74 protein-coding genes (1 of these 74 running past the window's edge) are annotated in these 86,975 nt (G+C 53.9%); 28 read left to right on the plus strand and 46 right to left on the minus strand.

Going from position 1 to position 86,975, the window contains the following annotated elements; translation table 11 throughout:
- Positions 1 to 1,186, minus strand: partial view of an MFS transporter gene (locus J1782_RS19710; RefSeq protein ID WP_217153766.1) — the 5' portion only. It extends 5 nt beyond the left edge of the window; the window shows 1,186 of its 1,191 coding nt (coding positions 1-1,186); the start codon lies at positions 1,184 to 1,186; its stop codon lies off the left edge, out of view.
- A 204-nt stretch (positions 1,187 to 1,390) separates the two neighbouring features.
- Between J1782_RS19710 and J1782_RS19715 the strand changes: the two genes are divergently transcribed.
- Positions 1,391 to 2,302: a LysR substrate-binding domain-containing protein gene (locus J1782_RS19715; protein ID WP_208950313.1), complete on the plus strand. Its 912-nt coding sequence runs from the start codon at positions 1,391 to 1,393 to the stop codon at positions 2,300 to 2,302.
- A 1-nt stretch (position 2,303) separates the two neighbouring features.
- On the opposite strand, the gene J1782_RS19720 is transcribed toward J1782_RS19715, so the two are convergent.
- A complete protein-coding gene (locus J1782_RS19720; RefSeq protein ID WP_101077441.1) occupies positions 2,304 to 2,711 on the minus strand; it encodes an OsmC family protein in 408 nt (135 codons plus the stop codon).
- A 362-nt stretch (positions 2,712 to 3,073) separates the two neighbouring features.
- Between J1782_RS19720 and crp the strand changes: the two genes are divergently transcribed.
- Positions 3,074 to 3,706 (plus strand): cAMP-activated global transcriptional regulator CRP, encoded by a 633-nt coding sequence (gene crp / locus J1782_RS19725; protein WP_013573634.1) that lies wholly within the window; start codon positions 3,074 to 3,076, stop codon positions 3,704 to 3,706.
- A gap of 61 nt (positions 3,707 to 3,767) precedes the next feature.
- The gene (locus J1782_RS19730; protein ID WP_165061080.1) at positions 3,768 to 5,843 is read left to right on the plus strand and encodes a YccS/YhfK family putative transporter; all 2,076 of its coding nucleotides are present in this window, start codon (positions 3,768 to 3,770) and stop codon (positions 5,841 to 5,843) included.
- Between the two features lie 190 nt (positions 5,844 to 6,033).
- On the opposite strand, the gene J1782_RS19735 is transcribed toward J1782_RS19730, so the two are convergent.
- From J1782_RS19735 to J1782_RS19770, 8 genes are all read right to left on the minus strand, one after another.
- Entirely contained in the window at positions 6,034 to 7,248 is a 1,215-nt protein-coding gene (locus J1782_RS19735; RefSeq protein ID WP_165061078.1) for an aspartate aminotransferase family protein, read from the minus strand.
- A 122-nt stretch (positions 7,249 to 7,370) separates the two neighbouring features.
- Positions 7,371 to 7,946 carry an aminodeoxychorismate synthase component II gene (locus tag J1782_RS19740; protein WP_152327497.1) on the minus strand — a complete coding sequence of 192 codons (576 nt, stop codon included), beginning with the start codon at positions 7,944 to 7,946 and terminating at the stop codon, positions 7,371 to 7,373.
- Positions 7,947 to 8,038: 92 nt separating this feature from the next.
- Entirely contained in the window at positions 8,039 to 8,641 is a 603-nt protein-coding gene (locus J1782_RS19745; RefSeq protein WP_152327498.1) for a putative adenosine monophosphate-protein transferase Fic, read from the minus strand.
- Positions 8,631 to 8,801 carry a YhfG family protein gene (locus tag J1782_RS19750; protein ID WP_152327499.1) on the minus strand — a complete coding sequence of 57 codons (171 nt, stop codon included), beginning with the start codon at positions 8,799 to 8,801 and terminating at the stop codon, positions 8,631 to 8,633. Before J1782_RS19750 ends, J1782_RS19745 begins: the two co-directional genes overlap by 11 nt.
- A gap of 96 nt (positions 8,802 to 8,897) precedes the next feature.
- A complete protein-coding gene (locus J1782_RS19755) occupies positions 8,898 to 10,103 on the minus strand; it encodes an aldose 1-epimerase family protein (protein WP_217153767.1) in 1,206 nt (401 codons plus the stop codon).
- Positions 10,104 to 10,344: 241 nt separating this feature from the next.
- Positions 10,345 to 11,868: a helicase HerA-like domain-containing protein gene (locus tag J1782_RS19760; RefSeq protein WP_217153768.1), complete on the minus strand. Its 1,524-nt coding sequence runs from the start codon at positions 11,866 to 11,868 to the stop codon at positions 10,345 to 10,347.
- A 140-nt stretch (positions 11,869 to 12,008) separates the two neighbouring features.
- Positions 12,009 to 12,575: a peptidylprolyl isomerase A gene (gene ppiA, locus J1782_RS19765; protein WP_152327502.1), complete on the minus strand. Its 567-nt coding sequence runs from the start codon at positions 12,573 to 12,575 to the stop codon at positions 12,009 to 12,011.
- Between the two features lie 145 nt (positions 12,576 to 12,720).
- Positions 12,721 to 14,004: a cytosine deaminase gene (locus tag J1782_RS19770; protein ID WP_165061051.1), complete on the minus strand. Its 1,284-nt coding sequence runs from the start codon at positions 14,002 to 14,004 to the stop codon at positions 12,721 to 12,723.
- Between the two features lie 222 nt (positions 14,005 to 14,226).
- Here J1782_RS19770 and nirB point away from each other — a divergent pair, with 222 nt between their 5' ends.
- The 5 genes from nirB to J1782_RS19795 all read left to right on the plus strand — a co-directional run bounded on the left by nirB (position 14,227) and on the right by J1782_RS19795 (position 21,773).
- Complete coding sequence (nirB, locus tag J1782_RS19775; protein ID WP_217153769.1) at positions 14,227 to 16,779, plus strand: nitrite reductase large subunit NirB; 2,553 nt, start codon at positions 14,227 to 14,229, stop codon at positions 16,777 to 16,779.
- Entirely contained in the window at positions 16,776 to 17,126 is a 351-nt protein-coding gene (nirD, locus tag J1782_RS19780) for a nitrite reductase small subunit NirD (RefSeq protein WP_217153770.1), read from the plus strand. The genes nirB and nirD overlap by 4 nt, the downstream gene beginning before the upstream one ends.
- Positions 17,127 to 17,186: 60 nt before the next feature.
- Positions 17,187 to 18,569 (plus strand): siroheme synthase CysG, encoded by a 1,383-nt coding sequence (gene cysG / locus J1782_RS19785; RefSeq protein WP_217153771.1) that lies wholly within the window; start codon positions 17,187 to 17,189, stop codon positions 18,567 to 18,569.
- Positions 18,570 to 18,808: 239 nt separating this feature from the next.
- Entirely contained in the window at positions 18,809 to 19,966 is a 1,158-nt protein-coding gene (locus tag J1782_RS19790; protein WP_208950308.1) for a collagen-like triple helix repeat-containing protein, read from the plus strand.
- A gap of 88 nt (positions 19,967 to 20,054) precedes the next feature.
- Positions 20,055 to 21,773, plus strand: a complete 1,719-nt coding sequence (locus J1782_RS19795; RefSeq protein ID WP_371819803.1) for a ShlB/FhaC/HecB family hemolysin secretion/activation protein — start codon at positions 20,055 to 20,057, stop codon at positions 21,771 to 21,773.
- 81 nt (positions 21,774 to 21,854) lie between these two features.
- Here the strand turns inward: J1782_RS19795 and trpS are convergent, their stop codons facing one another.
- The 11 genes from trpS to pilM form a co-directional block, all read right to left on the minus strand.
- Entirely contained in the window at positions 21,855 to 22,871 is a 1,017-nt protein-coding gene (trpS, locus tag J1782_RS19800; protein ID WP_217153773.1) for a tryptophan--tRNA ligase, read from the minus strand.
- Position 22,872: 1 nt separating this feature from the next.
- The gene (locus tag J1782_RS19805) at positions 22,873 to 23,571 is read right to left on the minus strand and encodes a phosphoglycolate phosphatase (RefSeq protein ID WP_217153774.1); all 699 of its coding nucleotides are present in this window, start codon (positions 23,569 to 23,571) and stop codon (positions 22,873 to 22,875) included.
- Positions 23,564 to 24,241, minus strand: a complete 678-nt coding sequence (gene rpe / locus J1782_RS19810; protein WP_152327511.1) for a ribulose-phosphate 3-epimerase — start codon at positions 24,239 to 24,241, stop codon at positions 23,564 to 23,566. Before rpe ends, J1782_RS19805 begins: the two co-directional genes overlap by 8 nt.
- 49 nt (positions 24,242 to 24,290) lie before the next feature.
- The gene (gene dam, locus J1782_RS19815) at positions 24,291 to 25,106 is read right to left on the minus strand and encodes an adenine-specific DNA-methyltransferase (protein WP_152327512.1); all 816 of its coding nucleotides are present in this window, start codon (positions 25,104 to 25,106) and stop codon (positions 24,291 to 24,293) included.
- Positions 25,107 to 25,186: 80 nt separating this feature from the next.
- Positions 25,187 to 26,236 carry an SPOR domain-containing protein gene (locus J1782_RS19820; protein WP_152327513.1) on the minus strand — a complete coding sequence of 350 codons (1,050 nt, stop codon included), beginning with the start codon at positions 26,234 to 26,236 and terminating at the stop codon, positions 25,187 to 25,189.
- Positions 26,237 to 26,365: 129 nt separating this feature from the next.
- Positions 26,366 to 27,448, minus strand: coding sequence for a 3-dehydroquinate synthase (gene aroB, locus J1782_RS19825; RefSeq protein ID WP_152327514.1), 1,083 nt, complete (start codon positions 27,446 to 27,448; stop codon positions 26,366 to 26,368).
- A 56-nt stretch (positions 27,449 to 27,504) separates the two neighbouring features.
- Positions 27,505 to 28,026, minus strand: coding sequence for a shikimate kinase AroK (gene aroK / locus J1782_RS19830; protein ID WP_104923635.1), 522 nt, complete (start codon positions 28,024 to 28,026; stop codon positions 27,505 to 27,507).
- A gap of 348 nt (positions 28,027 to 28,374) precedes the next feature.
- Positions 28,375 to 29,631, minus strand: a complete 1,257-nt coding sequence (gene hofQ / locus J1782_RS19835) for a DNA uptake porin HofQ (RefSeq protein WP_152327515.1) — start codon at positions 29,629 to 29,631, stop codon at positions 28,375 to 28,377.
- The gene (locus J1782_RS19840) at positions 29,631 to 30,488 is read right to left on the minus strand and encodes a DNA utilization family protein (RefSeq protein ID WP_217153775.1); all 858 of its coding nucleotides are present in this window, start codon (positions 30,486 to 30,488) and stop codon (positions 29,631 to 29,633) included. The genes hofQ and J1782_RS19840 overlap by 1 nt, the downstream gene beginning before the upstream one ends.
- Positions 30,485 to 31,048 carry a PilN domain-containing protein gene (locus J1782_RS19845; protein ID WP_152327517.1) on the minus strand — a complete coding sequence of 188 codons (564 nt, stop codon included), beginning with the start codon at positions 31,046 to 31,048 and terminating at the stop codon, positions 30,485 to 30,487. The genes J1782_RS19840 and J1782_RS19845 overlap by 4 nt, the downstream gene beginning before the upstream one ends.
- Positions 31,048 to 31,887: a pilus assembly protein PilM gene (gene pilM / locus J1782_RS19850; RefSeq protein ID WP_152327518.1), complete on the minus strand. Its 840-nt coding sequence runs from the start codon at positions 31,885 to 31,887 to the stop codon at positions 31,048 to 31,050. The genes J1782_RS19845 and pilM overlap by 1 nt, the downstream gene beginning before the upstream one ends.
- A gap of 121 nt (positions 31,888 to 32,008) precedes the next feature.
- Between pilM and mrcA the strand changes: the two genes are divergently transcribed.
- Positions 32,009 to 34,567: a peptidoglycan glycosyltransferase/peptidoglycan DD-transpeptidase MrcA gene (mrcA, locus tag J1782_RS19855; RefSeq protein WP_152327519.1), complete on the plus strand. Its 2,559-nt coding sequence runs from the start codon at positions 32,009 to 32,011 to the stop codon at positions 34,565 to 34,567.
- A gap of 97 nt (positions 34,568 to 34,664) precedes the next feature.
- Here mrcA and nudE read toward each other — a convergent pair whose 3' ends face one another.
- Complete coding sequence (nudE, locus tag J1782_RS19860; protein WP_152327520.1) at positions 34,665 to 35,222, minus strand: ADP compounds hydrolase NudE; 558 nt, start codon at positions 35,220 to 35,222, stop codon at positions 34,665 to 34,667.
- Between the two features lie 442 nt (positions 35,223 to 35,664).
- Between nudE and J1782_RS19865 the strand changes: the two genes are divergently transcribed.
- The 7 genes from J1782_RS19865 to J1782_RS19895 all read left to right on the plus strand — a co-directional run bounded on the left by J1782_RS19865 (position 35,665) and on the right by J1782_RS19895 (position 42,618).
- A complete protein-coding gene (locus J1782_RS19865) occupies positions 35,665 to 37,806 on the plus strand; it encodes an intracellular growth attenuator family protein (protein ID WP_193333199.1) in 2,142 nt (713 codons plus the stop codon).
- A gap of 122 nt (positions 37,807 to 37,928) precedes the next feature.
- Positions 37,929 to 38,618, plus strand: a complete 690-nt coding sequence (yrfG, locus tag J1782_RS19870) for a GMP/IMP nucleotidase (protein ID WP_152327521.1) — start codon at positions 37,929 to 37,931, stop codon at positions 38,616 to 38,618.
- 24 nt (positions 38,619 to 38,642) lie between these two features.
- Positions 38,643 to 39,047: a ribosome-associated heat shock protein Hsp15 gene (hslR, locus tag J1782_RS19875; RefSeq protein WP_152327522.1), complete on the plus strand. Its 405-nt coding sequence runs from the start codon at positions 38,643 to 38,645 to the stop codon at positions 39,045 to 39,047.
- 21 nt (positions 39,048 to 39,068) lie between these two features.
- Positions 39,069 to 39,953 (plus strand): Hsp33 family molecular chaperone HslO, encoded by an 885-nt coding sequence (gene hslO, locus J1782_RS19880; RefSeq protein ID WP_152327523.1) that lies wholly within the window; start codon positions 39,069 to 39,071, stop codon positions 39,951 to 39,953.
- Positions 39,954 to 40,192: 239 nt separating this feature from the next.
- Positions 40,193 to 41,815 carry a phosphoenolpyruvate carboxykinase (ATP) gene (pckA, locus tag J1782_RS19885; protein ID WP_217153776.1) on the plus strand — a complete coding sequence of 541 codons (1,623 nt, stop codon included), beginning with the start codon at positions 40,193 to 40,195 and terminating at the stop codon, positions 41,813 to 41,815.
- A 114-nt stretch (positions 41,816 to 41,929) separates the two neighbouring features.
- On the plus strand, positions 41,930 to 42,142 hold the full coding sequence (locus J1782_RS19890; protein ID WP_152327525.1) for a plasmid stabilization protein: 213 nt from the start codon (positions 41,930 to 41,932) through the stop codon (positions 42,140 to 42,142).
- Entirely contained in the window at positions 42,139 to 42,618 is a 480-nt protein-coding gene (locus tag J1782_RS19895) for a type II toxin-antitoxin system VapC family toxin (RefSeq protein ID WP_152327526.1), read from the plus strand. Before J1782_RS19890 ends, J1782_RS19895 begins: the two co-directional genes overlap by 4 nt.
- A 353-nt stretch (positions 42,619 to 42,971) precedes the next feature.
- Here J1782_RS19895 and envZ read toward each other — a convergent pair whose 3' ends face one another.
- Both envZ and ompR read right to left on the minus strand, forming a co-directional pair.
- On the minus strand, positions 42,972 to 44,333 hold the full coding sequence (gene envZ, locus J1782_RS19900; RefSeq protein WP_165061008.1) for a two-component system sensor histidine kinase EnvZ: 1,362 nt from the start codon (positions 44,331 to 44,333) through the stop codon (positions 42,972 to 42,974).
- The gene (ompR, locus tag J1782_RS19905) at positions 44,330 to 45,049 is read right to left on the minus strand and encodes a two-component system response regulator OmpR (protein WP_009635740.1); all 720 of its coding nucleotides are present in this window, start codon (positions 45,047 to 45,049) and stop codon (positions 44,330 to 44,332) included. Before ompR ends, envZ begins: the two co-directional genes overlap by 4 nt.
- A 652-nt stretch (positions 45,050 to 45,701) precedes the next feature.
- On the opposite strand from ompR, the gene J1782_RS19910 reads away from it, so the two are divergent.
- The 4 genes from J1782_RS19910 to J1782_RS19925 all read left to right on the plus strand — a co-directional run bounded on the left by J1782_RS19910 (position 45,702) and on the right by J1782_RS19925 (position 50,735).
- The gene (locus tag J1782_RS19910; RefSeq protein WP_152327528.1) at positions 45,702 to 46,256 is read left to right on the plus strand and encodes a fimbrial protein; all 555 of its coding nucleotides are present in this window, start codon (positions 45,702 to 45,704) and stop codon (positions 46,254 to 46,256) included.
- A 96-nt stretch (positions 46,257 to 46,352) separates the two neighbouring features.
- Complete coding sequence (locus J1782_RS19915) at positions 46,353 to 47,039, plus strand: molecular chaperone (protein ID WP_217153777.1); 687 nt, start codon at positions 46,353 to 46,355, stop codon at positions 47,037 to 47,039.
- 62 nt (positions 47,040 to 47,101) lie between these two features.
- Complete coding sequence (locus J1782_RS19920) at positions 47,102 to 49,633, plus strand: fimbria/pilus outer membrane usher protein (protein WP_152327530.1); 2,532 nt, start codon at positions 47,102 to 47,104, stop codon at positions 49,631 to 49,633.
- Positions 49,634 to 49,643: 10 nt separating this feature from the next.
- Positions 49,644 to 50,735, plus strand: coding sequence for a fimbrial protein (locus J1782_RS19925; protein ID WP_165061000.1), 1,092 nt, complete (start codon positions 49,644 to 49,646; stop codon positions 50,733 to 50,735).
- Positions 50,736 to 50,773: 38 nt separating this feature from the next.
- On the opposite strand, the gene pbpC is transcribed toward J1782_RS19925, so the two are convergent.
- Positions 50,774 to 53,143, minus strand: a complete 2,370-nt coding sequence (gene pbpC, locus J1782_RS19930) for a penicillin-binding protein 1C (protein WP_254303119.1) — start codon at positions 53,141 to 53,143, stop codon at positions 50,774 to 50,776.
- A 59-nt stretch (positions 53,144 to 53,202) separates the two neighbouring features.
- Entirely contained in the window at positions 53,203 to 59,220 is a 6,018-nt protein-coding gene (locus tag J1782_RS19935) for an MG2 domain-containing protein (RefSeq protein WP_217153778.1), read from the minus strand.
- 272 nt (positions 59,221 to 59,492) lie between these two features.
- Here J1782_RS19935 and greB point away from each other — a divergent pair, with 272 nt between their 5' ends.
- The 6 genes from greB (at position 59,493) to J1782_RS19965 (ending at position 66,743) form a co-directional block, all read left to right on the plus strand.
- Positions 59,493 to 59,966, plus strand: a complete 474-nt coding sequence (greB, locus tag J1782_RS19940; protein ID WP_165060991.1) for a transcription elongation factor GreB — start codon at positions 59,493 to 59,495, stop codon at positions 59,964 to 59,966.
- Positions 59,967 to 60,085: 119 nt separating this feature from the next.
- Positions 60,086 to 62,416, plus strand: a complete 2,331-nt coding sequence (locus tag J1782_RS19945) for a Tex family protein (RefSeq protein ID WP_152327535.1) — start codon at positions 60,086 to 60,088, stop codon at positions 62,414 to 62,416.
- A 413-nt stretch (positions 62,417 to 62,829) separates the two neighbouring features.
- Positions 62,830 to 63,054, plus strand: coding sequence for a ferrous iron transporter A (gene feoA / locus J1782_RS19950; protein WP_152327536.1), 225 nt, complete (start codon positions 62,830 to 62,832; stop codon positions 63,052 to 63,054).
- Positions 63,055 to 63,147: 93 nt separating this feature from the next.
- Positions 63,148 to 65,466, plus strand: coding sequence for a Fe(2+) transporter permease subunit FeoB (gene feoB / locus J1782_RS19955; RefSeq protein WP_217153779.1), 2,319 nt, complete (start codon positions 63,148 to 63,150; stop codon positions 65,464 to 65,466).
- 8 nt (positions 65,467 to 65,474) lie between these two features.
- Positions 65,475 to 65,711: a FeoC-like transcriptional regulator gene (locus tag J1782_RS19960; RefSeq protein ID WP_152327538.1), complete on the plus strand. Its 237-nt coding sequence runs from the start codon at positions 65,475 to 65,477 to the stop codon at positions 65,709 to 65,711.
- 111 nt (positions 65,712 to 65,822) lie between these two features.
- A complete protein-coding gene (locus J1782_RS19965; protein WP_217153780.1) occupies positions 65,823 to 66,743 on the plus strand; it encodes a LysR family transcriptional regulator in 921 nt (306 codons plus the stop codon).
- Here J1782_RS19965 and J1782_RS19970 read toward each other — a convergent pair.
- The 12 genes from J1782_RS19970 to bioH all read right to left on the minus strand — a co-directional run bounded on the left by J1782_RS19970 (position 66,723) and on the right by bioH (position 76,158).
- Positions 66,723 to 66,989, minus strand: a complete 267-nt coding sequence (locus J1782_RS19970; RefSeq protein ID WP_217153781.1) for a DUF2442 domain-containing protein — start codon at positions 66,987 to 66,989, stop codon at positions 66,723 to 66,725. The genes J1782_RS19965 and J1782_RS19970 overlap by 21 nt on opposite strands.
- Positions 66,973 to 67,212, minus strand: a complete 240-nt coding sequence (locus tag J1782_RS19975) for a DUF4160 domain-containing protein (protein ID WP_217153782.1) — start codon at positions 67,210 to 67,212, stop codon at positions 66,973 to 66,975. Before J1782_RS19975 ends, J1782_RS19970 begins: the two co-directional genes overlap by 17 nt.
- A 100-nt stretch (positions 67,213 to 67,312) precedes the next feature.
- Positions 67,313 to 68,248 carry a malonate decarboxylase subunit epsilon gene (gene mdcH / locus J1782_RS19980; RefSeq protein WP_217153783.1) on the minus strand — a complete coding sequence of 312 codons (936 nt, stop codon included), beginning with the start codon at positions 68,246 to 68,248 and terminating at the stop codon, positions 67,313 to 67,315.
- A gap of 27 nt (positions 68,249 to 68,275) precedes the next feature.
- A complete protein-coding gene (locus tag J1782_RS19985; protein WP_165060973.1) occupies positions 68,276 to 68,902 on the minus strand; it encodes a malonate decarboxylase holo-ACP synthase in 627 nt (208 codons plus the stop codon).
- Positions 68,903 to 68,918: 16 nt separating this feature from the next.
- Positions 68,919 to 69,881: an AEC family transporter gene (locus J1782_RS19990; protein ID WP_165060971.1), complete on the minus strand. Its 963-nt coding sequence runs from the start codon at positions 69,879 to 69,881 to the stop codon at positions 68,919 to 68,921.
- Between the two features lie 190 nt (positions 69,882 to 70,071).
- Positions 70,072 to 70,887 (minus strand): biotin-independent malonate decarboxylase subunit gamma, encoded by an 816-nt coding sequence (gene mdcE / locus J1782_RS19995; protein WP_217153784.1) that lies wholly within the window; start codon positions 70,885 to 70,887, stop codon positions 70,072 to 70,074.
- Entirely contained in the window at positions 70,884 to 71,726 is an 843-nt protein-coding gene (locus J1782_RS20000) for a biotin-independent malonate decarboxylase subunit beta (RefSeq protein WP_217153785.1), read from the minus strand. Before J1782_RS20000 ends, mdcE begins: the two co-directional genes overlap by 4 nt.
- A complete protein-coding gene (locus J1782_RS20005; RefSeq protein WP_152327546.1) occupies positions 71,716 to 72,018 on the minus strand; it encodes a malonate decarboxylase subunit delta in 303 nt (100 codons plus the stop codon). The genes J1782_RS20000 and J1782_RS20005 overlap by 11 nt, the downstream gene beginning before the upstream one ends.
- 44 nt (positions 72,019 to 72,062) lie before the next feature.
- Positions 72,063 to 72,920 carry a triphosphoribosyl-dephospho-CoA synthase gene (locus J1782_RS20010; RefSeq protein ID WP_217153786.1) on the minus strand — a complete coding sequence of 286 codons (858 nt, stop codon included), beginning with the start codon at positions 72,918 to 72,920 and terminating at the stop codon, positions 72,063 to 72,065.
- Positions 72,921 to 72,925: 5 nt separating this feature from the next.
- A complete protein-coding gene (gene mdcA / locus J1782_RS20015) occupies positions 72,926 to 74,587 on the minus strand; it encodes a malonate decarboxylase subunit alpha (RefSeq protein ID WP_152327548.1) in 1,662 nt (553 codons plus the stop codon).
- A 301-nt stretch (positions 74,588 to 74,888) separates the two neighbouring features.
- Positions 74,889 to 75,158 carry a YdgH/BhsA/McbA-like domain containing protein gene (locus J1782_RS20020; RefSeq protein WP_112288668.1) on the minus strand — a complete coding sequence of 90 codons (270 nt, stop codon included), beginning with the start codon at positions 75,156 to 75,158 and terminating at the stop codon, positions 74,889 to 74,891.
- A gap of 229 nt (positions 75,159 to 75,387) precedes the next feature.
- Positions 75,388 to 76,158: a pimeloyl-ACP methyl ester esterase BioH gene (bioH, locus tag J1782_RS20025; protein WP_217153787.1), complete on the minus strand. Its 771-nt coding sequence runs from the start codon at positions 76,156 to 76,158 to the stop codon at positions 75,388 to 75,390.
- Positions 76,159 to 76,221: 63 nt separating this feature from the next.
- Here bioH and gntX point away from each other — a divergent pair, with 63 nt between their 5' ends.
- Both gntX and nfuA read left to right on the plus strand, forming a co-directional pair.
- Positions 76,222 to 76,911, plus strand: coding sequence for a DNA utilization protein GntX (gene gntX / locus J1782_RS20030; RefSeq protein WP_152327550.1), 690 nt, complete (start codon positions 76,222 to 76,224; stop codon positions 76,909 to 76,911).
- A gap of 97 nt (positions 76,912 to 77,008) precedes the next feature.
- Positions 77,009 to 77,584 (plus strand): Fe-S biogenesis protein NfuA, encoded by a 576-nt coding sequence (gene nfuA / locus J1782_RS20035; RefSeq protein ID WP_112288671.1) that lies wholly within the window; start codon positions 77,009 to 77,011, stop codon positions 77,582 to 77,584.
- Between the two features lie 66 nt (positions 77,585 to 77,650).
- Here the strand turns inward: nfuA and malQ are convergent, their stop codons facing one another.
- From malQ to ulaA, 8 genes are all read right to left on the minus strand, one after another.
- On the minus strand, positions 77,651 to 79,732 hold the full coding sequence (malQ, locus tag J1782_RS20040) for a 4-alpha-glucanotransferase (protein WP_165060962.1): 2,082 nt from the start codon (positions 79,730 to 79,732) through the stop codon (positions 77,651 to 77,653).
- An 8-nt stretch (positions 79,733 to 79,740) separates the two neighbouring features.
- Complete coding sequence (malP, locus tag J1782_RS20045) at positions 79,741 to 82,155, minus strand: maltodextrin phosphorylase (protein WP_208950283.1); 2,415 nt, start codon at positions 82,153 to 82,155, stop codon at positions 79,741 to 79,743.
- A gap of 153 nt (positions 82,156 to 82,308) precedes the next feature.
- The gene (locus J1782_RS20050; protein WP_208950282.1) at positions 82,309 to 82,998 is read right to left on the minus strand and encodes an L-ribulose-5-phosphate 4-epimerase; all 690 of its coding nucleotides are present in this window, start codon (positions 82,996 to 82,998) and stop codon (positions 82,309 to 82,311) included.
- Positions 82,995 to 83,855 (minus strand): L-ribulose-5-phosphate 3-epimerase, encoded by an 861-nt coding sequence (locus J1782_RS20055; protein ID WP_217153788.1) that lies wholly within the window; start codon positions 83,853 to 83,855, stop codon positions 82,995 to 82,997. The genes J1782_RS20050 and J1782_RS20055 overlap by 4 nt, the downstream gene beginning before the upstream one ends.
- A gap of 10 nt (positions 83,856 to 83,865) precedes the next feature.
- Positions 83,866 to 84,522, minus strand: coding sequence for a 3-keto-L-gulonate-6-phosphate decarboxylase UlaD (locus J1782_RS20060; RefSeq protein WP_208950280.1), 657 nt, complete (start codon positions 84,520 to 84,522; stop codon positions 83,866 to 83,868).
- Positions 84,523 to 84,547: 25 nt separating this feature from the next.
- The gene (gene ulaC, locus J1782_RS20065; protein WP_217153789.1) at positions 84,548 to 85,018 is read right to left on the minus strand and encodes a PTS ascorbate transporter subunit IIA; all 471 of its coding nucleotides are present in this window, start codon (positions 85,016 to 85,018) and stop codon (positions 84,548 to 84,550) included.
- Between the two features lie 10 nt (positions 85,019 to 85,028).
- Positions 85,029 to 85,337: a PTS ascorbate transporter subunit IIB gene (ulaB, locus tag J1782_RS20070; protein ID WP_101077503.1), complete on the minus strand. Its 309-nt coding sequence runs from the start codon at positions 85,335 to 85,337 to the stop codon at positions 85,029 to 85,031.
- Positions 85,338 to 85,351: 14 nt separating this feature from the next.
- Positions 85,352 to 86,755, minus strand: coding sequence for a PTS ascorbate transporter subunit IIC (ulaA, locus tag J1782_RS20075; RefSeq protein WP_217153790.1), 1,404 nt, complete (start codon positions 86,753 to 86,755; stop codon positions 85,352 to 85,354).
- Between the last annotated feature and the right edge of the window lie 220 nt (positions 86,756 to 86,975).

Here is an 86,975-nt window from a genome sequence, read left to right on the forward strand (position 1 = left end):
CCACGTCGCGCAACGCTGCGCGCGGTTTCAGGGTCAGCGGCAAAATCGCCAGCCCGGCAACCACCATCGCCAGTGCCAGAAAAACAAATGTCGAAAAATACCCGTGCGTCACGGTGATCAGATAGCCCATCGCAATCGGCGCCACGAATCCGCCGAGCGTTCCGCCGGTATTGATAATCCCCATTGCGGCACCCATCACTTCCGGCGGCAGGCGTTTCATCGGCAGCGTAAACACCGTGACAAATGCCGCCATCAGGAAGATATAGCCGAGGAACAGGAACAGCCCGGCGGTCACCGCCGACCCGGAGGTGTAGACCAGCCAGATGCACAGCGCGCTGAGCAGTGCGCTGCAAAAAATCACTTTCGGCTCTTTGCCCTGCATATAACGGCCGACCAGCCAGCCGGTCGCGAGCGAGGAAATCCAGATCCCCATTCCGCCGGTGGCGACCACCAGCCCGGAAACGTCCAGCGACATTCCGCGCTGTTGTACCAGATATTTAGGCAGCCACGCCATCAGGCCGTAAGACGGAATGTTGATGCAGAAAATCGACACGAACAGCAGCACGACAATCGGATTTTTAAGCAGCTCACGGTAGCCGGTCGCTACGCCGTTACGGGCTTCTGCTTTCGGAGGGTTCGGCACAAAAATGATAATCGCAACGGCAATCGCAAACGCCAGAAGGCCGAGAATAGAGAATGATCCGCGCCAGCCGAGCGTATCGAGTGCGTACACCGCAATCAGCGGCCCGGCTGTCATCGCCAGACCGGCGGATGACAGCAATACGGACTGCGCGAAAGTGCGCTGCCCGACATCAAAATTCGAGACCACCGCTTTGGCGCAGGAACACGGATAACCGGAATGTCCGACGCCGGAGAGAAAGCGAAACGTCACCAGCAAACCGAGGCCGAATCCCAGCAAACCGAAGCAGAGCGCGAACCCGCCGAGCAAAAACAGCGAGATACCAAGTACTTTTTTGTAGCCGAAGCGGTCATTCAGCCAGCCAGCGGGGATCTGAAACAGCGAATAGGCCAGGAAGAAAATGCCGGTGATGTAACCCAGCTGCTCTGGTTGCAGGTTAAATTCGCGCTCAATCGGCAGCAGCGCGAACCCCATCACCGTTTTGTCGATATAAACCACCGCATAACCGACGAACAGCAGGAAGATCATCAGGGAACGACTTTTCATAGCGGATATCCCTTTTTGTTATCACCGCGTCAGAAGTTCTCACTGTCGGGCGAAAAGTAAAATGCGACATGCATCACGTAATCAACTGAATAACAACGCATTATTTATTCCAAATCTGAAGCTATCAGCTTTACAGGTTTGCCATAAGATGCAATTTTTGGGCGGGTGATGCTTTTTACTGATAGGGCTTTCAAGCGAGGCGACATGCGTTATTTACCGAAATTGCAGCAACTCAAGGTTTTCCAGCAGGTTATCCGCAGCGGCAGTATTCGCGGCGCGGCGCGGGCGATGAATCAGTCGCAGCCCGCGGTCAGCAGAACCTTGCGGGAACTGGAACAAACGCTTGAAACTCAGCTTATCGTGCGCGGCAATCAGGGCATGGCGCTGACGGAAACCGGCCGTGCCTTTGCGCAGCGCATGCAGTTTATTCTCGAAGAACTTGAACGTGCGGCGGATGAGATCCGGCAGATTAATCAGTATTCGCAGGGTTCGGTGGCTATCGGGTTTTCATCACTGCTGGCGCTGACGGTATTTCCGGCCCTCAGTGAAGCGTTCAAAACGCAATTTCCCCAGTCCAAACTGCTGATTAAAGAAGGCCAGCTTTCGACGCTGTTACCGGCGCTGCGTGAAGGGAAACTCGATTTTGCTGTCGGGACCGCCGGGCCGGGTTTTCCGCTGGAGGATTTGGTGCGTGAGCCGCTGTTTAGCGCCCCTTTTGGCGTGATTGCGCGGCAAGGGCATCCGCTGGCAGATGCCACCACGCTCGACGAATTGCAGTGCGCGCGCTGGGTGTTGCCGGAAACGGATATGGGTTACTACCAGCAGATTCAGCTTTCGATGAACGGCTTTAACGCACCAGCCGGGGAAACGCCGGTAAGAACGGATTCGGTAGTGTGCGGGCTGAATATGGTGTTGCAGTCGGATTATCTGACGATTGTGGCGAAGGCCATGCGCGCGCCGTTCGGCTTACAGGACAGGCTTTGCCTGCTCAATATCGATACGCTGCCGGAAGCTGAATATTGCGTGCTCTATTCGCAGAAATCGCCGCTGACGTTTGCCGCGCGGCGATTTCTGGATTTACTGCGAAGTCAGTGCCAGTCGTATCACTGGTCGTGACTTATTCGGCGTTCACTACTTCAAAACTGTGGGTGATTGTCGCGGCTTTGCCCAGCATCAGGGAAACGGAGCAATATTTTTCCGCAGACAGGCTGACTGCGCGTTCCACAATTTTATCCGTCAGGTCTTTGCCGGTGACGATGAAATGCAGGTTGATGTGCGTGAACAGACGCGGTGCTTCTTCGCGGCGCTGAGACGTCAGTTTCACTTCGCAGTCACGCACGTCGTTGCGGCCTTTTTGCAAAATAGATACCACATCAATCGCGCTGCAACCGCCCGCCGACATCAGCAACATTTCCATCGGGCTCGGGGCTTTGTCGCCCGCATTACCATCCATTGTGATCTGATGCCCCGACGCTGACTCACCTAAAAACGTCAGCCCTTCTACCCATTTTACGCGTGCGTGCATGTGCTCTTCTCCCGGTGGATAAATTCGTCAAATTTTCCCCTCAGACTACCCTTTCACCCAAAAACTGGCAACGTAACCCGATCGCCATCATGCTGAAGCGAGACAACAGAAGACAGCATTGCAAACCTGTGTTACAAACAAAGCCGAAACATACTTTCCAGTAAATTGCGGTGACGGTTTTTGCGGTTTAAGAACAGAACCCACGGTGTTAACAGCAATAATCAGGCTGTTTCACTCCGACATCCGCTTGCAGCATTTCTGGGGAGTTATATGCTGAAAGGGCGCTTTTTAAAGTAAGTGCCGTACAGGGAACTCTGAGCCCTGTGATTTTGGGCAGCGATAACAACAGAGGATAATAGCAAATGGTTCTCGGCAAGCCACAAACAGACCCGACTCTCGAATGGTTCCTGTCTCACTGTCATATACATAAGTATCCTTCTAAAAGTACGCTGATTCACCAAGGTGAAAAAGCCGAAACGCTGTACTACATCGTGAAAGGGTCGGTTGCCGTCCTGATTAAAGATGAAGAAGGCAAAGAAATGATACTGTCATACCTTAACCAAGGTGACTTCATCGGCGAGCTGGGACTCTTCGAAGAAGGGCAGGAACGCAGTGCCTGGGTGCGTGCTAAAACTGCCTGCGAAGTGGCTGAAATTTCTTATAAAAAATTCCGCCAGCTGATTCAGGTAAACCCGGATATTCTGATGCGTCTTTCCGCGCAGATGGCAAACCGTCTGCAAGTGACGTCAGAGAAAGTCGGCAACCTTGCCTTCCTCGACGTAACAGGCCGTATCGCGCAAACTTTGCTTAATCTGGCTAAACAGCCTGATGCAATGACCCATCCGGACGGGATGCAAATCAAGATAACCCGTCAGGAAATCGGCCAAATCGTCGGTTGTTCACGTGAAACAGTCGGACGTATTCTCAAAATGCTGGAAGATCAAAGCCTGATCTCCGCACACGGTAAAACGATTGTCGTTTACGGCACACGTTAATCCCTCAGAAATTGGCGCGACAGCTAACTGTCGCGCCTTTTTTATGGGCTAAGCTTTACGCATGACGCTATGGCGAAGACTGTTCTATCATCCCGAAGTTAACTACGCGCTGCGCCAGACGCTGGTGTTGTGCCTGCCTGTTGGCATTTGCTGGCTTTTTGGCAATCTGCAAATGGGTCTGCTGTTTTCCCTGTGCCCGGCCTGCTGCAATGTCGCGGGTCTGGATACGCCACACAAACGCTTTTTCAAACGTCTGATGGTCGGCGGCACGCTTTTTGCCCTGAGCAGCATTCTGCTGCAAGTGATGCTGGAAAGCTGGCACATTCCCCTGCCGCTCATCATGTTCTCGCTGGCGTTACTGCTGGGCGTGACCGGTGAAATCAGCCCGCTGCATGCGCGTCTGTTGCCCGGTGCGCTGGTGGCGACCATCTTCACGCTGAGCATGGTGGGTCTGCGCCCGATGTGGCAAGCTCCGGCGCTGTTCGCCGCAGGCACCGCCTGGTACGGTATCTTTAACTGGGCGTGGTTTCGTATTTCAAAAGAACAACCGATGCGCGAAACCCTCAGCCAGCTCTATCTGCAACTGGCAGATTACTTCGAGGCGAAATACAGCCTGCTGACGCAACACACCGATCCTGAAACCGCGCTACCGCCACTGCTGGCGCGTCAGCAACAGGTTATCGATCTGATTGCCCTGCTTTATCAGCAACTGCACATGCTGCCGCAACACGGACATCATCATCACCATAAGCGACTGTTCCAGCGTTTTCAGGTCGCACTCGATTTGCAGGAACACATCACGGTGAGCCTGCATCAGCCGGAAGAAGTGCAAAAGCTGGTGGAAGAAAGCCACGCCGAAGCGGTTATACGACGTAATGCGCAGGTGATCTCCGCCCGTCTGCGGGTCATCGCTGATGACATTCTTTATCACCGTTTATCCGGGCGATTTACGATGGCCAACGAACTGGCCGCGCTGGAGAAAATAGCCGCGCGCAATCCGGAGAATCCGGTCGGTCAATTTTGCTATTACCATTTCAGCCGCATTGCGCGTTTATTGCGGACACAACGTCCGCTGTACCGACGCGATCTGATGAACACTCAGCCCCGCTTACCTTTCTGGCCGGCGTTGAAAAGTTATCTTTCCTTTAAATCGGTCGCGCTGCGCAATGCTGCCCGGCTTGGCATCATCCTGGCGATTGGCAGCAGCCTTGGTCTGTTTTTCAATCTGCCCAAGCCCTACTGGATTTTGCTGACCATCATGCTGGTCAGCCAGAACGGCTATAACGCCACGCGCGTACGTATCCAGCACCGTGCGCTGGGGACGCTGGCCGGATTACTGATTGCATCCGGATTGCTGAAGCTGGAATTACCCGAAAGCACCACGTTGCTCTGCATGCTGCTGATTACTTTGTTGTCCTACACGGTTTTACGCAAAAACTACGGGCTGGCAATGGTAGGTATGACAGTGACAGCCGTGTATACCCTGCAACTGCTGGCGATGAATGGCGTACATTTTCTCGTACCACGGCTGATAGATACGCTGATCGGCTGTGCGCTGGCTTTCGGCGGCACCATCTGGTTGTGGCCGCAATGGCAAAGCGGTTTGCTGCGCCAGAATGCGCATCAGGCGCTGGAAACCTATCAGAACGCAATCCGGTTGCTGCTTGAGGAAAATCCGGATGCCGCGAAACTCGCTTACACCCGAATGCAGGTCAATCAGGCGCATAATAAACTGTTCACCTCACTGAATCAGGCAATGCAGGAACCGGGCTTTAACTCGCATTATCTGGCGGATATGCGTCTGTGGGTGACGCACAGTCAGTTTATTGTCGAGCACATCAATGCGATGACTATTCTCGCCCGCGAGCACTACATGCTGCCGGAGAAACTGGCGACGGAGTATTTGCAGACCTGCGAAATCGCGCTGCAAAGCTGTCAGCAGCGGTTGCTTTACGACGGGCCCGGTGGTGAGAACACCTTGTTTAATGCGCCGGAGCTGCATCCGGATATGCCGCTGACCGAAATGGAACGCCACCTGCGGAGGGTGATATCGCATCTGAGTGTGATGCATACTATTTCGTCACTGGCGTGGAAGCAGAGACCACATCATGGGATCTGGTTAACGCGGCGGGCGTGATTTATAACTCCCTCCCCCTGCAAAAGGGAGGGGGGGGGTATTAAGGTCGGCTTAATTGTCTGAGTTGCCCTCAAACCAACACCCCATCCCAGCCTTCCCCTCGTGAAAGGGGAAGGAGCAAAAGTAAAACCTTTCAGCCATTGCAGGATAGAAGTAAAACGTCGATCTCCCCTTCGCAAGGGGGGAGCAGTCAGCCTGTAACTTTTGCCACAGCTTTCTCAAAGCGCCCCATCCCTTCTTCAATATCCGCGAAGTCGATAACCAGTGATGGTGCAAACCGGATCACATTCGGGCCCGCCACCAGCATCATCAACCCGAACTCAGCGGCGGCGGCATGAAACTCTCCGGCGCGGTTTTTGAAGGCATCCGACAGCTCGGCGCCAATCAGCAACCCCTGCCCGCGGAATTCGCTGAAGACAGAATATTTCTGGTTGATGGCATCCAGCGCGCTGATGAATTTCTCGCGGCGTTCATTGATACCGGCCAGCACGTCTGGCGTATTGATAATATCCAGTGCGGCTTCGGCGACGGCACAGGCCAGCGGGTTACCGCCGTAGGTGGTGCCATGTTTGCCCGGTTCCATCACCGATGCAACGTCTTCCGTTGCCAGCATGGCGCTGACAGGGAAACCGCCGCCCAGCGCTTTGGCGGTGGTCAGAATGTCCGGCGTCACGCCGTAATGCATGTAGCTGAACAACTTACCGCTACGCCCCATACCGCTTTGCACTTCATCGAGCACCAGCAGTGCCTGATGTTTGTCGCAAAGTTCACGCAGCCCTTGCAGGAATTCTTTGGTGGCCGGTGTCACCCCGCCTTCGCCCTGAACGGGTTCGACCACAATTGCGCAGGTATGATCGTCGATCACCGCTTTTACCGCGTCCAGATCGTTGAAGGGCACATGTACGATGTCAGCAGGTTTCGGGCCGAAGCCGTCGGAATATTTCGGCTGTCCGCCGACTGAAACAGTAAACAACGTGCGGCCATGGAAAGCGTTATGGAAAGCGATGATCTTACTTTTGTACGGGCTGTGGCGGTGGGAAGCATAATAGCGCGCAAGTTTGAATGCGGCCTCATTAGCTTCAGCGCCGGAGTTGGCAAAAAATACGCGGTCGGCAAAAGTGGCGTCGATCAACTTCTGAGCCAGTCGCAGAGCGGGTTCGTTGGTAAATACGTTACTGACATGCCACAGAGTTTCACCCTGTTCATGCAAGGCTTTAACCAGTGCCGGATGACAATGTCCGAGCGCCGTAACCGCGATACCGCCAGCGAAATCAACGTATTCGGTGCCCTGCTGGTCCCACACGCGGCTGCCTTTGCCCTTCACCGGAATGAATTTCGCAGGTGAATAAACCGGCAAAATCACTTTGTCGAACGTACCCCGATCTACCGCTGATTTTTCTGCCATAACCGTTTTCCCTTACTGAAGTAATATGAAAATATAATCACAAAATATGCATAAAAAATCACGCACAGGCAAACAGAAATCACACCTGATGGGTAAGTAATTTTATCAGCAAGATTAACTGATTAGATTTTAAGGAAATTATCCAGAAGCTGATGCCCCTGTTCACTCAGAATGCTTTCCGGATGAAACTGAACGCCATGCAGCGGTAAGGTTTTGTGCATGATGCCCATAATTTCGTCGCGCTGGCCTTCGCGCTCAGTCCACGCGGTGACGTCAAAGCAATCGGGCAGCGTTTCGGGCGCAATCACCAGGGAATGGTAGCGCGTCACCGTCAGCGGATTATTCAGCCCGGTAAAAACGCTGTTGCCGGTATGGCAGATGGGAGAAGTTTTGCCATGAATGGCCTGGCGGGCGCGGACAATCTTTGCGCCGAATGCCTGCGCCATTGCCTGATGCCCGAGGCAGACGCCGAGAACCGGCAGTTTACCGGCAAAATGGGTGATGGCTTGCAGGGAAATTCCCGCCTGATCGGGCGTACACGGGCCGGGCGAAATCACCAGATGTGACGGGGAAAGCTGTTCGATATCCGCAATCGTCAGTTGATCGTTACGCACCACGCTGACTTTTGCCCCCAGCTCGCAAAAATATTGGTAGAGGTTGTAGGTAAACGAGTCGTAGTTGTCGATCAGCAGCAGCATGGTCAATCCCGGTAAAGTCGAAAAATTTACCGGGTAATTCTACGCATTTTTAACCGCAGGCTTCAGCCTTTTTGTCGATCAAGGTGCGCCGGTCAATGTGCCTCATCGATTTCACTGATCACCTGATTAAAAATCGCCACCAGGTCTGTTTCATCGCCAAAAACCGCCGTTTTGTTGGCGGCCAGCCAGCGCTCACGCCCGACTTTGGCCCACTCAATGTCATAACCGGCGTGGATAACCAGCTGCTCGATGAATATTCTCAGCGCGCGCCCGTTACCTTCCCGGAATGGATGCAACAGGTTCAGGCCGGTGTAATAGTGCGCCAGCCGTTCTGCCAGATTATCGTGCGGCCATCCGACCAGAAACTCTTCTTCTTCGAGTTCCTGCATCAGCGCGTTGCCTTCATTTTCGATGTATTCGAAATGGCAAAACTGCGTATCGTCTTTATAAATATCGATTTCGCGGAACTTGCCCGCCCACGGATAGATGTCCTGGAACAGGGAAAGATGGATAGCGCACAGATGCGGTAAGCCCATGGTGGCCGGGCCGAGCGGCATGGCGGCGGCGCGCAGTGCGGTGAAAGCCAGTTCGGCCTGCAACAGACGATGTTCCTCCCGGATCCCGAGGCTGTTTTTCAGAACGTTGATGCCGGGATAGTAGTAAGGATCGGCACCCGCCACGAGTTTATCGTTCATAGTGCCTCCTCAGCTCGGACAAGCGCTGCGAAATTTGTTCGTTATCCAGCGTGACGGCTTCAACCTGCAAACCATCAAGCAGACTGCTGGCCTGAAAGTTCTCCCGCTGACGTTCGCGAAAGAGTTTTTCCTGCTGTCTGAGGGTCATTTTTTTCGCCATATTTCCTCCCCGGATATGGCCATTCGGGCGCATACCTTGTGAAGGTAAGTATAGACAGAGAAAAAAGGGCACCCGGCTGAGTGCCCCAAACTCGGATTATTCAACAGCGATCGGCTGGCTGATGACGTCAGTTTTATGCTCACCCTGCAACGTTTTCACCCGGTCTTCGAGCTGCTTAACCGCCTGCGCGTCTGGCAACAGCGAGTATTTCAGCTCGAACACGGTGCTCTGGCCGGGTTGCAGTTGTTTCACGCGGCCTTGTTTACGCTCAATCGTCACCGGATAAGCATAGTTGGTGCCCGGTTCAATACCGGTGACATATCCCTGTTTCAGCATGTCGGTGTTTTTCCACAGCGTCAGCAGCGGAAGCTGATGGGTATCGAACTCGATCGACGCGCCTTTATCACCGGCTTTGTTGACGACGCCCGCGACGGTTTTACCCTGCGCATCCGCCAGCGGCACCATGTTGAAGACCATTTCATCGAAGCCTTTGGTTGGCCCTGCGTAAGTCTGCCAGTCGGTCAGGCCCTTTTTGGCGTAATCGTTGAACGGAGAAATGGATTTTAGTGGTGCAATAAAGCGAGCGCCCTGCTCAAGGATTGGCTGACCAAAGTTGCTGTGATAAATAATCTGGTAGTCGTGCGGATAGTCCGACGAGTTGGTGAGTTCATCGTGAATGGTCCAGGACTGGCTGCCCGGCACGTAGCGCAGCTCAGTCCAGGTTTCCAGCCTGGCTTTCTTGAAGGTATCTTCTTTGAGCAGCCCGCGCACGGTGATTTCGTACGGCGCTTTTTCTGCAATCTCCACCACGACTTTCGACGCTGGCGTGTTGCCTGCGCGGCCATGCAGCGTATAAATCATGCCGTCCGCGGTCACCGGATGGCCGGTCCATTCAAAGCCGCAGCGCACCATCATTTCGTTGAAACCTTCCAGCCAGCCTACGCCGTTGCGGCTTTCCAGATTGATGTACGCCGGATTCACCACTTCCTGCACCGGCGAATCCCAGCCCAGCCGGATGTTATCGCCGGTGACATGCAGTAAATCCATGCCGCGCGTCGGGCTCAGGGCGATGGTCAGCCCTTTGCTGGTGATCGTAATGACTTTCGACCCTTCCTGTTTACCGCCGTGCAAAACTTTTTGTTCGATGCTGAAATCTGCACCGGCGATATTCAGCTTTTTGCTGTCAGTTTTCCAGTTTCCCAGTTCAGTACCGGCTTCAGCATCCGTCAGCACGATAGTTTGTGCGGCAGCCTGCCACGAAAAAAGCCCCATGACGATCCCGGTTACGAGTAATTTTTTCACATCCACTCCTTTTTGCTGAATTGATTTAGCCCAAAAGCAATTCAGCCTACAAATCCCGCAGGATGAAAAACGTGACAGTCTTCACCTTGATAGGTTTTGCCGTAAAACCACCTGCCACAACGTGCTCAGGGTGGCAAAAGAAGAATGAAACGGGATTTGTTACAGGAAATAGTGCGAAGTCAGGCAGAGAAAACACATACAAAGCTGACGCGTTTCAGCTTCGTGTGTTGAACAGAAGAGATTACTTTTTACGGCCACCCATAATTGAGCCCAAAACGCCGCGCAGAATCTGTCGCCCTAAATCGCGGGCCATACTTTTGGCGGCAACCTGCACCACACCGTCGCGTTTGCCGCCACGCGGGCCGGTGCTGCCGAACAGGATTTCATTGAGCCCCCCCATCAGGCCGCCGCCGGATCCGGCTTCCGCCGTGGGTTTAGCCGCGCCGCCCGGTTGCGGGGCAGCCACGGTACCGAAGCCCTGTGCGGTGATTTTTTCATACGCGGATTCGCGATCCACGCTGTCTTCGTAGCGGCCATACAACGGCGACTGATTGATGGCTTTATTGCGCTCATCTTCCGCCAGCATGCCCATTTTTGATTCGGGGGCGATGACCATGGCACGCTGCACAATTTCCGGCCGCCCTTTTTCGTCGAGGAAAGACACCAGCGCTTCGCCGACGCCCAGCTCGCTAATCACCACTTCCGCATCGAACGCCGGATTGGCGCGCATGGTCTGCGCCGCGGCTTTTACCGCTTTCTGGTCGCGTGGCGTAAAGGCGCGCAAAGCGTGCTGAACCCGGTTGCCAAGCTGCCCGAGCACGCTGTCAGGAATATCCAGCGGGTTCTGTGTGACGAAGTAAATCCCGACGCCTTTAGAACGGATGAGGCGCACCACCTGTTCGATTTTCGTCAGTAACGCTTCAGGCGCGTCATTGAACAACAGATGCGCTTCATCAAAGAAAAACACCAACTTCGGCTGTTCAGGGTCACCCACTTCCGGCAGAAGTTCGAACAGTTCCGCCAGCAGCCAGAGCAGGAAAACAGAATAGAGTTTGGGCTGATTAATCAGCTTATCTGCGGCCAGCAGATTGATGATCCCATGACCGTTTTTATCGGTGCGCATCAGATCGTTGATATCCAGCATCGGCTCGCCGAAGAACTGATTCGCGCCCTGACCTTCCAGCGTCATCAGGCCGCGCTGAATCGCCCCGATAGACGCCGTGGAAATATTGCCGTACTGCGTCTGGAACTGCTTCGCGTTTTCGCCGGTAAACTGCACCATCGCGCGCAAATCTTTCATGTCGAGCAGCAAAAGTCCGTTGTCATCGGCAATCTTGAAAACCAGCTGCAACACGCCGCTTTGCACGTCATTCAGATCCAGCAACCGCGCCAGCAATAACGGCCCGAGATCGGAAATCGTGGCGCGGATCGGATGACCTTTTTCACCGAAAATATCCCACGGGATAATGCTGCACGCCTGCGGCTGCCAGTCAGTGACGCCGATATTCTTCAGGCGCGCGGCGAGTTTTTCCGAAGGCACGCCTTCTGCGCCAATCCCCGATAAATCCCCTTTTACATCGGCCAGAAAAACAGGAATGCCGATACGCGAAAACTGTTCAGCCATGCGTTGCAGCGTGACCGTTTTACCTGTGCCGGTCGCGCCAGTTATTAATCCATGCCGGTTCGCCAGAGCAGGCAGGATCACCAGATCCTGAACCGGCTGGCCTTCATTCATGGCTTTGGCAATAAGGCGGGGTTCGCTCATTTCTTTTTCCTTGAAAGTGGGACGCGGTAACGCTCTTTAAAACCTATTAGTCAGGACAAGGGGCGTCAAGAAACACCCAACAAAAAGCCTCCCGAAAGGAGGCTTAGATTCTTTGCAGAAAGGAACCGGAAAGCTGAATGTTATGGCAAGACTTTCGCAGAGAGGATAACAATCGGCGTGGTCGGAACGTTCTGGTATGGCCCGACGTTATCGGTTTTCACGGAAGACATTTTGTCGACCACGTCCATGCCTTTGATGACTTTACCGAAAACGGCATAGCCAAAATCACGCTGACCGTGATCCAGGAAAGCATTGTCTGCCACGTTGATGAAGAACTGGCTGGTCGCGCTGTCTTTATCGGCAGTACGCGCCATAGCAACGGTGCCGCGCAGGTTACGCAGGCCGTTGTCAGCTTCGTTCTTAATCGGTTCTTTGGTCGCTTTCTGCTGCATGTCAGTCGTAAAGCCACCGCCCTGAACCATGAAGCCCGGGATCACGCGATGAAAAATGGTGTTGTTGTAATAGCCGCTCTGCGCGTAATCGACGAAATTCTTCACAGAAACCGGTGCCTTCGCACTGTCGAGTTCCAATTCGATATTCCCTGCTGAAGTGGTCAGCATTACGTGGGTTTGACCGGCGGCGAAAACCGGTGACATTGCAGTCAGGGATAGCAGCGCAGTTAAGGCCACTAAAGTACGTTTAAACATGACGGTTCCTTTCTTCAGAATACAAACAACAGATCCCACTGATTCTAAAGAGGCTTTAGGCTCAGCGCCAGACCTTTACCTTTATTTACGCTTAAAACTAAATTATTCAGATATTTCATAATATTACACGGTATTTATCTTAGCGTTAGCTGTTGAAATCTACCGGGTAATCTTTATCAAGATGGATGACCGTTTTTGCCGGTTCGGTTTGCGCGATAAGACGTCCCTGACGGATGGAATATCGCACCGGCGTCTGACGGCGGACAGCATCAAAACCATTCTGTGCAGGCAGGATCACCAGGTTCGCCGGATTGCCATCTTGCAGCGCGTAATCCGTCAGATTCATTGTTCGCGCGCTGTACGTGGTAATCAGCTTCAGGCCATCGTCAATTTGCTGATATCCCATCAGCTGGCAAACATGCAGCCCCATGTGCAAAACCTGCAACATATTGGCGGTGCCCAGCGGATACCACGGATCAAAAACGTCATCGTGACCGAAGCAGACGTTAATCCCCGCCTCCAGCATTTCTTTCACGCGCGTAATACCGCGACGTTTAGGATAGGTATCAAAGCGCCCTTGCAGATGAATGTTCACCAGCGGATTGGCGACAAAATTGATGCCCGACATTTTCAGCAGACGGAACAGCCGCGAAGTATACGCACCGTTATATGAGTGCATCGCGGTGGTATGGCTGGCGGTAACGCGCTGGCCCATGTTTTCACGCAGCGCCAGCGCCGCCACGGTTTCCACAAAACGCGATTGTTCATCATCGATTTCATCGCAATGCACGTCGATGAGCCTGTTGTATTTCTGCGCCAGCGCAAAGGTTTTGTGCAGCGACTCCACGCCATATTCGCGGGTAAATTCAAAATGCGGAATCGCGCCGACAACGTCAGCACCCAGTTTCAGCGCCTCTTCCAGCAGGGCTTCGCCGTCGGGATACGACATAATCCCTTCCTGCGGAAACGCCACGATTTGCAGCGTAACCCACGGCGCGACTTCGGCTTTCACTTCCAGCATGGCTTTCAGCGCGGTCAGCGTCGGGTCGGAGACATCAACGTGCGTACGGACGTGCTGAATGCCGTTGGCAATCTGCCATTTCAGCGTCTTCCACGCGCGCTGTTTTACATCCTCATGCGTGAGCACGGCCTTGCGTTCTGCCCAGCGTTCAATGCCTTCAAACAGCGTACCGGACTGGTTCCACGCGGGCTGACCGGCGGTTTGCGTCGTATCAAGGTGAATATGCGGTTCGATAAAAGGCGGGATCGCCAGCCCGCCTTCCGCATCCAGGATGTGATCGCCGTAATCGGCATTATCCAGCTGCGAAACGATATGGCGGATCACACCGTCTTCGATTTCTATCTGCCACAACCCTTCCCGATCAGGCAGACGGACATTTTTAATGGTACGCAAAGGAGTTTTCGTCACGCATTACCTCATCGTTTTAGAAAGACTGCGTCGTCAGTGATTGTAAGGCCAATCTTAGAACAATAGCCTGAAAGTGTTTATAAATCGAAAGGTTACACAAAAACCCAATGAAATCAGCTAAATACCTACTAAGGGGTATATTGGAAGCGGCTTGATTTGTATCAATACCCCCTGTTACGCGCGGGTTATGTTTAGCCTCATAAAATCAAAATTGAGGCAATTATGAGCAAAGTCAGACTCGCGATTATTGGTAACGGCATGGTCGGCCATCGCTTTATCGAGGATTTGCTGGATAAAGCGGAGCCGGATCAGTTCGATATCACGGTATTATGTGAAGAGCCGCGCGTGGCCTATGACCGCGTCCATCTTTCCTCTTACTTTTCACACCATACCGCCGAAGAACTGTCGCTGGTTCGCGAAGGATTTTACGAAAAGCACAACGTCAACGTACTGATCGGCGAACGCGCCATCACGCTGAACCGCAAAGAAAAAGTGATCCACTCCAGCAGCGGCCGCACGGTGTACTACGACAAACTGATTATCGCGACCGGTTCCTACCCGTGGGTACCCCCGATCCTCGGTTCTGACGGCCAGGACTGCTTCGTTTACCGCACCATTGAAGATTTGCACGCCATCGAATCCTGCGCCCGTCGCAGCAAACGCGGTGCCGTCGTCGGCGGCGGTTTGCTCGGGCTGGAAGCGGCGGGTGCCCTGAAAAACCTCGGTGTTGAAACGCATGTGGTTGAATTCGCACCCGGTCTGATGGCGGAACAGCTTGATGTGATGGGCGGCAGCCAGCTGCGCCAGAAAATCGAAAGCATGGGCGTGCAGGTGCACACCGCGAAAAACACCAGACAAATCATTCAGGGCGGAAGCTCTGCCCGCAAAACCATGGAATTCGCTGACGGCACCGCGCTGGAAGTCGATTTTATCGTGTTCTCTACCGGCATCCGTCCTCAGGACAAACTGGCGCGCCAGTGTGATCTCGAAATTGCACCGCGCGGCGGCATCGTCATTAACGACCAGTGCCAGACCAGCGATCCGGACGTTTACGCCATCGGCGAATGTGCGTCGTGGAATCAGCGTACCTTCGGTCTGGTCGCACCGGGCTACAAAATGGCGCAGGTCACCGCAGACCATCTTCTGGGCCGCGAAAATACCTTCACCGGCGCAGACATGAGCGCCAAGCTGAAACTGCTCGGCGTTGACGTTGCGGGTATCGGCGATGCACACGCACGCACACCGGGCGCCCGCAGCTACGTCTATCTGGATGAAAGCAAAGCGTTATACAAACGTCTGGTCGTCAGCGAAGACAACAAAACGTTGCTCGGCGCGGTTCTGGTCGGCGACACCAGCGATTACGGCAATCTGTTGCAACTGGTGCTTAACAGCATCGAACTGCCGGAAAACCCGGATGCACTTATCCTGCCTGCCCACGCGGGCAGCGGCGGCGCAGTGATCGGCACCGACGCCTTGCCGGAAAGCGCGCAAATCTGCTCCTGTTTTGACGTCACCAAAGGCGACATCATCAAAGCGGTTCAGGGCGGATGCCACACAGTCGCGGCGCTGAAATCCGCAACCAAAGCCGGGACCGGCTGCGGCGGTTGTATTCCGCTGGTCACACAAGTGCTGAACGCTGAGCTGAGCAAACAGGGCATCGAAGTAAACCATCACCTGTGCGAGCACTTTGCTTATTCGCGTCAGGAGCTGTATCACCTGATCCGCGTCGAAGGCATCCGTTCGTTTGACGATCTGCTCAATAAATACGGCAAAGGTTATGGCTGCGAAGTGTGTAAACCGACTGTCGGTTCGCTGCTCGCCTCCTGCTGGAATGATTATGTGCTGAAAGCACAGCACACGCCGCTTCAGGACACCAATGACGTCTTCCTCGCCAACATGCAAAAAGATGGCACGTATTCTGTTATCCCGCGCTCACCGGGCGGCGAAATCACGCCACAAGGCCTGATGGCGATTGGCGAAATTGCAGCGGAATATAACCTCTACACCAAAATTACCGGCTCCCAGCGCATCGGGATGTTCGGCGCGCAGAAAGACGATTTACCGGCTATCTGGCAGAAACTGATTAACGCCGGTTTCGAAACCGGTCAGGCGTATGCGAAAGCGCTGCGCATGGCGAAAACCTGCGTCGGCAGCACCTGGTGTCGCTACGGCGTTGGCGACAGTCTCGGTTTCGGCATCAGTCTGGAAAACCGCTACAAAGGCATCCGCACACCACACAAAATGAAGTTCGGCGTCTCCGGTTGTACCCGTGAATGTTCGGAAGCTCAGGGCAAAGACGTCGGGATTATCGCCACCGAAAACGGCTGGAACCTGTATGTCTGCGGCAACGGCGGTATGAAACCGCGCCACGGCGATCTGCTGGCCGCCGATCTGGATAACGAAACGCTGCTGCGCTATCTCGACCGCTTCATGATGTTCTACATCCGCACCGCCGATAAGCTTCAACGCACCTCGGTCTGGATGGACAACCTCGAAGGCGGCATCGACTATCTGCGCAAAGTGATTATCGATAACAAACTCGGCCTGAACGATCAGCTGGAAGCCGAACTGGCACGTCTGCGCGAATCTGCGGTTTGCGAATGGCAGGAAACGCTGAACGACCCGGCGGCGCAGACCCGCTTCACGCACTTTATCAACAGCGCGCAGCGCGACCCGAACGTCCAGTTCGTGTCAGAACGCGAACAGCACCGTCCGGCGCGCCCGGACGAACGCATTCCGGTGAAAATGATCGCCGACGGGGAGGAAGTATTATGAGCCAGTGGTTAACGCTTTGTTCTGTTGAGCAAATCCTGCCGGGCTGCGGCGTTTGCGCGCTGGCGGGCAATCAGCAAGTTGCGCTGTTCCGTCCTTACGCTGATGAGCAGATTTTCGCGCTGTCGAATATCGATCCCTTCGCAAAATCAAGCGTGCTGTCACGCGGGATTATTGCCGAACATCAGGGCGAATTGTGGGTCGCCAGCCCGCTGAAAAAACAGCATTTTCGCCTGACGGATGGTTTGTGTATGGAAGACGATACGCATTCGATTCCGGCCTTTGAGGTTCGTGTTCAGGGCGGCAGCGTGGAAATCAATACCACCAGCCTTCACGCAGAAACCTGCTAAACTCCGCGCCTTTCACGCCGCCTTCGGGCGGCGTTGTTATCTGCTTTCGGGAACGTCGTCATGGATTATTTGCCCCTCTTTTGTCAGTTAAAAAACAGAGCCTGTCTGCTGGTGGGCGCCGGTGACGTTGCCGAACGCAAAGCCCGTTTGCTGCTCGATGCCGGTGCGAAACTGACGGTCAACGCCCTCACCTTCACGTCGCAATTTGAGATTTGGGCAGACGAAGGCAAAGTCCGCCTGCTGAAAGGCGAATTCTCGCCGCTGCTGGTCGATGAAAAGTGGCTGGTCATTGCCGCGACGGATTCTGATTTAGTGAATCAGGAAGTCAGCGAAGCCGCCGAGCAACGCCGCGTTTTCTGTAACGTGGTGGATGCACCGGAAAGCGCGAGCGTGATCATGCCGTCGATTATCGACCGTTCACCACTGATGATCGCCGTCTCTTCCGGCGGCAATGCGCCGGTTCTGGCGCGCCTGTTACGCGAACGTCTGGAATCCATTTTGCCGCAACATCTGGGCAAACTGGCGCAGGTAGCGGGCGGATTACGCGCACGGGTCAAAGCGCAGTTCAGCGAAATGTCCGACCGCCGCCGCTGGTGGGAAAAGCTGTTTAATCATCATCGTCTGGCGCAATCACTGGCCAATAATGACGACGCGCAAAGCGGGCAATATCTCGAAGAATTATTCAGCGAGCCGGTGGATAAACACGGTGAAGTGATTCTGGTTGGTGCCGGGCCGGGCGATGCCGGTCTGCTGACGCTCAAGGGTTTGCAGCAAATGCAGCTGGCCGACGTGGTGGTTTATGACCGGCTGGTTTCCGACGGCGTGCTGAATCTGGTGCGCCGCGACGCCGAGCGCATTTTCGTCGGCAAGCGCGCCGGGCATCATTGTGTTGCCCAGGAGCGCATCAACGAAATTCTGCTGGAACAGGCGCAAATGGGTAAACGCGTTGTGCGCCTGAAAGGTGGCGATCCGTTTATCTTTGGTCGCGGCGGCGAAGAGCTGGAAGCACTGAAAGCCGCGGGCATCGCGTTTTCCGTTGTGCCAGGCATCACGGCCGCCTCGGGTTGTTCCGCCTACAGCGGCATTCCGCTGACGCACCGCGATCATGCGCAAAGCGTACGGCTAATCACCGGCCACGCCAAACAGGACGGCGCACTCGACTGGGCATGTCTGGCGCAGGGTCAGCAAACGCTGGTGTTTTATATGGGGCTGACGCAGGCGGGCGAGATCCAACGGCGTCTGCTGGAAAACGGTCTGGCAGCACAAACGCCTGTCGCGCTGGTCGAAAACGGTACCAGCCGGCAGCAGCGCGTGGTCACCGGAAACCTGACTGACCTCGAAAATCTGGCTAAACAGGTGCAAAGCCCGAGCCTGATTATCGTCGGCAGCGTGGTCAGCCTGCGCCATAAACTCAACTGGTTTGCCAGCGAAACGCCGCAGTAACACCCCTCCCCGCCCGAAAACTCCATTTATTTTTTTAATCAATTCAGAGAAGTGATATGACTTTCACTTCTCTGCCTTAAATTATAAGAGAATTCTTATAACAGAATAAAATTCCTGAATTTCGGGATTCACTCTCTTAAAACCAAAATAATCACCCCACACAAATGGAATATTCAGAATCTTCAACTTAGACTTTAAGTACGCCGACTGTGGCGTAATCTCCCGTGGAGGGTCAAATCATGCGCCATACCATTCATGTTGGTCATGTTAACAAGGTTGCTTTGGCAATCTTAGTCGCCCTGTCACTGGCTGCCTGTAGCGGCAGTGGCGGCGGCGGTTCTTCTCATACGGCAAAAACGTCCACCACCGGCTCGGCAACGACCGGAGACGGGACAACAACAGGCAGTGACGGCACCACGACCGCCGGAAATGGAACCGGAACAGGCACCACAACGACCGGTGACGGAACCACCACCGCAGGTAATGGAACCGGCACCGGAACGGGTACGGGGACAGGCACCGGGACGGGTACCGGAACAGGGACAGGGACCGGATCGACATCCACCACACTCACTACCGGCACCATCCTGAGCAGTGCGGGTGGCGCAGTCAGTGGCCTGGGGACACAAGTCAGCAGTATCGCCAGCCAGACACCTATCAGTAATATTCCGGTCGCAGGTTCAGGCGTTGTGACAATTGTTGACAGCGCCGGGAATGCGGTGACGTCCGTGGGCAGCGGTATTCAAAACGGTGTCGGCCAGTTTGGCACCAATCCTAATGCCATCGGCACCACGGTCGCAGGCGTGCCAAAAGCCGTGGCTGATTTAGGCACCGGCGTATCCGGTCTTGGAACGTCCATTGCCGCTAACACCGCCGGCACGCCGCTGGGTGGCATAACCGGTGCGACGGGCGGTCTGGTGAATAACGTCGGATCACTGGTCACCACGACCGGTAACGGTCTGGCGCAAAACGTACAGAGCGGCGCGCTTTCCGGCGTCACGACGGCAGCGACGGGCATCGTGACGCCGGTTGTCGCCAATGTACAAACCACCACCCAAGCCGTGGGCGGCGCGACCGGTTTAGGTACGCCTGTTAACGGTTTGCTGAATCAGGTGGGCGGCGCGGTCAGCTCCGTCGGGACACAGGTTTCTACCAGCACACCGGCGCTGGCGGGTCTGGGCACCGCAGTTACAGATACCGGCCAGGCAGTGTCTAAAACCGGTACGCTTCTGGTTCCGGCCAGCAGCACAACGACGACCACCGCCAGTAATTCCGGTGGTATTTCTGCTGGCGCAGGCGCTTCGCTCACACAATCAGGCGGCCTGATTGCGGGCGTCGGGACCACGCTGGGGACGGTCACCGGCGGGCTGGGCCTGAAGGTGAATAAAACACCATAGTACATTGTTGTAAAAAGCCCGTTGTCCGGACATCCGGGGAGCGGGCTTCTCCCTCCGGGTTCCCACATTTGCCTGTGCGTTCAAAGGAATGTTTATGAGAATAAAATCCTGCATAGTGGCGTTACTGGGCTCTGTCGTTGGTTACAGTTCGGCAGACATGTTCCCTACGTTGATTGACCCGAATAACCCGGCCAAACTGGCTCAGCCGATTTCACAACCTCCGGCTAAAACACAAAAAATCGAACTGCCCGCACAAAAAACCGCCCCCAGTCTGACGCCTCAGACGCTGATAGAGGTGAAGCACATTCAGTTTGTCGGCGGCACGCAATATCCGCTGGATTCTCTGGCTGCGCCTTTCGCTCCTTTTGTCGGCAAGAAAGTGCCGCTGTCGCAGCTACTGGCGGCCGCGGACGGAATTACCCGGCGTTATCATCAGGACGGATTCGTACTCTCTTATGCCTACATTCCTGCGGATAATTTCAAAGATGGCGTGGTGAAAATCGGGCTGGTCGAAGGGTATATTTCCGGCACCCAGATCCACAGCGATAATCAGCAGGTCGGTCGCTGGCTGAGCAAACTGTCGCAACACATCATGGCGGATAAACCGCTGACGCAGGATACGTTCGAGCGCTACACCCTCCTGATGGAGCGCACGCCAGACACCAAAGTGACCGCCTCCGCCAATAATCCGGACAATATCTACGGCGCGACCGTGCTCAATGTACAGGCTTTGCGCCCGCGCAACTGGAACATTCAGACTGCGGTCGATACGCGCAAAGGGGACGGTTCCGCAGTGGTCAACGCCACACTCAGCGGGCTGAGCACTTACGGCGAACAGTTGGGAATTGCGACATTAATTCCGCTGGAAAGCGACACGCGGAAAACCTATGCCGGTCTGAACTATCAGCAATATCTCGGTGACGACGGGCTGCTGATGCAGCTCAAAGGCAGTTATTACCAGCAGAAAGACAAAGACTACAACACCATTTTATCGCTGCCGAACGGCATCAACGTCGGTTCGCAGAATACTCAGACGCAATACAACGGCGGCGTCGTGTTCAGTTATCCGTTAGAGCTGACACGGAAAAAACAGTGGACGATCAGCGGCGGGCTGGATTATCTCGACAAAAAATATGATTACGATTTGCAGGCAAGCCTGGGAAACCAGCGCGTGCGGCTGCCGGAAGTGAATCAGCGCATACGCTACCCGGCGGCAGAAATCACGCTGGCCGGTTATCGCGAATATGACCAGTCCTACTGGAGCACGAAATTTAACGTCCGCCAGGGGATCGACGGGCTGGGCGCGACGAATTCCACGCCAAATGCCGATCTGTCGTTTACCCGCTGGAAATTCAACGGCGATGCAGCGTATCTGTTCGACAAAAAATGGCGGCTCAGTACGTCAGTTGAAGGAGACTGGTCAGACAATGATTTGCCGGAGCCGGAACGGGTGAATTTCGGCGCGCTGCATTACGGGCGCGGCTATCCGGACAGCGATGCGCAAGGCGATTACGGCGTCGGCGGCCAGGTGGAGCTGCGCTATATCCACAATCTGGAACAGGGAATCTGGCTGAAAACCATTCAGCCTTACACGGTGATCGACGGTGCGCACACCGAATTCAATCAGGCCGGATTACCGAAACAGAATCTGTCGTCTTATGCAATTGGCGTGATGTTTGGCGATAACCGTCACTATACGTTATCGGTCGAAGCCGCGCGGGCCATCGGCGATGTCCCGCTCGACAGCCATTCCCGCGACTGGCGCTATAACGCGACATTTACCTACAACTTCAGCGCCGGTTCTTAACGCGTTCTTCACCCGGAAACCCCAAACAAAAAAGCCACGTCCCGAAAGGCGTGGCTTTTCATTTTCAAACAGACTCAGCGATTAAGGCGCGGTCACAAAACCGATAGCTTCATAGGCTTTTGCCAGCGTCACTTTTGCACGCGCGCGGGCTTTCTCAGCGCCTTCACGCATCACTTCCTGCAGGTAAGCTTCGTCGTTACGGAAACGGTGATAACGTTCCTGCACTTCGGTCAGCATACCGGCAACCGCTTCAGCGACAGCGCCTTTCAGATGACCATACATCTGGCCTTCGAACTGGGCTTCCAGTTCCGGAATCGCTTTGCCGGTCACGCCGGACAGAATATCAAGCAAGTTAGAAACGCCCGGCTTGTTTTTCACGTCATAACGTACGACAGGCGGCTCTTCGGAGTCGGTCATCGCACTTTTGATTTTTTTGGACACCGCTTTCGGATCTTCCAGCAGGCCGATCACGTTTTTACGGTTGTCATCGGACTTGGACATCTTTTTAGTCGGTTCCTGCAACGACATTACGCGCGCGCCGGATTTCGGAATAAACGGCTCAGGCACGGTAAACACATCACCGTACAGGGCATTGAAGCGGCTGGCGATATCGCGGCTCAGCTCCAGATGTTGTTTCTGGTCTTCACCGACCGGCACCTGGTTGGTCTGGTACAGGAGAATATCGGCGGCCATCAGCACCGGGTAATCAAACAGACCCGCGGTGATGCTTTCGCTGTTAGACGTTTCGTAGCGCGCTGATTTGTCTTTGAATTGCGTCATACGACCCAGCTCGCCGAAATAGGTATAGCAGTTCAGCGCCCAGCTCAGCTGGGAATGCTCAGGAACATGAGACTGCACAAAGATGGTACTTTTCTTCGGATCAATGCCGACAGCCAGATACAGCGCCAGCGTATCAAGCGTCGCTTTACGCAGCTGAGCGGGATCCTGGCGTACGGTGATCGCATGCAAATCGACGATGCAGTAAATGCATTCGTAATCGTCCTGCATATGAACCCATTGACGCAGCGCACCCATGTAGTTGCCAATGGTCAGTTCACCGGAAGGCTGTGCGCCACTAAATACGATGGGTTTACTCATTTTATGCTTCCTGATCTTTTAAAGATGACAGCCCCAGAGTGGGCAAAAGGTCGGCGAAATGATCCAGCACGCGATCGGGTTTCGTCAGCGCGATAGATTCACCGTAGTTATAGCCGTAAGTCATGCCCACACACGGGCAGCCCGCCGCCTGAGCGCACTGAATATCGTTGCGGGAATCGCCAACAAATACCATTTCACTGGCACGCAGACCGAGTTTTCCCAGCATCAGATAGACCGGTGCCGGATGCGGTTTTTTCACCACGACGTCATCGCCGCCAATCGCCAGCGAGAAATAGCTGTCGATGCCCAGTGAGGCAAGCAGAGGCGCGATAAACGGCGTGGGTTTGTTGGTGACCAGCCCTAATGGCAGATCCAGAGCCGCCAGCGCAGCCAGCGTTTCTTTCACCTGCGGGTATAAACGGCTGCCTGAAGCGGCGGTATCGGCGTAGTAGTGGTCAAACTTATCGCGCACTTTTTGCAGGAACTCTGGTGACAAATCACCTTCTGCCCAGCGAACCGCGCGTTCAACCATCACGTCGGCACCGTTACCAATCCAGGTGCTCAGGCGCTCAACGCCTGCGGCCGGTAAGCCAAAATCACGCAGCGCCAGATCAATCGCTTCGGAAAGGCCCGGCGCGCTGTCGACCAGCGTGCCGTCTAAATCGAACGCAATGCCGCGTGCAACAAGAGGCTCAGTCATGGGAGACCTTAGCCAGTTCACTGCGCATATGGTCAATCACGGTGCGGTAATCAGGCTGGTTAAAGATGGCGGAACCGGCGACGAACATGTCTGCACCGGCTGCGGCGATTTCGCGGATATTCTCGGCTTTCACGCCGCCATCAATTTCAAGGCGAATGTCGTAACCGCTGTCATCGATAATTTTGCGAACCTGACGCAATTTATCAAGCGTTCCGGGAATGAATGACTGACCGCCAAAGCCCGGGTTGACGGACATCAGCAAGATTACATCAAGTTTATCCAGAACATAATCCAGATAACTCAGGGACGTAGCAGGGTTGAAAACCAGACCGGCTTTACAGCCGTGGCTTTTAATCAGTTGCAGCGAGCGGTCAACGTGCTCGGAGGCTTCAGGGTGGAAAGTGATGTAAGACGCCCCGGCTTCTGCGAAATCCGGGATCAAACGATCGACCGGTTTCACCATCAGATGCACGTCGATAGGCGCCGTGATGCCGTAATTGCGTAATGATTTGAGGACCATCGGCCCCATCGTTAAATTCGGGACGTAATGATTGTCCATCACATCAAAATGGACGACATCTCCGCCAGCTTCCAATGCTTTCGCCGTGTCTTCACCCAGGCGGGCAAAGTCAGCCGATAGAATGGACGGTGCAATCAAAAACTGTTTCATCCGCTTCTCCAAACGATAAGGTTCCCGAAAATCACCGGCTAGCCGGTAATCAGCGATATAACGCTAAAAGTTCATTTACCATGCTGCGTTGAGCCACTTTGCTGCTGATCGTCCGGCGCGCCGAGACGCGGTGCAGCTGTTTCGCCTCTGCATACCATTCCAGCGTCAGCGGTGTTTCATGGTTGGAAATCAGCACCGGCACATTATTCTCATGGGAAAGCTGATACGCCAGCCGCGCCAGATTGCGCTGATCTTCCATACTAAAACTGTTGGTGTGGTAAGCCGTAAAATTGGCCGTCGCCGAAAGCGGTGCATAAGGGGGATCACAATACACCACCGAGCCAGACTGCGCTTTCAGCAAAGTGTCCTGATAATGCTCGCAAACAAACACCGCATTGCGGGCTTTTTCCGCAAACCAGTGGAGCTCTTCTTCAGGGAAATACGGCTTTTTATAGCGTCCGAACGGGACATTAAACGCACCACTGAGGTTATAACGACAAAGACCGTTGTAACAATGGCGGTTGAGATAGAGGAAAAGTACCGAACGACGATAAGGATCGCTGCTGGCATTAAACTCAGCCCTCAGTGCGTAAAAACGATCTGATTCATTAAACTCAGGCGTGAAAAGCACACGGGCGTCGCGTACGAATTCTTCGGTACGCATTTTCACGATGTTATAGAGATTGATCAGGTCGCTGTTGATGTCCGCCAGAATATAAGCGTCATACTCGGTATTCAAAAATACCGAACCCGCGCCAACAAAAGGCTCTATCAAACAATCTCCCGCTGGTAGATGACGTCTGATGTCATCAATCAGCGGGTATTTGCCGCCAGCCCACTTCAAAAACGCGCGGTTCTTCTTCATGCCGTCAGTTAGCTACTTATACAATTCACAGCCGCGGATTGTATCCTGTTTTTAGACAGCAAATCGCGTTGAGATCAGATTCATTTTTTCAGGTCTTGCTGTACCTGATGTACAGGTTTGACCCACGGTTTTTTCGCCTGAACTTCCGCAGGCAAGCTGGAAATGGCACGTTTAGCTTCAGCGGAAGAAGCGTAGTTACCACTGACCAGCACAAACCACGGCTTCCCGTCGCGGGCTGTCTGATAAACCAGATAATTTTTCAGGCCCTGCTGTCTTGCGAATGCATTCAACGTGCTGGACTGAGAAGCGCCGCTCAATTGCAGGGTAAAGTGCGAACCCGGAGCAGACTTAATCATCGATGCGCTGCCGGAAGCAACAACAGGGGCTGAGACAGCCGGTGCTGCTGACGGATGTGTCGCAGGAGATTTCGTCGCCTGAGGCTGAGACTTCGCGGTCTGCGACGCCGGTTTGTGTTCAGCCGGTTTCGCGGTATGAGCAGGTTGAGTATTACGCGCAGGTTGTGCAGGGCGTGTATGCGTTGCTGAAGACTGAGAGGCAGCAGGCATCTGAGTCCGCGCCGAACCGTTCACCGTAGCCGGGGCTGTCGGTAAAGAGGTCAGTGACTGGGCTGCGGGTGTCATGCTGCCTTGCGCTACGCCATCCACCTGATTCTGCTGGGAAGATAAAGCATCGCCCATATCGCCTGGCAGATCGACACGCTCTTTCTGCCCGTTATCTGGCAGAGGCTGCGCTTCAGTCGGTGTAGAAGAAACTGGCGGTAAACCAATGCTCTGAGGTTGCTGGCCGTTAGCCGCCTGCGCCGTATTCGCCTGTGCTTGCGCCGAAGGCTGAGCCGGTGCGGCCGCATTGTTGCCCGCAAGGTCGTTGCCCGCAAGATTGATGTCTTTAGGCCCGTTGTTCTGCTGCGCGGATGGGGTAGTCGCTGGCGACTTCATGGCGGAACCAATGCCGACAATCAGTAATATCAGCACCACAATACCAATGCCGATCATCACGTACTGACGATTCACAGGAACCTTTGGAATGGAAGGAGACGGTTTGCGCGCGCGCGGTGGGCGGCGATCGCTGGTGTCTGGTTTGAGATCGTCTTCCGGTGTTAAATCATCCATCTAAAACCTCCAACCCGGCTAAAAACCTGAAACAGGTTTTACGCGGAGCAACTATCCTGACTAAAAAATAAAGCTTTGCTGGGCATTGGTAAAATCGGTCGTTATCTGGCCAAAAGCATGGCCGCAGTCTTAACGGCAATCTTCAATCGAAGCCAGCACCATTTCATGCGATACGCCGGAGCGCACTTCAGACTGACCAATTGCTTTAGGTAAAACCAGACGCAGCTCGCCAGCCAGTACTTTCTTATCACGCATCATGTGCGGCAGATAAGACTGCGCTTCCATGACCTGCGGGCCTGCAACCGGTAATCCCGCGCGGATTAACAACGCCTTGACCCGCGCGATGTCCCCCAGGCTAAATTGCCCGAGGCGATGCGCGGTATAACACGCCATCACCATACCTGCCGCGACGGCTTCGCCGTGCAGCCAGTTGCCATAACCCATTTCTGCTTCAATAGCATGGCCATAAGTATGGCCCAGATTCAGTAAGGCGCGCATACCGTTTTCGCGTTCATCGGCAGCCACAACCTCAGCTTTCAGCTCGCAGCAACGACGGATGCAATATGCCAGCGCGTTCATATTCAGCGCCAGTAATGCGTCCATGTTGTCTTCGAGCCAGACAAAGAAATCGGCATCCAAAATAATGCCGTATTTGATAACTTCCGCGAGACCCGATGACATTTCACGGGCAGGCAGCGTTCGCAGACAGTCGAGATCAACCACCACCGACGCAGGTTGATAAAACGCGCCGATCATGTTTTTTCCGAGTGGATGGTTTACCGCCGTTTTACCGCCGACGGAAGAATCAACCTGAGACAACAATGTGGTTGGCACCTGAATAAAGCGCACACCGCGTTGATAACTGGCAGCAGCGAAGCCGGTCAAATCACCGACTACGCCGCCACCAAGGGCGACAAGCGTGGTATCACGTCCGTGCGGCTTCTCGAGCAGCGCGGAAAACACGTCATTCAGAACAGTCAGGGATTTGTATTGTTCACCATCAGGCAGTATCACCTGATCAACACGAACGCCTGCCTGCTCCAGAACTGAACGGATAGCGTCCAGATAGAGAGGAGCAAGCGTTTCATTGGTCACTATCATGACCTGATCGCCTGCCTTTACCGGCATAAAAGAAGCCGGATCGTGGAACAATCCGGCAGCAATCGTAATGGGGTAGCTACGCTCCCCTAACGTTACGGTAATCCTCTCCATGTCGTGCTTTGTAACCTTTTTAGCTGACACCCTCAGGCAATGACCGGAACCAATAATCAGTTACTTTCCAGCATGTTAATAATCTGGTTAGCAACGACTTTGGCGCTTTGATCATCGGTACGAATAGTGACGTCGGCAATCTCTTCATACAAAGGATTGCGTTCCTTCGCCAGTGCTTCAAGCACTTCACGTGGCGGAGCACTCACTTGTAATAATGGACGTTTTTTGTCGCGTTGTGTACGCGCCAGTTGTTTTTCGATGGTAGTTTCAAGATAGACGACAACGCCACGCGCTGACAAACGGTTACGGGTTTCACGTGATTTAACGGAACCCCCACCAGTTGCCAGAACAATGCCCTGTTTTTCTGTCAGTTCGTTGATCACTTTTTCTTCGCGGTCGCGGAATCCGTCTTCGCCTTCTAAATCAAATACCCAGCCCACATCAGCTCCGGTACGTCGCTCAATTTCGTGATCGGAGTCGAAAAACTCCATATTGAGTTGCTGAGCTAACTGTCGACCAATAGTGCTTTTGCCGGCACCCATAGGCCCAACCAGAAAGATATTGCGTTTCTCTGCCATGTTTTTCGGTATTACTAAGACAATTCGTTGATGATAACCCGCCCCGCCAATCAAATTAGCGGCGGGACCTAAACTGAAACCTCATGAGCGATATAGTGCGAGATCAGAAAAAAATTATCTCAACACTCTTGGTAGTTTGGCAACCGAATAAATCACTTTGCACGCCGCAGGAGGGAAACCGTACGTTTTTATCGGCGTGTCTGTCGTAATAAAAAGATCACGGTGCTCAATTCGGTAACCCTTGTAAGCTAAATCGACCGCAGCGTCAAACTCAGAAGTCTCTCACGACACAAAAAGTTGCATGCGCTCAACGTTATTGTGCAATTTCAGTTAAGTCAGAATACCCGTTTATTGGGTGCGGATTAAGGTCGGAGTGATAAAAATCACCAACTCGCGCCGCTGTTCATTCGTGTACTGGTGTTTAAACAAGGAACCGACGACAGGAATGTCGCCCAGCACCGGCACTTTGGTGTCTGTTTTTTGGTTTTTTCGCTGAAAAATCCCGCCAAGAACAAGGGTCTCCCCATCTCTGACCGTCACCTGCGTTTTAATTTCCTGCTTATCAATTGCCAGCGCTTCGCCTTCGGCCTGTTTGATGCTTCGTCCCGGCATATTTTGGCTGATTTGCAGCGCCAGCTCGATACGTCCGTCGCGAAGAATCTTCGGTGTCACTTCCATGCCGAGTACCGCCTCTTTAAATTCAACCGAAGTACTGCCGCTTGCGCCGCTTGAAACCTGATACGGAATCTCAGTGCCCTGTTTGATGCTGGCGGTTTGCATGTGCGCGGTCAGCAGGCGCGGGCTGGCGATGATATCCACCTTATCTTCCTGCTCAAGCGCCGTGAGTTCCAGATCCAGAATTCGGCCGCTGATGTGCGCCAGATTAAAACCTGCGGCAAACATCGGGTTCTCCACCGGCAGTCCCATATTGAAATTATTGACACGTACCGCTTTGGTGATGGCTTCCTCACCGTTGAACCCCCAGCGAACGCCCAGCTCACGCAGGCTCTCGCTGTTCATCGTGACAATATGCGCAGCCAGCTGCACCTGCTGTAGCGGCAAATCCATCTCCCTGACCCAAGGTTCTGCGACATCCAGCGCTTCACGGGTATCACGCAATAAAAGTGTGTTGGTGCGGGGATCGGCGGTGGCGCTGCCTTTGGCGGAAAGCAGTGAGCCTTTTTGCGCGTTCAGGCTGAGCGCAACTTCTTTTGCATCGGCATATTTCAACGGCACTGTCAGGCTGATAACGGGGCTTTGCTGCGCCCTTTGATCTGCGGCGTCCTGACGCTGCTGCTGTTGCACAAGCGGATCGATAACCGGTGACACAAGTAAAACATTCCCCTGTAACTGACTGGTGAGATGGCTCATTTGCAAAATGATGTCCAGCGCCTGCTGCCAGGGGACATTTTTCAGCTTCACGCTGATCTGGCTGTCGACACCAGGCGCTATCACCAGATTTAACTCCCGCGTTTCCGCAAGTGCCTGCAATACCATCGCAACCGGAGAGGCCTGGAATTCGAGTGAAACCGGTGGCAGCGTTGCCGCTTTCACCCCACTGAAACAGAGCATTAACCCTGCGAAGAAATAACCGATGTTTTTCATTAATTTCCTTTCCCTGGAGAATTCGTGTTTTTGCCAAGCCAAAGTGTCTGCCGCTGCTCGCCACAACGGGGATCCGCCATGCTGAGCTCAGCGTGTGAGTTGTCCAGATTGTCGATGGTCCACGCAGGCGTGCCGAGCTGTGTGCCCGTTTCAACACGTATCCATCGCCCCTCCGGCGAAAGCAGCCAGCCGGAAAGCTGCTCACCGGCATAAGAGATGCCGCTTAACCGCCACAAAAGCGGTTGAACGGCGGTTGTGCAGGACGATGAAACGGCCGCAGCGAAAGGATCTCGCTGCGTTACCGCAGTGATTGCATTTTCAGGAAGAGATTCCAGACCCGTCGTTTGTGTCAGTAAAACGGACGCTGTCATTTCACCTCCGGCAGACTGCAAAATCAGTTCACTGAATGCGGGCTGTTCCGGCTGCTGCTGGAGTGCTGACAGAAAATTCATCAGGCCGCTGAAGGATAATTTGAGCTGCAATTCTCCCTGTGGCGCTGCTGACATTTCTGCCGCAGGTTGCCAGCGGATCAGCGTGGCCTGTGCATCTTTTAGCGGCTGCGAAAATTGCTGCTCTAGCGGCAAGCTTTGCTTTTGCTCCGGCGTATTTTCCTTTAGCGAAGGCTCAAGACTGTCCAGCGCCGGAGCGCGTAATAAAGCCACCTGCGCCCGCGAAACCGTCAGTTGCTGCGCGTCGGTTTGCTGCTTTAATTCTGTTTGCTCCAGCCATAAACCCCGGAGCAAAAACTGATAACACATCAGAACGGGCACCAGTGTGCATCCTGCCAGTGCAATAAGACGTTGCCAGCCCGGTTTTTCCATCAGCGGTTCGAGGCGCGCGGAGAATGTCATCATCATGGCAACGCCCCACCAACCGGCGCAGCATTCTGCGGTTGAAAACGGGTTGTCAGCACAAAACTCAGCGCATGCTCAGGTTGTTGCTCAACGTTCGACAGATGAACATCCCTCAGCAACGGGCTGGCGGTCAGCGCTTCGCTGAAGGCCAGAATATCGTGATAAAAACGCCCCTCTCCTTTTAACGTCAGTTGCCCCTGATGCTCTGTCAGCTCGCTCAGCCAGACTTCCGCCGGGATCTGCGCCGACAGCAGCACCAGAAGTTGCAGATCGTTCAGACTGGCCTGTCGGCGCTGCTGGCTCGCGGCACGTTTTTCGGCGATGACTTTGTGCTCAGCCAGCGCCAAGGTCACGCGGCGTTGCTGAACAGACAATTTTTGCGCGCAGGAAGTCAGAGCAGATAAATGCATCTGCAACAGGGTTCGCTCCTGAAGGATAAAAAGCGACAGGCCAAAAACGCCGCACATCACACAGACGGGTACGCAAACGAAAAACCTGAGCCAGTAGCGCAAAAGACGCTGACGGCGCAATTGGCGCCACGGCATGAAGTTAACTTGCAGCATCAGTAATCCGCCTGCCTGAGCGCCAGCCCGACGGCGGGGGCAAATGCACCCGGGTTGGCCGGAAGCGGCGCAGAGAGCTGACCGATGGCACTCAGTGGCGACCAGTTCTGCATCAGTGGTTGCGGTGATTCACCACTGAAAAACACGTCCCGGCTGCACAATGAGGCTGCGCGATATTGAGCACGTACTTTTTCTAACAGGGAGGATTCAGTCTCGATTTCTCCGTGAGAAAACAGGCCAAACTGAAAAGGCAGGCTGTGCGGAGAAGCCCACAGAAAAGCGTCGTCCATCGGATGGACGAGCAACGCATCTCCCGGAAGCCCGGCGGCATGCGCGGCAACGTGCAGCGCACAGGGGGCGAGTTCGATGATATCGGGAAACAGACGCGCCTGGGCCATGCAGGCTATCCACTGCTCAATTTCCTGCTGCCGGGCCGCCGTCACCACAATCTGATTATCACCATGAGGGTCTGCGCGGTAATCCATCACCAGGTGTTCTATGCTCAGCGGGAACTGCTTTGCGGCACTGGCAAAGATAAATGCACTGCGGGCGGGTTCGCGTAAACGGCTGTCCGGCACGGCCAGCCGCTGTTGCATAATCCGTTGTGCCGGAAGACTTATTCGCAACGAAATCAATGCCGGCAGAGTTTTTCGCCAGCACGATAAAATGGCGATTAGCGGCGCGCTCTCATGTAATATCCCCTCCCGCAATGTGAAATCGGGCAAGGGATGTTGCCACCAGTGACGTAATTGCCAGCCATGCCGCCGCCGCTGAACGGCAATCGCACGGGCGAAACCGGCTTGAATATCCAGACCTACCTGCCATGCTTGTAGTCGCATTTTCGTTCAATCTCCATATTGTCAGGTAAATAAAAGAACGTATCCATGTTGCTGGCTTGCCTTTATACTACCGCGCGGTTGTTTATAAACTGCCCAATTGACACTTAATGGGAAATCTCAGGTGAAGTTCGTAAAGTATTTATTGATTCTTGCAGTGTGTTGCATTTTGCTGGGAGCGGCCTCGATCTTCGGTTTGTATAAATATATCGAGCCTCAGCTTCCCGACGTCGCCACGCTTAAAGACGTGCGCTTGCAAACACCGATGCAGGTTTTTAGTGCTGAAGGTGATTTGATCGCCCAGTACGGTGAAAAACGCCGTATCCCACTGAAACTTGACCAAATCCCACCGGAGATGGTGCATGCGTTTATCGCAACAGAAGACAGTCGTTTCTATGAGCATCACGGCGTGGACCCGATCGGTATTTTCCGTGCGGCTTCCGTTGCGCTGGTGTCTGGTCACGCCTCACAGGGCGCGAGTACTATTACTCAGCAGTTAGCCCGTAACTTCTTCCTCAGCCCCGAACGCACGCTGACCCGTAAAATCAAGGAAGCTTTTCTGGCCATCCGTATCGAACAGATGATGTCCAAAGATGAAATCCTTGAGCTGTATCTGAACAAGATCTACCTCGGTTATCGCGCCTATGGCGTCGGTGCCGCAGCGCAGGTTTACTTCGGTAAAAACGTCGACCAACTGACGCTCAGTGAAATGGCGGTGATTGCCGGCCTGCCAAAAGCACCGTCAACCTTCAACCCGCTTTATTCCCATGACCGTTCTCTGGCACGCCGCAATACCGTGCTGGCACGTATGCTTGATGAGAAATACATCACGCAGGCGCAGTACGATCAGGCACGCGCAGAGCCGCTGGTGGCGAACTATCATGCCCCGCACATTGAATTCTCCGCGCCGTATCTGACTGAAATGGTGCGTCAGGAAATGGTGAAACGTTATGGCGACAACGCCTATAACGACGGTTATATGGTCTACACCACCATCACCAAAAAAACGCAGCTGGCCGCGCAGGAAGCGTTGCGCACCAACGTGATGAACTACGACATGCGCCATGGTTACCGCGGTGCGTCAAATCAGCTGTGGAAAGTCGGCGAGCCCGCGTGGGATGAGAACAAGATTGTTCAGTCTCTGAAAACGCTGCCGGTTTATGGCCCGCTGTTCCCGGCGGTTATCACGGCAACGGATGACGCTCAGGCCACTGCCACGATGTCGAATCGCGCCGTGATCAGCCTGCCATTTAGCGGCATGCGCTGGGCGCGTCCTTACCGCAGTGACACCGCGCAGGGCCCGACGCCGAAACGCGTTTCCGACGTGGTTCAGCCCGGTCAGCAAGTCTGGGTACGTAAAGTGGGTGATGACTGGTGGCTGGCACAGGTTCCTGACGTCAACTCGGCCATTGTTTCCCTGAACTCAACGGACGGTGCAATCGAAGCGCTGGTCGGCGGTTTTGACTTCAACCAGAGCAAATTTAACCGTGCTAATCAGGCGGTGCGTCAGCTCGGTTCAAACATCAAACCGTTCCTGTATACCGCCGCGATGGATAAGGGCCTGACACTGGCAACTATCCTCAACGACATGCCGATTACACGCTGGGATGCCGGTGCAGGCACGGACTGGCGTCCGAAAAACTCACCGCCTACGTATTACGGCCCGATCCGTTTACGTCAGGGTCTGGGTGAATCCAAGAACGTGGTGATGGTGCGTGCGATGCGTGCGATGGGCGTGGATTACGCGGCAGAATATCTGCAACGTTTCGGCTTCCCGGCGGCGAACATCGTTCATTCCGAATCACTGGCGCTGGGCTCGGCTTCATTCACCCCGCTCCAGGTTGTGCGTGGTTATGCGACGCTGACCAACGGCGGCTTCCTGGTTGATCCGTATTTCATCACCAAAATTGTGGATGAATCCGGTCAGGTGCAGTTTGAAGCGAAACCGAAAATTGCCTGCCGCACCTGTAATATTCCGGTGATTTACGGCGAAACGCAGAAATCTGCCGTGCTGTCGGATGACAATGTTGAAAACGTGGCAACGTCTACGTCGAACAACAATGCTAGTGTACCAACGCCGCAGCTGGAACAGGTTCCGCCGAACTCGCCGCAGGTTGATGCCGCGCAGCAATACGCACCACACGTGATCAGCGCACCACTGTCATTCCTGATCAGCGACGCCCTGAACTCCAACATCTTCGGGGAACCGGGCTGGATGGGGACAGGCTGGCGCGCAGGCCGTGATTTGAAACGTCATGATATCGGCGGCAAAACCGGTACGACCAACAGCTCGAAAGATGCCTGGTTCTCCGGATACGGTGGCCCTGAAGTAGTAACGTCTGTCTGGATTGGTTTTGACGATCATCGCCGTGATTTAGGCCGCACGACGGCTTCCGGCGCGATCCCGGATCAGATTTCAGGCTATGAAGGTGGTGCGAAGAGCGCCCAGCCAGCGTGGGATGATTACATGAAATCCGTGCTGGAAGGCGTACCTGAACAACCGCAGACGCCGCCTCCGGGCATTGTCACGGTGACCATCGATAAGAGCACCGGTAAGTTGTCCGACGGCGGTGGTAACAGCCGTCCGGAATACTTCATCGACGGAACGCAGCCGACGGAACATGCGGTTCATGAGGTCGGGACAACCATTATGGATAATGGTCAGGAACACGAACTGTTCTGATGGCGTGAAAGATAAGTTGTCCGGCATAAACCGCCGGATAATAAAAAGCCGGTCTGCATAATGCACGACCGGCTTTTTTTTTGGATGCAGTTCCCGTTTAGCGCGCGTTACGCGTCAGGAAATCATGCGCGAGGAATAGCGCACTGACGTTACGTGCCTCGCAAAAATCAGGATGTTGCAGCAGTTCCATCATGCGCGAAACCGGCCAGCGGGTTTGCGGCAAAGGTTCCGGCTCATCACCTTCGAGGCTTTGCAGATACAAATCTTTGGCGATGACGATATTCATGCGGCTCGAGAAATACGACGGAGCCATGGTCAGTTTTGCCAGCACATCAAAGTGCCGCGCGCCAAAGCCCACCTCTTCCATCAGTTCGCGGTTCGCCGCTTCAAGCACGCCTTCACCGGCATCAATGAGCCCTTTCGGAAATCCCAGTTCGTAACTTTCGATGCCCACGGCATATTCGTGGATAAGCACCAGTTCATCGTCAATGACCGGGATAATCATCACCGCTTCACGTTCTGAAGGGCGCATGCGCTCATAGACACGCCCGGCGCCATTGCTGAAAGCCAGTTCGACGGATTCAATGGTGAACAAACGCGAACGTGCAACGGTTTCCACCTTCAGGATTTTCGGTTTTTGCAGGTGTTGTGTCATTTCATCCCCAGCTTATTATTCACCTGACCAGAGGCGTTCTAATGGGTTCGTTTTACGATTAAAAAGCCGCTTGCAGAAGTCATTGTGCGTTAATGCGGGTCAGAATCGCAATATTTACAGAATAACATCCGTGCCTCCGATCCCTTTAGCAAGAATTTTTGTTTAAAAAGCACGCCCGCCCGGTTTAAAAAAGACGCGTTGACTTACCGGTGTCACACTTTTGCTTTAACAAAAACACACCCACATCAAAATAGGATTATACCGATACCCTGAACTTCACAATTGCCGGTATCCTTTACATTGGTGTTATTGTGCACACCATTCAGGCAAATAATAATAAAATTCCTACCAAAAAGGCCGCTGCGCGCAGAATGTGCATTTCGTTTATGTATAATACTTTCACAGAGTTGACGTAAGTCACCCACGTCTGAACGGGGATCGGATGAGCACAGTAGTCGTGACACTGGTTTTGTTGTGTATCGCAATCATTGCCACAGGGTCTTATTTTTGGCTTGTAATGCGTCGTCGCCAACGCGACGAGTCCGTCGTGCGATTCCCCACACCCAGCCAGCGGAAACTTTCACAGAAAGAGCGCGATGCCGTCGAACGCTATCTTCGTCAGAATGAAGGGCTCGGCCAGACGCCGATTACCCACCGCAATAATCTGATTATCCTGCGCGATAAACTCACGCTGACCACCAAAAGTGAAAACGTCTACAGCCTGACGCGGGCGATTACACGTTATGGCGTCGCCAGCGAAGATCCCAACAAGTGGCGTTACTTTCTGGACGCCACTGAAATCCATCTTCCGCCTTTCTGGGAACAATATATTGCCCAGGAAAATCAGGTCGAGCTCATCAAAACCCAAACCATGCCGCTGGTGATCTCGCTCAATGGTCACACGCTGGCCGATCACGTTTACGAAGGCTCCACGCCGGTTTCTGCCGTTATCCCCTCACAACCGCAAAATGCTTCGATTCGTCATGAAGAAAGCGAACATATCGAGTTGGTGAAAGTGCGACGGGAAACGCGGGAAGAGCACGCGCTGACCCGTTCGAACGGCGTGAAAGAAGCGCTGGCTATCTCCGGCGCGCTTCTTCTGTTATTTATCACGCTGCAAAGCCCGGTCATGTTGCTGCCCTGGTTATTGACGCTTACTGCCTGTCTGGTGGCATGGGTCATCTGGCGGCTGGTGTCCGAACGTTTAGGTAAAAACCGTAAGGAAATCCATTGCCTGCGCGGCTTACCTAAACGCTGGGGTCTGTTTGGTGAATCCAAACAGGGCGATATCAGTAACATTTCACTGGGCGCTGTCGATCTGGTTTATCCGCCGCACTGGCAGCCTTATATCGGCCGTGACTTAGGGCAACCGACCGACGTAGAAGTGTATATGAACAGCCAGGTTGTCCGACAGGGAAGCTATCTGTCGCTGCATGAAGAAGTGAAAAAATTTCCGCTCCAGCTTTGGGGTAAAAATCTGGTGCTGGCCACCTGCGCTTTCCTCCTGCTGCTGGTTTTACTGGTTTATGTCCCGCTCGGATTGCCTTTAAAGCTCAGCGTCGCGTGGCTTCAGGGCGCACAAAGCTCTCAGGTCAACAGCGTGCAGGAACTGGAAAAAACCGCATTGCGCGTCGGCGATACCCTGAAAGTTCAGGGAACCGGCATGTGCTATGTGCCGCCGTCCGCCAGCCGGACAGCCTCCGGTTATATGCCTTTTGACTGCTCCGGGATTTACTGGAATACCGCGACGCCGTTGCCGGTTCCGCAGTCCGAAATTATTGATGCCGCTACCGCGTTGCAGACCACGGTCAATAACCAGATGCATCCGGGAGAAAGCCCGGAGCAGAACATCAACCCGCAACTGGCGACTGCCATTGAAAAATCCGGCATGATCCTGCTCGATGATTTCGCGGATATCGTTCTGAAAACCGAAACGCTATGCGGCAAGAGCAATGACTGTGTGCGGCTGAAAAATGCGCTGGTCAATCTGGGTAACTCCAGTAACTGGAACGCGTTAGTCAAACGCGCGAAAGCCGGTTCTTTGCAGGGGATTAATGTCCTGCTGCGCCCGGTCAGCGCGCAGTCGCTGAGTGAGCTGGTTAACAACGCAACGTCTTCGTTCTTCATTCAGGAAACCCGCCGCGCCGCTGACAGCCTGAACAGCCCGCCGCCGGGAGGCTTTTTGATCAGCAATGATGAAGGACATCAGCTTATTGAAATGCCGGTGCCCCCAGCCGGGTTATCCGGAAATCCGGCGCAGGATCAGTGGAAACAGCTGCAACATCTCTCGTCACTGCTGCTGCATACACCGTTCAGCGCGCAGGGCGTGATTACCAGTATCAGCATTGATGCCAACGGCACCCGCCATATTTCACTGCACAGCGAGCCGGATATTTCGACGCTATGGCGCTATCTGGGCACCAGTTTACTGCTGTTCCTGCTCATCGGGATCCTGCTGTTGAATACCCTGCTGTTTGTCCGCCGCTTCGTGAAAGATAAACGCCGTATCGACGACATTCAGCAATATTACAACTCTTGCTTTCACCCCACGCTGATGCCGATGCCGGTCCATAATCCCGGCTGAAAAACACACGGTGGCACTGCGCCACCGTGAGTGATTATGTTACCCTGACGCCCTTCCCTGCTTTTCATCATTCGTTCCTGCGCCGCCCGATTTGCATCCAGCCGCCAGGACATGGAGTTGTCATGCCCCCTGATTTTGACTGGAACAACATCGACACCGTTTTACTTGATATGGACGGCACGCTGCTGGATCTGGCCTTCGACAGCCAGTTCTGGTTGCAGGATGTGCCGCTGGCGCTCAGCCAGCAACGCGCCATTCCGCTGGAGAATGCGCGCCGGATTATTCATGACGAATACCTCGCCGTTCAGCACACCATGAACTGGTATTGCTTTGATTACTGGAGCGAACGGTTAGATCTTGATATCTACCAGATGACCACTAACATCGGCAAAAACGCACGTTTACGCGACGATACGGTGCCTTTTCTGACCCATTTGCGACAGTCCGGACGCCACACCATTTTGCTGACCAATGCGCATCCGCACAGCCTTTCGGTTAAAATTGAACATACCGGTCTGGATCAGCACCTTGATTTATTACTTTCCACCCACACATTTGGTTATCCGAAGGAAGATCAGCGGTTGTGGTCCGCGGTGCAACAACAGACCGGTTTTAATCCTGAGAGAACATTATTTGTCGACGACGGCGAACCTATCCTGAAAGCGGCAAAAACCTTCGGTATCCGCTATTGTCTGGGTATAGAAAATCCGGATTCCACCCTGGCAAACAAGTCATTTCAGGATTATCCCTCGATTAATGACTTCCGCAGCCTGTTGCCTTCGATTGACCCCGTGGCAGGCCCGGCCAGGTAATACCGGCATGTTCAGGGGAGAAAAATGAAAGGCAAAACGGAAGAAGACGCTAATGCAGTACGTCTCGATAAATGGCTTTGGGCGGCTCGTTTTTATAAGACCCGCGCGCTGGCACGCGAGATGATTGACGGCGGCAAAGTGCATTACAACGGCCAGCGGGGAAAACCCAGCAAGCTGATGGAACTGAATGCCGAAATCACCCTTCGTCAGGGAAATGACACCAAAACGATCATTGTGCTGGGGCTGACGACTCAGCGCCGCAGTGCGGAAGAAGCACAGACGCTTTATCAGGAAACCGACGCGAGCATCGTCAGCCGGGAGAAAATCTCGGAAGCGCGGAAAATGAATGCGATGCCGCATCCGGACAGACGTCCGGATAAAAAGGAACGCCGCAACCTGATCAAATTTAAATATGGCGATCAAGAGTGATCGCCACTGAGAGAGAAAACTATGTCCAATCATGACCAACTGCACCGTTACCTGTTCAATAACCACGCCGTCCGCGGTGAACTGGTCGCGCTCAATGAAACCTTCCAGCAGATCGTTGCCGGTCACGATTACCCGGCAGAAGTCCGTAATCTTCTGGGCGAAATGCTGGTTGCTACCAGCTTGCTGACTGCCACGCTGAAATTTGACGGCGACATTACCGTTCAGCTGCAAGGCGATGGCCCGCTGAAACTGGCGGTGATCAACGGGAACAACCGTCAGGAACTGCGCGGTATTGCGCGCCTGCAAGGTGATATCGCTGAAGGCAGCTCGCTGAAAGAGATGATTGGCAACGGCTACATGGTGATCACCATTTCCCCAAGCGTGGGCGAGCGCTATCAGGGCGTCGTCGGCCTGGAAGGCGAAAATCTGGCGGAGTGTCTGGAAAACTACTTCATGCAGTCCGAACAGCTGCCGACCCGCATTTTTATCCGTACCGGTGAAATTGAAGGCCAGCCAGCCGCAGGCGGCATGCTGTTGCAGGTGCTGCCAGCCGAAGATACTGATCCGGAAGAATTCAGCCATCTTGCTCAGCTGACCACTACGATCAAAGCAGAAGAGCTGTTCACCCTGCCGGCCAACGAAGTGCTTTATCGTCTTTATCATCAGGAAGAAGTCACCCTGTATGAGCCGCAGGACGTTTGTTTCCGCTGCACCTGCTCGCGTGAACGCTGCGCCGGCGCCCTGCTGACGCTGCCTGATGAAGAAATTCTGGAAATGCTGGAAGCTGACGGGAAAATCGAAATGCACTGTGATTATTGCGGATCAGACTACGAGTTTGACGCGATGGATCTGGCTACCCTGAAAGCGGACGGCGACGTTCATCCGGGAAATGATCATATTCATTGATTGTTAACCCACGCTATCTGAGGGACTTTTCACCGAAAAGTCCCTTTTTTATTGCTTATATATAACCAACGTTGCACATATTTCGCGTTTTTCATCACAATTATGGAAAAATATTCACATCTCCCGTTATTCTTTGAGTTCTATCGCGGTTCAAAAGCGATAAATACCTACAATTACAACTAGTTTATCCCTAATGCTTCAAGCTTTGGGGTTTCTAATTCAGGCCAAGGAGCAGGGAAATGCCTACCACTATCGGGGTCACCGCCGAAACACTCGCCCGTTACGGGATCCATCAGAACAGCGAAATCGTCTATAACCCTGATTACGATCTTCTTTTCAAAGAAGAGACAGCGCCCGGTCTGGAAGGCTTTGAACGCGGGCAGGTGACGGAGCTGGGCGCCGTGAATGTCGATACCGGCATTTTTACCGGCCGCTCGCCGAAAGATAAATACATTGTACGCGATGACACCACCCGTGACACGCTGTGGTGGGCCGATCAGGGCAAAGGAAAGAACGATAACAAACCGCTTTCTCAGGAAATCTGGGCTTCACTGAAATCGCTGGTCACCCATCAGCTTTCAGGAAAACGCCTGTTTATCGTCGACGCATTCTGCGGTGCGAACGCCAATTCCCGACTGAAAGTCCGCTTCATTACGGAAGTGGCCTGGCAGGCGCATTTCGTCAAAAACATGTTTATCCGCCCGACGGACAGTGAACTGGAAGGTTTCGAGCCTGACTTTATCGTGATGAACGGCGCGAAATGCACCAACCCGGACTGGCAGAAACAGGGCCTGAACTCTGAAAACTTCATCGCTTTCAACCTGACCGAACGTATCCAGCTTATCGGCGGATCCTGGTACGGCGGCGAAATGAAGAAAGGCATGTTTGCCGTCATGAACTACCTGCTGCCTTTGCAGGGGATCGCGTCGATGCACTGCTCTGCCAATGTGGGTGAAAAAGGCGATGTGGCCGTCTTCTTTGGCCTTTCCGGCACAGGTAAAACCACGTTATCCACCGATCCAAAACGTAAACTTATTGGTGATGACGAACATGGCTGGGACGACGACGGCGTCTTCAACTTCGAAGGTGGCTGTTACGCTAAAACCATTAAACTGAGCAAAGAAGCGGAGCCGGAAATCTTTGGTGCCATCAGACGCGATGCGCTTCTGGAAAACGTGGTGGTCAGCGCCGACGGCAAAATCGATTTCGATGACAACAGTAAAACCGAGAACACCCGCGTTTCCTACCCGCTCTATCACATTCAGAACATTGTGAAACCGGTATCGAAAGCCGGGCACGCCAGTAAAGTCATTTTCCTGACGGCTGATGCGTTTGGCGTATTACCGCCAGTTTCTCGGCTGACCGCATCCCAGACGCAATACCATTTCCTCTCCGGCTTTACGGCGAAACTGGCGGGCACCGAGCGTGGCGTCAATGAACCGACGCCAACGTTTTCTGCCTGCTTTGGCGCTGCGTTCCTGATGCTGCATCCGACGCAATATTCCGAAGTGCTGGTAAAACGCATGGAAGCGGCGGGCGCACAGGCCTATCTGGTCAATACCGGCTGGAACGGCACGGGTAAACGTATTTCCCTGAAAAACACCCGCGCCATCATCGATGCGATTCTGAACGGGACTATCGACGACGCCGAAACCTTCACGCTGCCGTTGTTCAATCTGGCAGTGCCAACCGAACTGCCGGGCGTCGACAGCCATATTCTGGATCCGCGTAATACTTACGGCAGCCGCGAGCAGTGGCAGGAAAAAGCCGAGCATCTGGCCCAGCTGTTTATCGATAACTTTGATAAATATACGGACACACCGGCAGGCGCAGCGCTGGTGAGCGCAGGCCCGCAACGTTAAGCGATAATCTCTGCTTTCACAGGCGCGGGCTTCCGCGCCTTTTTTTTATTGCATCCCTCCCGGCCACATTCCAGAATGACAGCAATGCTTCCACTGCTCTCACAGGAATTTCACATGGCTACCCTGACTGTCCGCAATCTGGATGACGAAGTGAAGGAATTGCTGCGCATTGCCGCCGCCAAAAAAGGCCATTCAATGGAAGAGGAGGCGCGTTTAATTCTGAAGCAGGCACTGACCAGCACGCCCCCTGATTTTGGCCTCGGCAGCCAGCTCCGCCAGCGTTTTGCCACGCTGAATACAACGCCGCTGGAGCTGCCGCCCAAGTGATTATTCTCAATACCGCCATCATCCTTGAGATGATCAGCCGCAAACCACAGAAGACCGTTCTCCAGTGGCTCGATGCACAGGATGCCATTCAGCTTTACCTGACCAGCCTCACGGTCGCCGAACTTTTTACCTGGGTGGAAAATTTACCCGAAGACGCCCCGAAAACCGCGTTCGCCGATGCGTTGCTCGGCATGCTGAATCAGGATTTTAAGGGTCGCCTGTTGTCATTCGATGCCGCCAGCGCACTGCATTACGTGCGCGTAGCGGCTTTATCAAAACAAGCGCACGTGGCGATGACTGAACGCGAGATGCAACTGGCAGCGATTTGCCTGCAACACCAGGCCAGCCTGGCAACAGACCACCATGACCGTTTTGCGCATACCGGCATTACGCTGGTGAATCCGTGGGATGTGGCGGAGACGCCAAGATGGCGGGAGGAAGCCGCGGAATATTATGTGATGAGTCGGAAAAGTTAAACGCAGGCAGGCGTTTTATCCCGCAATAACCAGGGCTGGCTCCCAAACGGGCCTTTAGGTCAAGACACCGGCCTCAAAAGGCGCCTATCGCCGCGCCTCTTCAGAATCACCGGTTCTTTCACTGCGCGCTATCGCTCGCTGGCTATGTTTCAGAAACTCCTGCGATTGCCGCGAAATCTTGCCGCTGCGGCAATAACCGAAGTTGCTGAAACAGACTTTGCGAGCGACACCGCGGGTTGTAAAAAGACGCGGAGAGTCAAGAGAGGGGCCGTCCTGGCCCACTCTTGTCGGTTTCGGCGCAGTGCGTCAAGCGATCACTGCAAGTGAAAAACCGAAACGTCCACTCTTCCAATTTAAGAACCCGTAACGGTTACGGCAGCTTTCTGCAGCATCTCCACCGGTAATGGCAGATACGCCCTGATCCTCAATCCACCGCGGTCACTGCGGCCGATATCCAGAGTCCCGGAATGTGCATCAATAATACGCTGCACAATCGCCAGCCCCAGGCCGGTTCCGCTGGTAGTACGGGCACTTTCGCCACGCACGAAGGGCTGGAACAGATGTTTGAGTTGGTCCGGCTCAATCCCCGGGCCATCATCCTCTACCTGGAACCATGCGCGCTGCAGTTCACGTCCGCTGCTGACTTTGATCCAACCATTCCCGTAACGGGCGGCGTTCACCACCATATTCACTACGGCGCGTTTGATGGACAACGGATGCGCATTCACCAGCAATTCACCGTCGGCCAGATCGGAATCAATTTCACGTTCGTAGCCGCTTTCGGTGGCAATCACTTCACCCAAAATACCGTTGAGATCGGTGATCTCCGCCGGCATCTCCTGCCCGGTGCGCAGATAATCAATGAACTGTTCGATGATGGCGTTGCACTCTTCGATGTCTTTATTTATCGACTCGGCGAGATAACCGTCACCATCACTCATCATTTCTGTTGCTAAGCGGATACGCGTCAGCGGCGTACGCAGGTCATGGCTTACACCGGCCATCAGCAGCGTGCGGTCATCAGCCAGCAACTTCACACCGGCAGCCATCTGGTTAAAGGCACGCGTCACGGAACGCACTTCGGAAGCGCCGTATTCCCGCAATGGCGGCGGAATAATGCCTTTCCCGACCTGTAAAGCCGCATGCTCCAGTTCGACAAGGGGTCGGTTCTGGATGCGGATAAACAGCCACGCACCACCAATGGCCAGCAACATAATCGCCAGCGTATAGCGGAACAGCGGCGAGAAATCACCCTGATGGATTTCGGTAAGAGGAACGCGTACCCAGATGTCAGGCGACAACCAGGTTTTCAGCCACACAACCGGGGTATTTTTGTTGACCTCAACGCGCACATCCGTCGGGCCACCAAGCTGTTGCGCCATCTGCTGGCTGAGGAATTCGTAGTGCTGCGCCCAGCGCAGACCGCTCTCCTCAGCCGCAGAGTTGGTGTAAAGCGAAATGCCCAGTTCGCGGTAAATCTCGCGACGAAACGCAGGCGGCACGGCCAGCAACGTGCCATCTTCCAGTTGCAGCCGGTCGGTCATCAGCATACGGACTTCATATGCCAGGACTTTATTGAACTGCTGCAAGCTTGGCAGAATGGCAAAGTTCAGCACCACCAGATAGGTCGTCACCAGGCTGACGAACAGCAAGGTGACGATTAATAACAGTGTTCGGGCAAACGAGCTACGCGGTGAAAAGCGTATTCGTCTCATGCCTTACTGCCGTCCGGCACAAATACGTAGCCCAGGCCCCAGACGGTCTGGATATAACGCGGATGCGCCGGATCTTCTTCTACCATGCGACGCAGACGGGAAATCTGCACATCGATAGAACGCTCCATCGCGCTGTATTCGCGTCCACGAGCCAGATTCATCAGCTTGTCACGGGACAGCGGCTCACGCGGATGGCTCACCAGCGCTTTAAGTACGGCGAATTCACCGCTGGTCAGCGGCATAGGCTCATCTTCACGGAACATCTCGCGGGTACCGAGGTTCAGCTTGAACTTACCAAAGGAAATCACGGCTTCTTCCTGAGAAGGCGCGCCCGGCAGCTCGTTCGCCTGACGACGCAGTACCGCACGGATACGGGCCAGCAATTCACGCGGGTTAAACGGCTTAGGAATATAGTCGTCGGCACCAATTTCGAGGCCCACGATACGGTCAACTTCTTCGCCTTTTGCCGTGACCATAATGATCGGCATCGGGTTACTCTGGCTGCGCAGGCGGCGGCAGATAGACAAACCATCTTCGCCAGGCAACATCAAGTCCAGAACCATCAGATGGAATGACTCACGGGTCAGCAAACGATCCATCTGTTCAGCATTGGCAACGCTACGCACCTGGAAGCCCTGTTCAGTCAGATAACGCTCCAAAAGTGCGCGCAGGCGCATATCGTCATCGACCACCAGAATCTTGTGATTTTCTTGCATGTAACTCTCCCAAAGGCGTGAATGCCTGAAGCTTGTATTGTTAGAAATATCAATCAAAACAGACAGCGTTTATTGGTATATATTCTAGACGAAATTGTAACAATGGATATGGTTTTCCTAATTTATCAACAATATCAGAGCAATCTTCTGCCTCCTGAGTTGGGTTTTCCCTGGGCAAGGCAGAAGTGAATCCCTCCTTCCCTTTTGTCTTATGGTTAAAAACCACCCGATCTGCTTTCTGTATCGAAAAAACGTGAGATTTTAATGAAAGATTTCATTCTTAAAAAGATCTGTAAAAAACGCTATTAATGCTCCCCGGTTTACTTTAAACCGTCTCAAGACCACTGGAATATGATTAAATTATTTGTTTAAAGAGAACATATTAATTGTTTCTTTAGAATATATACACAGCGTATTTATCGTTAAAACAAACAATAAATTAATTGAATTAGAAAGCACTAACGATCATCCATATGAATATAATTGATCGATTTTAAAACAGCGTGTAATTCAACGGAGTAATGGGTACTACCCAATACATAAAACACTTGATAGAATGTTTTTCTGCGTAAATTTGATCAGTAATATTACGCAAATCCTGATAAACTCCGCAGAATAACCTTCAACGTTTTATTTCAGAATGGACGCAACAATGAAAACGACATACAAACTCATGGTAGGTGGGTTACTTCTGGCATTAGCCGGGAATAGCTATGCAATTGATGGGCGAATCAACTTCTCTGGCGCAATTATTAAAACTGCATGTGTTATTAATGGGGGCAATGACGTTGACGTTCCGTTAGGGACATATTCAGCTGCTCAATTTAGGGAGATTGGCGATACCTCCCCAAATATTCCATTCACTCTTCCGCTGGCTAACTGTCCTGTAGCACAAAAAGAGGGTGACCCTCTTCCACATTTCCGCATATGGCTTGAAGCTGAAGCTGTTGATGCAACTCATCCTAACCTTGTGAAATTAGGCAATAGCTTCGGCGATACGATGGCAGATGGTGTAGGTATTCAAATTATGGATGCTAATACTAAAGCTGTTATGCTGCTGAATACATTACCGACGATCACTTACGATATAAAAACAGCAACAATGGATGTCAATTTGCTCGCAAACTATCAGTCTTTCAAAAGTCCGGATGACATCATTCCGGGCCCGGCTGATGCCAGTGTCAACGTCACCCTCGATTATCGTTAATCCGCTATGAAACTGGCAGGCTCAGTCAGTGAGCCTGCCAGATTAATTATTATGAAAAAAATGTAAGGCCTATTCATTACTGGATCGATTAATCACATGCGCAATGCAATCAAACGGCTAATTCAGTTAACTCTTCTATTTTTCCTTTCTATTCAGCTAAGTTATGGTGGTGGGATTCTTGTCGGGCGCACCCGGGTTATTTATGATGCCAATAAAAAAGAAGCTTCATTGCCCCTTAGCAACAAATCGGAAAACAAACCGTTTCTGATTCAGTCATGGATTGATAATGGAGACGGTAAAACACGCGGCCCGTTTGTTGTCACCCCTCCGCTTTTTCGCCTGAACGCCAATGATGAAAACAACCTTCGTATTTCATATACAGGAGGGGAATTACCGCAAGATAAAGAATCCATATTTTATATTAATGTACGCGCTATTCCCTCTACCCCAAAAAATGACACTAACGAATTAAGATTAGTTATTAAGACCAGAATAAAACTTTTTTACCGCCCAGAAAAATTACAGGGAAAGCCTTATGACGCCTACAAGTTGCTGACGTTCGCACGTTCCGGCGGTCAGCTTCTAATCACTAACCCTTCACCTTATTACGTCGTGTTCAGTTACCTGACCGTTGGCAATACCGTATTAAAGGATACAGACATGATTGCCCCTGGAGGCCAACTCAACGTGACACTACCCGCGAAGAACACCGGCAATACCGTTGAGTGGAGCGCAATTAATGATTACGGCGGCGATACAACTCCCGAAAAGAGAACGCTCTGATTACTTAACGTTTCACCTGACATTTTAACTGCTTCAGAAATCTCTTCAGGGACTCAGTGACAATGACAATGGATAGTTCTCCGACTGCAAAAAAACTGGGAAACTGCGCCCGCCTGCAACGTCATATCTTCACGTTATTCGTGGGCTGTACTTTCCCGATGACGGCGTTGATTATTGATGCTGCACGGGCAGAGGATGTCTATTTTGACCCGCAACTACTCGAACATAACGGGCAACAGACTGACGACGTGGACCTCTCGATTTTTGCCAAAAGCGATAAGGCCCAGGTGGCAGGTGTTTACAACACTGTTATTTACGTAAACCTTGAGCAGGCACTCCAGCAAGAAATTCGTTATGACCAGATGCCCGATGGCTCATTGTCGCCGGAAATCACCCCCGATTTACTAAGAGCCCTGAACGTCAGGGTGGATGCATTTCCTTCACTGGTCAATCATCAACATGATGCGCCTCTGGCTCCTCTGGCACAGTACATTCCAGCAGCAGCGGCTAAATTCGATTTTAACCGGATGCGGCTTGATGTCAGTATTCCGCAAGCCGCAATGGATCAGAAAGCCAGCGGGTATGTCGATCCCAAAAGATGGGATGACGGTGTTCCCGTTTTATTTTCTAACTATGCCTTTTCAGGGGCTCAGCGAAAAAATAAAAATGGCAGCGATGATTCCAGCCAATACCTGAATATGCAAAACGGAGTAAACCTGGGGCCATGGCGCTTTCGAAATTACAGCACTTACAGCAATAGTGACGGCCAGCAAAGCTGGGATGCCATTTCCACTTATGCTCAGCGTGATATCAAAAGCCTTAAATCCCAGTTCCTGATCGGCGAAAGCTCCACGCCCGGCGATCTGTTCCCCAGCCTGCAATTCACCGGTGTTCAGCTCGCTTCCGATGACAATATGCTGCCGGACAGTCAGAGAGGTTTTGCACCCACGATCCGGGGGATTGCGAACTCTAACGCTGAAGTCACCATCCGTCAGGATGGATATATTATTTATCAAAGCTATGTCGCGCCTGGTGCATTTGAAATTAACGACCTTTATCCGTCTTCTTACAGCGGCGATTTGGAAGTCACAATTACAGAAGCCGACGGAACTGAGCGCAGATTTAATCAGCCTTTTTCAGCCGTACCGGTAATGCAACGTCCGGGACGCCTAAAATACAGCGGCACCGCAGGGCGCTATCGTTCAAATAATAATGGCGACAAAAAGCCGGACTTTGCTCAGGGCACGGCGATTTACGGAGTGTCAAATGAGATCACCACGTATGCCGGTTCGTTATTATCACCAGATTATCTTTCGGGGATGGCGGGGGTCGGATTCAGCTTACTGTCTTTAGGTTCAGTTTCTGTCGATATCACGCAGGCTCAAACTACGCTGGATAACAATCAAAACAGCAGCGGCCAGTCTTATCGTATTCAATATTCTAAAAATATCGAGACGACGGATACAAACTTCTCCGTCGCCAGTTACCGCTATTCCACCAGTGGTTTCTACGATTTTGATGAAGCGAATCAGTCTCAGGATAACGCAACGCAAGATAGCCATAAGCGCAGCAAATATCAGGTCAGTGTTAATCAGGCGCTGTGGGAAGGCGCAAGTATGTATGCATCGGCCTACCAGCAGGACTACTGGCGTGATAGCAACAAAGAGAAAAATATTTCCCTCGGAATGAACTCTACCTTTAACGGAATCAGCTATAACCTGTCCTATTCCTACAGCCAGCTTGACGGAGAAGATAACGATCAACAGATAGCGTTGAATATTCGCGTTCCGTTAAGCCGGTGGCTGCCACAAAGCTGGGCAACTTATAATATTACGCACGATAAAGAGGGTGAAACACGCCAGCAAATCGGACTCAGCGGCACCGCTCTGGACGATCATCGTCTCAGTTACTCACTGCAGCAGAGTCATACGCAGCAGGGAGAAACCGACAGCAGCAATATTAATGCTTCCTATCGTTCATCATACGGCACGCTGAACACCGGTTATTATTACGACAACGATTCGCAGCAAATCAGTTACGGCATTGCCGGTGGCGTCGTTGCCCATGCCCATGGCGTGACGCTATCCCAACCTTTGGGCGATTCTTTTGCCCTGATTGATGCTAATGGGGCAAGTGGTGCGAGAGTACAAAATCTTCCTGGCCTCAGGACCGACTGGCGTGGCTACGCGGTCGTTCCATATCTCACGTCTTATACCGAAAATCGGATCGTTCTCGACACAACGACCCTCCCTGATGAAGTCGATGTGACTAACACATCTGAATTAGTCATTCCCAATAAAGGTGCAATGGTTGTGGCACATTTTGATGCCCACATAGGCGTGCGCGCCTTAATCAAACTGGTACGCAATGACGGCACGACAGTTCCTTTCGGTGCCGTCGCAGTCAGTGAAGATCAATCGCTGGAAAACATCGTAGATGATGGCGGCGTCCTTTATCTCTCCGGAATAAAAACGGGCGAACAGGTGGATTTACATGTGAAGTGGGGTATTGCGGCAAACCAGCAGTGCAAAGCCAGCATAAATTTGAAGTCCGTTGCGTCATCGGTGCAATCCGTCACGGCCTCATGCATTTAAGGATAAAAACATGAACCACAGAAAAAACGTTTTGTTTGCACTGATACTGGGGTTCTCAGGCCTCTATGGATTGTCCGCATTCGCCGGATCGGCAACCTGCGACCCCAGGAATGGCAGTGCGGCAACTTATGAAAATTCTATTCTGCGTGACCTGAGTAGCAATGAGAATGCACGAGGCAGCATTATCACTGAGGCAATGAACAGCAGTCAGGAGAACTACCAAATTAGCTGTAACTGTTCAGCGGCAGATGCATCAGGCGCGAATGGCGTGCTGATAATGTACAGTCTGCAAACCTCGTTGCCGCTAGGTCACACCACTGACTACTTCAAAATCAATGATCATCTTGACGTAATGACCCAAGTCGCCATCCCTAAAAATGGCAATGTTACCGTTCCTACCAGCAAAGCCGTCAGTGACGGGACACATCATTGGGATAAGGAAAACACCGGTATCTGTGCTCAACAAAGCACACAAGATAACCTGAACACCGGTTCGCAGGGCAAAGTAGACCTTTACATTACGACACCTTTTATTGGCGAACTCACTATTCCACGCATTGAAATTGCCCGGGTTTATGCCTCTTCGGCAACGGTAAACACAACGGCTCCCCCGCTGGGATCGCCAGTAGCAGTTTTATATCTCAGCGGAACAATTACGGTGCCACAAAACTGTGAGATCAATCAGGGAGAAATTATCTCCGTCAGGTTTGGCACAATTCAGGCGAGTCGTTTTACTAAGATAAATACGCCACCTGACGGTTTCCGGCCTGTAACTTTTGATATCAAATATGACTGCACAAAAAGCGGGTTACCGGTCATCCCCAACAACGATAAGTTAGAGATGATTCTGGAGGGGCAGGACGTTGAGAATCAATATTACCTGATTGCACGCCGCCGCCCTTCCGATAACAAGGCAGATATTGGGATTGTGGTGCAGGATGCCGGTGGAACCTACATGCCCTTCGCACAAGGCGTTTTACCCATGAATCAGGATGGGTTGGGTAAAGTCACCCTCACCGCATTCCCAATCAATCTGGTGGGCGGTGAACTCGATACCGGCGAATTCGAAGCGACGGCGACGCTAAAAGTCGATATCCGTTAATTAAATCAGGCAGCGTCCCCGCTGCCAGATTTCCTTTCTTAATTCAAAATCTCAATACTGATTAACCGGCTGTCGGCGCGGCCATGATCGTCGACGGCGCGGATTCGATATTGCCCGTTGTTGATGGGCCGCCAGTCGATGGCCGATTTACTGGCGGAACTGCCGAGGTAAATATCATCGACAAACCAGTAGACCGTCTTGCTGTCCGCATCCGTCACCGCGTTAAACGAAATCCTGTCGCGCCCTTGCTGCGATTGCCGCAGGGTGTAGACCGTATTTTTGAGGGGAGACGTAATGCGTGGCGGATTTCCGCTGACCTCCACGCCCTCATCTTTACAGTGGTTCACCGGTGGTTTGCGCTTTGGCAGCCCCGCCTGAGCGAACACATTGGCCAGATCTGACGGCCAGAACTCGAACACTTCCGTGCGGGTTTCGTTTTCTTCATAAGGCGGACACGCGACTTCACCGGTCAGCTTATCCAGCCTGACAGGGCGATAAACCGTATCGACCTTGATCGGTGATTTTCCGGGAATAAACCAGGTTTTGCCTTTTTGCTGGCACCACGGCGTCGGTAAATCCCCACTGGCGAGACAGATGTCGACCCGTTTTAGCTGTTTCGGGAACGGATGCCGGGGTTCCTGCAAAGCGGGATAGCTGGCATTAATACTGTCGATGATATTGAAGAACAGCGGTGCAGCGGCTTCAGCGCCCACAAAGACGTTGTTGCCTTTGCTGTCGAAATTACCTTCCCAGACCACCAGAACGTACGGCCCGAAAATCCCCACGCTCCAGGCATCGCGGAACCCCCACGAGGTGCCGGTTTTCCAGTAAACCGGCAACGAGGAAGGCTGCTGAGCCAGCGTATCACCGGGGCGACGGTGCTGACGCAGCATGTCCAGCGTCATAAAGCTGGCCTCCTCACTGAGCAATCTGACCGGCGTCGCGACAGCCGGATCGCTCTTTTGCATCCGCAGCGGTTGCAGCACACCACGGTTCGCCAGCAGCGCATACAGTTTTGCCAGTTCCTGCATCGTCACTTCACCGCCGCCCAGCACCAGCGAGAGGCCGTAATGGTTTTCGCTCGACATATCCGCGATGCCGGACAACCGCAGAAACTGGTAGAACGTCGGCTGCCGCAGCTGTGAAGCGACGTACACCGCCGGAATATTGCGGCTGAAGTTCAGGGCGTCGGTCGCCGTCACCGGCCCGAGAAAACGGCGGTCAAAGTTCTCCGGCGCATAAGCCCCAAACGCCGAAGGCACATCTTTCAGGATGGTCATCGGATGCAACACACCCTGCTCCATTCCCAGCGCGTAAATAAAAGGCTTAAGCGCCGAGCCCGGCGAACGTTTGGCGTTCGTGCCGTTCACCTGCCCCTGAATTTCACGGTTATAATAATCCGCCGATCCCACCAGTGCCCGCACGCCCATGTCGCGGGTATCCACCAGCAGGGCGGCGGCATTATGGATCCCGCGGCTTTCATTGCGCGTGATAAAGGCGTTGACCTGCCGCTCGATCAACCGCTGTAAACCGGCGTCCAGCGTGGTGTCCACGCGGTTATCGGTCTGAACCATCTGCTGATTTTGCTGGCGAAGCTGCTCGATAAAGTGCGGGGCGATGTACGGCATCTGCTCCGGCTGACGCAGCGCCAGCGGCAGTTTGAACAATGAAATCTGGCTGCTGTCGGTCGCGTAATGTGCCTGCCAGCGGCCAAACAGCCGGTTACGCGCCTGCGTCAGTGCCGTGCCCAGCACGCCGGTTTTGGCGTCGATGCGGTAACTGGGAGATTGCGGCAAAACGGCCAGCGTCAGCGCTTCCGGCAATGTCAGGTCTTTCGGGGCTTTGTCGAAATAAATCAGGCTGGCCGCGCCGATGCTTTCAATGTTGCGGCCATAGGGCGCGTAGTTCAGATAGGCTTCGAGGATATCGTGCTTGGAGTAACTCAGTTCCAGCTGGATCGCGCGTAAAACCTGCATGATTTTGCCCGACGGCGTTCGGGTATTGAGATGCCAGTGCATCCGCGCCAGCTGCATGGTGATGGTCGAACCGCCCTGCATTTTTCCGCCCGCCACATAACTGCGCCAGAAACCCCGCATCAGGCTGAACGGATTGAAACCCGGATTGACGTAAAACCAGCGATCTTCGTGCAGCAACAGGCCTTTTACCGCCAGCGGCGAAACCTGTTCCAGCGGCGTCCACACGCGATAACGATCGTCATTCGCCAGCGTGATGCGCATCAGCGTACCCTGCCGGTCATAATAGACGGATGAAAAAGGTTGCCCCTGAGAAAGCGGCGGATGCGGCCAGAGGCGGCACGCAAGAAGCAGCAGCGCCAGTAAAAAAACCGCCATGGCGATATTTTGCAGAAGGCGTTTGGCTGTTTTGAAAAAAGGAGGAGTGGTGTTCATCTTGCTACTCAGCGTCAGTTACGCCCCGCCAAAACAGCGGGGGCGTAGTCTACGGTCTATTATTTTTTAGCAACAGCCGGTTCATCTGCCGGGACGACCACCAGTTTTTGATCACTGACGGACAGCGCCTGAACTTCGCGGTCATACATCGCTTCGCCATACGCCGGTGGGATGATGAAACTGCCGGTGTTGGTGGCTTTGATCTGATACACAAACTCCTGCACATCGGTGCTGGCGCTGCCGTAAATGACCACGCGGTCTTCGCGAATGTCGCTGTAATCCGGTGCCCACGTCGAGCCGGAGGCTGCCAGCGGTGACTGCCAGGATGCAGAAGCTTCTGCATCGCTGCTCTCATCGCTGCTGTCAGATTCCGGTTCCGGTGCCGATTGCTGTACCACTTCAAATCCGCCCGGCAGCAAATCGACAATCGCCAGATTATCCTGCCCTTCTTTCGAATTGGCGCGGATTTTCAGGTGTACGTTGATTTTCTGTCCCAGTGTAATTTGTGTGACTGGTTTACCCTGTTCATCGGTGTAATCACGGGTAATTTCCAGCCCGCGCGAAATGGCTTTCTTCGGCGCGGCGAGGTCAAAACCGGCCTGCGTCACCACGTACCACGCCGGTGCGTCGTTACCATTTTCCACGCGTAATGCTTTCGCATCGGCGGTGAAATTGGCTTTCGCAAACAGCCCCTGAACGCGGGAAATCAGCTGAGGTTCAACATTTTTGGTTTTGCTGATCTGCGTGATTTTCAGCGCGTCCGGTGCCGTAGCCTGCGCCGCAACTTCGGCCGAATAACTCTCCAGCGCCAGAATGCTCATCGCCGAAGAATAGGTCGTATAACGCTCCTCTTTCAGCGCTTTAACCATATTTTCCAGTACCTGCGGCGGAATGGCGGAGACTTTTTCCGGGAAGTGGCGCGTGATGAGATACAAACGCGTCGCGTCCTGAACCAGCGGATCAAAGTAACTCTGCGTCCACCAGGCTTTGTCATACGCCTTACTCAGCTGCTTCCACGTAGGCTGCAACAAGGTATTGGCTTCATCATCCATTTTCAGCATGCGATAGGACGATGCCAGATATAGCGCGCTGAGATCGGTTTTCCAGGTGTCCGGATAGCGTTGTTGCAACGTGTCCTGCACCGACGCCAGCGAACTGGTGGTGATTTCGCCCTGACGCGTCAGCAGATAAACTGCCCAGGCACGCAGACGCAGCGAGTACAAATCATCACTCTGACTGGCCGCCAGCTCGCGCAGTGCCGCATTGGCTTCATCGAGCATACCGGCCGGTAACGCAACGCCCGCAACTTTGGCTTCCAGCAGATATTGCACCACGTAAGGTGTGACGAACGGATCAGTTTGCGGCGACGAACGCCACAGGCCAATCGCGCCGCTGTCGTTCTGACGTGAACGCAGGATCGCCAGCATGTCTTTCAGTTTTTTGCTTGTATCCGCCTGACTCAGCGAACCTTTCATTTCCGGATGCTGACCTTCGAGGATCATCGGAATCGAACGGCTGACAATCTGCTCAGAACAGTAATACGGATAATCCGCCAGATACTGTGAAAGCCCGTTGGTCAGCACCAGCGGAGAGTTGGAAACCGCAGCTTTGCGCACCGCATAGGCATCGAACATCTGACGCAGGTTATCGACGTTCTGGCTGCTGCCGCTCATACGCCCCATCACTGACTGCGTGCGGAACGGCATGGCCGGGCGAACCGATGTGCTGATGGTGCGGCGACTGGTTTTATCGGCATACGTTGCTTCAAAGACCAGCGGCGCATCGCCCGGCACGGCTTTGGCGCGCAGACGGAAATTAATCACGCCTTCACGTTTTTCAGCCAGAGACAGGTTCTGATCCGCTTTACCGACCACTTCCAGCTGCGGCGGCACCGCCAGATGCACGGAGATGGCCACGCTCTTGCCGTTCAGTCCTTCGAGGTTATTGCTCACGCCGACGCTGACATCAAACTCATCGCCCGGCGCGACCATTGCGGGCACGTTTGGCGTCATGATGAAGTTATCGCGCACTGTCGCCGAGGTTTGCGCTTTGCCGATTTTGTCCGGTGTGACGGAAATCGCCATCACGCGGATTTTACCGTTGAAGTAATCCGGCACCTGATAATCAAACTGCTTCTCGCCGTTCACTTCGGTAATACCCGACCAGTACGCCACGGGTTTGTCGCGCTTGCGTTTGAACGGATTGACGTTCAGATCCAGCCCTTCACCGCCGTCACCGCCCGGCGCTGCCGCCAGCTGCATCAGCTTGCTGAACTCCGGCAGGATCAGGTCGAGGATTTGCGAACTTTCCACGCCCAGCTCACGTTTGCGGAAGAAATACTCCAGCGGATCTTTCAGGCGATAACGCGCCACCTGCAAAATACCTTCGTCCACGGCAAACAATGCTACCTGCTGCGGGCCATCAGTCATGACGGTCATCGCCAGGTTTTCGCCCGGCTTAATAACTTCCGGCGCATCCACTTCCAGATAGTTCTGGCGCGCTTTGGTGCTGATCTTAAACGGCATCACGCCGTAACTCAGCGGGCTCATAAAGATTTCATTGGAATTCACATCACGCACAAATTGCACGTTGATGTAGCCGTTCCCTTCCATGCCCGCAGGCACGCGGATTTTCTGCACGGAACTGGTGGTATCCGTGTGGAACCACTGCCAGCTGTAAACTTTATCTTTCTCGATGGTGATCAGCCCGCTGCCGGTATAAGGCGCGTTGATGGAAACCTCGATTTCCTCACCCGGCTGATATTCCGCCTGATTGAGTTTCAGCTTCAGTTCGGCGTTGCGATCCAGCGAACGGCTGAGGTTGGCGTTGCCCGCGACGGTATACGCAATACGGTTAAGCACTTTGCCCTGCGCGTCTTCTACCACCAGCACGAAATCCCCCGGTTTGTCGGTTGCCAGCGTCAGGTCGTTGCCCTGCGCGGTGAGCGAAAGCGGTTGTTCCGAAAGCTGCACTTCCTTCATTTTCGACTGATATTTATAAACGCCGGAATCCTGCTTAGTCAGAACCGAAATGTATTTCTGTTCAATCAGCGCCACTTTCAGCGCAGGCAGGGCAATTTGTTTCAGGGTCGGATCAACGGCAATCACATTCAGATGACGAACCGCGCCGCGGTTGATGTACCCCAAATCGCCGTCCGGTTTCACACCAATCAGATAATCGTACGGCGAAACCAGAACCCGCGCGGTCGCAGAGACTGAACGCCCGCCACCGGCCACAAAGGCTTCTGACAGCAGTTGCAGCTGATACGTCGCATCGGCATAAGATTTCAGATCCAGCGGAATATTCGCCGTGCCTTTTTCGTCCGTCGTGCGGTCTTCCAGATGGGTTTCAAACCCGTCGCTGTTCTGGCGATTCTCGTAAAACGCATAGTCCGGGAACGTGTCGAAACTCGGATACATCGGGCGCAGCGTCAGTTTCGACGTCACGCGGCGATCCTGCGCTGGCGTACCAAACAGGTTTTGCACGTCGATATTGGCCTGCAATTCCGTCGGTTTCACCCAGCCCTGGTTACGTTCCGGCGTCAGTTGCAGTTTCACTTTCAACTGGTCCGGCTCGAACTCTTTCACGTTGACTGAGGTGTGGCCCAGCAGCACGGAAGATTCGTTGTCTTTGCCGATCAGATACAGATAGACGTTCCATTCACCGGTCGGTGAATTGTCGTCGGTGGTATAACTCAGCTCGTTGAAACCGCTGGCACCAAGCGTCAGCGGAACTGTGCTCATCAGCTTATCGCGAGGGTCATGAATTTCAGCGCGCACGGGAACACCGGCCAGGCCCATACTCCAGTCGGCGGCGCGGGTGATCAGACCGATGTTGAAAGTGTCACCCGGACGATAAACACCACGATCGGAGAACAGATAACTGCTCAGCGTGCGCGGGTCGTTCGGGGTTTCTTCGCCATCCACGTCGAACCGCGAGAAATCGAGGCCGCGGTCATTATTGCGGTCGGCAGGCAGGAAGGATACGTCGCCCTCTTTTTCGACCAGGAACATCACCGGCTGGCGTTCGCTGGTATAAACATCCAGCGCCGGGAAACGCACATGTCCGTCAGCGCCGGTGGTTTGCGTCAGCAGCGTGACGCCGTTTTTCGCGATAACCGACACTTTGGCGTTGCTGACCGGCGTACCACTGTGAATTGACTGCACAAATACGTCGCGGGTTTTATCCTGCGAACGCTTTGCAATAATCCCCAGATCGGTGACCACCACAAAGCGGGAATCGCCGACCGGCGCTTCGTCTTCGCTCTGATCGTCATCCTGATACTGATAACCGTCGTCATCGGTCGCAGGTTTTTCTTCTTTCTTCTTCGGATCCCATTCCGACAGCGTCAGCAGGAATACGCCGCGATGCGAACTCGGATCGGTCGACAGATAACGGGAAAGATCGACGCCCTGATAATTCACTTCACCCGGCTTGTCGTTATTTACCGCCGTCTGATATTTGAAATGCTCGGTAAAATACTCGTCGTTCAGACGGTTAAATTCCGCCGACGAATATTCACGGCTTTTAAATGACACGATGTGTTGCAGCTGGCTCGGGATTACGCGTTTGATATCCAGACGCATTCCCGGCACGTTACGCGCGGCCACGCTGATTTGTTTGTCACCGTTCACCGACAGCAGCGAACCCTGCGACATAAATTGCAGAGACTTTGGATAATCCGGGACTTCAACAATGCGGTAGACTTTTTCCGGCATTTTATAGCCGCCGGAAGACGTCAGCACATTGTCGATCTCCACCAGCATGGCGCGGTGCGCCGGTGCATCGAAGCGGAAACTGAACTGCGGCTGATAGTCGCTTTCGGCTTCGTTCAGCTGAATATTCAGCGGCGTGGATTGCGCCAGCACGTTATTTTCGACGCTGTCCACATTCCAGCTGGCGTAATCGTCCGGGCCGGTTGCGGCGTCTGAATCGTTCGGATCGTGCTGCGGTAACAACCAGACTTTTACCGCGCGGCGGATATCTTTATCTTTCACCGCATCGCTGAACCCGATAATCAGCGCACGCTGACCTTTCGCGCCGTCGGCATCGACTACCTGCGCGCTGGCGTCACTCACGGCCAGGCTGTAAAGCGTTGGCACGGAAACCCAGACGTTACGCGCCTGCGTGGTTGCATTTGATGCCACCGACGCCTTCACGCCTTCGCCTATCGTCATGTGAACAGAGCCGCCGTGATCGAGCGATTTCAGCGGTTCGGAATGCACCCAGGCGTTGAGTTTTTTCTGGTCGTAGACCACGGAATAATTGAGTTTGGATTCCGTTTTGGCTTTCCCTTCGCTCAGGCCCAGAGAGATTTGTTTCTCAAAACTGGCCACATCCACCGGCGCATTGAATTTGACGTTGAAAATCGCGCTGCGTTTTTGCGGATCCTGCGGGTCCTGATAATACTCGGCGGTCCCGGACTGATAATCGAACGCAGGCGCTGTGAATTCATAACGCGTGGTCGCCAGTTTGATTTGCGGCGCGAGCAGTACGTCAGGCGTAAAACCCACTTCGTATTTTGTGCCCATCGGCAGCGGATTTTTTGGCGTAAAGACCAGCGTATAACCGCTGATCCATTTCCATTCACCTTCGGTTGCCGGTTTCAGCGAAATGCCTTTTTCGACCACTTTGCCGACATCCGTCAGCGGCGCAGCTGAATTTCTAAAATTAAAAATGGCCTGCTGAGGCGCAATTTTTTGCGCGGCATAATTAATCGCTTCCGGGTTGCTGACCCGCACGCTGGTTTCCTGATACACCATCGGTGCCGGTTCGATCGGCTGCGGACGGTTTAACCACCAGTGCCAGCCGTAAACGCCCGCACCTGCCGCGCACAGCAACACCAGAATAGCCAGACTGATGGCTTTCGGGTGTTTATCGACACCGCTTTCCATGCGCGTAAATCCGCGCTTCAGCCAGCCGGACATTGCCGTCCACCAGACCGGCGCACGCCAGTCGATATTGCCGACAACAGGTTTAAGGACGCGCCCGAGCAGACTTAAAATGAAAGCCATCGCGCGAAGGAGGCCTTTTATCAATGTAAAAGGCAAACGAAGTAAGAATCTGAGTAAATCCATTTGTAACTGTACCCCTAATCCCTATGACCCATAATCTGAAGTGATATTTAAGAAAAATATTTTGAAATTCAGAATATTGCGAAATGTGTTACGGAATATAAAATTCGCAAGAAGCGCGGCGAAGGATAATAACTATCCGACTAAAAAGCCATCATATAAAGCGTAGCAGCCCGACCGTTTTTTCGACCAATTTCTGCACTGTCAGCGGCGCAATTGTGTGAAACAATGGCGAAGGATATTGGAAGATAACTGTGTGGAAGGCGACAGGTAACATGAAGACCAAACTGATTACCCGCGAAGGCTATGACAAGCTCAAAACTGAGCTGGATTTTCTGTGGCGCGAAGAGCGTCCGGAAGTCACCAAAAAGGTGACCTGGGCCGCCAGTCTGGGTGACCGCAGTGAAAATGCCGATTATCAGTACAACAAGAAACGCCTGCGTGAAATCGACCGCCGCATCCGCTATCTGACCAAATGTCTGGAACAGCTGCGCATTGTCGATTATTCGCCACAACAGGACGGCAAAGTGTTCTTTGGCGCGTGGGTGGAAGTGGAAAATGACGACGGCGACATCAAGCGTTTCCGCATCGTCGGTTATGACGAAATCTTTGGCCGTAAAGACTACATTTCTATCGACTCCCCGATGGCGCGCGCGCTGCTGAAAAAGGAAGTCGGTGACAGTCTGGTGGTCACCACGCCGGTCGGCGATGCGACCTGGTACGTCAATGAAATCGACTACGGCAAATAATCAGATAACGCCCAAAACGTGAGGCACATCGTCCCGACGGCTGGCATTTTCAGCCTTCAAATCGTATAACGGTGCCCTGTATTTACGTCACTCACTAACGAAAAACTGATACCAGACCTATGAATGATCAACTGAGCCGCATTATCGCAAGTGAATTGCAGGTTCGCCCGGAGCAGGTTGCTTCCGTGGTGCGTCTGCTGGATGAAGGTAATACCGTGCCCTTTATTGCGCGGTATCGTAAGGAAGTCACCGGTGGGTTGGATGATACCCAGTTGCGTCAGTTAGACACACGTCTGGGATATCTGCGTGAGCTGGAAGACCGCCGCCAGACCATTCTCAAATCCATCGAAGATCAGGGCAAACTCAGCGACGATTTGGCAAAAGCCATTAATACCACGCTGAGCAAAACCGAACTGGAAGACCTGTATCTGCCATTCAAACCGAAGCGCCGCACGCGTGGACAAATCGCTATCGAAGCGGGGCTGGAACCGCTGGCCGATCTGCTGTGGAATGAACCGCAGAACGAGCCGGAAACCACCGCCGCTAAATTTGTTGATGCCGAAAAAGGCGTCGCCGATACCAAAGCCGCGCTCGATGGCGCCCGCTACATTCTGATGGAGCGTTTCGCTGAAGATGCGTCACTGCTGGCGAAAGTCCGTGATTACCTGTGGAAAAACGCTCATCTGACCTCCCGCATGGTCGATGGCAAAGAGCAGGAAGGCGCGAAATTTCGCGATTACTTCGATCACCACGAGCCGATTTCTCAGGTGCCTTCCCACCGTGCGCTGGCCATGTTCCGCGGCCGCAACGAAGGCGTCTTACAGCTGGCGCTGAATGCCGATCCGCAGCATGACGAACCGCCGAAAGAAAGTTACGCCGAACAAATTATTATCGACCATCTTGGCCTGCGGCTAAACAACGCCCCGGCCGACGTCTGGCGTCGCGCGGTGGTGAACTGGACGTGGCGCATCAAAGTGCTGCTGCACCTCGAAACCGAGCTGATGGGTACCGTGCGTGAACGCGCCGAAGATGAAGCGATTAACGTTTTCGCCCGCAACATGCATGATTTGCTGATGGCCGCACCGGCCGGAATGCGCGCCACCATGGGCCTCGATCCGGGTTTACGTACCGGTGTGAAAGTCGCCGTTGTGGATAACACCGGTAAACTGGTGGATATCGATACCGTTTATCCCCATACCGGTCAGGCAGCGAAAGCGGCACAACAGGTTGCTGCGCTGTGCATCAAACATAATGTCGAACTGGTGGCTATCGGTAACGGTACCGCTTCCCGCGAGACTGAGCGTTTCTTCCTCGAGCTGCAAAAACAGTTCCCGGCGGTAAAAGCGCAGAAAGTGATTGTGAGTGAAGCCGGTGCGTCGGTGTATTCCGCTTCCGAACTGGCGGCGCTGGAATTCCCGGATCTGGATGTTTCCATCCGTGGCGCAGTTTCTATCGCGCGCCGGTTGCAGGATCCGCTGGCGGAACTGGTGAAAATCGACCCGAAATCCATAGGTGTCGGCCAGTATCAGCACGACGTCAGCCAGAGCCTGCTGGCGAAAAAACTCGATACCGTGGTCGAAGACTGCGTGAACGCGGTGGGCGTGGATCTCAATACCGCGTCCGTTCCACTGCTGACCCGCGTGGCCGGTCTGACCCGCATGATGGCGCAGAATATCGTTAACTGGCGCGACGAAAACGGTCAGTTCCGCAACCGTGAACAACTGCTGAAAGTCAGCCGTCTGGGGCCAAAAGCCTTCGAACAGTGCGCGGGCTTCCTGCGTATTAACCACGGCGATAACCCGCTGGACGCTTCAACGGTTCACCCGGAAACCTATCCGGTGGTCGAAAGGATTCTGGCGGCGACGCAGCTGGCGCTGAAAGAGCTGATGGGCGATTCGAATGTGCTGCGCAGCCTGAAAGCCAGCGAATTCACTGACGAGCAGTTCGGCGTGCCGACCGTTACTGACATCATCAAAGAGCTGGAAAAACCGGGGCACGATCCGCGTCCTGAGTTCAAAACCGCGACCTTTGCCGATGGCGTGGAAACCATGAATGACCTGATGCCGGGCATGATCCTTGAAGGCTCGGTCACTAACGTCACCAACTTCGGTGCGTTCGTGGATATCGGCGTTCATCAGGACGGACTGGTACACATTTCTTCACTGGCGAACAAATTCGTCGAAGATCCGCACACCGTGGTGAAAGCCGGCGATATCGTTAAAGTCAAAGTGATGGAAGTTGATTTGCAGCGCAAACGTATCGCGCTGACCATGCGTCTGGACGAACAACCGGGTGAAGCGCCTGCACGCCGTTCTGCCGCGCCAGCGTCAGAGTCACGCGACAATCAGAAACGTCATACCCCCAACAAACCGGCGGGCCGCAATGCCGCGCCAGCGGGCAATAATGCGATGGCCGATGCGCTGGCCGCCGCGATGGGTAAAAAACGCTAATTTCTACCTTTTCACCTATCAAACGAAAGCCGCTGATAACCAGCGGCTTTTTTTATGTATCTTTTTTCGACACTTTTTAAACTCAATCCTAATGAATCAATCACTGAGGTAAATCAATAAAACAGATGTCCCACAGGCATAGCATAGCCTCGCGGTGGAGATACCCGTGAAGAGGTCAACCTCTTTTCTTTTGTCTCCACACGCGTACTAATTATGATAACTATTCTCGTTTGTACTTCTTTGCGTATTCAATACGCCGTCAGCCAAAGGCTGGCAATTTCGCACCAGGGACAATTTCTGAGCAATTCTTTTTGCCACAATAATCGCAGTTAAGTGAGATCAACGGGCATGGAAGCGCGGCGTAACATTTGTCACGCGGCCCCCATAAATGCCTGAACGCTTCGCGAGGAACTATGCAACTTCAATCAAAACGTGCTTACAAAATCACCGGCTTTTCTCATGAAATCAGCCCGGCTTATCGTCAGAAACTGCTGTCTCTCGGCATGCTTCCGGGGTCTTTCTTCAACATCATCCGCGTAGCGCCGATGGGCGATCCGGTGCAAATCGAAACCCGCCGCACCAGTCTGGTCGTGCGCAAAAAAGACCTCGACCTGCTCAAGCTTGAGATCCTGGCCTGATTTTTACTGATGAATGCTTTTTGCAAGATTGTTTAGCGCGGCCTCTGAAGGTTTTCCGCGTTTTTTCCCTTTCTCACACGTAGATCTGAACGTATGAAAGCACTGACTATTGGCCTGATTGGAAATCCAAACTCAGGTAAAACGACTCTTTTCAACCAGTTAACCGGTTCACGCCAGCGTGTCGGGAACTGGGCTGGTGTCACCGTCGAACGTAAAGAAGGCCAGTTCGCCACCGCAGATCACCAGATTACGCTGGTCGATTTGCCCGGTACCTATTCGCTGACCACCATTTCCGAACAAACCTCGCTCGATGAGCAAATTGCCTGCCATTACATTCTGAGCGGCGACGCAGATCTGATGATTAACGTCGTGGATGCCTCAAACCTTGAGCGCAATTTATACCTGACACTGCAACTTCTCGAGCTGGGTGTGCCCTGCATCGTCGCACTGAACATGCTCGACATCGCCAAAATCCAGAACATCAATATTGATATCCCGGCGCTGTCTGCACGCCTTGGCTGTCCGGTTATTGCTTTGGTTTCTACCCGCGCCAGTGGTATCAAAGAACTGAAAGCCGCCATCGACGCATTGCCGCAAGTGGTAAAGCTTGAACGCGTGAAATATCATCCGGTGCTGCAACAGGAAGTGGACGTGCTGGCCGCAGAAATGCCGCAGGACATGGCGCTGCAACAGCGTCGCTGGCTGGCTTTGCAAATCCTCGAAGGGGATATTTACAGCCAGACGCACGCAGGTAATGCACAGGGATTATTGCCGCAGGTGAAAGCCCGTCTGACGGAGCAAAAGCTGGAAGATCCGGCGCTGCTGATTGCCGACGCGCGCTATCAGAGCATTGCGTCGCTGTGCGCGGACGTCAGTAACTCGCACCTCACCGCGCCCAACAAACTGACGCAGGTGTTGGATCGCGTGATCCTCAACCGTTTCCTCGGTGTCCCCATCTTCCTGCTGGTGATGTACCTGATGTTCGTGCTGGCGATTAATATCGGCGGCGCGTTGCAACCGATTTTCGACATCGGCTCCGCAGCAATTTTCATTCAGGGGATGCAATGGGTGGGCTTCACCCTGCACTTCCCGCAGTGGCTGACCATTTTCCTTGCTCAGGGCGTCGGTGGTGGTATCAACACCGTGCTCCCGCTGGTGCCGCAAATCGGCATGATGTATCTGTTCCTTTCCTTCCTTGAAGACTCCGGTTATATGGCCCGCGCAGCGTTTGTGATGGACCGCCTGATGCAGTCGCTTGGCCTGCCAGGTAAATCTTTCGTGCCGCTGATTGTCGGTTTCGGCTGTAACGTGCCGTCCATTATGGGTGCCCGTACGCTGGATGCGCCCCGCGAACGTCTGATCACCGTCATGATGGCGCCGTTTATGTCCTGTGGCGCACGACTGGCAATTTTCGCCGTGTTCTCCGCGGCGTTCTTCGGGCAGGACGGCGCGTCCGTCGTGTTCTCACTGTATCTGCTGGGTATTGTCGTCGCCATCCTCACCGGCCTGCTGCTCAAATACACCATCATGCGCGGTGAAGCGTCGCCGTTTGTCATGGAACTGCCGGTGTATCACGTTCCCCATCTGAAAAGTCTGTTACTGCAAACCTGGCAGCGTCTGAAAGGTTTCGTGCTGCGCGCCGGTAAAGTCATTGTGATTGCGAGTATTTTTATCGGCGCACTAAACAGCTTCTCTTTCAGCGGTCAGGCGGTGGATAACATCAATGACTCCGCACTGGCTTCGGTCAGTAAAGTGCTGACGCCGGTGCTGGCACCGATGGGCGTGCACGCCGATAACTGGCAGGCGACGGTTGGCCTGGTGACCGGCGCGATGGCGAAAGAAGTGGTCGTCGGTACGCTCAATACGCTGTACACCGCAGAACATATCCACAATGAGGAATTCGACGCAGCAAACTTCCATCTGCTCGCTGAACTCGGGGGTGCCGTAGAACAAACGTGGCAGGGCCTGAAAGACACGTTCAGCGTCAGCGTGCTTTCTAACCCGATCGAAGCCAGTAAAGGCGATGGAGAAATGGGCGTCAGTTCGATGGGCGTGATGAGCACAAAATTTGGTACCGCCATTTCGGCTTACAGCTATCTGATTTTCGTGCTGCTGTACGTACCTTGCGTGTCGGTCATGGGCGCGATTGCCCGCGAAACCAGCCGCAGCTGGATGACGTTCTCCATCTTCTGGGGACTGAACGTGGCGTATTCCCTGGCGACCCTGTTCTATCAGGTGGCTACTTTCAGCAACCATCCGGCGTACAGTTCGGGCGTTATACTTATCGTTTTGCTGTTTAACGCTATCGTTCTTACCTGCCTGCGCAAAGCTCGCAGCCGTGTCAGCGTTCATTTGCAGCCGCGTAATGTTGCGGCCTGTTGCGAACCGGCGACCGGCAACGACTGCCACTAGGAGATACGATGACTACGCTGATTGAGGTTCGTGATTCTCTCGCACTGGCTGGCCGGGCAGATGCCCGCCAGCTTAGCCAGCTACTCAACGCGCCGCGGCCGCTGGTGCAGGCCATGCTCGAACGGTTGGTGGCGATGCGAAAAGCGGAAGCCATCGAAGCCGATGACAGCTGTCTGAGCGGCAGTTGTAAAAGCTGCGCCGACGGCAAAAAATGCCTGACGGTTTCCTATACGCTCATTAATTAAGACACGTCGTCCTCTGACACCGGGCTTTCGCCCTTACTGAATAGTCGCGCTGCGGCTATTCAGTTATCATCGGCAGGCCACAACGGCCATCAAAGCGCCGCAGGAGCCTGCATGATCGACAGTGAAATCACCTTCCGTAAACTTGAAATTTTCCTCGCTTACATGGAAAAGCAGAACATCACCCGCGCAGCCGAACAACTCGGCCTGAGCAGCGTCAGTGTGCATCGCGCCCTGCATTCTCTGGAGGAAGGTTTGCGCTGCCCGTTGTTTATCCATCGCGGACGTAATCTGCTGCCGCTGCCCGCCGCCGAAGCGTTACTGGAACATGCCACGCAGGTGATTGAGCAGATGGAACACGGCATTCAGGCCACGCAGCGCGCCGCGGGTTTTGGCGATAAACGTCTGAAAGTCGGCACGCTGTATTCGCTGACGCTTGAAACCATTCCGCGCCTGATCATGGGGCTGAAACTGCGCAGACCGGAGCTTGAACTGGAACTGGTGATGGGCTCTAACAGTGATTTACTGCACAAGCTGGAAGACGGTCAGCTGGATGCCATTCTGATTTCGACCAGTGATTCGAGCGTGGATGCCCAGCGCTACGATCAGCTACCGTTGTTTCAGGACGATATTTTCCTCGCCGCCCCTGCCAGCGCAGAACTGGCCTGCGAAGGCACGGCTGATTTGCGCGATTTTAAGCAGAAAAAATTCGTTTCCCTGGCCGAAGGATTCGCCACTTACCACGGCTTTCAGGAAGCCTTTCAGGTCGCCGGTTTTGAGCCGGACATTGTCACACGGGTAAACGATATTTTTTCGATGCTGAGTCTGGTACAGGCGGGTGTTGGCTACACGCTCATTCCCGGCAGAATGAAAGGTGTGTATGAAAATACGGTGAAACTCCTGCCGCTGGCTGAAGCCTATCAGATGCGTCAGACCATTTCGCTGGTCTTCCCGCACAGCCGCGAGCACGATCCTAATCTTCTCGCCCTCGCCGCTGAAAGCCGGATGTACGCGCTAGCGAGCAGAAAGCGCTGACGCATGCGAGTGGACAGCCGGTTTAGACACCGGCTTTCCCATCATTAAGCCCTCAATAGAAATATCTTCATCCAAAGCATCCCAATGCAGACCATAAGCACTGGTTTCGCAGGCATTACGCTGCGCAGTTGTCGCATTGAGCAGGATCGGGAACTTTGTCAGCGACACCTCAAGGACTTGCCCATCTTCAAGAGTGACCCACATCGTACTCTCATCGAACCGAACACTTTTAGGCGAAATACTCATTCCATGCTCCTTGAAATACAGTCTGATAAATGTTTGTTAACGCAATGATTTCTCTGACTTCTCTGGAAGAAAAACCTCTCTGACGACACATAGCCACAGGCACAAGCCATAGTTTGGCTTCTTTGTGACCGGATCTTACATGAATATGGTGAGGTTCAGCGGGGTTTCCTTCATTGGAGTAAAAGAAAAAACGATAATTTTTAAAGCGCAAAATCACTGGCATGTTACTGACTTCCCTGTGTAAACGGTTGGGTAAAAACGTAAAACCTTTCACTCAGGAAAGGTTTCTATTCCGCAGTACCACCAACCTATCACAACCATTTCTACCGTTCGTTTTCGCGCAGCCGCGCTGCGAGACGTCCCGCAACATGCATCCCTGACTGGCACAAAGACAGCGCCTCGCCCTGCTCCATCGCGCGTCGGGTGAGGCCCGTCAGCACTGCGCCCGGCGGCATTTCAATCGCCAGCCGCACATCGCGCTGATAAGCCGCAACCATGGCATCACGCCAGTTCACGGTACGCGCCATATTCATCGCCAGATCGTCGGCAATTTTTTCCGGCTGCCAGTACACGCGCCCGGTCGTTCCGCTGAGATAACCGCAGGTCGGGCGGGAAATATGAATCTCTTTAAACGCCTCGACCAGCTTAGCCGCCGGTTCCTCCAGCAGCGCACAATGCGACGGCACGCTGACTGCCAGCTGATGGGTTTTCTGCGCGCCGAGCCCTTTGGCGAGCTGCATAACCTGCGCCATTGCGTCGTCACGACCAGCAATCACCAGCTGGTCTTCGGCATTGATATTGGCGAGATATACCGGGGATTCGGCGCTGTTGACCTGCGCTACCAGCGCTTCAATCTGGCTTTGCTGCAAACCGGTAATGGCGGAAAGGCCAAAGCCCTGCGGATAAGCCTGCTGCATCAGTTCACCGCGCAGAGCGACCAGCCGGACGGCATCCTCAAAACCGAGCGCACCGGCAATCACCGCGGCGGGGAATGCGCCAATCGACAGTCCGCTGCAAAAATCTGCCTCAATACCTTCGGCCTGACACTGCTTCGCCCAGACCACACCGGCAATCAGCAAACACAGTTGTACGGCGCGGGTGGAACGTAAAGCCTCTGCGGTATCGAGCAGCAGAACATCTTCGGCAAGCGCATTGCTGGCCTGTTCAATGAGGGAATGCGTGAGCGAACTATCCGGCAAACAGTGCAGCATTTGCGGCACCTGCGGCCCCTGTCCGGGGAAGGTAAATAGGATCTTCATCGTGCTCCTTGCTTCTTTTGGCCGGGTTCAGTCGGCTGACAGTTGCCACGGGTCACGCACCCGTCGCGGGCCTGATGCTGTTTTCAGCATCACCTCGCCACCCCGCAGCCATTCGCTGAGGGCAAATCCACCCTGAGGTGTATTAATCTGGACATCGGCGCGGCAAGGCAGCCGCTGAAGCTGGTCGAAAAAATCAGAGAACCGGGAGGCGTCCACCGGTGTGTCGCAACGCACCAGCAAATCCAGATCGCTGCCGGCGTGCATCACCGGCAGATCACTGACCAGCGCGTAGGCACAGCTGCCGGTCACGCCCCACGGGAAAGGAAGTTTCAGGCTGCTTAACGTGATCAGCGCCTGCACCGGTTGCTGTGAAACAAACGGCGAATGCAGTAAAACGTTAACGTCGCTGACCAGCGATTCGGGCGTGACGACCCGGACCACCGCCGCCGGGTCAACCCAGGCGGCGGCGCGCTGAATACGTGTCATGCCGCGAATACCCACCGGAACAGCACCATCAGCACGCATATCACGACGCACCACCAGCGGCAGCGACGTGCGCCAGCCGGTGTTTACCCACGCGGGTAACGTGTCGTCGTTTTGCAGCGCTGAACGGTCGCTTATCCAGACAAAATCATGGGCACGCGGGTCACACATATTCACTCCTTTATGCTTAGTGAAGCGCGGCTGTCAGGGAAATAAACAGCGGCAATGTCACGATACACAACACGGAACTGATCAGCAGTGAAGCTTCTGCATCCGGAGACTGAACGCCGAAACGATTGCCGAACACGATACCGAAGAAACCGGCAGACAGCGCAATCATCAGGATTGCGGTCACCGCCACCTGACCACTCAGGCCGAACGCCAGAACCAGACCCCAGGCGATAAACGGCTGAACCAGGTTTTTCGCGACGCAGGACAACAACACCGGACCGTTAATTTTCAGTTTACGGGCTGACAGGATAACACCGGTCAGGAACAGCGCAGACGCGGTCGCTGACAGGCCCAGCGGTTTGATTGATGCCAGGAAGATTTCCGGCATTTTAATGCCAAATGCCGCCAGAATCACACCCAGAAGCGGTGCCCAGACGATCGGTTTCTTCACTGAACGCCACATCAGAACCGGCAACAGTGCCAGAGATGAACCCTGATTTTCGCCGCTCAGACGCGCTTTTTCACGTTCCAGAATCAGCAGGCAGAACGGTGTCATCAGCACGGAACCGCAGGCAATAGAGACCGCGACAGAAAGTGACGTTGACGGCGCGTCGCCCATCACGCTGCTCAGGATAGGCAAACCGAGCGCCGCATAGTTTGGCAGTGCGACGGTCAGCGTCAGGACAGCAGCATCCTGCGGAGATTTCTTGAACACTTTGGTGCACACAAAATAAATCGCCGCATAGGTGATCCACATCGCCAGCACCAGCACCAGAATTAGCGGTGACTGTTCGACAATGCCGGACCACGGCGTTTGTACGGTCGCTGCAAACAACGCAGCGGGTAAAGCAAAATCCATCACAAATATATTCAGTAAAGAGACGTTCTGGTTATCCACCATTTTCGCTTTCCCGGCATAAAAACCGAGGATCATGATGACGAAAATAGGGGCAAGCGCGTGCAATATTACGTAAGTCATAGCGTTTTTCCTGAGGCAAATTGAATGCTCAGTCGGCGCCGGTGCGATGTTTTTTTAAGTATGACAGTCCAGTTGCAGACAACAGCAGATCCTCGCCCTGACCAAAATGTCAGGGCGGAACCCGCAATGCGGCTGCGTCACGCTGTTTGCAGGTGCGTTACCGGTTGAGACTGAAAGTTTTGTTAATGAATTACCATTCCTGACGCATCAGCTGGCGAACGCGCTGCGAACTTGCGCGGTTTTCTGCACCCAGACGGTTGCTGAGGCTAACGCCTTCTTTGCGGGCGTCCTGGATGTTCTGCCAGACAGCGTTTTGTACGCTGGTGATGTCGTCGGGCGTGGCACTGTCCGGGTTTGCGATGTCGAGTAATTGCGACAGCAGCCCCAGAGTGGCGTAGTTTTCGATGTCATAAGCCATCGGCGGGATGGTTGCGGCCAGTTTTTCCAGCGCATCCACAGAGCGTAACGTGATGCGTGCGGCGGATTCTTTCCCCATCGCATGGATCATGACGCCGTTGTTTTTGAAGGCGATCAGCTTGTTGGCCTGATAACCGTGCGCCAGAAACGCACCAGACATCGCTTTACCCACAATCAGACCGACCACCGGATGTCCGGCCAGACGGGCTTTGGCGTAAGCGCCTGCGGCACCGGCCAGCGCCTGATGAATACCAAACGCTTCTTCGCGACGGCCATAAGCCTGACTTGGCACATCAATCACTGCCACGATGGCGCGTTTGGTGTCGGAGTTCGCATCAGCGGCAATGGCGTCGTTAACGACTTTTGCCAGCGTCCAGCCTTCCAGCAGACCGACTTCACCGCCCGCTGCGCGCGGATACTGATTATTTTTATCCGGCACGACCGTAATGAAACGGACAGCCTGATCGTTGAGTTTGCCATCGGCGGCTTTCACCGAAGGGCAAAGACCGCTGACCGGAGTAGCCTCTTTGGTCAGTTCGGCAAACCAGTAATCACCCCGGCTGACGACGTTGTTATTGAAAGTGCTCATGCGCGATCCTCCCGGTTAAACAGGGCTTCCGTCACTTCACGGCTGGCCTGCTGCGCGGTGTCAAAACCGGTCAGTTTTGGCAGGTAATAATTATAATTATCAGAACGATGTGTGGCCGGAACGCCTTTTTTGATGAAGCCCAGCACGCTGGATTTCACCTCAGCGAGAGAATCTTTCACCAGCGCATCGACAAAGCCGCTGTGATAGCGCACTTCGCCACCGGTCATGCTCCAGATAAACGGACGGTCGCGGGAATCGTATTCATCGATACCGGCTTCCTGCTCGATAACCTGCGGACCGTTCAGACCCAGACGGGCTTCGCGGGTCACAATCAGATAACTACACAGCGCAGCGGCAATCGACATCCCGCCAAAGCAACCGACGGTACCGGCCACCACGCCAATCACCGGCGTATAGCGGCGTAAATCGACAATTGCAGCGTGAATATCCGCGATCGCCGCCAGCCCCAGATTGGCTTCCTGTAAACGCACACCGCCGGTCTCGAGCAGCAGAACCGCCTGCGTCGGAATGCCGTTGCGGTTATCTTCTGCGGCCAGTTCCAGCGCAGCGGCCATTTTGGCACCGGACACTTCGCCCATGCTGCCGCCCTGGAAACTCCCTTCAATGGCGACCACCACCGCGGGCTGACCGTTAATCTGGCCCTTCGCCACCACCATGCCGTCGTCGGCCTGCGGAACAATGCCCTGCGGTTCCAGCCACGGAGACATCACGCGTTCGAACGGCCCGAGCAGTTCGCGGAAAGTCCCGGCGTCCAGCAGTTTGCGGGCGCGCTGACGGGCGCTCAGTTCGATAAAGCTCTGATCAGTATCAGTTGGCATTTTCAGCCTCCTCAAAGACCTGTTCGATACGCAGACGGGCAACCCCTGGTGTGGCGCCAAAATCATTAATGTCCAGACGGCCTGCCGGTAATTCACGCAGTGCGTTCAGACGGTCGAAAAAGTGCTGCCACAGGCTGTGGCTGCCATCGACGGAGGTTGTGACAATAATTTTCAGCTCAGTTGCTGCTTTTGGTTCATACAGCGCTTCTAAATCGCCGGAACCCACCACGCCAGCTTCGGCGCGGCCTGGCAGCACTTTTGCCGCCGGGTAGTTAAATTCAAAACGTTCCATAACACCTCTTTGTACTGATGTTAGTTAATTCGTATCCGGTTCAGTCAGGCCACGCTGACGCGGTCGAGGAACAGCGTCGCGGCCAGTAAATCAGCGGCACCGCCGGGCGACGTGTTATCGGCCAGCATCCGCTGTTCCAGATGGCGCAGCCGTTGTTTACCTGCCATCGTGCCGGTGCCACCGGCTGCCAGCACCGCCCTCGCGCCCTGATGCATGGCTTTGAGCGCCGGCAAACCGCCGCGTGACAGCACGCAGGTATCGGCAAGCGTGGTCATCACCGCCAGTAAGGCATCGACCTGTGCTTCGCTTTCGCCCGCACCGCGTGTCCGGCTGTGATGGAGCTGCGGCAGCGCCCGCTCAATAATGTGCGGAAAACCACTTTGTGCTTCTTCACGGGCACCCGGCACCTGATAACGCTGCACGGCGTGCGAACCTTTACTGAATTTTTTCGGGCTGAAAGCGTCGGGTAACGCCGCAATTTTCGCAGCGCGCTGCGCAATAGTTTGCGGCAGCAAAGCTTCCGGCTGCATGGCGACGGCGCTGACCAGCAACCCCATCGCCCAGATAGCGCCCCGGTGAGTATTCACTCCGCCGGTTTCGGCCATCATCTGTGCTTCACCGGCACGACCTAAACGGCCCACTTCCTGACGCAGGGCGATATCCGCCGGGCGCTGCCAGCTGTGTAAGGCCAGCAAATAGAAAGTGGATGTCAGGCTGCGCGCCGAACGCACCATCAGGTCCAACGTTAAATCCTGATGTGCGCCGGAACTCCGGCTGTCGACCAGCCCCGGTTTCGGGCTAAGCCGCGCTTCGTCGATCAGCGCCTGCGTCGCCGTTTCTGCCAGCCTTTCGGCCAGTTCTTCCGCTGTCAGTACAGCGCCAATCGTTAAAGTTTGCGGCATCGTGATTACCAGCTACGGAATTTGGCGGGCGGGTTATACAAACCGCCGGACCAGTCGACCAGTTCGCTTACGCTGCCAGCCGCCAGTAAAGAGCGGGTGGCGTCGGTGCGGCGAATCCCCATGTCTTCCGGGAAGACCACCAGTTCCTGACGGCGCAGGTCGGCGACGCGTTTGGCGTCAACGCCCAGACCAATGTCAGTGATACCGGCAACCGCAGCGACCATCGCCCGGCGCTCTTCCAGAGAACGGGCGCGGTACAGATAGGCGATCCCCTCTTCGGTCAGCACGTGCGTCACGTCGTCGCCGTAAATCATCACTGGTGCCAGCGGCATTCCGGATTCTTTACCCACTTCGACCGCTTCGAGTTTTTCAACGAACGTCGGCTTGCCACCGGCCTGGAAGGTTTCCACCATCTGTACGACCAGTTTTTTACCGCGCGCCATCGGATCCGGCTCTTCAATCATGTCGAGCCAGGCTGGCGTAGAGTGACGACGACCGTGCGGGTCATGGCCCATGTTCGGTGCGCCACCGAAACCGGCCAGACGACCGCGGGTGACGGTGGACGAGTTCGCCAGACCATCGACCTGCAACGTTGAACCGATGAACATATCGACCGCGTACTGGCCTGCCAGCTGGCAGAAAGCACGGTTGGAACGCATGGAACCGTCAGAGCCGGTGAAGAATACGTCCGGACGGGCGCGGATATACTCTTCCATCCCGAGTTCGCCACCGAAGCAGTGAACGGTGTCGACCCAGCCGCTTTCAATAGCCGGGATCAGCGTCGGATGCGGGTTAAGCGTCCAGTGTTTACAGATTTTGCCGCGCAGGCCGAGCTGTTCGCCGTAAGTCGGCAGCAGTAGTTCGATAGCCGCGGTGTTAAACCCGATACCGTGGTTCAGCGACTGCACGTTGTGTTTGGCGTAAATGCCTTTGATCGCCATCATCGCCATCAGTACGTGGACCGGTTTAATCAGACGCGGGTCGCGGGTGAAAAGCGGTTCGATGAAGAACGGCTTATCGGCGACGACCACGAAATCGATCCAGTCGCCCGGAATATCAACGCGCGGCAGGTCGGTTTCTTCATCTACCAGTTCGTTGACCTGCGCAATGACGATACCGTTTTTAAAGGCCGCGGCTTCGACCAGCGCTGGCGTATCTTCGGTGCTTGCGCCGGTATAAAGGTTACCTTTGCGGTCTGCTTTAAAGCCGGCGATCAGGGCGATGTTTGGCACCAGATCGACGTAAAGACGAGAATACAGTTCGATGTACGTATGGATCGCGCCGATTTCCATCTGACCATCTTCAAGCAGTTGCGCGATACGCAGGCTTTGCGGGCCGGAGAAAGCGAAATCGAGCTTGCGGGCGATGCCGCGTTCGAAGAGATCCAGATGTTCAGCACGGCTGACGCTCGGCATGATCATATGTAAGTCATGCAGCTTTTCAGGGTTCACTTTTGCCAGTGAACGGGAAAGAAAGTCAGCTTGTTTTTGGTTGTTACCTTCCATCACCACGCGGTCACCGGAGGCAATCAGCGTTTCAAGGACAGGAATAATTTTATCAGTGGGTAAAACTTTACCCTCGGCCACGGAACGGACACTGTCGATACGCCGTTGTTTTTCGCTGCGGCGGGTGTCCCACACTTTCGTGGTCTGCGGATGTTGCGGCATGCCAAACCTCCCTGGGTTGAGCTTGCTGAAGATTTCCCGACGTGATGAAACAAAGAGGACGGTGGGAAGTTCAGTCAAGTGGCGGTTGCATCACATTTGACCTGTTTAATTAGCGTGTTAAGTGTAGGAAGCGGTGAGATAACCATCAATTAAGGGCGCTGACACTTCGTTACTCTGAGAGTAACGATTGAAGGGAATTCTTTAAAAACAGTTTGATACAAAACAAAGAATGAGAGGTATCCCTCAAAAACAGGTGAAAAAAAGGGATGCGCATGGCATCCCTTTTTTGCAGATAAGAAGATTATTTGAAAACTTCTGCGGTCGCAGTGATTTTCTTTTTCTCCTGCGCGGCGATCACGACGTAATATTTCCCGCCTTTTTCATCAGCCAGTTTGGACAGCTCATCTTTAGCATCCATTGGCGCAGTGTATTCATTGCTGGTTGTTACCACGCCCAGGCTGGTGTAACCCTTATCTTTAGCTTCTTCTTTGGTGATCATCTCTGCGGCCATTGCGTTCACAGAGAACAAACCTGCCAGAACGGCTGCAATAATAATTTTATTTGATTTCATGACATTACCTCTAAATTGGATGAATAGTTTTGAAAGAAAGCAGTCAAGATATGAACGGCAGGTGAATCTGTGCTGGCACGAACCTTCCTGGTCAACCACCAGATTTCTCCCCAGAGACACAAACGGGCGATGGAAAATTTCCCCCTCTCACCTCCGGCATCTATCGGCTTAAGTATTAGTCACCCTTGGGAATTAGCCAGAATTTTGACAAATATTTTTACATTGGTTTTCAGTTTGCAATCAGAAAGCGTTCGACAATTTCACAAAAAGCATCCGGGTGCGAGATAAACGGCGCATGGGCTGCTTTTTCAATGATTTCCGAGTGAGAATCAGGCAGTAAAGCATCCAGTAACGGCACGATTTTTCTCGGCACCAGCCCGTCGAGCGCGCCGTAAATACGCAGTACCGGCAAGGTCAGCGTCGTCACTGACTCACGTAAATCGGCTGTACGTAAAATCTCCAGCCCACCGTTGAGCACTTCTGCGGGCGGCATTGGCAGATTCAAAACAATTGATTTCAGCAAACGGGCATCCTGACGGGCGCTGTTGCTGCCGAGGGTCTGCAACGCCAGAAAACGCTCGACCGTACGCTGAAAATCTTCACTAAGCTGATGCTGAAAACCCTGCAACACATCGGGGCGGATACCCGGCCAGTCTTCGTGTGCGGTAAAGCAGGGCGAAGACGCCACGGTAATCAGTTTTTCCACGCGCTGCGGCGCGCTCAGCGCAATCTGGCTGGCGACCAGTCCGCCCAGCGACCAGCCCACCAGCGAAGCCTTTTGCGGCATGGCAGACAGTACCAAATCAGCCATTTCTTCCAGCGTCAGCGCCCCAAAACCTTCACTGCGGCCATAGCCCGGCAGGTCGATCAGGTGCAGACAAAAATGCGGCGCAAGTCGCTCCGCCGTGTAACACCAGACCCCGGCGTTCAGTCCCCATCCGTGAAGCAGCACAAGATGGCGATCTCCTTCGCCGATTGTCTCCCGGTAAAGCGTATTCATAGCGTATTGTCCGTGTCAGTCTGATTGTTCAATCCATAAAAATGGCACAAGGAACCCGCCGCTATGCTAACAATTGCCAGCCGCTGTTGGCTATGTCAGTGTCCGCTCCATCTGGCGATACAGGGCATTTGCAGTCTGTGCCTCAGACATTTGCCCGCCGCACCGCCCTGCTGCCCGCGCTGTGGATTACCCGGCACCGGAGGTAATCTCGATTGCGGCCGCTGCCTGCTGAAACCGCCGCCGTGGGACGCACTGGTTTTCGCGAGCCCGTATGAACCGCCGGTCAGCGGGCTGGTGCTCCGGCTCAAATTCGCCAACCTACCTGAGCTGGACACCACGCTCGCGCGCCTGTTTCTGCTGCGCTGGCTGCCGCGCTGGCGGTCCGGTAATCTGCCGCGTCCGGATATCCTCCTCAGCGTACCGCTGCATCAGAAACGTTATTTCTCCAGAGGCTACAATCAGAGTGAATTGCTCGCCCGGCCGCTGGCCCGCTGGCTGCACTGCGAATATCGCCCGTACGCCCTGAGCCGCGACCGGCGCACCGTGCCGCAGCAAAGCCTGAGCGAGCGGGAAAGAAAGTGGAATCTGCGTAAAGCCTTTACCTGCCATGCCGATTTGCGCGGTAAAAACGTGATGCTGCTTGATGATGTGGTGACCACCGGCAGCACGGTGCGGGAAATCAGTAAAATGCTCATTAATCAGGGAGTTGCTTCAGTGCAAATCGCGTGTATCTGCCGGACATTACAGACATGAGCACGTGCTGCTAACACTCTGGCAACGGGAAGGGTGACGGGTAAAAGCAAAGGGCGTATTATAACCAACTAGAGTAGTCAACTATTGAGCGAATGTTATGATCCTTATTACCGATGCTGCCCAAGAGCACTTTGCCAAATTGCTGGCAAGCCAGGAAGAAGGCACCCAAATCCGCGTATTCGTGATCAATCCCGGTACGCCGACCGCAGAATGCGGTGTCTCCTATTGCCCGCCTGACGCCGTAGAAGCGACGGATACCGAACTGAAGTTCGAGAAACTGTCTGCTTTCGTCGATGAATTAAGCGCGCCTTATTTGCAGGATGCGGTGATCGACTTCGTCACCGATCAGTTGGGTTCCCAGCTGACGCTGAAAGCGCCTAACGCTAAAATGCGTAAAGTGTCTGACGATGCGCCTCTGATGGAACGTGTTGAATATCAGTTGCAGTCGCAGATTAACCCGCAGCTGGCCAGCCACGGCGGTCGTGTTTCCCTGATGGAAATCACCGACGACGGCATCGCAGTTCTCCAGTTCGGCGGCGGTTGTAACGGTTGCTCTATGATTGATGTCACCCTGAAAGACGGCATCGAGAAAGAGCTGCTGCAAAACTTCCCGGAACTGAAAGGCGTTCGCGATCTGACCGAACACCAGCGCGGCGAGCACTCTTTCTACTGATTAACCGTTGATCAGACAGAATGTAAAAAGCACCCTTCCGTTGGGTGCTTTTTTTATGGTTGCGGATTAAGAAGTACCTTTGCGTCGGCGGTCCAAATCCGCCAGCAGCAGATTAATGTGCTCATCGCTGAACAACGCTTCCAGCGTGTGCGTCAGTTTTCGCCGCCAGTTGGGATATTCAGTATTCGTGCCGGGCACGTTAACTGGCGTCGACATATCCAGCCAGTCTTCCGGTTGCAGCCCGAGCAGCGCACTGGCGCTGTCAGCCAGATAACGTTGCAGACCGCGGTTAAGCACCGACGTCATCGGCATGCCTGCTGCGGTTTTGCTGGTCGCTTTCGGCACGCATCCTGTCCGGTGCAACGCGTCCAGCAAACCCTGCTTACTGTGCTCGCGCTCCCCGCGCAATTTCTCCAGCACCTGCGGGTCCGGATAAACACCCAGCGACGCACCGAGCGTTAAATCTCCGCCTTCCCAGTAGCCGCGCAACGTCGGCAGATCATGCGTGGTCACTGTCGCCATCGCCTGCGAAACGTAATCTTCCGGCGGTCGATAGACGAAGTGTTTATCGTGCTCGAAATACAGTACTTTGTAGGAATACACGCCGCTGTCGCGCAGGCTGGCGACAATTTCTTTCGGCACGGTCCCCAGATCTTCACCAATCACCATGCACTGGTGCCGCTGACTTTCCAGCGCCAGCACACCGAGTAAATCTTCCAGCGGATAACGGACATACGCGCCATTCCCCGCCTCCTGATCCGCCGGTATCCACCATAAACGCAGTAACCCCATCACGTGATCGATACGCAGCGCCCCGCACTCCGCCATATTCGCGCGCAGCAAATCGATAAATGGCTGATAGGCACGGGCTTTCATTTCATGAGGATCAATGGGTGGAAGCCCCCAGTTTTGCCCCTGCGGCCCCAGAATATCCGGCGGCGCGCCAATCGTCGCATTCAGACAATACAACGACGGATCTGACCAGGTTTCCGCACCACCTTCCGCCACGCCAACCGCCAGATCACGGTATAAACCCAGCGGCATATCCAGCTCCACGCTGCGCTGATAACACACAGAAAATTGCGTATGTGCCAGCCATTGCAGCCACTGGTAGAACTCAATTTCACCGGCATAATGCTGGCTGAATTCCGCCACATCCGCCCCTTTGGCGTCACGATAAGCATCGGGCCATACCGGCCAGCCCCACAATCCCAGATCTAAATCCCGCAGATGAACATGCAGCGCATCGAACAGCGCCTGCTGGCGCAAACTTTCGCCGCCCAGCAACACAAAACGACGGAAATCCCGCTTGCGCTGGCTGGCTTCCGGCTGTTCGCCAAAGAGCGGCCACGCCAGTTTCAGCGCATTTAATTTCAACCGCATCACCAGCGGATAATCGACAAACTCGGTGCTGCGCGCCTGCAACAACGCATCTCGCGTCTCGATGGAATGCCACCAGCTTTGCGCCAAATCGCTGGCGATAAATTCTTCCACCGCATTCACGTCGATGTACGCCAGATTCAGCCAGCGGCGTGACGACGGGCTGTACGGGCTGGCGCTGAGAGGATTGGCCGGATACAACGCGTGTATCGGGTTCAGCCCGACGAACGCGCCGCCGCGCTGGCCAACTTCTTCCACCATTTTTTTCAGATCGCCAAAATCGCCGACGCCCCAGTTATTTTCCGACCGCAGCGTGTACAACTGAACCGTCGCACCCCACAGTTTTTTACCTGCCAGCAGCGCGGGCGGCTCATAACAGCGTGGCGGCACAACAATAATCCGGCACGGCCAGATTCTACCGTTTTGCGATAACGTCAGTTGATGGTAACCCGTGGGCAATCCGGCGCTGAGATTCAGAACCTTGCCAACCTCAACGGTTCCTTCGGTCTGGTCGCCGTTTTCAAGCGTGAACTGCCAGCAAAATGCGCCGCAGCCCTCCGGGGTTAGCAGCACTTTTTTGCCTTCCGTAAACACTTTTACCGCAGGCAAAGGCGTTACCTCGGGCACATCTTCCGGATCACGCCCCATGGCCGCCAGCAGCGATGCCCTCGTTTCGTTGGACACCGTTTCTACTTCATCCGACATATTGATAAAGCTGTCTAAAATACCTGCCCGGCGCGCTGCCTCAACAAGTTGCTTATCCTCCATGCCTGCTCCTAACGTTTTGCCTGCCAGATGCGCTGCTGATAATCGCGGATTGAACGGTCTGCGCTGAACATCCCGACGCGCGCGGTGTTAAGCAGAGTGCGGCGCGTCCATTCGTCAGCGTTACGGTACAATTTATCGACCTGTTTTTGCGCTTCGCAATACTGAGCAAAATCCGCCAGAACCAGATAGGGATCGCCGCCATCGAGCAGGCTGTTGAGCATCAGATCGAAAGCCTTTTTATCGCCGTTGGCATAAAAACCGCTGGCCAGTTCGTCGAGAATCGCCTTGAGATGTTTGTCTTTTTTCACCACGGCTTTCGGCTTATAGCCTTTCTTCAGCTCAGCTTTTACTTCATCAACGGTCAGGCCAAAGATGAAAATATTGTCTTCGCCCACCTGCTCGGCAATTTCGACATTCGCGCCGTCCAGCGTGCCGACAGTCAGCGCGCCGTTAAGCGCCAGCTTCATATTGCCGGTGCCCGACGCTTCTTTACCGGCAGTAGAAATCTGCTCGGAAACGTCCGCCGCCGGGATCATCAGTTCCGCTACCGACACGCAATAATCCGGGATGAACACGACTTTGATACGATCGGCGACGATCGGATCGTTGTTGATCTTCTCCGCGACCTGATTGATCGCATAGATAATATTTTTGGCGAGGTAATAACCGGGCGCGGCTTTAGCACCGAACAGGAAAACGCGCGGCACCATGTCGAGCTTCGGATTATCGCGGAGCTGCCGGTACAAGGAGAGAATGTGCAGCAGATTCAGATGCTGACGTTTGTACTCGTGCAGGCGTTTTATCTGCACATCGAAAATGGCGTCAGGATTGAGGCGGATCCCCATGCGCTGCCAGACGTATTCCGCCAACCGCACTTTGTTGTCATGCTTGATTTTGCGGTACTGCTTGCAGAATTTTTTGTCTTTTACGCCGTCTTCCAGACCTTTCAGCAGATCCAGATTATTCACCCAGGAATCCGTTTTCAGGCGTTCATCAATCAGCGCGGAAAGCGCCGGATTACACTGTTTCAGCCAGCGGCGCGGCGTGATGCCATTAGTCACGTTGTGGAATTTTTGCGGCCACAGCTGATGATATTCCGGGAACAAATCTTTCACCACCAGATCCGAATGCAGCGCCGCCACCCCGTTTACTGCAAAACCGGCCACCACGCAGAGATTCGCCATCCTTACCTGTTTGTCGTGATGTACGGCCAGTTTCGCCCAAACCGCTTCATCGCCCGGCCAGGTTTTACTGACCAGTTTTTTGAAGTTGGTGTTGATTTGTTTGATGATTTGGAAATGTCGCGGCAACAGGCTGCGCACCAGACTTTCGTCCCAGGTTTCCAGCGCTTCCGGCATTAACGTGTGGTTGGTATACGCAAACGTGCGGCTGGTGATGTGCCAGGCATCGTTCCAGCTCAGCTGATGCTCGTCGAGCAATACGCGCAGCATTTCAGGAATGGCGATGGTCGGGTGCGTATCATTAAGCTGGATGACTTCATAATCCGGCAGCTCGCTGATTTTGCGGCCCAGGAAATGATGACGCCGCAGGATATCGGCCACCGAGCAGGCGCACTGAAAATACTGCTGCATCAGGCGCAGGCGTTTACCGGCCTGATGGTTGTCATTCGGATAGAGCACTTTGGTGAGTTTGGCAGCTTCGATGCCCTGCTGTTCCGCTTTCAGGAACTCGCCGTCATTAAACTTCTCCAGATCAAACGGATGCGGATGCGTGGCTTCCCATAAACGCAGCGGCTGCGTAATTCCGTTGCGATACCCCATAACCGGTAAATCCCAGGCTTCGCCGCGCAGCGTAAATTCGGGTTCCCAGCGGGAAACTCCCTGATCGTTCTTTACGATTTTCCCGCCAATGCCAACATTCACCGCCAGCGAACTGTTATGGCGGAACCACGGATATTCACTGCGGTGCCAGTCATCCGGCGACTCTTTTTGTTTGCCATCAACAAAGCGCTGACGGAATAAACCGTACTGATAGTTCAGGCCATAACCGGTGCCCGGTTGCCCGACCGACGCCATCGCATCGAGATAACAGGCCGCCAGACGCCCGAGCCCGCCGTTACCGAGCGCCGGATCGATTTCTTCTTCAAGCAGGTCTGTCAGGTTGATATCAAACTGCTCAAGTGCGCTGGCAATTTTTTCGTACCAGCCGAGATTAATCAGGTTATTACCGGTCAGCCGCCCGACCAGAAACTCCATCGAGATGTAGTTAACGTGGCGGGTGATCTTTTTACTTTTCCTGCTCACGGATTCATTTTGCGGAGGAAGCTGTTCAGCGACTGCGGCGCTGACTGCGTGCCACCATTGATGCCGGGTCATGTCCCTGGCTGAAGTAAGTCCAAATGCTTGCCACTGGCGGGTTAGCGCCGCCAAAAAAACATCCTGCTTGAGCGTGATTTTCGACATAGGGCAGTCTCTTTTCTGTCAGTGGGGACGGAATGTTTCCGTGAGAAAAAGCCTGATTGCGGTAAAAAGTGTGATCCCAATACACTTATGTATAAACCCTATGTCGAAAAAATGCTCACTGCCGTTTGTTTCTAAAACTTTTTAAGGCCATTTTTATTTTTGCCCGTAATAGGCATCCGGCCCGTGTTTTCGGCTGAAATGTTTTTGCATAAGGTAATCATCCATCGGGGTCTGGTTGCGCCGGATTGAACCAGTGATCCACGCCATTTTGGCGACTTCTTCCAGCACCACGGCGTTGTGAACCGCCTGTTCCGGCGTGGCTCCCCAGCAGAACGGGCCATGCTGGGCGACCAGAATGCCCGGCATATGCAGCGGATCAATGCCCGTCAGCGCAGCGGCGATCACTTTGCCCGTTTCCAGTTCGTATTCTCCGTTCACTTCATGGCGCGACAAAGGCCGCGTACAGGAGATCTCACCGGCAAAATAATCCGCATGCGTGGTACCTAACGCGGGGATCGCAACGCCAGCCTGCGCCCACGACGTCGCATGGGTCGAATGGGTGTGCACGATGCCGCCGAGTTCAGGGAAACGGGCGTAAAGTTCAAGATGCGTGGCGGTATCCGATGACGGTCTGTAGCGCCCTTCCACCACTTCACCGCGCAAATTCACGACCACCATATCGCTGGCCTGCATTTTTTCGTATTCCACACCACTCGGTTTGATGACCACCAGCCCGCGCTTGCGGTCGATGCCGCTGACGTTGCCCCACGTAAAGGTCACCAGACCGTACGCAGGCAGCGCCATATTGGCTTCAAATACGCGTTGTTTCAGTACATCCGTCATACTGCTTCCTCCATATTCAGCCCGGCTTTCTGCATTTTATCGACGACCCAGGCGCGCGCGTTGCGCACTTCCTGCATCGGATCGGCGGCGGTTTCACTCCACATTTCGATGAGATAAGGCCCGCGATAGCCGCTTTTCTGTAGCGTTTCGAAGCAGCGCTCAAATTCCACGACGCCGCTGCCGAACGGTACATTTTTGAATACGCCCGGCTGCGTATCTTTAATATGCACAGCGACGATATGTCCGGCACCGCTTGCCAGTTCCATCTGCACGTCGTTGTCCCAGGCGGATAAATTGCCGATGTCCGGATACAGCTGGAACCACGGGTTATTCAGGTAATGCGTATAGCCCAATGCTTTGCTGATTGAATTCATCAGCGGGTAATCCATGATTTCCATCGCCAGCGTGACCTGCGCCCGGCTGGCCATTTCGACCGATTCCTGCAAACCGGCACGGAAACGCTCACGGGTATGATCGTTGGCCTGCTGGTAATAGACGTCATAACCGGCGAGCTGAATGACACGGATGCCTAAATCCTGCGCCAGCACGATGGCTTTACGCATGATTTCCAGCCCCTGATTACGGGTTTCATCGTCTTCAGAGCCCAGCGGAAAACGCCGGTGCGCGCTCAGGCACATCGACGGAATGCGGATGCCCGTGCGCGAAATCGCATCCACTACGTTCAGTCTCTGCCCGCGTGACCAGTCAAGCCGCGCCAGCCGGTGATCGGTTTCATCCACCGACATTTCGACGAAATCAAAACCCAGTTCTTTCGCCAGCGTCAGGCGCATCAGCCAGTCTTCACCCGCAGGCAAAGCTTTTTCATAGATACCGAGTAGAACGGCTTTGTGCATCATGCGATTTTCCTTAACCCCAGAGCTGGCTGATGGATTTTTTGAACTGACGCGCCGCGTCTGCCGGGTCTTTCGCGTCACGGATACTGCGCCCGGCAATGAAAACGTGTACCGGAATGTCTTTGAACAGCGGCAAATCTTCCAGCGCCAGACCGCCGGTGATCGTGACTTTAAAGCCCATATCGGAAAGACGTTTGATCGCCGTAATATCGGCATCGCTCCACGCCACACCGGCAGCCTGTGCGTCACGGCTGCGGTGATAAACCACCTGCCGGATACCGGCGTCATGCCATTCCTGCGCCTGTTCCCACCTCCAGTAACCGGTCAGTTCAATCTGAACGTCACCGCCAAATTCTTTTGCTACTTCCAGCGCACCTTTGGTGGTGTTGATATCGGCGCAGCAAATCACGGTGACCCAGTCGGCGTTGGCTTGAAAACACATGCGCGAGAGAATTTTCCCGGCATCAGCAATTTTGGCATCGGCCAGCACGATTTTCTCCGGATACAGCGCTTTCAGATCACGCACCGCACGCACGCCTTCTGCGACACACAAAATAGTGCCGACTTCGATAATGTCGACTTCGCTGGCGATAAGACGCGTGGTTTTGTAAGCATCGTCCATCGACTGGTTATCCAGCGCCACCTGCAACATCGGTAATGAATGAGACATAATGAATTCCTTCTCTGCTAACGAATTAGTTAACCGCCGTGGCGGAAGTCTGGTCGATCAAATCCAGTACCTGCTGCGCGGTGGTGCAGGCGCGCAGGCGGTCAAAATTGGCTTCATCTTCAAACAGGTTCACCACCTGCATGATGCCGACTTCCTGATGCGCGCTGGCATCCACAGCAGCCAGCGTGATCAAGATATCCACCGGATCGTTATCTTCATGGGTGAACACCAGCGGCTTTTTCAGGGTCACCAGCGCAAAACCGGTTTTCAGGACGCCTTCTTCCGGGCGGCCATGCGGCATCGCCAGTCCCGGCGCTATGACGAAATAGGGTCCGAACTTTTTAACGCCATCCAGAATGGCCTGGTAATAACGCGGCTCAACCACACCGGCGTCCACCAGCATATCGACGCCAATTTTGACCGCTTCCTGCCAGGTTTCTGCCTCCGCGTTCAGACAAATCGAATTATTCTCGGCCAGCGAATCTCGCAGTTTCATTGCACGCTCCTTACTTTTTCAGCGACGTTGGGAAGTGAGCATTAATGACTTCCATCACTTTCGGTCCGAAATCCGCCGCCGAGAGCATGTTGCGTACACCGACGACGTATTTGTTGCCGCTGACGGTGATTTCGTCGGCGACGTGCGTGGACGCGACAATAATGTCCGCGCCGCTCAGCTCAGATTTGTACTCACCGACCGCGCAGCTGTTCATGGTGTGCTCCACGCCTTCCTGTGTCAGAAACTGCCCGATTTTCATCTTCATGATCATCGAACTGCCTTGCCCGCAACCGCAAACTGCCAGAATTCGTACTGTCATGGGAACCTCGTTAATTAGTGAGTAGTGGACTCATTAAGAGCTTGTTTTTCGGCATCTTCTTCGGCGCGAAGCGTGCGACCGGCGAAGAACATATACAGCACCGCGATTACGGCAATAACGCCCATGAAGGCCATGCCAACGCTAAAGAATCCCTGCATCATTGGCGGTGCCAGAATTGACCAGTCGGCCATGCCCATCCAGGCGCTGAGGCCGGTCAGTTTGATGGCCCAGACGCAGCCGAAGATTTCGATCATCCCCATCACCAGACAAATTTTCAGCGCGGCACGCCAGCCACCGAAGTGGTTCGCGAATACGCCGATGGTGGCGTTGGAGAAGAACATCGGGATAAAACCGGGAATAATCATGATGGAAGAACCCACGCCAAACAGAATGGCGACGGCAATCAGCTGGCCGATGGTGCCCCACATAAAGCCCCAGACCACAGCGTTTGGCGCGAAGCTGTAAATCGCCGCACAGTCGATCGCCAGAACAGCACCAGGAATTAAGCGTTGGGAAATCCCGTTAAAGGCTTCCGTCAGTTCAGCGACGAACATACGCACGCCCTGAATAATGATGAAAATGGCAACCGCAAACATCAGGCCGGTTTGCAGGATGTAAATTGTCCAGTGGGTTTTACCGGCCATTTTCTGCAACGTATCAAGACCGAACGAGCAGAGGATAATGCCGAAGAACACGGTCATCATGATGGCGGTGGAAACGATATTGTCGTGGAAAATATTCAGCCAGCCGGGCAGTTTGAGGTCTTCAACACTGTCCTCTTTCTTACCGAGATACGGTGCGATTTTGTAAGCAATCCATGACGCAAACTGCTGCTGGTGCCCGATAGAAAAACCACTGTTTTCCGTTACGGACTGCGTCGGTTTGTACATCATATTGGAGGTGATCCCCCAGTACAGCGAAACCAAAATCGCCGTCGACCAGATGGTGGTCCACATCGGCCAGCCGATGATGTAGAAGAAGACGGCGATCAGACCCGCCTGCTGGAACATGATGTGGCCCGTCAGCATGATGGTGCGGATGCCGGTAATGCGGCGGAAAACCACCATCAGGATGTTCAGTGCGAGCGCGATAAGCACCGCGTAGCCGACCCAGCTGTAGGCATCGCCCATGCGTTCGACCGTTGCCATCATTGAGGCATAGGTATCTGAAATAGCACCGTTAATTCCGTAGACTTCAGAAAGTTTGGCCACCACAGGTTTAAATGTGCCCGTCAAAATGCCGGATCCCGCCTGCAGTAACATAAAACCGATGATGGTTTTGATGGTGCCTTTGATGATAACCGTCGCGCTCTTTCTGAGCAGGATGTAACCGAGCATAGTTACAAGCCCCAGCAATAACGGCGCGTTGGTCATTACCTGATTAAAAAAAACGGTAAAGAGGGTGTAGAGGAATTCCATATAACTCTCCGTCTGACCTTGTTTGATCTCTTCAGCGCAGGACTCTGCACGTAAAAGTGAGGGACAGACGAACTCTAATGCTCACATTGAATCAGATAAAGATTCACAATGATTATTTGTGAGCGGTCTCGCAAGATATCGTCATCCCTCTTTTTCACGCACAAACAGATAAACTCATATTTATTATATTTATCAAATAAATAAATAGATTATTTTATTA

Source organism: Rahnella sp. BCC 1045, assembly GCF_019049615.1.
Taxonomy (GTDB): domain Bacteria; phylum Pseudomonadota; class Gammaproteobacteria; order Enterobacterales; family Enterobacteriaceae; genus Rahnella; species Rahnella contaminans.

What these genes read in the sequence shown, in the direction of transcription:
- J1782_RS19965 (WP_217153780.1), top strand. Translation starts at nt 65,823, where the DNA reads ATGATCGACAGTGAAATCACCTTCCGTAAACTTGAAATTTTCCTCGCT.
- J1782_RS20050 (WP_208950282.1), bottom strand. Translation starts at nt 82,998, where the DNA reads ATGACGGATGTACTGAAACAACGCGTATTTGAAGCCAATATGGCGCTG.
- J1782_RS19945 (WP_152327535.1), top strand. Translation starts at nt 60,086, where the DNA reads ATGAATGATCAACTGAGCCGCATTATCGCAAGTGAATTGCAGGTTCGC.
- J1782_RS19790 (WP_208950308.1), top strand. Translation starts at nt 18,809, where the DNA reads ATGCGCCATACCATTCATGTTGGTCATGTTAACAAGGTTGCTTTGGCA.
- dam (WP_152327512.1), bottom strand. Translation starts at nt 25,106, where the DNA reads ATGAAGAAGAACCGCGCGTTTTTGAAGTGGGCTGGCGGCAAATACCCG.
- J1782_RS19985 (WP_165060973.1), bottom strand. Translation starts at nt 68,902, where the DNA reads ATGTGTGACCCGCGTGCCCATGATTTTGTCTGGATAAGCGACCGTTCA.
- J1782_RS19795 (WP_371819803.1), top strand. Translation starts at nt 20,055, where the DNA reads ATGTTTATGAGAATAAAATCCTGCATAGTGGCGTTACTGGGCTCTGTC.
- J1782_RS19760 (WP_217153768.1), bottom strand. Translation starts at nt 11,868, where the DNA reads ATGAGCGAACCCCGCCTTATTGCCAAAGCCATGAATGAAGGCCAGCCG.
- J1782_RS20020 (WP_112288668.1), bottom strand. Translation starts at nt 75,158, where the DNA reads ATGAAATCAAATAAAATTATTATTGCAGCCGTTCTGGCAGGTTTGTTC.
- nirD (WP_217153770.1), top strand. Translation starts at nt 16,776, where the DNA reads ATGAGCCAGTGGTTAACGCTTTGTTCTGTTGAGCAAATCCTGCCGGGC.
- J1782_RS19990 (WP_165060971.1), bottom strand. Translation starts at nt 69,881, where the DNA reads ATGACTTACGTAATATTGCACGCGCTTGCCCCTATTTTCGTCATCATG.
- pckA (WP_217153776.1), top strand. Translation starts at nt 40,193, where the DNA reads ATGCCTACCACTATCGGGGTCACCGCCGAAACACTCGCCCGTTACGGG.
- malQ (WP_165060962.1), bottom strand. Translation starts at nt 79,732, where the DNA reads ATGGAGGATAAGCAACTTGTTGAGGCAGCGCGCCGGGCAGGTATTTTA.
- nudE (WP_152327520.1), bottom strand. Translation starts at nt 35,222, where the DNA reads ATGACACAACACCTGCAAAAACCGAAAATCCTGAAGGTGGAAACCGTT.
- J1782_RS19730 (WP_165061080.1), top strand. Translation starts at nt 3,768, where the DNA reads ATGACGCTATGGCGAAGACTGTTCTATCATCCCGAAGTTAACTACGCG.
- J1782_RS19740 (WP_152327497.1), bottom strand. Translation starts at nt 7,946, where the DNA reads ATGCTGCTGCTGATCGACAACTACGACTCGTTTACCTACAACCTCTAC.
- J1782_RS19820 (WP_152327513.1), bottom strand. Translation starts at nt 26,236, where the DNA reads ATGGATGATTTAACACCGGAAGACGATCTCAAACCAGACACCAGCGAT.
- J1782_RS20005 (WP_152327546.1), bottom strand. Translation starts at nt 72,018, where the DNA reads ATGGAACGTTTTGAATTTAACTACCCGGCGGCAAAAGTGCTGCCAGGC.
- J1782_RS19890 (WP_152327525.1), top strand. Translation starts at nt 41,930, where the DNA reads ATGGCTACCCTGACTGTCCGCAATCTGGATGACGAAGTGAAGGAATTG.
- cysG (WP_217153771.1), top strand. Translation starts at nt 17,187, where the DNA reads ATGGATTATTTGCCCCTCTTTTGTCAGTTAAAAAACAGAGCCTGTCTG.
- trpS (WP_217153773.1), bottom strand. Translation starts at nt 22,871, where the DNA reads ATGAGTAAACCCATCGTATTTAGTGGCGCACAGCCTTCCGGTGAACTG.
- J1782_RS20060 (WP_208950280.1), bottom strand. Translation starts at nt 84,522, where the DNA reads ATGTCTCATTCATTACCGATGTTGCAGGTGGCGCTGGATAACCAGTCG.
- J1782_RS19910 (WP_152327528.1), top strand. Translation starts at nt 45,702, where the DNA reads ATGAAAACGACATACAAACTCATGGTAGGTGGGTTACTTCTGGCATTA.
- pilM (WP_152327518.1), bottom strand. Translation starts at nt 31,887, where the DNA reads ATGCGACTACAAGCATGGCAGGTAGGTCTGGATATTCAAGCCGGTTTC.
- feoA (WP_152327536.1), top strand. Translation starts at nt 62,830, where the DNA reads ATGCAACTTCAATCAAAACGTGCTTACAAAATCACCGGCTTTTCTCAT.
- feoB (WP_217153779.1), top strand. Translation starts at nt 63,148, where the DNA reads ATGAAAGCACTGACTATTGGCCTGATTGGAAATCCAAACTCAGGTAAA.
- greB (WP_165060991.1), top strand. Translation starts at nt 59,493, where the DNA reads ATGAAGACCAAACTGATTACCCGCGAAGGCTATGACAAGCTCAAAACT.
- mdcA (WP_152327548.1), bottom strand. Translation starts at nt 74,587, where the DNA reads ATGCCGCAACATCCGCAGACCACGAAAGTGTGGGACACCCGCCGCAGC.
- J1782_RS19975 (WP_217153782.1), bottom strand. Translation starts at nt 67,212, where the DNA reads ATGCCAGTGATTTTGCGCTTTAAAAATTATCGTTTTTTCTTTTACTCC.
- J1782_RS20000 (WP_217153785.1), bottom strand. Translation starts at nt 71,726, where the DNA reads ATGCCAACTGATACTGATCAGAGCTTTATCGAACTGAGCGCCCGTCAG.
- J1782_RS19745 (WP_152327498.1), bottom strand. Translation starts at nt 8,641, where the DNA reads ATGAACGATAAACTCGTGGCGGGTGCCGATCCTTACTACTATCCCGGC.
- J1782_RS19715 (WP_208950313.1), top strand. Translation starts at nt 1,391, where the DNA reads ATGCGTTATTTACCGAAATTGCAGCAACTCAAGGTTTTCCAGCAGGTT.
- J1782_RS19750 (WP_152327499.1), bottom strand. Translation starts at nt 8,801, where the DNA reads ATGGCGAAAAAAATGACCCTCAGACAGCAGGAAAAACTCTTTCGCGAA.
- J1782_RS19920 (WP_152327530.1), top strand. Translation starts at nt 47,102, where the DNA reads ATGACAATGGATAGTTCTCCGACTGCAAAAAAACTGGGAAACTGCGCC.
- J1782_RS20010 (WP_217153786.1), bottom strand. Translation starts at nt 72,920, where the DNA reads ATGCCGCAAACTTTAACGATTGGCGCTGTACTGACAGCGGAAGAACTG.
- J1782_RS19865 (WP_193333199.1), top strand. Translation starts at nt 35,665, where the DNA reads ATGAGCACAGTAGTCGTGACACTGGTTTTGTTGTGTATCGCAATCATT.
- crp (WP_013573634.1), top strand. Translation starts at nt 3,074, where the DNA reads ATGGTTCTCGGCAAGCCACAAACAGACCCGACTCTCGAATGGTTCCTG.
- gntX (WP_152327550.1), top strand. Translation starts at nt 76,222, where the DNA reads ATGCTAACAATTGCCAGCCGCTGTTGGCTATGTCAGTGTCCGCTCCAT.
- J1782_RS19960 (WP_152327538.1), top strand. Translation starts at nt 65,475, where the DNA reads ATGACTACGCTGATTGAGGTTCGTGATTCTCTCGCACTGGCTGGCCGG.
- ulaA (WP_217153790.1), bottom strand. Translation starts at nt 86,755, where the DNA reads ATGGAATTCCTCTACACCCTCTTTACCGTTTTTTTTAATCAGGTAATG.
- yrfG (WP_152327521.1), top strand. Translation starts at nt 37,929, where the DNA reads ATGCCCCCTGATTTTGACTGGAACAACATCGACACCGTTTTACTTGAT.
- J1782_RS19840 (WP_217153775.1), bottom strand. Translation starts at nt 30,488, where the DNA reads ATGATGATGACATTCTCCGCGCGCCTCGAACCGCTGATGGAAAAACCG.
- envZ (WP_165061008.1), bottom strand. Translation starts at nt 44,333, where the DNA reads ATGAGACGAATACGCTTTTCACCGCGTAGCTCGTTTGCCCGAACACTG.
- ompR (WP_009635740.1), bottom strand. Translation starts at nt 45,049, where the DNA reads ATGCAAGAAAATCACAAGATTCTGGTGGTCGATGACGATATGCGCCTG.
- J1782_RS19845 (WP_152327517.1), bottom strand. Translation starts at nt 31,048, where the DNA reads ATGCTGCAAGTTAACTTCATGCCGTGGCGCCAATTGCGCCGTCAGCGT.
- hofQ (WP_152327515.1), bottom strand. Translation starts at nt 29,631, where the DNA reads ATGAAAAACATCGGTTATTTCTTCGCAGGGTTAATGCTCTGTTTCAGT.
- nfuA (WP_112288671.1), top strand. Translation starts at nt 77,009, where the DNA reads ATGATCCTTATTACCGATGCTGCCCAAGAGCACTTTGCCAAATTGCTG.
- aroK (WP_104923635.1), bottom strand. Translation starts at nt 28,026, where the DNA reads ATGGCAGAGAAACGCAATATCTTTCTGGTTGGGCCTATGGGTGCCGGC.
- J1782_RS19915 (WP_217153777.1), top strand. Translation starts at nt 46,353, where the DNA reads ATGCGCAATGCAATCAAACGGCTAATTCAGTTAACTCTTCTATTTTTC.
- mdcE (WP_217153784.1), bottom strand. Translation starts at nt 70,887, where the DNA reads ATGAGCACTTTCAATAACAACGTCGTCAGCCGGGGTGATTACTGGTTT.
- J1782_RS19720 (WP_101077441.1), bottom strand. Translation starts at nt 2,711, where the DNA reads ATGCACGCACGCGTAAAATGGGTAGAAGGGCTGACGTTTTTAGGTGAG.
- ulaC (WP_217153789.1), bottom strand. Translation starts at nt 85,018, where the DNA reads ATGAAACTGCGAGATTCGCTGGCCGAGAATAATTCGATTTGTCTGAAC.
- rpe (WP_152327511.1), bottom strand. Translation starts at nt 24,241, where the DNA reads ATGAAACAGTTTTTGATTGCACCGTCCATTCTATCGGCTGACTTTGCC.
- hslO (WP_152327523.1), top strand. Translation starts at nt 39,069, where the DNA reads ATGTCCAATCATGACCAACTGCACCGTTACCTGTTCAATAACCACGCC.
- mdcH (WP_217153783.1), bottom strand. Translation starts at nt 68,248, where the DNA reads ATGAAGATCCTATTTACCTTCCCCGGACAGGGGCCGCAGGTGCCGCAA.
- J1782_RS19805 (WP_217153774.1), bottom strand. Translation starts at nt 23,571, where the DNA reads ATGACTGAGCCTCTTGTTGCACGCGGCATTGCGTTCGATTTAGACGGC.
- ppiA (WP_152327502.1), bottom strand. Translation starts at nt 12,575, where the DNA reads ATGTTTAAACGTACTTTAGTGGCCTTAACTGCGCTGCTATCCCTGACT.
- ulaB (WP_101077503.1), bottom strand. Translation starts at nt 85,337, where the DNA reads ATGACAGTACGAATTCTGGCAGTTTGCGGTTGCGGGCAAGGCAGTTCG.
- J1782_RS19735 (WP_165061078.1), bottom strand. Translation starts at nt 7,248, where the DNA reads ATGGCAGAAAAATCAGCGGTAGATCGGGGTACGTTCGACAAAGTGATT.
- malP (WP_208950283.1), bottom strand. Translation starts at nt 82,155, where the DNA reads ATGTCGAAAATCACGCTCAAGCAGGATGTTTTTTTGGCGGCGCTAACC.
- aroB (WP_152327514.1), bottom strand. Translation starts at nt 27,448, where the DNA reads ATGGAGAGGATTACCGTAACGTTAGGGGAGCGTAGCTACCCCATTACG.
- bioH (WP_217153787.1), bottom strand. Translation starts at nt 76,158, where the DNA reads ATGAATACGCTTTACCGGGAGACAATCGGCGAAGGAGATCGCCATCTT.
- J1782_RS19970 (WP_217153781.1), bottom strand. Translation starts at nt 66,989, where the DNA reads ATGAGTATTTCGCCTAAAAGTGTTCGGTTCGATGAGAGTACGATGTGG.
- J1782_RS20055 (WP_217153788.1), bottom strand. Translation starts at nt 83,855, where the DNA reads ATGATGCACAAAGCCGTTCTACTCGGTATCTATGAAAAAGCTTTGCCT.
- J1782_RS19925 (WP_165061000.1), top strand. Translation starts at nt 49,644, where the DNA reads ATGAACCACAGAAAAAACGTTTTGTTTGCACTGATACTGGGGTTCTCA.
- pbpC (WP_254303119.1), bottom strand. Translation starts at nt 53,143, where the DNA reads ATGAACACCACTCCTCCTTTTTTCAAAACAGCCAAACGCCTTCTGCAA.
- J1782_RS19935 (WP_217153778.1), bottom strand. Translation starts at nt 59,220, where the DNA reads ATGGATTTACTCAGATTCTTACTTCGTTTGCCTTTTACATTGATAAAA.
- hslR (WP_152327522.1), top strand. Translation starts at nt 38,643, where the DNA reads ATGAAAGGCAAAACGGAAGAAGACGCTAATGCAGTACGTCTCGATAAA.
- nirB (WP_217153769.1), top strand. Translation starts at nt 14,227, where the DNA reads ATGAGCAAAGTCAGACTCGCGATTATTGGTAACGGCATGGTCGGCCAT.